The 111,381-nt window shown below is 58.4% G+C and carries 94 protein-coding genes, 2 tRNA genes and 2 pseudogenes (1 of these 98 running past the window's edge); 38 read left to right on the forward strand and 60 right to left on the reverse strand.

Annotated features, from left to right (window positions below; translation table 11 throughout):
* Both tcyJ and AC3ZU9_RS06665 read right to left on the reverse strand, forming a co-directional pair.
* Nucleotides 1–288, reverse strand: partial view of a cystine ABC transporter substrate-binding protein gene (gene tcyJ, locus AC3ZU9_RS06660; protein ID WP_012721671.1) — the start only. The gene continues 507 nt to the left of window position 1, outside the view; 288 of the gene's 795 nt are visible here — the first part of the coding sequence; its start codon is at nucleotides 286–288; its stop codon lies beyond the left edge, outside the window.
* A gap of 279 nt (nucleotides 289–567) precedes the next feature.
* Nucleotides 568–1,563: a D-cysteine desulfhydrase gene (locus AC3ZU9_RS06665; RefSeq protein ID WP_490090457.1), complete on the reverse strand. Its 996-nt coding sequence runs from the start codon at nucleotides 1,561–1,563 to the stop codon at nucleotides 568–570.
* A 166-nt stretch (nucleotides 1,564–1,729) separates the two neighbouring features.
* On the opposite strand from AC3ZU9_RS06665, the gene epsC reads away from it, so the two are divergent.
* The 4 genes from epsC (at nucleotide 1,730) to mgrA (ending at nucleotide 7,692) form a co-directional block, all read left to right on the forward strand.
* Nucleotides 1,730–2,656, forward strand: coding sequence for a serine O-acetyltransferase EpsC (gene epsC, locus AC3ZU9_RS06670; RefSeq protein WP_043204635.1), 927 nt, complete (start codon nucleotides 1,730–1,732; stop codon nucleotides 2,654–2,656).
* 395 nt (nucleotides 2,657–3,051) lie between these two features.
* Nucleotides 3,052–5,013 (forward strand): choline transporter BetT, encoded by a 1,962-nt coding sequence (gene betT, locus AC3ZU9_RS06675; RefSeq protein ID WP_490090485.1) that lies wholly within the window; start codon nucleotides 3,052–3,054, stop codon nucleotides 5,011–5,013.
* 183 nt (nucleotides 5,014–5,196) lie between these two features.
* Entirely contained in the window at nucleotides 5,197–6,546 is a 1,350-nt protein-coding gene (locus tag AC3ZU9_RS06680; protein ID WP_122810929.1) for an OprD family outer membrane porin, read from the forward strand.
* A gap of 108 nt (nucleotides 6,547–6,654) precedes the next feature.
* Nucleotides 6,655–7,692: an L-glyceraldehyde 3-phosphate reductase gene (mgrA, locus tag AC3ZU9_RS06685; protein WP_012721676.1), complete on the forward strand. Its 1,038-nt coding sequence runs from the start codon at nucleotides 6,655–6,657 to the stop codon at nucleotides 7,690–7,692.
* A 115-nt stretch (nucleotides 7,693–7,807) separates the two neighbouring features.
* Here mgrA and tauD read toward each other — a convergent pair whose 3' ends face one another.
* The 7 genes from tauD to AC3ZU9_RS06720 form a co-directional block, all read right to left on the reverse strand.
* A complete protein-coding gene (tauD, locus tag AC3ZU9_RS06690; protein ID WP_490090458.1) occupies nucleotides 7,808–8,644 on the reverse strand; it encodes a taurine dioxygenase in 837 nt (278 codons plus the stop codon).
* A gap of 11 nt (nucleotides 8,645–8,655) precedes the next feature.
* A complete protein-coding gene (tauC, locus tag AC3ZU9_RS06695; RefSeq protein ID WP_490090459.1) occupies nucleotides 8,656–9,492 on the reverse strand; it encodes a taurine ABC transporter permease TauC in 837 nt (278 codons plus the stop codon).
* Nucleotides 9,489–10,268, reverse strand: coding sequence for a taurine ABC transporter ATP-binding subunit (tauB, locus tag AC3ZU9_RS06700; RefSeq protein ID WP_320400065.1), 780 nt, complete (start codon nucleotides 10,266–10,268; stop codon nucleotides 9,489–9,491). Before tauB ends, tauC begins: the two co-directional genes overlap by 4 nt.
* Nucleotides 10,269–10,285: 17 nt before the next feature.
* On the reverse strand, nucleotides 10,286–11,263 hold the full coding sequence (tauA, locus tag AC3ZU9_RS06705; protein ID WP_046034591.1) for a taurine ABC transporter substrate-binding protein: 978 nt from the start codon (nucleotides 11,261–11,263) through the stop codon (nucleotides 10,286–10,288).
* 269 nt (nucleotides 11,264–11,532) lie between these two features.
* Nucleotides 11,533–13,116, reverse strand: coding sequence for a glutamate--cysteine ligase (gene gshA, locus AC3ZU9_RS06710; RefSeq protein ID WP_012721681.1), 1,584 nt, complete (start codon nucleotides 13,114–13,116; stop codon nucleotides 11,533–11,535).
* Between the two features lie 214 nt (nucleotides 13,117–13,330).
* Nucleotides 13,331–13,714, reverse strand: a complete 384-nt coding sequence (locus tag AC3ZU9_RS06715) for a PaaI family thioesterase (RefSeq protein WP_012721682.1) — start codon at nucleotides 13,712–13,714, stop codon at nucleotides 13,331–13,333.
* Nucleotides 13,714–16,038 carry a Tex family protein gene (locus AC3ZU9_RS06720; RefSeq protein WP_012721683.1) on the reverse strand — a complete coding sequence of 775 codons (2,325 nt, stop codon included), beginning with the start codon at nucleotides 16,036–16,038 and terminating at the stop codon, nucleotides 13,714–13,716. Before AC3ZU9_RS06720 ends, AC3ZU9_RS06715 begins: the two co-directional genes overlap by 1 nt.
* Nucleotides 16,039–16,395: 357 nt before the next feature.
* Between AC3ZU9_RS06720 and ompR the strand changes: the two genes are divergently transcribed.
* Both ompR and AC3ZU9_RS06730 read left to right on the forward strand, forming a co-directional pair.
* Nucleotides 16,396–17,136 (forward strand): osmolarity response regulator transcription factor OmpR, encoded by a 741-nt coding sequence (gene ompR / locus AC3ZU9_RS06725; protein ID WP_012721684.1) that lies wholly within the window; start codon nucleotides 16,396–16,398, stop codon nucleotides 17,134–17,136.
* 116 nt (nucleotides 17,137–17,252) lie between these two features.
* The gene (locus tag AC3ZU9_RS06730) at nucleotides 17,253–18,566 is read left to right on the forward strand and encodes an ATP-binding protein (RefSeq protein ID WP_012721685.1); all 1,314 of its coding nucleotides are present in this window, start codon (nucleotides 17,253–17,255) and stop codon (nucleotides 18,564–18,566) included.
* Between the two features lie 70 nt (nucleotides 18,567–18,636).
* On the opposite strand, the gene rimK is transcribed toward AC3ZU9_RS06730, so the two are convergent.
* The 3 genes from rimK to rimA are packed head-to-tail and all read right to left on the reverse strand — an operon-like array spanning nucleotide 18,637 to nucleotide 20,814.
* Entirely contained in the window at nucleotides 18,637–19,542 is a 906-nt protein-coding gene (gene rimK, locus AC3ZU9_RS06735; RefSeq protein ID WP_046034594.1) for a 30S ribosomal protein S6--L-glutamate ligase, read from the reverse strand.
* Nucleotides 19,539–20,021, reverse strand: a complete 483-nt coding sequence (rimB, locus tag AC3ZU9_RS06740) for a retropepsin-like aspartic endopeptidase RimB (protein WP_012721687.1) — start codon at nucleotides 20,019–20,021, stop codon at nucleotides 19,539–19,541. Before rimB ends, rimK begins: the two co-directional genes overlap by 4 nt.
* Nucleotides 20,022–20,034: 13 nt before the next feature.
* A complete protein-coding gene (gene rimA / locus AC3ZU9_RS06745; protein WP_012721688.1) occupies nucleotides 20,035–20,814 on the reverse strand; it encodes a S6 modification regulatory phosphodiesterase RimA in 780 nt (259 codons plus the stop codon).
* 116 nt (nucleotides 20,815–20,930) lie between these two features.
* Between rimA and AC3ZU9_RS06750 the strand changes: the two genes are divergently transcribed.
* Nucleotides 20,931–21,338 (forward strand): RNA-binding S4 domain-containing protein, encoded by a 408-nt coding sequence (locus tag AC3ZU9_RS06750; RefSeq protein ID WP_012721689.1) that lies wholly within the window; start codon nucleotides 20,931–20,933, stop codon nucleotides 21,336–21,338.
* Between the two features lie 115 nt (nucleotides 21,339–21,453).
* Here AC3ZU9_RS06750 and AC3ZU9_RS06755 read toward each other — a convergent pair whose 3' ends face one another.
* On the reverse strand, nucleotides 21,454–22,257 hold the full coding sequence (locus AC3ZU9_RS06755; RefSeq protein ID WP_012721690.1) for a phosphatase PAP2 family protein: 804 nt from the start codon (nucleotides 22,255–22,257) through the stop codon (nucleotides 21,454–21,456).
* A 125-nt stretch (nucleotides 22,258–22,382) separates the two neighbouring features.
* On the opposite strand from AC3ZU9_RS06755, the gene hslO reads away from it, so the two are divergent.
* On the forward strand, nucleotides 22,383–23,285 hold the full coding sequence (gene hslO / locus AC3ZU9_RS06760) for an Hsp33 family molecular chaperone HslO (protein ID WP_012721691.1): 903 nt from the start codon (nucleotides 22,383–22,385) through the stop codon (nucleotides 23,283–23,285).
* A 179-nt stretch (nucleotides 23,286–23,464) separates the two neighbouring features.
* Nucleotides 23,465–25,006 carry a phosphoenolpyruvate carboxykinase gene (locus AC3ZU9_RS06765; protein WP_012721692.1) on the forward strand — a complete coding sequence of 514 codons (1,542 nt, stop codon included), beginning with the start codon at nucleotides 23,465–23,467 and terminating at the stop codon, nucleotides 25,004–25,006.
* 287 nt (nucleotides 25,007–25,293) lie between these two features.
* Here the strand turns inward: AC3ZU9_RS06765 and AC3ZU9_RS06770 are convergent, their stop codons facing one another.
* The 3 genes from AC3ZU9_RS06770 to AC3ZU9_RS06780 form a co-directional block, all read right to left on the reverse strand.
* Complete coding sequence (locus tag AC3ZU9_RS06770) at nucleotides 25,294–25,650, reverse strand: DUF1493 family protein (RefSeq protein WP_043206099.1); 357 nt, start codon at nucleotides 25,648–25,650, stop codon at nucleotides 25,294–25,296.
* A gap of 647 nt (nucleotides 25,651–26,297) precedes the next feature.
* Nucleotides 26,298–26,897: a putative adenosine monophosphate-protein transferase Fic gene (locus AC3ZU9_RS06775; RefSeq protein WP_490090460.1), complete on the reverse strand. Its 600-nt coding sequence runs from the start codon at nucleotides 26,895–26,897 to the stop codon at nucleotides 26,298–26,300.
* Nucleotides 26,897–27,067, reverse strand: a complete 171-nt coding sequence (locus AC3ZU9_RS06780) for a YhfG family protein (RefSeq protein WP_003236014.1) — start codon at nucleotides 27,065–27,067, stop codon at nucleotides 26,897–26,899. Before AC3ZU9_RS06780 ends, AC3ZU9_RS06775 begins: the two co-directional genes overlap by 1 nt.
* 176 nt (nucleotides 27,068–27,243) lie before the next feature.
* Between AC3ZU9_RS06780 and AC3ZU9_RS06785 the strand changes: the two genes are divergently transcribed.
* The 3 genes from AC3ZU9_RS06785 (at nucleotide 27,244) to AC3ZU9_RS06795 (ending at nucleotide 31,088) form a co-directional block, all read left to right on the forward strand.
* A complete protein-coding gene (locus tag AC3ZU9_RS06785; RefSeq protein WP_046034597.1) occupies nucleotides 27,244–28,419 on the forward strand; it encodes a tetratricopeptide repeat protein in 1,176 nt (391 codons plus the stop codon).
* Nucleotides 28,420–28,696: 277 nt separating this feature from the next.
* Nucleotides 28,697–30,634, forward strand: a complete 1,938-nt coding sequence (locus tag AC3ZU9_RS06790; protein ID WP_122810922.1) for a RecQ family ATP-dependent DNA helicase — start codon at nucleotides 28,697–28,699, stop codon at nucleotides 30,632–30,634.
* Between the two features lie 22 nt (nucleotides 30,635–30,656).
* Nucleotides 30,657–31,088, forward strand: a complete 432-nt coding sequence (locus AC3ZU9_RS06795; protein ID WP_122810921.1) for an acyl-CoA thioesterase — start codon at nucleotides 30,657–30,659, stop codon at nucleotides 31,086–31,088.
* Between the two features lie 224 nt (nucleotides 31,089–31,312).
* Here AC3ZU9_RS06795 and AC3ZU9_RS06800 read toward each other — a convergent pair whose 3' ends face one another.
* The 4 genes from AC3ZU9_RS06800 to AC3ZU9_RS06815 all read right to left on the reverse strand — a co-directional run bounded on the left by AC3ZU9_RS06800 (nucleotide 31,313) and on the right by AC3ZU9_RS06815 (nucleotide 36,329).
* Entirely contained in the window at nucleotides 31,313–31,792 is a 480-nt protein-coding gene (locus AC3ZU9_RS06800; protein WP_012721700.1) for a glycine zipper domain-containing protein, read from the reverse strand.
* Nucleotides 31,793–32,159: 367 nt separating this feature from the next.
* Nucleotides 32,160–34,508, reverse strand: a complete 2,349-nt coding sequence (locus tag AC3ZU9_RS06805) for an FdhF/YdeP family oxidoreductase (protein WP_102059931.1) — start codon at nucleotides 34,506–34,508, stop codon at nucleotides 32,160–32,162.
* The gene (fdhD, locus tag AC3ZU9_RS06810; RefSeq protein WP_490090461.1) at nucleotides 34,505–35,344 is read right to left on the reverse strand and encodes a formate dehydrogenase accessory sulfurtransferase FdhD; all 840 of its coding nucleotides are present in this window, start codon (nucleotides 35,342–35,344) and stop codon (nucleotides 34,505–34,507) included. Before fdhD ends, AC3ZU9_RS06805 begins: the two co-directional genes overlap by 4 nt.
* A gap of 97 nt (nucleotides 35,345–35,441) precedes the next feature.
* A complete protein-coding gene (locus AC3ZU9_RS06815) occupies nucleotides 35,442–36,329 on the reverse strand; it encodes a LysR family transcriptional regulator (RefSeq protein WP_490090462.1) in 888 nt (295 codons plus the stop codon).
* A gap of 132 nt (nucleotides 36,330–36,461) precedes the next feature.
* Between AC3ZU9_RS06815 and lysM the strand changes: the two genes are divergently transcribed.
* Complete coding sequence (gene lysM, locus AC3ZU9_RS06820; RefSeq protein WP_012721704.1) at nucleotides 36,462–36,902, forward strand: peptidoglycan-binding protein LysM; 441 nt, start codon at nucleotides 36,462–36,464, stop codon at nucleotides 36,900–36,902.
* Between the two features lie 45 nt (nucleotides 36,903–36,947).
* Here lysM and yrfG read toward each other — a convergent pair whose 3' ends face one another.
* The gene (gene yrfG, locus AC3ZU9_RS06825) at nucleotides 36,948–37,610 is read right to left on the reverse strand and encodes a GMP/IMP nucleotidase (RefSeq protein ID WP_046034603.1); all 663 of its coding nucleotides are present in this window, start codon (nucleotides 37,608–37,610) and stop codon (nucleotides 36,948–36,950) included.
* 87 nt (nucleotides 37,611–37,697) lie between these two features.
* Here yrfG and nudE point away from each other — a divergent pair, with 87 nt between their 5' ends.
* Together nudE and cysQ are read left to right on the forward strand one after the other, a co-directional pair.
* Entirely contained in the window at nucleotides 37,698–38,264 is a 567-nt protein-coding gene (gene nudE / locus AC3ZU9_RS06830) for an ADP compounds hydrolase NudE (RefSeq protein WP_012721706.1), read from the forward strand.
* The gene (gene cysQ / locus AC3ZU9_RS06835) at nucleotides 38,261–39,097 is read left to right on the forward strand and encodes a 3'(2'),5'-bisphosphate nucleotidase CysQ (RefSeq protein ID WP_012721707.1); all 837 of its coding nucleotides are present in this window, start codon (nucleotides 38,261–38,263) and stop codon (nucleotides 39,095–39,097) included. The genes nudE and cysQ overlap by 4 nt, the downstream gene beginning before the upstream one ends.
* A gap of 66 nt (nucleotides 39,098–39,163) precedes the next feature.
* Here cysQ and AC3ZU9_RS06840 read toward each other — a convergent pair whose 3' ends face one another.
* From AC3ZU9_RS06840 to rfbB, 7 genes are read right to left on the reverse strand one after another with little or no spacing between them, the layout of a single operon-like run.
* A complete protein-coding gene (locus tag AC3ZU9_RS06840) occupies nucleotides 39,164–39,619 on the reverse strand; it encodes a YiiD C-terminal domain-containing protein (protein ID WP_012721708.1) in 456 nt (151 codons plus the stop codon).
* Nucleotides 39,620–39,645: 26 nt separating this feature from the next.
* A complete protein-coding gene (locus AC3ZU9_RS06845; protein ID WP_012721709.1) occupies nucleotides 39,646–41,022 on the reverse strand; it encodes a sigma-54-dependent transcriptional regulator in 1,377 nt (458 codons plus the stop codon).
* Nucleotides 41,019–42,827: a sensor histidine kinase gene (locus AC3ZU9_RS06850; protein WP_012721710.1), complete on the reverse strand. Its 1,809-nt coding sequence runs from the start codon at nucleotides 42,825–42,827 to the stop codon at nucleotides 41,019–41,021. The genes AC3ZU9_RS06845 and AC3ZU9_RS06850 overlap by 4 nt, the downstream gene beginning before the upstream one ends.
* Before the next feature lie 36 nt (nucleotides 42,828–42,863).
* Nucleotides 42,864–43,733, reverse strand: coding sequence for a dTDP-4-dehydrorhamnose reductase (gene rfbD, locus AC3ZU9_RS06855; protein ID WP_122810915.1), 870 nt, complete (start codon nucleotides 43,731–43,733; stop codon nucleotides 42,864–42,866).
* Complete coding sequence (rfbC, locus tag AC3ZU9_RS06860; RefSeq protein ID WP_012721712.1) at nucleotides 43,730–44,275, reverse strand: dTDP-4-dehydrorhamnose 3,5-epimerase; 546 nt, start codon at nucleotides 44,273–44,275, stop codon at nucleotides 43,730–43,732. Before rfbC ends, rfbD begins: the two co-directional genes overlap by 4 nt.
* Complete coding sequence (gene rfbA, locus AC3ZU9_RS06865; protein WP_046034607.1) at nucleotides 44,272–45,147, reverse strand: glucose-1-phosphate thymidylyltransferase RfbA; 876 nt, start codon at nucleotides 45,145–45,147, stop codon at nucleotides 44,272–44,274. Before rfbA ends, rfbC begins: the two co-directional genes overlap by 4 nt.
* Nucleotides 45,144–46,226, reverse strand: coding sequence for a dTDP-glucose 4,6-dehydratase (gene rfbB, locus AC3ZU9_RS06870; RefSeq protein ID WP_102059933.1), 1,083 nt, complete (start codon nucleotides 46,224–46,226; stop codon nucleotides 45,144–45,146). Before rfbB ends, rfbA begins: the two co-directional genes overlap by 4 nt.
* Before the next feature lie 151 nt (nucleotides 46,227–46,377).
* On the opposite strand from rfbB, the gene AC3ZU9_RS06875 reads away from it, so the two are divergent.
* From AC3ZU9_RS06875 to AC3ZU9_RS06885, 3 genes are all read left to right on the forward strand, one after another.
* Complete coding sequence (locus AC3ZU9_RS06875) at nucleotides 46,378–49,287, forward strand: aminotransferase (RefSeq protein WP_490090463.1); 2,910 nt, start codon at nucleotides 46,378–46,380, stop codon at nucleotides 49,285–49,287.
* A gap of 121 nt (nucleotides 49,288–49,408) precedes the next feature.
* Complete coding sequence (gene aguA / locus AC3ZU9_RS06880) at nucleotides 49,409–50,515, forward strand: agmatine deiminase (RefSeq protein WP_102059935.1); 1,107 nt, start codon at nucleotides 49,409–49,411, stop codon at nucleotides 50,513–50,515.
* Between the two features lie 233 nt (nucleotides 50,516–50,748).
* A complete protein-coding gene (locus AC3ZU9_RS06885; RefSeq protein ID WP_043204643.1) occupies nucleotides 50,749–50,964 on the forward strand; it encodes a hypothetical protein in 216 nt (71 codons plus the stop codon).
* Between the two features lie 64 nt (nucleotides 50,965–51,028).
* Here AC3ZU9_RS06885 and AC3ZU9_RS06890 read toward each other — a convergent pair whose 3' ends face one another.
* A complete protein-coding gene (locus AC3ZU9_RS06890; RefSeq protein WP_490090464.1) occupies nucleotides 51,029–53,116 on the reverse strand; it encodes a TonB-dependent receptor in 2,088 nt (695 codons plus the stop codon).
* A 411-nt stretch (nucleotides 53,117–53,527) separates the two neighbouring features.
* Between AC3ZU9_RS06890 and AC3ZU9_RS06895 the strand changes: the two genes are divergently transcribed.
* The 3 genes and pseudogenes from AC3ZU9_RS06895 to AC3ZU9_RS06905 all read left to right on the forward strand — a co-directional run.
* On the forward strand, nucleotides 53,528–54,829 hold the full coding sequence (locus AC3ZU9_RS06895) for an OprD family porin (protein ID WP_093546970.1): 1,302 nt from the start codon (nucleotides 53,528–53,530) through the stop codon (nucleotides 54,827–54,829).
* A gap of 147 nt (nucleotides 54,830–54,976) precedes the next feature.
* Nucleotides 54,977–55,168: pseudogene (locus tag AC3ZU9_RS06900) on the forward strand (SDR family oxidoreductase); the annotation flags it as partial.
* Nucleotides 55,153–55,823: pseudogene (locus AC3ZU9_RS06905) on the forward strand (hypothetical protein); the annotation flags it as partial. The pseudogenes AC3ZU9_RS06900 and AC3ZU9_RS06905, both read left to right, overlap by 16 nt.
* 23 nt (nucleotides 55,824–55,846) lie before the next feature.
* On the opposite strand, the gene AC3ZU9_RS06910 reads toward AC3ZU9_RS06905, so the two are convergent.
* The 4 genes from AC3ZU9_RS06910 to AC3ZU9_RS06925 all read right to left on the reverse strand — a co-directional run bounded on the left by AC3ZU9_RS06910 (nucleotide 55,847) and on the right by AC3ZU9_RS06925 (nucleotide 58,519).
* Nucleotides 55,847–57,049: a hypothetical protein gene (locus AC3ZU9_RS06910; protein WP_122810910.1), complete on the reverse strand. Its 1,203-nt coding sequence runs from the start codon at nucleotides 57,047–57,049 to the stop codon at nucleotides 55,847–55,849.
* Between the two features lie 49 nt (nucleotides 57,050–57,098).
* Entirely contained in the window at nucleotides 57,099–57,395 is a 297-nt protein-coding gene (locus tag AC3ZU9_RS06915; RefSeq protein ID WP_122810909.1) for a hypothetical protein, read from the reverse strand.
* A 12-nt stretch (nucleotides 57,396–57,407) separates the two neighbouring features.
* Nucleotides 57,408–57,650: a hypothetical protein gene (locus AC3ZU9_RS06920; protein ID WP_154845697.1), complete on the reverse strand. Its 243-nt coding sequence runs from the start codon at nucleotides 57,648–57,650 to the stop codon at nucleotides 57,408–57,410.
* Between the two features lie 512 nt (nucleotides 57,651–58,162).
* Complete coding sequence (locus tag AC3ZU9_RS06925; RefSeq protein ID WP_490090465.1) at nucleotides 58,163–58,519, reverse strand: hypothetical protein; 357 nt, start codon at nucleotides 58,517–58,519, stop codon at nucleotides 58,163–58,165.
* Between the two features lie 397 nt (nucleotides 58,520–58,916).
* Here AC3ZU9_RS06925 and AC3ZU9_RS06930 point away from each other — a divergent pair, with 397 nt between their 5' ends.
* Complete coding sequence (locus tag AC3ZU9_RS06930) at nucleotides 58,917–59,180, forward strand: adenylate cyclase (protein WP_490090466.1); 264 nt, start codon at nucleotides 58,917–58,919, stop codon at nucleotides 59,178–59,180.
* On the forward strand, nucleotides 59,167–59,385 hold the full coding sequence (locus tag AC3ZU9_RS06935; protein WP_122757694.1) for a hypothetical protein: 219 nt from the start codon (nucleotides 59,167–59,169) through the stop codon (nucleotides 59,383–59,385). Before AC3ZU9_RS06930 ends, AC3ZU9_RS06935 begins: the two co-directional genes overlap by 14 nt.
* Before the next feature lie 760 nt (nucleotides 59,386–60,145).
* Here the strand turns inward: AC3ZU9_RS06935 and AC3ZU9_RS06940 are convergent.
* The 9 genes from AC3ZU9_RS06940 to AC3ZU9_RS06980 all read right to left on the reverse strand — a co-directional run bounded on the left by AC3ZU9_RS06940 (nucleotide 60,146) and on the right by AC3ZU9_RS06980 (nucleotide 71,810).
* Nucleotides 60,146–61,378, reverse strand: coding sequence for a hypothetical protein (locus AC3ZU9_RS06940; protein WP_490090467.1), 1,233 nt, complete (start codon nucleotides 61,376–61,378; stop codon nucleotides 60,146–60,148).
* Between the two features lie 263 nt (nucleotides 61,379–61,641).
* The gene (locus AC3ZU9_RS06945) at nucleotides 61,642–62,736 is read right to left on the reverse strand and encodes a GTP pyrophosphokinase (RefSeq protein WP_490090468.1); all 1,095 of its coding nucleotides are present in this window, start codon (nucleotides 62,734–62,736) and stop codon (nucleotides 61,642–61,644) included.
* Between the two features lie 701 nt (nucleotides 62,737–63,437).
* Nucleotides 63,438–65,423: an AAA family ATPase gene (locus AC3ZU9_RS06950; RefSeq protein ID WP_490090469.1), complete on the reverse strand. Its 1,986-nt coding sequence runs from the start codon at nucleotides 65,421–65,423 to the stop codon at nucleotides 63,438–63,440.
* Between the two features lie 2 nt (nucleotides 65,424–65,425).
* Nucleotides 65,426–65,998, reverse strand: coding sequence for an ABC-three component system middle component 4 (locus tag AC3ZU9_RS06955; RefSeq protein ID WP_490090470.1), 573 nt, complete (start codon nucleotides 65,996–65,998; stop codon nucleotides 65,426–65,428).
* Nucleotides 65,995–67,206, reverse strand: a complete 1,212-nt coding sequence (locus AC3ZU9_RS06960; protein ID WP_490090471.1) for an ABC-three component system protein — start codon at nucleotides 67,204–67,206, stop codon at nucleotides 65,995–65,997. The genes AC3ZU9_RS06955 and AC3ZU9_RS06960 overlap by 4 nt, the downstream gene beginning before the upstream one ends.
* A gap of 793 nt (nucleotides 67,207–67,999) precedes the next feature.
* On the reverse strand, nucleotides 68,000–68,347 hold the full coding sequence (locus AC3ZU9_RS06965; RefSeq protein ID WP_490090472.1) for a hypothetical protein: 348 nt from the start codon (nucleotides 68,345–68,347) through the stop codon (nucleotides 68,000–68,002).
* On the reverse strand, nucleotides 68,344–69,324 hold the full coding sequence (locus tag AC3ZU9_RS06970) for an integrase domain-containing protein (RefSeq protein WP_490090473.1): 981 nt from the start codon (nucleotides 69,322–69,324) through the stop codon (nucleotides 68,344–68,346). Before AC3ZU9_RS06970 ends, AC3ZU9_RS06965 begins: the two co-directional genes overlap by 4 nt.
* A 917-nt stretch (nucleotides 69,325–70,241) precedes the next feature.
* Entirely contained in the window at nucleotides 70,242–71,570 is a 1,329-nt protein-coding gene (locus AC3ZU9_RS06975; RefSeq protein WP_490090474.1) for a tyrosine-type recombinase/integrase, read from the reverse strand.
* 164 nt (nucleotides 71,571–71,734) lie between these two features.
* Nucleotides 71,735–71,810, reverse strand: a tRNA-Thr gene (locus tag AC3ZU9_RS06980).
* A gap of 181 nt (nucleotides 71,811–71,991) precedes the next feature.
* Here AC3ZU9_RS06980 and AC3ZU9_RS06985 point away from each other — a divergent pair.
* The 11 genes from AC3ZU9_RS06985 (at nucleotide 71,992) to bcsQ (AC3ZU9_RS07035) (ending at nucleotide 88,693) form a co-directional block, all read left to right on the forward strand.
* Nucleotides 71,992–72,399: a hypothetical protein gene (locus AC3ZU9_RS06985; protein WP_012721720.1), complete on the forward strand. Its 408-nt coding sequence runs from the start codon at nucleotides 71,992–71,994 to the stop codon at nucleotides 72,397–72,399.
* A 736-nt stretch (nucleotides 72,400–73,135) separates the two neighbouring features.
* Entirely contained in the window at nucleotides 73,136–74,170 is a 1,035-nt protein-coding gene (gene bcsQ, locus AC3ZU9_RS06990) for a cellulose biosynthesis protein BcsQ (RefSeq protein WP_490090475.1), read from the forward strand.
* On the forward strand, nucleotides 74,167–76,386 hold the full coding sequence (gene bcsA / locus AC3ZU9_RS06995; protein WP_046034618.1) for a UDP-forming cellulose synthase catalytic subunit: 2,220 nt from the start codon (nucleotides 74,167–74,169) through the stop codon (nucleotides 76,384–76,386). The genes bcsQ (AC3ZU9_RS06990) and bcsA overlap by 4 nt, the downstream gene beginning before the upstream one ends.
* On the forward strand, nucleotides 76,383–78,650 hold the full coding sequence (bcsB, locus tag AC3ZU9_RS07000; RefSeq protein WP_490090476.1) for a cellulose biosynthesis cyclic di-GMP-binding regulatory protein BcsB: 2,268 nt from the start codon (nucleotides 76,383–76,385) through the stop codon (nucleotides 78,648–78,650). Before bcsA ends, bcsB begins: the two co-directional genes overlap by 4 nt.
* The gene (bcsZ, locus tag AC3ZU9_RS07005; RefSeq protein ID WP_093542959.1) at nucleotides 78,647–79,843 is read left to right on the forward strand and encodes a cellulose synthase complex periplasmic endoglucanase BcsZ; all 1,197 of its coding nucleotides are present in this window, start codon (nucleotides 78,647–78,649) and stop codon (nucleotides 79,841–79,843) included. The genes bcsB and bcsZ overlap by 4 nt, the downstream gene beginning before the upstream one ends.
* Nucleotides 79,825–83,664: a cellulose biosynthesis protein BcsC gene (locus AC3ZU9_RS07010; protein WP_012721725.1), complete on the forward strand. Its 3,840-nt coding sequence runs from the start codon at nucleotides 79,825–79,827 to the stop codon at nucleotides 83,662–83,664. Before bcsZ ends, AC3ZU9_RS07010 begins: the two co-directional genes overlap by 19 nt.
* 16 nt (nucleotides 83,665–83,680) lie before the next feature.
* Nucleotides 83,681–84,346: an SGNH/GDSL hydrolase family protein gene (locus AC3ZU9_RS07015; RefSeq protein WP_012721726.1), complete on the forward strand. Its 666-nt coding sequence runs from the start codon at nucleotides 83,681–83,683 to the stop codon at nucleotides 84,344–84,346.
* Complete coding sequence (locus AC3ZU9_RS07020; protein WP_490090477.1) at nucleotides 84,346–85,011, forward strand: cell division protein FtsQ; 666 nt, start codon at nucleotides 84,346–84,348, stop codon at nucleotides 85,009–85,011. Before AC3ZU9_RS07015 ends, AC3ZU9_RS07020 begins: the two co-directional genes overlap by 1 nt.
* Nucleotides 85,012–85,028: 17 nt before the next feature.
* The gene (locus tag AC3ZU9_RS07025) at nucleotides 85,029–86,444 is read left to right on the forward strand and encodes an MBOAT family O-acyltransferase (protein WP_093542952.1); all 1,416 of its coding nucleotides are present in this window, start codon (nucleotides 85,029–85,031) and stop codon (nucleotides 86,442–86,444) included.
* 12 nt (nucleotides 86,445–86,456) lie between these two features.
* Nucleotides 86,457–87,581 carry an alginate O-acetyltransferase AlgX-related protein gene (locus tag AC3ZU9_RS07030; protein WP_012721729.1) on the forward strand — a complete coding sequence of 375 codons (1,125 nt, stop codon included), beginning with the start codon at nucleotides 86,457–86,459 and terminating at the stop codon, nucleotides 87,579–87,581.
* A 176-nt stretch (nucleotides 87,582–87,757) separates the two neighbouring features.
* Nucleotides 87,758–88,693: a cellulose biosynthesis protein BcsQ gene (bcsQ, locus tag AC3ZU9_RS07035; protein WP_490090478.1), complete on the forward strand. Its 936-nt coding sequence runs from the start codon at nucleotides 87,758–87,760 to the stop codon at nucleotides 88,691–88,693.
* Nucleotides 88,694–88,934: 241 nt separating this feature from the next.
* On the opposite strand, the gene AC3ZU9_RS07040 is transcribed toward bcsQ (AC3ZU9_RS07035), so the two are convergent.
* The 5 genes from AC3ZU9_RS07040 to AC3ZU9_RS07060 all read right to left on the reverse strand — a co-directional run bounded on the left by AC3ZU9_RS07040 (nucleotide 88,935) and on the right by AC3ZU9_RS07060 (nucleotide 93,098).
* Nucleotides 88,935–90,122: a methyltransferase gene (locus tag AC3ZU9_RS07040; protein WP_490090479.1), complete on the reverse strand. Its 1,188-nt coding sequence runs from the start codon at nucleotides 90,120–90,122 to the stop codon at nucleotides 88,935–88,937.
* Nucleotides 90,103–90,792: an ABC transporter permease gene (locus tag AC3ZU9_RS07045; RefSeq protein WP_490090480.1), complete on the reverse strand. Its 690-nt coding sequence runs from the start codon at nucleotides 90,790–90,792 to the stop codon at nucleotides 90,103–90,105. The genes AC3ZU9_RS07040 and AC3ZU9_RS07045 overlap by 20 nt, the downstream gene beginning before the upstream one ends.
* The gene (locus tag AC3ZU9_RS07050) at nucleotides 90,792–91,484 is read right to left on the reverse strand and encodes an ABC transporter permease (RefSeq protein WP_046034625.1); all 693 of its coding nucleotides are present in this window, start codon (nucleotides 91,482–91,484) and stop codon (nucleotides 90,792–90,794) included. The genes AC3ZU9_RS07045 and AC3ZU9_RS07050 overlap by 1 nt, the downstream gene beginning before the upstream one ends.
* Nucleotides 91,485–91,558: 74 nt before the next feature.
* Complete coding sequence (locus tag AC3ZU9_RS07055; protein ID WP_064054119.1) at nucleotides 91,559–92,311, reverse strand: ABC transporter substrate-binding protein; 753 nt, start codon at nucleotides 92,309–92,311, stop codon at nucleotides 91,559–91,561.
* Nucleotides 92,312–92,324: 13 nt separating this feature from the next.
* The gene (locus AC3ZU9_RS07060; protein WP_012721734.1) at nucleotides 92,325–93,098 is read right to left on the reverse strand and encodes an ABC transporter ATP-binding protein; all 774 of its coding nucleotides are present in this window, start codon (nucleotides 93,096–93,098) and stop codon (nucleotides 92,325–92,327) included.
* A gap of 554 nt (nucleotides 93,099–93,652) precedes the next feature.
* Here AC3ZU9_RS07060 and gabP point away from each other — a divergent pair.
* On the forward strand, nucleotides 93,653–95,044 hold the full coding sequence (gabP, locus tag AC3ZU9_RS07065; RefSeq protein WP_046034626.1) for a GABA permease: 1,392 nt from the start codon (nucleotides 93,653–93,655) through the stop codon (nucleotides 95,042–95,044).
* A 118-nt stretch (nucleotides 95,045–95,162) separates the two neighbouring features.
* On the opposite strand, the gene AC3ZU9_RS07070 is transcribed toward gabP, so the two are convergent.
* Nucleotides 95,163–95,576, reverse strand: a complete 414-nt coding sequence (locus AC3ZU9_RS07070) for a hypothetical protein (protein WP_122810884.1) — start codon at nucleotides 95,574–95,576, stop codon at nucleotides 95,163–95,165.
* A gap of 3 nt (nucleotides 95,577–95,579) precedes the next feature.
* On the reverse strand, nucleotides 95,580–96,533 hold the full coding sequence (locus AC3ZU9_RS07075; RefSeq protein WP_012721737.1) for an alpha/beta hydrolase family protein: 954 nt from the start codon (nucleotides 96,531–96,533) through the stop codon (nucleotides 95,580–95,582).
* A gap of 173 nt (nucleotides 96,534–96,706) precedes the next feature.
* On the opposite strand from AC3ZU9_RS07075, the gene AC3ZU9_RS07080 reads away from it, so the two are divergent.
* The 3 genes from AC3ZU9_RS07080 (at nucleotide 96,707) to AC3ZU9_RS07090 (ending at nucleotide 99,717) form a co-directional block, all read left to right on the forward strand.
* Nucleotides 96,707–97,672: an arsenic resistance protein gene (locus AC3ZU9_RS07080; protein WP_490090481.1), complete on the forward strand. Its 966-nt coding sequence runs from the start codon at nucleotides 96,707–96,709 to the stop codon at nucleotides 97,670–97,672.
* An 87-nt stretch (nucleotides 97,673–97,759) separates the two neighbouring features.
* Nucleotides 97,760–99,352 carry an ArnT family glycosyltransferase gene (locus AC3ZU9_RS07085; RefSeq protein ID WP_490090482.1) on the forward strand — a complete coding sequence of 531 codons (1,593 nt, stop codon included), beginning with the start codon at nucleotides 97,760–97,762 and terminating at the stop codon, nucleotides 99,350–99,352.
* 89 nt (nucleotides 99,353–99,441) lie between these two features.
* Nucleotides 99,442–99,717, forward strand: a complete 276-nt coding sequence (locus tag AC3ZU9_RS07090) for a hypothetical protein (protein ID WP_012721740.1) — start codon at nucleotides 99,442–99,444, stop codon at nucleotides 99,715–99,717.
* A gap of 103 nt (nucleotides 99,718–99,820) precedes the next feature.
* On the opposite strand, the gene AC3ZU9_RS07095 is transcribed toward AC3ZU9_RS07090, so the two are convergent.
* The 11 genes from AC3ZU9_RS07095 to AC3ZU9_RS07145 form a co-directional block, all read right to left on the reverse strand.
* Nucleotides 99,821–100,222: a GtrA family protein gene (locus AC3ZU9_RS07095; RefSeq protein WP_093542935.1), complete on the reverse strand. Its 402-nt coding sequence runs from the start codon at nucleotides 100,220–100,222 to the stop codon at nucleotides 99,821–99,823.
* Complete coding sequence (locus AC3ZU9_RS07100) at nucleotides 100,216–101,505, reverse strand: NAD(P)/FAD-dependent oxidoreductase (RefSeq protein ID WP_490090483.1); 1,290 nt, start codon at nucleotides 101,503–101,505, stop codon at nucleotides 100,216–100,218. Before AC3ZU9_RS07100 ends, AC3ZU9_RS07095 begins: the two co-directional genes overlap by 7 nt.
* Before the next feature lie 2 nt (nucleotides 101,506–101,507).
* Nucleotides 101,508–102,449, reverse strand: a complete 942-nt coding sequence (locus AC3ZU9_RS07105; protein WP_093542931.1) for an NAD-dependent epimerase/dehydratase family protein — start codon at nucleotides 102,447–102,449, stop codon at nucleotides 101,508–101,510.
* The gene (locus AC3ZU9_RS07110; protein WP_490090484.1) at nucleotides 102,446–103,642 is read right to left on the reverse strand and encodes a hypothetical protein; all 1,197 of its coding nucleotides are present in this window, start codon (nucleotides 103,640–103,642) and stop codon (nucleotides 102,446–102,448) included. Before AC3ZU9_RS07110 ends, AC3ZU9_RS07105 begins: the two co-directional genes overlap by 4 nt.
* Before the next feature lie 77 nt (nucleotides 103,643–103,719).
* Nucleotides 103,720–104,460, reverse strand: a complete 741-nt coding sequence (locus AC3ZU9_RS07115) for an SDR family oxidoreductase (protein WP_093542927.1) — start codon at nucleotides 104,458–104,460, stop codon at nucleotides 103,720–103,722.
* Nucleotides 104,457–105,770, reverse strand: a complete 1,314-nt coding sequence (locus AC3ZU9_RS07120; protein WP_093542925.1) for an FAD-binding oxidoreductase — start codon at nucleotides 105,768–105,770, stop codon at nucleotides 104,457–104,459. The genes AC3ZU9_RS07115 and AC3ZU9_RS07120 overlap by 4 nt, the downstream gene beginning before the upstream one ends.
* Nucleotides 105,767–107,200 carry a UbiA family prenyltransferase gene (locus tag AC3ZU9_RS07125; RefSeq protein ID WP_093542923.1) on the reverse strand — a complete coding sequence of 478 codons (1,434 nt, stop codon included), beginning with the start codon at nucleotides 107,198–107,200 and terminating at the stop codon, nucleotides 105,767–105,769. The genes AC3ZU9_RS07120 and AC3ZU9_RS07125 overlap by 4 nt, the downstream gene beginning before the upstream one ends.
* A gap of 442 nt (nucleotides 107,201–107,642) precedes the next feature.
* Nucleotides 107,643–107,718 (reverse strand) — tRNA-Phe (locus AC3ZU9_RS07130).
* 103 nt (nucleotides 107,719–107,821) lie between these two features.
* Nucleotides 107,822–108,094 carry an oxidative damage protection protein gene (locus AC3ZU9_RS07135; protein ID WP_012721742.1) on the reverse strand — a complete coding sequence of 91 codons (273 nt, stop codon included), beginning with the start codon at nucleotides 108,092–108,094 and terminating at the stop codon, nucleotides 107,822–107,824.
* On the reverse strand, nucleotides 108,091–109,158 hold the full coding sequence (gene mutY / locus AC3ZU9_RS07140) for an A/G-specific adenine glycosylase (RefSeq protein ID WP_012721743.1): 1,068 nt from the start codon (nucleotides 109,156–109,158) through the stop codon (nucleotides 108,091–108,093). Before mutY ends, AC3ZU9_RS07135 begins: the two co-directional genes overlap by 4 nt.
* Nucleotides 109,155–111,365 carry an AsmA family protein gene (locus tag AC3ZU9_RS07145; protein ID WP_046034632.1) on the reverse strand — a complete coding sequence of 737 codons (2,211 nt, stop codon included), beginning with the start codon at nucleotides 111,363–111,365 and terminating at the stop codon, nucleotides 109,155–109,157. Before AC3ZU9_RS07145 ends, mutY begins: the two co-directional genes overlap by 4 nt.
* Nucleotides 111,366–111,381: the final 16 nt, after the last annotated feature.

Consider the following 111,381-nt stretch of genomic DNA (forward strand, 5'->3'; position numbering starts at 1 on the left):
CTCAAGGGCTGCGAGGATGCCGTCCCACGGGGTGGCTTGCAGCTTGACCTTGACGCCCAGCTCTTTGGCCAAGGCTTCGGAAAGCTCAACCTCGAACCCGCTGAGCTTGCCGCTTTCATCGACAAAGCTGAACGGTGGATAGGTGCCTTCCAGGCCGATCTTGATCTCGCCGGCTTTCTTGATGTTGCCCAGTTGTTCACCGGCAACCGCCTGCCCCAGCAGGCCCGCCCCGAGAGCCAGGCCCAAAGTGCCAACCAACAACGTGCGACGGAATACAGAAATAGTCATGAAGAGCCCCTGTGTTTTTTATGTTGAGCGAAGCAGGTGACGCAGTAGTCGTATCCTGCCTTAAAGCGCGTAGCGCGTCTTCGCCTACGGCGCGATGATAAAGCCGGTTTTTAAGACTTGAAAATAATATAAATCTAAATTCATATTCTATTTTTGAATATATGTTGAGTCTAATGTGGGAGGGAGCTTGCCCCCGATAGCGGTGGGTCAGTGATACATGCATAAACTGACACTGCCCTATCGGGGGCAAGCCCCCTCCCACATTTAGCCTGCGTTTATTCAGTTGAAAACCGAGTCATAGGCAAACAATGCCGGGGCCCCACCGGTGTGCAGGAAAATAATCGGGCCATCCTCGAACCGCTGACGCCCGATACCGTCCAGCAAGCCGGCCATGGCCTTGCCAGTGTAGACCGGGTCCAGCAGCAGGCCTTCCTGGCTTGCCAATAGCTTGACCGCCGAAAGGGTGCCGGCGTTCGGTTCGCCATAACGCGGGCCGAAATATTCGTCCCACAGGATCACCTTGAAGGCGTCGGGGATCGCCACGCCCAGCAACTCGGCGGTGCGTTCGGCCAGGCCCTGCACTTTCGGGCGCTGGGCTTCGTCGGTACGCGACACGGTGACGCCCATCACCGGCAGGTTCGGCAGCACTTCGCTCAAGGCCAGGGCCAGGCCACTGTGAGTCCCGGCACTGCCGGACGCCAGCACCACGGCGGCAAAGTCGATGCCGCTGTCTTGGATCTGTCCGGCCAGCTCCAGGCCGGCGCGCACATAACCCAGGGCGCCGAGGGCATTGGAGCCGCCGATGGGCACCAGGTACGGCTTCTTGCCGTTGCTGCGCAGACGGTCGGCGAGGGCGTTGAGCTGGTCGTCGACGTTGTCGAGGTTCTCCACCAATTCTACCTTGGCGTCGAACAGGTCCAGCAGCAGGCGGTTGCCGTTGCCCAGGTAGCTAGGGTCTTCGGTGCCGGTGGGGTTTTCCAGCAGGGCGACACAGCCCAGGCCAAGCTTGGCAGCCAGCGCAGCCGTCTGGCGCACATGGTTGGACTGGATGGCGCCGGCGGTCACCAGGGTGTCGGCGCCCTGGGCGATGGCATCGGCGGCGAGGTATTCGAGTTTGCGCAGCTTGTTACCGCCCATGGCCAGCGGCGTGGTGTCGTCGCGTTTGACGTAGATGTCCCGGCCCAGCCAAGTCGACAGCCGCTCGAGTTTTTCCAGGGCAGTGGCGCCGCCCAGCAGGTCCAGGCGATTAAAACGTTCGAGCTGTTGTTTGATCATGGTTACGCACGGTTGCTGAGTGGTGGGGCGACTATAGGCAGGCACTTTTCATCGGGCAACCGACAATCGCTTATGTCGGATGGTTCTTAGCATCGCACCATTGGTTCTTAAGGGCGGCCAGGGTGCATACCGTAAAGTGAGGGCCATTTCGTCAGGAGTGAATACCGTGAGTGAGCGTTCCAGTCATTGGCAATTACAGACCATCGTCAGCCAACTGCGCGGCGCCCGGGACCAGTGGCGAACGCGCAACGGTCGCTTGAGTGGTGAACATGGCGGCCGTGAGCTGCCATCGCGCGAAGCCGTGGCGCAGATCCTTGAAGCCTTGTGCGGTGCGTTGTTCCCGATGCGCCTGGGGCCGGTGGACCTGCGTGAAGAAAGTGAAGACTTTTACGTCGGCCATACCCTCGATGTCGCCCTCAACGCATTGCTGGCCCAGGCGCGCCTGGAACTGCGTTACGCCGCGCGCCAAGGCGGCCAGGATGACAGCGCGGTCGACGCCCTTGCCATCCGCCTGATCCAGGATTTCGCCCTGGCCTTGCCGTCCCTGCGCAGCCTGTTGGACACCGACGTGTTGGCCGCCTATCACGGCGACCCGGCCGCGCGCAGTGTGGATGAAGTGCTGCTGTGCTATCCGGGGATCCTGGCAGTGATTCACCATCGCTTGGCGCACCACCTGTATCGCGCCGGTTTGCCGCTGTTGGCGCGCATCAGTTCAGAGATTGCCCACTCGGCCACCGGTATCGATATCCACCCCGGCGCCCAGATTGGCCCTAGCTTTTTCATCGACCACGGGACGGGCGTGGTGATTGGCGAAACCGCGATCATCGGCGAGCGAGTGCGCATCTACCAAGCGGTGACGCTGGGCGCCAAGCGCTTCCCGGCGGATGAAGATGGGCAGTTGCAGAAAGGGCACCCGCGCCATCCGATCGTTGAGGATGACGTGGTGATCTACGCCGGCGCGACGATCCTGGGGCGCATCACCATCGGCAAGGGCTCGACCATCGGCGGTAATGTGTGGCTGACGCGCAGCGTGCCGGCGGGAGCGAATATTACCCAGGCGAATTTGCAGCATGAGGACGGCGCGCAGAAGTAAAGCACCTGCACAAATACCCTGTGGGAGGGGGCTTGCTCCCGATAGCGGAGTGTCAGTCAATAATGAATTGGCTGAACCACCGCCATCGGGGGCACGCCCCTCCCACATTTTGTGTGCATTTCACCTCCAGACCGCTGAACGATTTCCCCTTCTCGCCCGTCATACCAGTCCTTGAGCTAGTGTAGGAATCACCTACCACTCAGCCTTGCGATTAGTCCCAGACCGCCTATCCATGTTTAACTTGAATGCTCGTTCAAGTTAAACCCGGTGGTTCGCTGCCCGCTCACAACAGGAGGCTTACCTTTGCTGAGTCCGTTATTGACAGCCACATCTCACACACCAGGGGTGCATCGTTCATGAGTGCATCGTCCACCCCAGCCAGCGGCATGGTGCGCATGAATGCGCCCGTCTTCTACTTTGCCGCGACCTTCATCCTGCTGTTCGGCATCACGGTCATCGCTATCCCGCAACAGGCCGGTGCCTGGTTGCTGGCGGCGCAAAACTGGGCGGCCAATACGGTCGGCTGGTACTACATGTTGGCGATGACCCTGTATCTGGTCTTCGTGGTGGTCACCGCGCTATCGGGCTACGGCAAGATAAAACTCGGTGCCGACCACGACGAGCCCGAATTCAGTTACCTGTCCTGGGCCGGCATGCTGTTCGCCGCCGGCATCAGTATCACGCTGTTCTTTTTCTGCGTGTCCGAGCCGCTGACGCACCTGGTGCAACCGCCACAGGGCGCGCCGCTCAACGCCGACGCCGCGCGTCAGGCCATGCAGGTGCTGTTTCTGCATTGGGGCTTGCATGGCTGGGGCGTGTTCGCCTTTGTCGGCATGGCTTTGGCGTACTTCGCTTACCGTCATAACCTGCCGCTGGCATTGCGATCGGCGCTGTACCCACTGATCGGCAAGCGCATCAACGGCCCTATCGGTTATGCGGTGGATGGCTTCGGCATCATCGCCACGGTGTTCGGCCTCGGCGCCGATATGGGCTTTGGTGTGCTGCACCTCAACTCCGGGCTCGATTACCTGTTTGGCATCGCCCACACCCAGTGGATCCAGGTTGGCTTGATCACCCTGATGATGGGCGCCGCGATCCTGGTCGCCGTGGCCGGCGTCGATAAAGGCGTGCGGGTGATGTCCGACATCAACATGCTGCTGGCCTGTGCGCTGCTGCTGTTCGTGTTGTTCGCCGGGCCCACCCAGCACTTGCTCAACACCTTGATACAGAACATCGGTGACTACTTGGGCGCCTTGCCGACCAAGAGCTTCGACGTGTACGCCTACGATAAACCGAGCGACTGGCTGGGCGGTTGGACCGTGTTCTACTGGGCCTGGTGGATCGCATGGTCGCCGTTCGTGGGCCTGTTTATCGCGCGTATTTCCCGTGGTCGTACCATCCGTGAATTCGTCTTCGGCGTACTGCTGATCCCGCTGGGCTTTACCCTGGCGTGGATGTCGATTTTCGGCAACAGCGCCATCGACCAAGTGCTCAACCACGGCATGGTCGCACTCGGCCAGTCGGCCATCGATGACCCGTCGATGAGCCTCTACCTGCTGCTGGAAACCTACCCGTGGAGCAAGACCGTCATCGCGGTCACGGTGTTTATCAGCTTCGTGTTCTTCGTCACCTCGGCAGACTCGGGCACCGTCGTGCTGTCGACGCTGTCGTCCAAGGGCGGCAACGCCGATGAAGACGGGCCGAAGTGGCTGCGGGTGTTCTGGGGGGCGATGACCGCGCTGGTCACCAGTGCCTTGTTGTTCGCCGGCAGTATCGATTCGCTCAAGTCAGCGGTGGTGCTGACCTCGTTGCCGTTCTCGATGATCCTGCTGCTGATGATGTGGGGACTGCACAAAGCCTTCCATCTGGAATCGCAGAAGCAGATCGCCCAGCTGCATTCGCTGGCGCCGATCTCGGCGGCGCGCAAGGGGCGTGGCGGCTGGCGCCAGCGCCTGAGCCAGGCTGTGCACTTCCCGTCGCGTGACGAGGTGTACCGCTTCCTTGAGGCAACGGTGCGTCCGGCCATCGAAGAAGTGACGGCGGTGTTTGTCGAGAAGGGCCTGAATGTGGTGACTCAGCCCGACCCGGCCAACGACAGCGTGAGCCTGGAAATCGGCCATGGCGAGGAGCATCCCTTCGTCTACCAGGTGCAGATGCGCGGTTACTTCACACCGTCCTTCGCCCGTGGTGGTATGGGCTCCAAAGAGCTCAACAACCGTCGCTACTACCGGGCGGAAGTGCACTTGAGTGAGGGCAGCCAGGACTACGACTTGGTGGGCTACACGAAGGAGCAGATCATCAACGACATCCTCGACCAGTACGAACGGCATCTGCAGTTCCTGCACTTGGTACGTTAGTCGCCTGTGGGAGCGGGCTTGCCCGCTCCTTAAACCCCGCAAAGCCCCGTTCTAGAGGGCTTTCTTAAATTTAATTTCATCCGTCAAACCCTCGGTTTGACGCGCAACTGTCATCTGGCCACTGCGTAATTGTGTGAAGCGTTTGACGCTTTCATTTCAAAACAGTGACGGAGACCGGTACCGATGAAGACGTTATTAAGCCCCGTGGTGGGTGCCGCCATGGCGAGCTTTATGCTGTCCGCCCATGCCGATTTTATCGATGACAGCCACGCTGATGTGACCCTGCTCAATCGCTATCTCAACCAGCAGGGGCGTGATGTGGTGAACAGCAACGCCAAGGCCCACAGCATTCGCGATTGGGGCCAGGGCTTCGAGTTCAACTTCAAGTCCGGCTACACCGAGGGGCCGGTGGGGTTTGGCCTGGATCTGCAGGCGTTCTACGGGTTGAAACTGGACTCGGGTGGCGACCTCAACGACAAGGATCACCAGGGCCGTTACCCCGGCAGCATGTTCCCGCTGGACAACGGCAAGTCCGCCGACCAGTTCGGCGTGCTGAGCCCGACGTTCAAGATGCGTTTTGCCAAGGATGAACTGCGCGTCGGTACGCTCTACGGCAACAACCCAGTACTGGCCAACACCGACGGGCGCCTTTACCAGCAGACCAACACGGGTGTGCAGCTGGTGTCCAAAGACCTCAGCGACTTCACCTTCACCGGCGGCGATATCTTCAAGACCAAGATCCGCAACGAAACCGGCGACCAGGGCATGATCACTGCCGGGGGGACCCAAGAGAGTGATCGCTTCCTGTTCGGCGGCGCGGATTACACCGGTATACAGAACACCACGGTCAGCCTGTGGTACTCCAACCTTGAGGATTACTACCAGCAGTTCTTCCTCGGCGCCAAGCGCCATGACGCCTTGTCCGTGGGCGCCATCGACACCGACGTGCGCGTGTTCCGCAGCCTGGGCGTGGGTGGCAACGCCGATGGCGACAAAGACTTTGCGGCGGCCGGCCTCTATGGTGACGGCACCGGCAAAGGCCGCATCAACCAGACCACCGCCAGCTTGCTCGAGAGCTACAGCCTGGACGGTCACACCGTCGGCCTGGGGATCCAGAAGAACAGCGGCGACAGCGACTTCCCGTACTTGGATTCCGGCCTGAACAGCGGCGACAACCGCCAGGGCCCCGGTTCAGGTGCCGACACCCCGGCGCTGACCAACCTGCAGTTGAATAAATTCCAGCATGCCGGTGAGCGCACCTGGCTGGCGCAGTACAAATATGACTTCGGCACACTCGGCCTCACCGGCCTGACGTTCTCCGCCGGCTACGCCCACGGCGATGACATCCGCACGGCGCAGGGCACTACCAGCGAATGGGAGCGTGACGTTGCCGTGGCCTATCAAGTACCCACCGGCACCCTCAAAGGCCTCGGTGTGACCTGGAAAAACGCCCACGCCAGCCCGGATATCACCGGCGCCACCGTGCAGGATGAAAACCGCCTCTATGTCAGCTATGTCGTTCCACTCTGGTAGGAAATTGCTGTAAAACGGACAGGCAGACTTAAGCGATTCAGCTGGTTAAAAGGCCTGGGAATATCGTTATTCCCAGGCCTTATTTGCCTACGTCCAAGAGAGGATTCGATGACTTACATTGCTGCCGAAAACCGCTATGAATCTATCCCGTATCGCCGCGTAGGCCGCAGTGGATTGGTGCTGCCGGCACTGTCCCTGGGCCTGTGGCACAACTTTGGCGACAGCACCCCGATCGACACCCAGCGCGCCCTGCTGCGCACCGCATTCGACCTGGGGATCAACCACTTCGACCTGGCCAACAACTACGGCCCGCCCTATGGCAGCGCCGAGATCAACTTCGGCCGTTTGCTGCGCGAAGACTTCAAGCACTACCGCGATGAACTGATCATCTCCAGCAAGGCCGGTTGGGACATGTGGCCCGGTCCTTATGGCCAGGGCGGCGGTTCGCGCAAATACGTGCTGGCGAGCCTGGACCAGAGCCTGCAGCGCCTGGGCGTTGACTACGTGGATATTTTTTACTCCCACCGTTTTGACGCCGACACCCCGCTGGAAGAAACCGCCAGCGCCCTCGCCACCGCCGTGCAGCAAGGCAAGGCGTTGTACATCGGTATCTCGTCCTATTCGGGGGTAAAAACCCGCGAAATCGCCGCCCTGCTCAATGAGTGGAAAGTGCCGCTGCTGATCCACCAACCGGCTTACAACCTGCTCAACCGCTGGGTGGAAAAAGACCTGCTGGACACCACCGAAGAACTCGGTGCCGGGGTGATTGCCTTCACGCCGCTGGCCCAAGGGCTGCTGACTGACAAATACCTCAACGGCGTGCCGGCCGATGCGCGAGTGAATCGGCCGGGTGGCGGTTCGTTGCAGGCCAAGCACCTGTCCGAAGCCAACATCGCCCACGTGCGGGCGCTGAATGAAATTGCCCAGCGGCGTGGCCAGAGCCTGGCGCAACTGGCATTGGCCTGGACGTTGCGTGATCCACGGGTGACCAGTGCGTTGATTGGTGCGAGCCGGCCGGAGCAGATTATTGAAAACGTCGGGGCGTTGAAGAATTTGAGCTTCAGCGCCGAAGAACTGGCGGAGATTGATCGGTTCGCGCAGGAAGGCGGGATCAACCTGTGGGAAAAACCCTCCACTGCTGAATAACCGGTCAATGTGGGAGGGGGCTTGCTCCCGATAGCGGTAGATCAGTCAGTGATTGGTTGACTGACAAACTGCCATCGGGGGCAAGCCCGCTCCCACATTTGATTTATGCCAGGCTTTAGAAGGGGATGTCCCCCAAAATCGTGGCCCGATGCATCACCCGCCGTTGCGGCCGGTAGTCATCCACCGCGTAATGCTGCGTCACGCGGTTATCCCAGAACGCCACATCGTTTTCCTGCCAACGCCAGCGGATGGTGAACTCCGGGCGTGTCGCGTGGGCGAACAACAGCTTGAGGATCGCCTCGCTTTCCGCCGGCTCAAGCTCATTGATTGTGGTGGTAAACCCCTCACTCACGAACAGCGACTTACGCCCACTCACCGGATGCGTACGCACCACCGGGTGTGACAGCGGTGGGTTCTTCTTGCGGGTTTCTTCCCAGCGCACCAGGTCATCGGCGGTGTTGCCAAAGCGCTCCAGCGGGAAGGATTTGGTGAAGTCATGCGTCGCGGTCAGCCCGTCGAGCAACCGCTTGAACGGTTCGGACAATGCCTCATACGCCGCGATCCCGCTGGCCCACAACGTGTCGCCACCAAACGCCGGCAGCAGCTTGGCGCTGAGCACCGCACCGAGCGCCGGGGTGGGCAGGAAGGTCACGTCGGTGTGCCACACGGCGTTGTCGCGCACGTCGGTGACGGCGGTGTCGAGGATCAGCACTTCGGGCTGTTCCGGTACGTTGGGGTAAATCGGGTGGATATGCAGGTCGCCGAAATTCGCCGCAAACCGCGCTTGCTGCTGCGGGTTGATGGCTTGGCCTCGGAAGAACAGCACCGAGTGCGTGAGCAACGCCTGTTCAATGGCGTGGCGCTGCTCGAGGTCCAGCGGCTGGGTGATGTCGACGCCACTGATCTGGGCGCCCAGTGCGGTACTTAAGGGGGTAACGGTCAGGCTGCTCATGCGGTTCTCACTCAATGTGCCTGGCCATGCCAAGGCACCAGTTTGCGTTGCAGTGCACGCAAGCCCATTTCCATGGCGAAGGCGATCAAGGCGATGACCAGGATCCCCAGCACCACCACGTCGGTGACCAGGAACTGCGCCGCTGACTGCACCATGAAGCCCAGGCCGCTGGTGGCGGCGATCAATTCTGCGGCGACCAATGTCGACCAACCCACACCCAGCCCGATGCGTACGCCGGTGAGGATATCGGGCAGGGCGCTCGGCAGGATCACATGACGAATCAACTGCGCACGGCTGGCGCCCAGCGACTGCGCGGCGCGCAGCTTGGCCGGGTCGACCGTGCGCACGCCGGTTGCCGTGGCGATGGCAATGGGCGCAAAGATCGCCAAGTAAATCAGCAGCACCTTGGACAGCTCGCCGATGCCGCACCAGATCACGATCAACGGCAGATAGGCCAGGGGTGGGATCGGTCGGTAGAACTCGATCAGTGGGTCGAGCACACCCCGGGCGACACGATTGGAACCGATGGCAATGCCCACGGGCACGGCGGTCAGCACGGCAAAACCCAGGCCCAGGCCGATACGGCTGAGGCTCGCGCCCAAGTGCTGCCACAAGGTGGAATCCATGTAGCCGCTGGTCGCCAACAGCCAGCCTTTTTGCAGCACGGCGGACGGCGGTGGCAGGAATAAGGGTTCGATCAAACCGGTGGCGGTCACGGCCCACCAGAGGGCCAACAAGGTGAACAGGGTCAGCAGGCTGATCCAGCGCGTACTCAAGCTGCGACGCACCGGAATAACCGCGTGCGCCACTGGCTGGGTGGTGGTGGCGGGGAGTTCGTAGCTGCTCATGCGGACACCTGCCGTTGGGAGAACACTTTGCTCAGCACGTGTTCGCGGGTTTCGATAAAGCGCGGGTCGGACTTGATCGCCCGCGCCGATTCACCGGCGGCGTAGCGCTGGCCGAAGTCCAGGCTTAGGCGTTCGACGATCTGGCCGGGGTTGGGTGCCAGCAGGATCAGGTCGGTGGCGAGAAATACCGCCTCTTCGATGTCGTGGGTGATCAGGAACACCGGCTTGGCCGTGCGCCGCCAGACTTGCAGCAACAGCTCCTGCATCTGCTCGCGGGTGAAGGCATCGAGGGCGCCGAAGGGTTCGTCCATCAGCAGTACGCGCGGGTCGGCAGCCAACGCGCGGGCCAGGCCGACACGTTGCTTCTGGCCGCCGGAAAGCTGCCAGATACGGCGGCTGTCGAAACCAGCGAGGTCAACCAGCGCAAGCATTTCCCGGGCGCGGACTTCGCGTTGCGCCTTGGGCACACCGGCCAGCTCCAGGCCGAAGCCGACATTGGCCAGTACGTCCTGCCAGGGCAGCAGGGCGTCGTCCTGGAACACCACGCCGCGCTCGGCGCTGGGGCCGTTGACCGGCACACCATCGAGGGTGATGCGCCCGGCAGACGGTTCGACAAAGCCGGCAATCAGGTTCAACAGCGAAGTCTTGCCACTGCCGGACGGGCCGAGGGCCACCAGCAATTGCTGGGGCCCCAGGTCGAGTGAAATGTCTGACAGTACCGGTTCTGTGGCGCCTGGGTACTGTGCGCTGATGCGCTCCAGCTGTAGCAAGGCCATCGCAATGAACTCCTCAATCAGTGAGTGATGAATTTGGCACTGACGTAGGGGGCGTAGTCCGGCAGCACCGCGTCGACCTTGCCTTGCTCCTTCAGGAACGCAGCGGTATCGGTGACGGCTTTGGTGGTCGGTGCGCCCAGCAGGGTCACCTGGTCAGCGGCCAGCGGGTAGACGTTGCCTTGCAGCAGCAAGGGGATGTCACTGGCCTTGGCGCCGGAGAGCTTGACCAGTTTGTCGACGTTGCCTTTGTCGGCGAGCCAGGCTTGTGGGTCTTTGCGGTAAGCGGCGTAGGCGTCCAAGGTAACTTTGGCGAACGCGGTGACGATTTCCGGGTGCTTCTCGGCGAAGTCCTTGCGCACGATCCACGCATCGAAGGTCGGCGCGCCGAACTTGGCCAGTTCGCCGGAGGTGATCAGCACCTTGCCGTTCTCTTTGGCGACGCCCAGGGCGGGGTCCCACACGTAGGTCGCGTCGATATCACCACGCTTCCAGGCCGCGATGATTGCCGGTGGCGCGAGGTTGAGGATGGTCACTTTGGACGGGTCGATGTTCCAGTGCTTCAGCGCGGCGAGCAGGCTGTAGTGCCCGGTGGACACGAAGGGCACGGCGACTTTCTTGCCGATCAGGTCCTGCGGGCTGTTGATCCCTGAGCCGTTGCGCGCCACCAGGGCTTCGGCGCCGCCGATCTGGGTGGCGACGAGGAAGGTTTCCACCGGCACTTTGCGGGTGATCGCAGCCGTCAGCGGGCTGGAACCGAGGTAGCCGATCTGTACGTCGCCGGAAGCGATGGCGGCGATGATGTCGGCGCCATTGTCGAATTTGCGCCAGTCGATCTTGGCGTGGGTGGCTTTTTCATAGGCACCGTCGGCCTGGGCGACTTTGGCCGGGTCCACGGTGGTCTGGTAAGCGATGGTCACATCCGCCGCCTGGGCAAACAGGCTGGCACCGGCCAGGGACAACGCGGCCAAGAGGCGCAGAGGGGTTAGCAGTTTCAAGGGGAAGCTCCTCAATCAGGCGGCCGAGGGTCGGCGTGTGAGGAGACTAAATGATCTAAGAATTCGAAAATAAATAACATTTTCGAATTAGCTTATGAGGAGAAAAATGTTGCCCTGTAGTGAGCGGGCTTGCCCCGCGCTGGGTGGCGAAGCCGCCCTAAAATCTGGCGCCGCGTGTTAACTGAAGCAATGCGGTTGCCTTATTGGGGCGGCTTCGCCACCCAGCGCGGGGCAAGCCCGCTCACTACACTAAATTACCCCAACATTTTTTAGTTGCTGATGGCGAGGATGCTGGCTTGGTAGGAGCCGACAAACACATCGAAATCGCCCACTTCGTTCTGCTCCAGCTCCGCCTGCTGTGCCAGCGACGTGCGTGCCAGCTGTTCAAAGCGCGTCTGCTCTTCGGCCGGCAGCGGCTCCTTGCGGAAGTGCTCGGCGTGCAGCTGGCTCTGGTGCAGGGAAAACTGCGCAAAACTTTCCTTACGCTCGGCCATCGCCGCCAGCACCTGGGCCGATGGCGTCAGGGACGGGTCCTTGACCTTGGCCAACTGAGCGTCCAGCGCCTGGCTGTGCTCGGTAATGCCGTGGCTCTCATCCAGCAAGGCGGCCAGCGGTGCGATCTGTTCCAACAGCTCGGCGGCCCATTCCTTCATGTCCACCGCCTGGCCCTGTCGCTGCAGTTGCAGGCCCGGACGGCGACCTTCCTTGACCACGCTGAGGAAGTTGGAGGTGGCGTTGCCGCACTCGTTGTCGGCGAACAGCGGGCTGTCGTTCAGCGCGCAGTACAGCAGGAAGGCGTCGAGGAAACGCGATTCCGGCAGGTCGATGCCCATTGGCAGGAACGGGTTGATGTCCAGGCAGCGAACTTCGATGTACTGGATGCCACGCGCCACCAGCGCCTGGATCGGCCGCTCGCCGGTGTAGGTCACGCGCTTGGGACGGATGTTGGAGTAGTACTCGTTTTCGATCTGCAGGATGTTGGTGTTGAGCTGCACCCACTCACCATCCTTGTGGGTGCCGACCTCGACGTACGGCGCATAGGGCGTTGCCACCGCTTCGCGCAGGCTGTCGGTATAGCTGGCCAGGTCGTTGTAGCATGGCGTGAGGCCGGCCTGGGCGTTGCTCTGGTAACCCAGGTCGCTCATGCGCAGGCTGGTGGCGTACGGCAGGTACAGGGTGTCGGCGTCCAAGACTTCCAACTGGTGCGAACGACCGCGCAGGAAACCAGCGTCCAGGGCTGGCGAGGCACCGAACAGGTACATCAGCAGCCAGCTGTAGCGACGGAAATTACGGATCAGCGCGATGTAGGCGGTGGACTGGTAGTCGCGGTCGGTGCCGACGAACCCTTCAGTCTCCTTGAGCAACGGCCACAACGCTTCCGGCAGGGAAAAGTTGTAGTGGATGCCGGCGATGCATTGCATGGTCTTGCCGTAACGCAGGGCCAGGCCCTTGCGATACACGTACTTGAGCTGGCCGATATTGGAGGTGCCGTAGTAGGCAATCGGAATATCTTCCTCGGCCGGCAACGGGCACGGCATCGAGGGGCTCCACAGGTATTCGCTGCCGAGCTTGGTGTAGGCAAAGCGGTGGATCTTGTCCAGGCTGCTGAGGGTATCGGCCGGGTTGGGCAGCGCGGGAGTGATGAACTCCAGCAGCGATTCCGAGTAGTCGGTGGTGATCAGTTCGTTGGTCAACGCGGCGCCCAGGGCTTCAGGGTGCGGCGTTTGTGCCAGGCGGCCCTCACCCGTGACGCGCAGGCATTCGCGCTCGATGCCGTGCAAGCACTGCTCTAGCAGGGAGAGGTGTTCGCGCTTGCCGAGCAAAGCCAGGCGGCGGTTGAGAAGTTCGCTCAAGTTGGATTCCTTCACGCGTCAGTCGCCCCAATATGGGGGTGGGCAGGACGGTCTACAAGGGTGAAGTTAAAACTGGCGTTATCGCCTGGTTTAGAGTCGATTTGACCCGCTGTGAAAATGCCTACTTCACTCCATGAATTTGGCTACAGCGCGGCAAGAAAATTCCGACGCTGTTGTCGCAGCGCCGAAATTAACTCAAATCGAGGGTGAGGAGCTATAGGACAGCGAAGGTGCCCTGCGCTTTTGCGACAAGTCTTTCGTCCTGGTACACATCCGCCTCGACCACCAGCGTGCGGCGGCCGGCATGAATCACCCGGCTGGTGCACAGCACGTCGCCGTCTTCCACGGCGCGGATGTAATTGATCTTGCACTCGATGGTCGCGCTCTGCTGGTCGAAACCATGTGAGCTGGAACAGGCCAGCCCCATCGTAATGTCCACCAGGCTGAAAATCGCCCCACCATGGAGCTTGCCCGCGCGGTTGCGCAAGTGCGGCTCCAGGGTCAGGGCCACCTCGGCAACGCCTTCTTCAAGGCGCTGCAGGCGGCAGCCGATCAGCTCGCTGAATGCGCTCTGGGTCAACCCGGCCGGGATCTCCATCAGCGTTTCTTCAACTGTTTGGCGTTGGCGAACAGCGAGGCCATGGCGTTGTTGCTTGGGGCCGCCGTGGCGGCTTCCTTGCGCGGTGCATTGTTTTGCGACTGGCGCGGCGCCGAGCCTGGGCGTGCGCCACGGGCACCGTCAATTTTCTCGCCGGGGGTGTCACTCATGCGCATCGACAGGCCGACGCGTTTGCGTGGGATGTCGACTTCCATGACCTTGACCTTGACCACATCACCGGCTTTTACCGCTTCGCGTGGATCCTTGATGAATTTCTCCGAAAGCGCGGAGATGTGCACCAATCCGTCCTGATGCACGCCGATGTCCACAAAGGCGCCGAAGTTGGTCACGTTGGTGACCACACCTTCCAGGATCATGCCCAGCTGCAGGTCCTTGAGGTCTTCGACGCCGTCCTGGAACTCGGCAGTCTTGAACTCGGGACGTGGGTCGCGGCCAGGTTTTTCCAGCTCTTGCAGGATGTCGGTGATGGTCGGTACGCCGAAGGTTTCGTCGGTGTACTTCTTTGGGTCCAGGCGCTTGAGGAACGCGGCGTCACCGATCAGCGAACGGATGTCACGGTCAGTCTCGGCGGCGATGCGTTGCACCAGCGGGTAGGCTTCCGGGTGAACCGCCGAAGCGTCCAGCGGGTTGTCACCGTTCATTACGCGTAGGAAGCCGGCGGATTGTTCGAAGGTTTTTTCACCCAGACGTGCGACTTTTTTCAGTGCCGCACGGGTTTTGAAGGCGCCGTTTTCGTCACGGTGAGTGACGATGTTCTGCGCCAGCGTGGCGTTAAGGCCGGAAATACGCGCCAGCAGAGCCACGGAGGCCGTGTTCACGTCCACGCCCACGGCGTTTACGCAGTCTTCCACGACCGCATCCAGGCCGCGCGCCAGTTTCAGCTGCGACACGTCGTGCTGGTACTGGCCGACGCCGATGGATTTAGGGTCGATCTTCACCAGTTCGGCCAGGGGATCCTGCAGGCGACGGGCGATGGACACCGCGCCACGGATCGACACGTCGAGGTCCGGGAACTCCTTGGACGCCAGTTCCGACGCCGAGTACACCGAAGCACCGGCTTCGGAGACCATGACCTTGGTCATCTTCATGGCTGGGTATTTTTTGATCAGTTCGGCGGCCAGCTTGTCGGTTTCACGGCTGGCGGTGCCGTTGCCGATGGCGATCAGGTCCACCGCGTGCTTGGCGCACAGGGCGGCAAGTATCGCCAGGGTCTGGTCCCATTTATTGTGCGGCACATGCGGATACACAGTGGCGTGGTCCAGCAGCTTGCCGGTGGCGTCGACCACGGCGACCTTGCAGCCGGTACGCAGGCCTGGGTCGAGGCCCAGGGTGGCGCGCGGGCCGGCTGGGGCCGACAGCAGCAGGTCATGCAGGTTGTGGGCGAAGACGTTGATCGCCTCGGTTTCGGCACCGTCGCGCAGCTCGCCGAGCAGGTCGGTTTCCAGGTGGGTGTAGAGCTTGACCTTCCAGGTCCAGCGCACCACTTCACCGAGCCACTTGTCCGCAGGACGGTTCTGATTTTGGATGCCGAATTGTTGACCGATCATGCCTTCGCACGGGTGCATGGTGCCCGGCAGCTCGTCGCCAACCTTCAGCGCGGAGCTGAGAATGCCTTCGTTGCGGCCACGGAAAATGGCGAGTGCACGGTGGGACGGCATGCTCTTGAGCGGTTCGTCATGCTCGAAGTAATCGCGGAACTTGGCGCCTTCTTCCTCTTTGCCGGCGATGACGCGGGCGCTGAGAATGGCTTCCTGCTTGAGGTAAGTACGCAGTTTCTCCAGCAGGCTGGCGTCTTCGGCGAAGCGCTCCATGAGGATGTACTTGGCGCCTTCCAGGGCGGCCTTGACGTCGGCGACGCCTTTTTCGGCGTCGATGAAACGGGCCGCTTCGGTGTCCGGGGTCAGCGACGGGTCGTTGAACAGGCCGTCAGCCAGCTCGCCCAGGCCGGCTTCCAGGGCGATCTGGCCCTTGGTGCGACGCTTCTGTTTGTACGGCAGGTAGAGGTCTTCGAGACGGGTCTTGGTGTCGGCGAGCTTGATGTCGCGCTCAAGCTGCGGGGTCAACTTGCCCTGTTCCTCGATGCTGGCGAGAATGCTGATACGCCGTTCGTCGAGTTCTCGCAGGTAGCGCAGGCGCTCTTCCAGGTGCCGCAATTGGATGTCGTCGAGGCTGCCGGTCACTTCTTTACGGTAACGGGCGATGAAAGGCACCGTGGAGCCTTCATCCAGTAGAGCGACGGCCGCTTCGACCTGTTGTGGGCGTACACCGAGTTCCTCGGCGATGCGGCTGTTGATGCTGTCCATAAAACCACCTGAAATTCTTAAAAGCAGCTCGCAGGCCCGGAGAACAAGGCCTTGGGAGGCTGGTTGAGCGGCCCGACTGGCGCCGCTGCCTGGGTCAAGAGGCAGCCTATTGACCCTCGAAATCGAAAAAATCACGACAAGCGGGTGAAAAAAGCCTCGGCATTAAACGGTAACGATCTGACGTTGCCCTGCACGACGGCGCCGCATTATAACCAGCGTTCTGCCCTTGGGGGGGATTGCGCCAACGGTTGTAGGGCGCGGGTTCGCTGGCAGTAGAGGAAAAATCTGCTAACAATGCACACGGTGCGTATAACGGCAGCTAGGCCATAATGCGCGCCGAGATAAGAGGAGCATCCAATGAGCAGCACTGCACAAACTGCTGAAGGCGAAAAAATTCTCATCGTTGACGACGATCCAGGGCTGAGCAGCCTGCTGGAGCGTTTCTTCAACTCCAAGGGCTACCGCGCCCGCGCGGTGCCGAACACCGAGCAGATGGACCGTCTGCTGGGGCGTGAGGTATTCAACCTGGTCGTACTCGACCTCATGCTGCCCGGCGAAGACGGCCTGACCGCCTGCAAACGCCTGCGCGGTGCGAACAACCAGATTCCAATCATCATGCTCACCGCCAAGGGTGATGAGCTGAGCCGCATCAAGGGCCTCGAACTGGGCGCCGATGATTACCTGGCCAAGCCGTTCAACCCTGATGAGCTGATGGCCCGGGTCAAAGCCGTACTGCGTCGCCAGGCCCTGCCTGTGCCGGGCGCACCGGGCAGCGAAGACGAAAGCGTGACCTTTGGCGACTACGAACTGTCGCTGGCCACGCGTGAGCTCAAGCGTGGCGATGAAGTGCATATGCTGACCACCGGCGAATTCGCCGTGCTCAAGGCCCTGGTGATGAACGCTCGCCAGCCCCTGACACGCGATAAGCTGATGAACCTGGCCCGTGGCCGGGAATGGGACGCCCTGGAGCGCTCTATCGACGTGCAGATCTCCCGTCTACGCAGGATGATCGAGCCGGACCCGTCCAAGCCACGGTACATCCAGACGGTGTGGGGCGTGGGTTATGTGTTTGTGCCGGATGGCAATAAAACCAGTTGACCGATGATTTGCGGGGCGGGCCTCTCGGTGTTTGACTCCACCAGAGTCGACGGGATGCCCGGCGTCTGTAATTCTGCGAGCGCCGCTCGTTCCTGCAAGGTATCTAGCTGTCTTCTATGAAAACCCCGCTGTGGTTCCCGCAAAGTTTCTTCTCTCGCACCCTTTGGCTGGTGCTGATCGTCGTTCTGTTTTCCAAGGCACTCACGCTGGTTTATCTGTTGATGAACGAAGACGTGCTGGTGGACCGGCAGTACGCCCACGGTGTTGCCTTGACCTTGCGTGCCTACTGGGCCGTAGATCCTGAGAACCGCGAAAAGGTGGCAAAGGCGTCGACGCTGATTCGGGTCGAAGGGGCCGGTGTGCCCGAAGGCGAGCAGCACTGGCCGTACAGCGAGATCTACCAGCGCCAGATGCGCGACGAACTGGGAGAGGACACTGAAGTACGCCTTCGCATGCATGTTTCTCCCGCACTGTGGGTAAGAGCGCCGAGCCTTGGCGATGCCTGGATCAAGGTGCCGCTTTACCCGCACCCGTTGCGCGGACAAAAAATCTGGAATGTATTGGGATGGTTCCTCGCCATCGGATTGCTTTCAACGGCGTCCGCGTGGATTTTCGTCCGCCAGCTCAACCAGCCGCTTAAACGCCTGGTGTTTGCCGCCCGTCAGCTGGGGCAGGGGCGCAGTGTGCGCCTGCCGGTCAGCGATACCCCCAGTGAGATGACCGAGGTGTACGGCGCGTTCAACCAGATGGCGGAGGACGTCGAGCAGGCGGGTCGCGAACGCGAGCTGATGCTGGCGGGGGTTTCCCATGACTTGCGCACACCGTTGACGCGACTGCGCTTGTCGCTGGAGTTGATGGGCAACCATACCGACCTTACCGACGACATGGTCCGCGACATTGAGGACATGGACGCTATTCTCGACCAGTTCCTGGCGTTTATCCGCGATGGCCGTGATGAGGTGGTAGAAGAGGTCGACCTGACGGACTTGGTGCGTGAGGTCGTCGCGCCCTACAACCAGAACGGTGAGCAGGTGCGCATGCGCCTGGAGCCGATCCAACCGTTTGCGTTGCGTCGGGTATCGATGAAGCGCCTGTTGAACAACTTGATTGGCAACGCCTTGCACCACGCAGGCTCCGATGTGGAAGTGGCGGCCTATGTGTCTGGCGACAGTGCCGCGCCCTATGTGGTGTTGAGCGTGATGGACCGGGGGGCAGGTATCGACCCGGACGAATTGGAGGGCATTTTCAACCCGTTCACCCGTGGCGACCGTGCTCGTGGGGGCAAAGGGACTGGCCTGGGGTTGGCGATTGTGCGGCGGATTGCCTCGATGCATGGCGGCAATGTTGAGTTACGCAACCGCGAAGAAGGTGGCCTGGAAGCGCGTGTGCGCTTGCCGCTTGGTTTGATGCTGCCTAGAGACGCAGTCTAAGCAACAACGCACAGCCAATATGGGAGCAGGCTCCCACATTGGTTTGTGGCGTTTCAAAAGCAGGGTTTAATCAGCCCTTGCCCTTGGTCCGAGTCATATTCGGCCCGCCATTCTTCTCCAGATGCTCAATGATGATCCCTGCCACATTTTTCCCAGTGGTGGTCTCGATCCCTTCCAGCCCCGGCGATGAATTCACCTCCATCACCAGGGGGCCGTGGTTGGAGCGCAGGATATCCACACCCGCCACGCTCAACCCCATCACCTTGGCCGCTCGCAGTGCGGTCATGCGCTCTTCAGGGGTTATCTTGATCAGGCTGGCGCTGCCGCCACGGTGCAGGTTGGAGCGGAACTCCCCCGGCTTGGCCTGGCGCTTCATTGCCGCAATCACCTTGTCGCCCACCACGAAGCAGCGGATATCGGCCCCGCCGGCTTCCTTGATGTATTCCTGCACCATGATGTTCTGCTTGAGGCCCATGAATGCCTCGATCACGGACTCCGCCGCTGTCGCGGTTTCACACAGCACCACACCGATGCCCTGGGTGCCTTCCAGCACCTTGATCACCAGTGGCGCGCCATTGACCATGTCGATCAGGTCGGGGATGTCGTCGGGAGAGTGGGCAAAGCCGGTCACCGGCAGGCCGATTCCCCGGCGCGACAGCAACTGCAGCGAACGCAACTTGTCCCGTGATCGGGCAATGGCTACGGATTCATTGAGGGGAAACACCCCCATCATTTCAAACTGGCGCAACACCGCGCAGCCATAAAACGTCACCGATGCACCGATCCGGGGGATGACGGCATCAAACCCTTCCAGCGGCTTGCCCCGGTAGTGGATCTGCGGCTTGTGGCTGGCAATGTTCATGTAGGCACGCAACGTGTCGATCACCACCATTTCGTGGCCACGTTCGATGCCGGCCTCAACCAGGCGGCGGGTGGAATACAGACGCGGGTTTCGCGACAGCACAGCAATCTTCATGCAGCACCTGGGGCAGAAATAGTGGAGACCGGGAACACCGGCTTGTCTTGAACGTACTTGATGCCGGGATTGACCACCAACTGGCCGTCAATCAAGGCCTTGGAGCCCAGCAACAGGCGGTAGCGCATGGCTTTGCGGCAGGCCAGGGTGAACTCCACCCGCCAGACCCGATCACCCAGCGCCAGCGTAGTGCTGATGACATAGCGCACCTGCGCATGACCGTTGGAGCTCTTGATGGTTTTCATCGTCACCAGGGGCGCTTCGCAGCGACGGTGACGCAGTTGCACCACGCTGCCCAGGTGTGCGGTAAAGCGCACCCAGTTTTCACCGTCGCGCTCAAACGGCTCGATATCGGTGGCGTGCAGGCTGGAGGTGCTGGCACCGGTGTCGATCTTCGCACGCAGGCCTGCCACTCCCAGGTCGGGAAGTGCCACCCACTCACGCAGACCCACAACGGTCAAATGGTCAAATGTCTTCAATATGGGTAACCGGTCAATTCGCCCAGGCCTGGGGTGAAACCTCGGCCAGGGCGTTGAATGCAGGCTTGGCGAACCAATAACCCTGCATCAGAAAAATTCCGCAGTCGGACAGGAAGTCGCGCTCGCCGGCACTTTCGATGCCTTCGGCGATGACAGTAACCCCCAACTGCTCACAGATTGTGACAATCCCCTGGACGATGACCTGACGGACACGATCCTGGTCAACATCGCGGATAAGCGCCATGTCGAGTTTGATCAGGTCAGGTTGGAAATCGGCCAGCAGGTTCAGCCCCGAATAGCCCGCGCCGAAATCGTCGATGGCGGTCTTGAAGCCGAATTCGCGGTATTCACGCAGAATATTGGTCAAATGGCGATAGTTATCTACATGCTCGCTTTCCAGTGTCTCGAAAATCAGTTGGTTCAGTGGAAAATTGTGTGCGCGAGCCGCTTCCAGGGTGCTACGGATACACAATTCCGGACGGTACACGGCATTGGGCATGAAGTTGATCGAAAGGTGGGTTTGCATCCCCAGGGCCGCCGCCCCGGCTATCGCCTGGGTTCGGCAACGTTGGTCGAAGCGGTAGCGGTTGCTTTCGTTGACCTGGTCCAGCACCGACAGCGCCCCTTCGCCGTGGGTGCCGCGCACCAAGGCTTCGTGGGCGAAGATCGAATGGTCCCGAAGGTCTACGATAGGCTGGTAGGCGAACGCAAAATCGAAACCCAAGGGCTCGCTTTGCTGGCAACCCACACAGCGCTGGTTGGGCGAGGTGAGTGAAAGGGGGAAGTCGGTCACAGCGTATCCTCGCGAAAACAGGGTGCTACCTGGCGTATCTTAGGTGAGCCTTGGGGTTTATGCGTCGAAGGGTTTCAACGGTAAGGTTGCGACATTTTTCAGAGCGAGGAATTCAAGTGGCTCAAAAGCAGGAAGAGGAAGAAAAGGTCCGTCTGGACAAGTGGCTGTGGGCAGCGCGGTTCTATAAAACCCGTGCCTTGGCGAAGGCCGCTATCGAGAGTGGCAAGGTGCATCATCGGGGTGAGCGCTGCAAGCCGGGCAAGGAGCCGCGCGTCGGAGATGAGTTCCAGATTCGTACTGGATTTGATGAAAAGACGGTCGTCGTCCAGGCGCTTTCCATCGTGCGCCGTGGTGCGCCCGAAGCGCAGGCGCTCTACACCGAGACCGAAGCCAGTATCGCCAAACGCGAAAACGCGGCGGCCATGCGCAAGGCGGGCGCCACAGGCATGACCACCGATGGCAAGCCGAGCAAGAAACAACGTCGCGATCTCTTCAAGTTTCGCGGCAGTGGCAATGATGACTAGCCTCAATCGAACGGGCTTTTGTAGTGAGCGGGCTTGCCCCGCGCTGGAGTGCGCAGCGCTCCCTTTTTTTGGGGCCGCTCCGCAGCCCAGCGCGAGCAAGCTCGCTCACCACAAATTATTGCGCAGTTCTAACGACGCTCATTCGCCTCACTACTGGTAGACGAGCAGCCAGCCCAAACAGCGGCGCCGATACCCGCGACAACCCACTCGATACCTTTGCCGCAAACGGCGTGTAATACCCCCAGCCTAACGCCAACAGCGCCAGCAACACCCCGCCGATGTAATCGTCCTGCCCCCAATGCGCCCCTGCTACCAGCCGAGGCATCATGAATAGCAGTGCCAGCCCCCAGATCACTAGAAGTTGCCCGAAGCGCCTGGCGAATACCGTCATGAACATCGCCCAGATCAACAGCACCGAAGCATGATCTCCCGGGAAGCTCTGGCTCGAACGGTCCTTCAATTCCCAGGTCTTCTCCAGCCCAGGGAAATAGTCACTCATCTGCACCGCTCCGCTGATCACCATCGACGGGCTGCTGTGTTGCCAGCCCATTTGCGCGGCGAGTTTGGAAAACAGCATGCGGATAAACAACAACAGCAGCAGAACACCGACAAAACCTAACACTGCCTGGCGCACCTGCACGGCCTTGAACACCCAGTCACCGCGAATCAGCAGTGCCAGCAGAATCACCCCAACCACCGCATCAAACGGCCGCAAACTGGCCACAGCCCATATGTGCAGCCACGTGGAGTGGGTTGCCAGCGGGTCATTAAGCAGATGAAACAGCCACTCGTCGAAAATCACACACAGCATCTGCCCCGTGGGCCACAGCCAAAAACACAGCAGTCCGATAGCGAGTAGATTGCAAAGAGCCCATCGCCGGAGGTTCCACTTGGCTTGGAACAAACCCGGATTGTTCATAAACTGTCCCTCTTCGCTCTATGAAGCTCTCTGTTTCCAGGAGAAAGCCGCACCAAGATGGTGCTAAAGCGTTTAATTTTATAAACCTTGTAATCATTTTGTCATCAATTCAGATACCCAGACCTATGACTGATCTACCGGATACCGACTTCACCCAACGCTTCATCTTCGACGAGAACGACGCCCGCGGCGAACTGGTCTCGCTGGAGCGCAGCTATGCCGAAGTCCTCGCCAAGCACCCCTATCCGGAGCCGGTCGCGCAACTGCTCGGCGAGCTGATGGCGGCCGCTTCGCTGCTGGTAGGCACCATGAAATTCGACGGTCTGCTGATTCTGCAGGCACGCTCCGAAGGCCCGGTTCCGATGCTGATGATCGAATGTTCCAGCGAGCGGGAGATCCGCGGCCTGGCCCGTTACGAAGCGGACCAGATTGCCCCGGATGCGACCTTGTCCGACTTGATGGCCAACGGCGTGCTGGCGATCACCGTGGACCCGACCGAAGGCCAGCGCTACCAGGGCATTGTCGATCTGGACGGCGAAACCCTGTCGGACTGCTTCACCAACTATTTCGTGATGTCCCAGCAAGTCGGCACCAAGTTCTGGCTCAATGCCGATGGCAAGCGGGCCCGTGGCCTGTTGTTGCAGCAATTGCCGGCTGACCGCATCAAGGACGACGATGAGCGCACCGACAGCTGGCGCAAGCTGACCGCCCTGGCCGGCACCCTGACGGCTGAAGAGCTGTTGGGCCTGGACAACGAAACCATCCTGCACCGCCTGTACCACGAAGAGGCCGTGCGCCTGTTCGAAGAGCAGTCCCTGCGCTTCAACTGCAGTTGCTCGCGCGAGCGTTCGGCCAATGCGTTGGTCAGCCTGGGCCTTGAAGATGCGCAAAATCTGGTGGTTGAGCACGGTGGAAATATCGAGATTGACTGCCAGTTCTGCAACGAGCGTTACCTGTTCGATGCCGCCGATGTTGCCCAATTATTCGCAGGCGCAGGCATCGACAGCCCTTCCGATACCCGCCACTAAAACGTTTAAGCACAGGTAAATCACCTGACAAATGCCGGATTAGCGCTGTTCTGACGGGAGGGCCCTACTCTTTTTGGGCTTTTCTGGCATAATCCGGCCCACTTTTTTCGCGGTAGTAGTGCGCAACTTTCTACTACAAAACGTTTGGAGCACTCGGCCATAGGCCGACGGGGAACCTCATGACGCAAGCCAATAACGCCGTATACACCGATCTGAGTGTTGACGATCTGGTCAAAGAAGCCCTGCAGCGCGGTGAAGGCGTGCTTGCCGATACTGGCGCGCTGGTTGTCGAAACCGGTCACCGTACCGGCCGTTCGCCAGTCGATCGTTTCATCGTTGAAGAGCCTTCCACCCAGGACGCTATCGCCTGGGGCCCGATCAACCGCAAGTTCCCGGCCGACAAGTTCGATGCCCTGTGGGCTCGTGTCGAAGCGTTCAACAACGCGCAAGAGCACTTCGTTTCCCACGTGCATGTAGGGTCCGCCGAAGACCACTACCTGGCTGTGAAGATGACCACCCAGACTGCCTGGCAGAACCTGTTCGGTCGTTGCCTGTTCATCAACCCGGCGAAATACAACCCGGCCGGTCGTGATGAGTGGCAAGTGCTCAACGTCGCCAACTTCGAATGCGTGCCAGAGCGTGACGGCACCAACTCCGATGGTTGCGTGATCCTCAACTTCGCGCAGAAAAAAGTCCTGATCGCCGGCATGCGTTACGCCGGTGAAATGAAAAAAGCCATGTTCTCGGTGCAGAACTTCCTGCTGCCGGCTTCCGACGTACTGCCGATGCACTGCGCCGCCAACATCGGCGAAGCAGGCGACGTGACCCTGTTCTTCGGTCTGTCCGGCACCGGCAAAACCACCCTGTCCGCCGACGAAAGCCGTTACCTGATCGGTGACGACGAACACGGCTGGGGCGAGGGCGTAGTGTTCAACATCGAAGGCGGTTGCTATGCCAAGTGCATCGACTTGTCCGAGAAGAACGAGCCGGTCATCTGGAAAGCCATCAAGCACGGCGCTGTGTTGGAAAACGTTGTCATCGACGACGCCAAGCACGCCGACTACACCAACGTCAGCCTCACTCAGAACAGCCGCGCGGCGTACCCGCTGGAGCACGTCGCCAAGCGTTCCGAGAAGAACCTGGGCGGCGAGCCAAACGCGGTGATCTTCCTGACCTGCGACCTGACCGGCGTACTGCCGCCCGTGTCGATCCTCAGCGAAGAACAAGCGGCCTACCACTTCTTGTCCGGCTACACCGCACTGGTGGGTTCGACCGAAATGGGGTCCGGCGGCGGCATCAAGTCGACCTTCTCCACCTGCTTCGGCGCACCGTTCTTCCCGCGTCCGGCTGGCGAATATGCTGAGTTGCTGATCAAGCGCATCCGCGGTTTCGGCTCCAAGGTCTACCTGGTCAACACCGGCTGGACCGGCGGCGGCTACGGCGTCGGCAAACGCTTCAACATTCCGACCACTCGCGGCGTGATCGCAGCGATCCAGAGCGGCGCGTTGATCGGTGCTGAAACCGAGCACCTCGACACCATCAACCTCGACGTGCCACTGGCGGTGCCGGGCGTTGAGACTGGCCTGTTGAACCCACGTAACACCTGGGCTGACAAGGCTGCTTACGACGAAGCGGCGAAGGCGCTGGCCGGTCTGTTCATCGAGAACTTCAAGAAGTTTGAAGTGAGCGATGCGATCAAGGCTGCGGGTCCTAAGTTGTAAGAGTCGATCGTTGTGAAAAAGCCGCCTCTTGTGGGCGGCTTTTTTGTGGGTGCGATGTTAGCCGGCGATGTGCAAAACCACAGCGCCGACCAGCAGGCCCCCAGCAGGCCCATTGTTACGTCCATATGTTTGCAACACAGCTCGCCAACTTAGCGTAGATCCAATGTGGGAGGGGGCTTGCTCCCGATGGCGGTGTATCAGCCGCACATCTGCTGACTGACACTCTGCTATCGGGGGCAAGCCCCCTCCCACATTTGAGTTCCGGTGTGCCTGGAATTCGTGTTTCCTCAGCTCAGGTTCTCCAGCGTCTGCGTATCCCAGCTATGGGTCTTGATGGCCAGGTAGAGCATGCCGATGGTCAGCGGCACTTTTTCGCCGCGCCCCTTGGCCCTGCGTTTGAGGAACACATCAAACACCGGCGGGTTGAAGTAACGATAAGTGTCGTAGTCACCCAGGTCGAGGGCAAATTCCTGCTCCAGCGCTTCCATCAGTTGCTTGGCCTCGCCGCCATCGCAACCGAGGTCGAAATTGAGTGAGGTTTGCAGGCGGATCGTCTTGTGTTTCGGCAGGCCGATTTCCTCGTGCAGCAGTTGCAGGAGTTGCTGCATGACGGGGTCTTCGGGGAAGTTGGGGGCGAGGTTCATGGTGGGGGCACGCAGGAGTGGGTGAGGGGGATGGTTGCGTTGGGGGCGATATTTGTTTCGGGTAATCAGCAAGCGAATGCCGTAGCTAAAAGCAAGCACCGGAATGCTGTCGAATTGTAGCTCGGTTATCCAGCGTGTGGCGCCAAACAGAAGTAGTGGACCTGCAACTATCAGGGTGAACCCAACCCATGTTCTGAGGGCAGGACGCTTGATCTTTCTGTCGAGCGATACGGCGAGTGTGACGAGGGTGATGAGAATGATCCAAGAAGCATATTCGGTCATCGTTTCATCCACCTTGGTAAGGTCGGACGAAGGATGGGGGTGATTGCTGAGGGCTGACCCCAATAGGGTGCTTACCGGGTAACCCTGTGAAGCGCATCACTGTGAAGGTGGCGCCATAGTGGCCGATGTGTTGAGTCCTTTCGATGTTCACGGGTTTCTGCCGAGAAAGTGGAGACCGCGCTATTTTCATTCAGCAGCGGGTAATTTCTGTAGAGGGGAGAGTGGGTGTTTGAAGCAGTTTGGGAAGAGGATGTCGCAGCGTTTGGAGATTTCTTACAGCGGTTTCCGGCATTTATGACTTGGCAGCGAGGCAACAGGTAAAAACGGCCAAATGTGGGCGCCGAGCTTGCCCGTGATGACAATGATCAGGCGCTGGCAGGTCGACTCACACACCGCTCAAAAATCGCCTCCAACCCCCGGTAATCACACGCCACCGCATCAATATTCGCCGGTAACCACGCCGCGTGTTTGACCAGCCACCAGTTCACCGAAAAACCCGCGTTCACGATGATCTGTTCGAATAGGATCCGCTGCGCCCGACCGTTGCCTTCTCGGAAGGGGTGGATGACGTTGAGGTCGCCGTAGGCTTCAGCAATCTGTGTGATCAACTCGGCCTGACTCGCGCCGACATACCAGTTCGCCTCTGCCATGCGCCGGATGATTTTCGCCGCTTCCGGCGGGATGCGTTCCGGGGTGCAGAACAGGGTGTCGCCTTTCTGGATGTTGACGCTGCGCAGTTCTCCGGCCCAGTCGTAGATATCGCCGAACAGGGTGCGGTGGATATGTTGCAGGCGCTCAAGATCGTAGGGCGGTGCGAAGAGGGGAAGGCTGCCTACGGCGATTTCGGAAAGCTCCCGCTCGGCCTGGTGCAGGCGCGTTTCGTCGAGCAAATCGAGGCGGTTGCGCAGGACGCTGCTACCGGGATAGCAGTACGGATCCTGGCCCACCCCGTATTTGTCGAGCATCAGCGTGGGGTGTTGCGGTACTTGGCGAGGACGGCTTCGCGGGTCGGCAAGGGTTTGTCGACGTCCGCCGGTTGGGTGTCGAACCCTTCCAGGCGCAGGCTGGCCAGGTAATTGGAACGGCGGATCTTGTGGTAGTGATCCTGTTTTTGCTCAAACGTCAGTTCGCTCATCGCAGCGTACTCCTGGGTGGCAAGGCTTGATTGTAGCGCAATGCTTCAATGGGCAGGCGGGATAAAAACCACGTCACATTTTGTGCAAAAAATCCGCCAGTAGCCTGATTTCAGGGTATGTTTCACCGCAAAATCTTGTAGGGCGATTCCGCCCACTACTTAAAGGGAAGTTAAGCATGGGTTTGCTGCGTATCGCCTCGGCGGTGTCTTTGTGTGCGGTGGCTTTTTCGGTTCAGGCCGAGCAATTGCCGATTGAAGTGCTCAGTGCAGTGGTCAAGGATCAGAAGATCGCTGACGCCGAAGTGTTGCTGCAACGCAATGGCGCGCAGAACATAGTGGGCCGCACCAACGCCCAGGGTCAGGTGACGCTCACCAGCGAAGGTGCAGACGATGGCACCAACCTGCTGATCATCAAGAAGCCCGGTTACTCCAATCTGGTGGTGAAGTGCCCGTGCGCAGGCATGACGTATGCCATCAGCCCAGTAATGGAAAACCTCGACGGCCTGCGCGTGGTGCTGACGTGGGGCAAGACCCCGCGTGACCTCGACTCCCACATGATTTTCCCCGGCAATAACATCTATTTCGAGAACAAGAACGGCACCGATGCCGAGCTGGATGTGGATGACACCGACAGCTACGGCCCGGAAACCATCACCTTGCAGAAGAAGCACTACGGCGAAAGCTACGTGTACGCCGTGCACGACTTCAGCAATGGCGGCAATCCGGGCTCGCGTCAGCTGTCCAACAGCGAAGCCAAGGTGTTCGTGTACATGGGGCAATCGCTGGTGCGCACCTATTACGTGCCGAAAAACCGCAGCGGTAACCTGTGGACGGTGTTCCGCATGACCGGCAGCGGTGACTTCCAGGACATCAACACCTTCAGCGGCGTGACCGTGAATGCCGCGAGTGTACTGAACGAAGTCAAACCGTTGCTGGACGACAGCGTGGCGATTACCGCTGTCGCGGTCAGTTCTTCCGCACAAACCGATGCGAAACGTCTGAACCTCCAAGGTGAGGCGGCCTACCAGGCGGGTAACCTGGACCAGGCCATCGACCTGTTCCGTCAGGCGATCGAACTGGACAATGGTTTCGGCAAGGCCTACGGCAACCTGGGCCTGGCGTATCAGAAAGCCGGCAATACTGCCGAGTCTATCTGGGCCAACCGCAAGGCCATCGCCCTGGCGAACGGCGCGAACGCTGCGACGGTGCGGGCTGGCGCTTATTACAACATTGCGCGGATCTACGAAGCGGCAGGGCAGTTTGCCGATGCGTTGCGTCACTACCAGTTGGCCAAGGAACAGAAGGCCAATCCGGTGTATGACACGGCGATTGAGCGGGTGCAAAATCGCTGATTCAGCTGCCGTGCAGAGTTAAGGTGCAGGAGGGGGCTTGCTCCCGATGGTGGTGTGTCAGTACAGAGGTACTGCTGACACTCTGCTATCGGGAGCAAGCCCACATTTGGTTGGTGTTATTCCTACAACTGCATTCGACCTTGTCGCATTTGGCCCAAGGCCACCGCAGTACCCTGTGTATCATCCTGTCTCTTTTTTCCTCGCGACCTTTCTCGATTCGCTGAGATTCCCAGGCTATGTTTTGGAGCCAACTCAGCGGTCAATGGAGTGACAGCCTATGCACGACACCCTCCAGCAGGTCTTCGGTTATCCACAGTTTCGTTTGGGCCAGGAGCAAACGATCAGCGCTGTACTGGCCGGCCGTTCGGCGGCGGCAATTTTCCCCACCGGGTCGGGCAAGTCCCTGTGTTACCAGCTGTCGGCGGTGTTGCTGCCGCACCTGACAGTGGTGGTGTCGCCGTTGTTGGCGTTGATGCAGGACCAGTTGGGTTTCCTGCAGCGGCATGGCATTTCGGCAGGCAGTATCGATTCGGCCCAGAGCCGTGACGAGGCCAATGAGGTGATGGCCCGTGCGCGCTCCGGTGAGCTGAAAATCTTGATGATTTCGGTGGAACGCTTGAAGAACGAGCGATTTCGCAACTTCCTGCAAAGTGTGCAGATTTCGCTGCTGGTCGTGGACGAGGCGCACTGTATTTCCGAATGGGGCCACAACTTCCGCCCGGACTATCTGAAGCTGCCGGACTACCAGCGTCAGTTCAACATCCCACAAGCGCTGCTGCTGACGGCTACAGCGACGCCTAAGGTGATTGCCGACATGCAGGCGAAGTTCGCCATTGCGCCGGACGATGTGGTGACTACGGGCTTCTACCGGCCCAATCTCAACCTGTTGGTGGAGCCGGTCAGCGGCTCTGACAAGCGCCGACGCTTGGTGGAGTGGATGAACGAGCGCGCCAATCAACCCAGCATCGTCTACGTCACCTTGCAGAAAACCGCCGAGCAGATTGCCGAGCACCTGAACCGTAATGGCATCCAGGCCGAGGCTTATCACGCGGGTTTACCTCACGATAAGCGCGAGGGCATCCAGCAGCGTTTTATGGGCGGGCGCTCCCATTGCATTGTCGCTACCATCGCGTTTGGCATGGGCATCGACAAGAGTGATATCCGCAACGTGGTGCACTTCGACCTGCCCAAATCCATCGAGAACTACAGCCAGGAAATCGGCCGTGCGGGGCGTGATGGGCAGCCGTCCGACTGCCTGGTGTTGGCCAACCGCGACAGCCTTAATGTGCTGGAAAACTTTGTGTACGGCGATACGCCCGAGCAGGATGGTATTCGCCGGGTACTCGATGAGTTGCAGGCAGCACGCAGTGAGGGGCAGTGGGAGTTCCTGCTGAGGTCGCTGTCGGACCACAGTAATATCCGCGAGCTGCCGCTCAAGACGTTGCTGGTGCAGCTGGAGCTCAAGGGCGTGATAGCGCCGCGCTACGCGTTCTACGCCGAATACCGTTTCAAATACCTGATCGAACCTGAGGCTTTGCTGGCGCGTTTCTCCGGCGAGCGACAACAGTTTGTCGCGGCGATCATCCAGGTCTGCAAACGGGCAAAGACCTGGGCGACGGTGGATTTTGACGCGCTTTATCAACAGCACAATGCCGAACGTGGGCGGGTGGTGAAGGCGCTGGACTATTTCCAGGAGCAGGGCTTGATCGAGCTGGAAAGCAAGCAGATGACCGAGGTCTACAGTTTGCTGAATACAGATTTTGACCCACAGGCACTGAGCGAAGCGTTATACACAGGCTTCAAGCAGCACGAGGTGGGCGAAGTGGCGCGGATTCACGCCATGCTCGATCTGTTCGCCACCGAGCACTGCCTGGGGCAGCGCCTAGCGAAGTATTTTGGTGATGAAAACGCACCGCAACGTTGCGGTCATTGCTCGGTGTGTCACGGGTACGTTGCGCATCTGCCGCCACCGCCAAGCTTGCCGCCGCTTGTGGATAAAAACTTCATGGGACTGTGCGGTGATTTTATCCACAGGCATCATGAACACACCGGCCAACTGCCAGGTGCGGAACGCCTGACGCGTTTCCTTGGGGGCATCAGTGTGCCGTTGTTTACCAAATTGAAGGCGCGGGGCATTCCGGGGTTTGCTGCGCTGGAGGATTACCCGTACGCCGAGGTGCGCGAATGGGCCCAGACCCATTTGGATGATCTGTAACTCACTTTCACGAGATGACCCGATGCCTGATTCAGTACCGCAACGTGCCGATTACCCTCACTTCCAGCCGATCATCACGCGCTGGCACGACAACGATGTGTATGGCCATGTGAACAACGTGACCTACTACAGCTTTTTCGACACGGCGGTGAATACCTACCTGATCGAACACGGTGGGTTGGATATTCATGACGGCGAAGTGGTGGGGTTTGTGGTGAGCTCAGCGTGCGATTACTTTGCGTCGATTGCCTTTCCCGAGCGCATTGAAATCGGCCTGCGGGTGGGCAAGTTGGGCAATAGCTCAGTGCAGTACGAGTTGGCGGTATTCAAGGCAGGCGAGGAAGAGGCCTGTGCGGCAGGGCGCTTTGTGCATGTGTTTGTGGATCGGGGGTCGAACCTGCCGGTGAGTATTCCGGGGTCGTTGCGTGAGGCGTTGCAGCGGTTGGTGACCTGACCTAATACCCCGAACACCGTGGCGCTAAGTGTCGGAGGTGGGATGTTGTGGTGAGCAGGCTTGCCCTGCGCCGGGCCGCGAAGCGGCCCCAAAACCTGACAATCAGTTCTGCCTGAAAGAACGCGGCGCCTGAGTCAGGGGCGCTTCGCGCCCCAGCGCGGGGCAAGCCCGCTCACTACGACAAACCCACACAAACACCTTGGATGTGGGGTGTATTTCAGGTGTTACCGGTGACGGTAGTGATGCTTGTTTTTGCGATGCCCATAGGCATGCCCGCGTCCACGATGATCATCCCGGTCATAACGACGGTTATCACGCCCACGATAACGACGATCATCGTCATCGCTCTTGTTGCCCATGTAGTTACCCAGCGCGCCACCTGCACCACCACCCGCGGCTGCGCCGATCAGGCTGCCGGTGTTGCCGCCCATGCTACGGCCTACCACGTTGCCGCCGGCTGCGCCGAGGGCACCGCCAATGGCTGCTTCGCCGCGGCTGCGCTTGTCTGCACCGACCGCACTGCCGCCTGCGCCGCCGAGAGCTGCGCCGATGGCCGAGCCGGTGTTACCGCCGATCTGCTGGCCGACAACCGAACCGAGTACCCCGCCCAATGCGCCGCCCACACCGGCTTCGGTGGTGCCACCGGCCATGGCTGCGCCACTGACCAGGCCAAGGGACAACAAGAGAATCGAGGAGAACTTCATAGAGAGACCTCAAGAGGATGACGGCGCGATCCTGAGGCTGTGTCGAGATTGTGACAATAGAAATCCGACCAGTAACACGAGTTGTACACAATTCTATAAGTTACTGTTTTAACACGGGAACTTAAGTTGAATTCGTCAGTCTTTAGCTACTTGGGAACGGCCGCTTTTATGCAAAAGCGGCCTTTTTTGTGCCCGCAATTCAGGATGATCAACACGCCATCGTTGTAGTGAGCGGGCTTGCCCCGCGCTGGGCTGCGCAGCAGCCCCAATAAGAACGCCGCGTTGTCTCAGACACTCTGCGGCGCCTGGTTTTAGGGCCGCTTCGCAGCCCCGCGCGGGGCAAGCCCGCTCACTACAGGTCCGGTGGTCAGGCCGAGCGTGCCATGATCAAGCCATTGTTACTCGCCGCTTCCAAACGGATCGCCACGAACTTCGACGTCGGCGTATGGCTGCCATCCCCGGTGCTTTCCAGCGGCACCAGCGGGTTAACCTCCGGATAGTAAGCCGCTGCCTGTCCTGCCGGGATATCAAACGCCAGCAAGGTAAAGCCCTTCACGCGGCGTTCACGGCCGTCTTCCCACAATGACACGATGTCGGCCTTCTGCCCCGGCTTGAAGCCCAGGCGAATAATGTCGGCTTCGTTGACGAACAACACATCACGCTGGCCCTTGACCCCACGGTAGCGGTCGTCCAGGCCATAGATCGTGGTGTTGTACTGATCGTGCGAGCGCATCGACTGCATGATCAGGTCCGGCACGCGGCCGGTGGCGTGGGTGCGTTCGTGGATCAAGTCCTTGGGCAGGATGTTGGGGCGGAAGTTGGCACGGCCCGATGGCGTGTTCCAGCGGCGCGCACCGGCGGAGTTGCCCAAGTAGAAGCCGCCTGGGTTTTTGATCTTCTCGTTGAAGTCCTTGAAGCCTGGGATGGTGTCGGCGATCAGGTCGCGGATGCGGCTGTAGTCGGCCACCAGCCAGTTCCAATCCACCGGTTTGCTGCCCAGGGTCGCGGCGGCGATACCGGCCAGGATCGCCGGCTCCGATTTCATCAATTTCGACAGCGGCTGCAATTGGCCGTTGGAGCCGTGGACCATGCTGAACGAGTCTTCCACCGTCACCGCTTGCGGGCCTTCGGCCTGGATGTCGATGTCGGTACGGCCCAGGCACGGCAGGATCAGCGCGTCTTTGCCGTGCATCAAGTGGCTGCGGTTGAGCTTGGTGCTGATCTGCACGGTCAGGTCGCAATTGCGCAGCGCTTCGAAGGTGCGCGGGCTGTCCGGCGTGGCTTGGGCGAAGTTGCCGCCCAGGCCGATAAATACCTTGGAGCGGCCTTCAAGCATCGCGTGAATCGCTTCCACCACATTGTGGCCGTTGTCGCGCGGCACCTTGAATTGGAAGCGACGTTCCAGTGAGTCGAGGAACGCCACCGGTGGGCGTTCGTTGATACCCATGGTGCGGTCGCCCTGCACGTTGCTGTGGCCACGCACCGGGCACAGGCCGGCGCCCGGGCGCCCGATATTGCCGCGCAGCAGCATCAGGTTGGCGATTTCCTGGATGGTCGGCACCGAATGGCGGTGCTGGGTGATGCCCATCGCCCAGCACATGATCACGTTCTTGCCTTTGGCGTACATGCGCGCGGCTTGTTCGATCTCGACCAAGGGCAGGCCGGACTGCGCGACGATTTCATCCCACGAGGTGTCGTCGATCTTGCCCAGGTAATCCAGCACGTTGGTGGTGTGTTCGTTGAGGAAGTCGTGGTCGAACACGGCCTCTTTGCCTTCGGCCTGGGCCTCGCGTTCCCACAACAACAGGAACTTGGCCATGCCGCGCAGGATGGCCATGTCGCCACCCAGCGCCGGGCGGAAGTACGCGGTGTTGGTCGGTTTGTCGCCGTTGGTGAGCATTTCCAGCGGGTGTTGCGGATGCTGGAAGCGTTCCAGGCCGCGCTCTTTCAATGGGTTGATACACACCACCTGAGCACCGCGCTTAACCGCTTCACGCAGCGGTTCGAGCATGCGTGGGTGGTTGGTGCCGGGGTTCTGGCCCCAGACGAAAATCGCGTCGGCATGTTCGAAGTCATCAAAGGTCACGGTGCCTTTGCCCACGCCCACGCTTTGTGCCAGGGCAACGCCGCTGGCTTCGTGGCACATGTTCGAACAGTCCGGAAAGTTGTTGGTGCCGTAGGCGCGCACGAACAGCTGATACAGGTACGCCGCCTCATTGCTGGCGCGGCCCGAGGTGTAGAACTCGGCCATGTCCGGGCTGGGCAGGGCGTTGAGATGCTTGCCGACCAGGTCGAACGCCGCCTCCCAACTGATGGGCGTGTAGCGGTCGGTTTCGGCGTCGTAGCGCATCGGCTCGGTCAGGCGGCCTTGGTATTCCAGCCAATAGTCACTCTGCTCCAGCAAGGCATTGACGCTGTGTTTGGCAAAGAACGCAGCATCCACACGGCGCTTGGTGGCTTCCCAGTTCACCGCCTTGGCGCCGTTTTCGCAGAACTTGACCATGCCGCTTTCGGGCGAGTCGCCCCAGGCACAGCCGGGGCAGTCGAAGCCGCCGTTCTGGTTGGTCTTGAGCATCATGCGCAGGTTTTTCAGCGCGTTGTCGCTGGTCAACCAGGCTTGCGCCACGCTGATCAGTGCCCCCCAGCCGCCCGCCGGGCCTTTATAAGGCTTGTAGCGCGGGGTTGGGGTTTGGTCGGCTTGATGATGATTGCTCACGGCTGGTTCTCCATCGCAGGGCTGTAGACCCGCGGCGCACTTTTCTGCGGCAGGTGGATGAGATTGAGGTTATGCCGGCGTGCCCATTGAAGGGCCAGGCCGGTGGGCGACGACAGGCTGACCAGGGTCTGGATGCCCGCGCGCAGGACTTTCTGGATCAATTCAAGGCTGCAACGGCTGGTGACAATCGCCAGGCCGCCTTCGGTCGGAATCTTTTGGCGGATCAGCGCGCCGATCAGCTTATCGAGGGCGTTATGCCGGCCGATGTCTTCGCGACCCAGGAGCAATTCGCCTTGGCTGTTCATAAATACCGCGGCGTGCACGGCGCCGCTGTACTGGCCCAGGGGCTGGAACGCACTGATGCGCTGACGCAGGCCATCGAGCCATTCGGCGGGCGGCAGCGGCGCACCGGGCAGTACCTGAAGGTTTGGCAGCGCTTGTTCCACGGCTTCCACACCGCACAGGCCACAGCCGCTGGTACCGGCCAATTGGCGGCGTTGCTGCTTGAGGTTCCAGAAGGCGCGGCTGGAAATCTGCACCTGTGCATACTGGGTAGAGCCGGTTCCGCTGAGTTTCAGGTCATAAATATCGCTAACGTCGGCAATAATGCCGCTGCCGATGCTGAAGCCGACGATAAAGTCTTCCAGGTCCGTCGGCGTCACCAGCATCACCGCCTGGCTGATATCGTTGAAAGCAATCGCCAACGCCACTTCTTCCGCCAAGGCTGTGCTGGCGGATTCGGTGTGTTCGAGGTTGCAATACTGATAGCTCTGGCTGGCGGCGGGCGCGGGCGTTTCAAGAGCGGGCGCCGCGCAGACTGGGCGCTTGGCGTTCATGGGGCAGTACCACCGGCGGATTGGTCAGTGTTTAGACTAGGCGCGACAAAGCGTCGCGTCTAATTGCCAGTACTGATCTACCGATAGATGACGTCGATCAAGACTCTTTTTGCGATTTCTGAAACAGCGCGAAACACGCTTCCGCCAAGGCAGAGCGGGGTGCGCTGCGGCGCATGATCAGCCCCAGGCGTGCCAGGGTGTGGGCGTCGTCGATGGGTTGCAGGCGCAAATGCTCGGTGAGCGCGTCCAGGCCCCCGTCCAGTGGCATCACCGCGCAACAGAGTCCGCCGTGCACGGCTTGTAACAACTGATGGACGGCATCGGTTTGTAACAGCGGCTGCGGCTGCAAGCCTCGGCTGTGGAAGTTGTGGTCGATGGACTGGCGAAAGTGCATGCCGCTGGTGAGCATGCCCAAGGGCAGTTCGATCAGCGCTTCCCAGCTCAGCGGCGTGTCGCCGAAGCTGAAAAAGCGCTGGTCGTAAAGCAGGCCCATGCGCGTTTCGCCCAAGGCCAGCGAGTCGAAGCGTTCATTGTCCAGCCGCTCCAGGTAGGACACGCCTAAATCCAGGCGATTGCTCGCCAGTTGTTCAAGGATTTGTTCGGAGCTGAGTGCCGACAGCTCGAAACGCAGGCTTGGGTGCTCTTTGTGCAGTTGCTGCATTAGTGCCAGTGGATCAAAGCTCGACAGTGGCACCACGCCCAGGCGCAACGTACCCACCAGGTTGCCGCGACAGGCGGCCGCTTCAGCCTGCAAGCCGTCATACGCCGCCAGCACGGTGCGTGCCCAGGCCAGTACCCGTTCGCCAGGCGCGGTGAACCCCTCAAAGCGCTGGCCGCGATTGACCAGGGGAAGATCAAGTTCTTCCTCAAGGCTGCGCAGGCGCATCGACAGGGTCGGTTGGGTGATATGGCATCGTGCCGCCGCCTGGCCGAAGTGACGCGTCTCGTCGAGGGCGATGAGGAATTTCAGCTGTTTGATGTCCATCTTCGCTCCAGGGCTTATTCCAATGGCGGGGGGATTCTAGCGCGTTTGGGTCTTTGGTCGGGCTGGAACCCAAGTCTGTGGGACTGGTCTAGTCTTTGGCATCTGGAAACCAAACATCAAGGAGAGCGCACCATGAGTCTTATTAGCTTTATTAAGGAAGCGGGCGAGAAGTTGATCGACCTGTTGACGCCGGGTAATGCGAACGCGAGTGAGCAGTTGAAGGAGCACGTGGCGAAAGTGGGTCTGGGTAATCCGAATGTGCAGACCACGGTGGATGGCGACAAGGTAACCGTCACCGGTGAAGTCGCCACCCAGGAAGAGAAAGAGAAGATTTTGCTGGCGCTGGGCAATATTGCCGGTGTTGCCAGTGTGGATGACCAGATCACCGTATCGGGCCCGGCCGTAGCTGCCGCCCGTTTCGTCGTGGTGAAAAAGGGTGACACCCTGAGCGCGATTTCCCTGGCGGTGTATGGCAACGCCAACCAGTACAACAAGATCTTTGAGGCCAACAAGCCGCTGTTGTCTCATCCAGACAAGATTTATCCAGGGCAGACGCTGCGTATTCCTGAGTAAGCCCAATACGAAAGGTGGGAGGGGGCTTGCCCCTCCCACATTGGTTCAAAGTCCGACAATGAGATCACGGTAGTCGCCGACGGCGGCAAATTCTGCCGTGTCCTTGGGCCCTTTTTTGCTGTCCGGCTCCTTCACCGCGAGCAAATGCTCCACACCAAACGCCTGGGCACTGCGCAGGATCGGCAGGGTATCGTCGATAAACAAGCTGCGGGCCGGGTCGAAGTTAATGTCGGCTTGCAGGGCATCCCAGAACTGCGGGTTTTCCTTGGCGAAACCGTAGTCGTGGGAACTGATCAATCGCTCGAAATACGGCGCCAGTTCAATGCGTTCCAACTTCAATGACAGCGAATCACGATGAGCGTTGGTGATCAGGATCACACGCTTGCCGGCCTGTTTGATCGCCGCCAGAAAGGTATCGGCGTCTGGGCGCAGCGCGATCAGGTGGGCGGTTTCCAGCTTGAGTTCACGTACCGGGATATTCAGCTCGGCACTCCAGAAATCCAGGCAATACCATTGCAACTGTCCCGCGTTACGCTCGAACAGTGGCTGCAACTCCATCTCGGCCATGGCGCGGCTCACCCCATGCAACTCGGCGTAACGCTGCGGCAGGTGCTCCATCCAGAAGTGGTTGTCGAAATGCAGGTCGAGCAGCGTGCCGTCCATGTCCAGCAGGACAGTGTCGATGGCGTGCCAAGGCAAAGAGGGCATGGGACGTTCTCATGTAAGTAAAGATATCCGACACAGACAATCGGAAAAGCCACGGTATAGTAACCCGATCACGCCAAGGAGCCGCTTATGCGCCAGAAACCCACCGTCCTCGCCCGCGAAATAGTCGCCAGTAGTCGTTTGTTCCGCGTGGAGGAAGTGCAATTGCGCTTTTCCAATGGCGTTGAACGGACCTACGAGCGCCTGGTGGGCCGCGGTGCCGGCTACGGGGCGGTGATGATTGTGGCGATGATCGACGAAGATCATGCGTTGCTGGTGGAAGAGTATTGCGGCGGCACGGATGAATATGAATTGTCCCTGCCAAAGGGCTTGATCGAGCCCGGCGAGGATGTGCTGGCGGCGGCGGACCGCGAGTTGAAAGAAGAAGCGGGCTACGGCGCGCGACAGTTGGAGCACATCACCGAGCTGTCGTTGTCGCCTGGTTATATGAGCCAGAAAATCCAAGTCGTGCTGGCCACCGATCTGTATGAAGAGCGCCTGGAAGGCGATGAGCCTGAGCCCATGCGTGTGGAGCGGGTCAACCTGCGTGAGCTGTCGCAGCTTGCGCAAAACGAGCAATTCAGTGAGGGCCGCGCCCTGGCCGCGCTGTACCTGGTACGAGACCTGCTGACCCAGCGAGGAGCGTTTAGCGCATGAGCGAACTGTTTTTAGGTCACCCGTTTATTGCCCCTGTGATCGAACTGGCCCGCCAGGCCGGTGAAGTGATATTGCCGTACTGGCGCGCCGACGTGGCCGTCACCTCCAAGGCTGACGATTCGCCCGTGACGGCAGCGGACTTGGCCGCTCACCATCTGATTCTCGCCGGCCTCACCGCGTTGGACCCCAGCATCCCCGTGCTGTCTGAAGAGGATGCCGATATCGACCAAAGCGTGCGTGCCGGCTGGCAGCGCTGGTGGTTGGTAGACCCGTTGGATGGCACCAAGGAGTTCATCGCCGGCAGTGAAGAGTTCACCGTCAACATCGCCTTGATCGAACAAGGCCGGGTGATATTTGGCGTGGTGTCGATGCCCACCAGTGGCCGTTGCTACTTCGGTGGCGCGGGCCTGGGCGCCTGGCGCTCGGATGTGAATGAAGCGCCCAAGCAGATTCAAGTTCGCGAAGCACCGGCGGCGGGCGAGTCGTTTACGGTGGTGGCCAGTCGTCGGCACACCAGCCCCGAGCAGGAACGCTTGTTGGACGGTTTGAGCGAAGGCCTGGGCGCACTGAAGCTGGCGAATATCGGCAGTTCGTTGAAGTTTTGCTTGTTGGCCGAGGGCAGCGCGGATTGCTACCCGCGCCTGGCGCCGACGTCGCAGTGGGACACCGCAGCCGCCCAAGGCGTGCTGGAAGGCGCGGGCGGTGAGGTGTTGGAGTTGAGCGGTGAACCGTTCAGTTATCCGGCGCGGGCATCGTTGTTGAACCCGTTCTTCCTGGCGTTGCCGGCGAAGGCAGCATGGCGTGAGCGGTTGCTCACCCTGGCCAGGTCTTAAGGCCACAGCTGATCAAAATGTGGGAGGGAGCAGGCCCCCTCCCACAGGTGTTTTGTGTCGTGGCGGTTAGCGGTGCAGGACGTACTGGCCAGTAAACGTCACCGCTCGTTCCTCACTGCCCTCATTCACAATCCACGTCTCCAACGTCAATCGCGCGCGGCCATAGCGCTTGTACGTCGCCACGAAACGTTTCCACACCTTCTCCTCCGGCGCCTGACACACCACCGTCGCATCCCGCGTAACCGGCAGCGGATAACTGATCTGCCCCTCCTGAATCACGATATGCCCGTCTTCAATGCCTTCTTCGCGCAACTGCAAGTGCAGCCAGCCCCAGCCCGCCAGCACCGCGCCGCAATACAGGCTGCCGCCGAACATGGTGCTCTTGTGGTTGATGTTGGCGTGCAAGGGCAGATGCAGTTCCAACCGTTGGTCGTGCCAGTCGAGCACCTTGAGGCCCATTTCCCGGGTAAGGGGGATGTCATGGTGAAGGATGGATTCCAGGTAACGGCTGTCGCGGCTCATGGCGGCCTCTTGGCGGGTAGGAGTGGTCATTCGTCGTCGCCACTTTGGTTGGCGAAGTTCAGGCCGTGCTTGCGCAGTTTGTCGTGCAGTGTCTTGCGCGGTACGCCCAGGGCTTCGGCGAGGCTGCGCATGGAACCGTGGGGGCGAGTCAGTTCGGCAGCGATCAGGCTCTTTTCGAACTGCTCGACTTGCTCGCTCAGGCCGCCGGGTGTGGAGGTCAGGACGCCAGCCGCTGGGTTATCCGGCGAGCTGTCCAGCGCCAGTTCCAGGCCCAGGGCGAAGCGTTCGGCGGCGTTCTGCAATTCACGTACGTTGCCCGGCCAGCTATGGCGCAACAGCAGCGCGCGCTGCCCCGGTTGCAGCTCATGCAGTGGCAGGCCGTGGCGGCTGCTGGCTTCGTCGGCGAAGTGCTGGAACAACATCAGTGCATCTTCACCGCGCTCACGCAGTGGCGGAATGCGCAGCGGCGCGACGTTGAGGCGGTAATACAAGTCGGCACGGAAGCGGCCCTGGTCGGCGGACTGGCGCAGGTCTTCCTTGGTCGCGGCGATGATGCGGATATCCAGCGGGATCAACTGATTGCCGCCCAGGCGCTCCACCACGCGCTCCTGCAACAGGCGCAAGAGTTTGACCTGTACATCCAGGCTCATGCTTTCAATTTCATCGAGGAACAAGGTGCCGCCGTTGGCGAATTCGAACTTGCCGATACGGCGCTTCTGCGCGCCGGTAAAGGCGCCGGGCTCATGGCCGAACAGCTCGCTTTCGACGACCGATTCGGCCAACGCCCCGGCGTTGATCGCCACAAAGGGGCCGCTACGACGACTGGACAGGTCGTGCAGTGCGCGGGCGACCACCTCTTTGCCGGCGCCGGTTTCGCCGAGAATCAGCACATCGGCCTTGGTCGCGGCCAACGCGCCGATCTGTTCGCGCAGGCGCAGCATTTGCGGGGAGTGCCCCACCAGGCGCGTGCTCAGTTGCTGGCGGTCGCTGAGGGCCAGGCGCAGGCTGCGGTTGTCCAGCACCAGGCGGCGCAGGGCCAGGGCGCGACGCACGCTGTCGAGCAAGGCGTCGCTGGCGAACGGTTTTTCCAGGAAATCATAGGCGCCGGCGCGCATGGCCTGCACCGCCAGTGGCACGTCGCCGTGGCCGGTGATCAGCAGCACCGGCAGGTCCGGGTCCTGGCCGTGCAGTTCTGCCAGCAACTCCAGACCGTCCATGCCGGGCATGCGGATGTCGCTGACCACTACGCCTGGCCAGTCCCGCGACAAGCGCGCGGTGAGGCCGGTGGCTTCGCCCAGGGTCAGGACTTTCAGCCCGGCCAGGTCCAGGGTCTGGCACAAGGCCTGACGCAGGTGTGGATCGTCGTCGATCAACACCACCTGAATCTGGTTATCGATACTCATACACTGCGGTCCTCGGACGGTTGCAGACTGACGCCCGGCGAGCCGGCACGCAATTTCAAGGTTAACAGCGCGCCGCCTTCCTTGTGGTTGGCGAACAGCAGTTCGCCGCCAAAGGCACGCATCAGGGTGTCACAGATCGCCAGGCCCAAGCCCAGGCCCTGGGTGCGTGTCTTGGTGGTATAGAACGGCTCGCTGGCGCGGCCCAGGGCCTCCATGCAAAAGCCCGGGCCGTTGTCGCGAATGTACAGGTTGACGCCCTGTTCGGTGGTTTCGGCACTCAGCCACAGTTTGCGCGGCGGGCCCTTTTCGGTGAGGGCGTCGAGGGCATTGGCCAGCAGGTTGCCCAGCACCTGGCGCAGGCGAGTTTCGCCGGCTTGCACCCACAGGGTCGCTTCCGGCAAGTCACGGATCAGCTCCACCTCCATCGACCGCCGCCGCTTGGCCAGCAACGCCAGCGCATCGTCCAGCGCCGGTTGCAGGGCCACGCTCTCTGGCGCATGGCGGTCGCGGCGGGCAAAGGCGCGCAGGTGGGCGATGATCGAGGCCATGCGCCCGGTCAGTTCGCTGATCAGCTTGAGATTGCCGCGCGCATCAGTGGTGCGCTCATGGTCGAGCAGGATCTCGGCGTTTTCCGCGTAGCTGCGAATCGCCGCCAGGGGTTGGTTGAGTTCATGGCTGATGCTCGCCGACATGGTGCCCAATGCCGACAGTTTGCCCGCCTGCACCAGGTCATCCTGGGCGCGCACCAACTCCTGCTGGGCGTGTTCGCGTTCCAGCACTTCCTGTTTCAGGCGACGGTTGAGGCCTTCCAGGTCGCTGGTCCGCTCGACCACGCGCGCTTCCAGCTCGCGACGGGCCTTGGCTTCAAAGGCAATGCGTTCCAGGTAATGGCGGCGGCGTTGCATCATCAACCCCAGCAGCAACATCAAGACCAAGAGCGTGGCGCCGCCCACCGCAACGACTGTACGCACCGGCCGGTTGATCAGCGAGCGCGGCGCGAGGATCTCCACGTTCCAGCCCGTCTCGGCGATGGCCGTGGATTGACGCAGCCACGCGGTGCTGCTCAGGCTCAGCGGCTGCGGATCGCGGGTCGGGTAGGGCTGGATGGCGATGATTGCTTGGCGCTCTGCGGCGGTCAGCGGCCGGGTGGCGCGGAATCGCCATTGCGGGCGCGACGTCAGGATGACCACGCCGTTATGGTCGGTCACCAACAGCTGTTCCGGGGTGTTGCCCCACAGGCTTTCGGTGTGGTCCAGGTCCACCTTGACCACCAGCACACCGATGATTTTCTCGCCATCACGCACGGCGGCGGCAAAGAAGTAACCGCGTTTGGCCGAGGTGGTGCCCAGGCCGAAAAAGCGCCCCAAGCGTCCGTCCATGGCTTCGCTGAAGTAGGGGCGGAACGAGAAGTTGCGCCCGACAAAGCTGTCCTGTTTATCCCAATTGGACGCGGCGAGGGTCTTGCCGCGGGTGTCCATCAGGTACATCACTTCCACCCCGGCCTGGGCGGCGACATCCTTGAGCAGCAGGTTGGCGTTGACCAGGTTGGTGCTGACTTGGGGCGCATCCAGCGCTGTGCGCAGGGCCGGCAGGTCGCCGAGGATCTGCGGCAACACTTCATAGCGGTGCAGGGTGCCGAGCAGGTTGGCCACGTACAGGTCGAGGGTCTGACGGTTCTGCCCCGCCAGTTCGCTGCGGTAATAACGCTCAGCCAGGTGCTCCAGCGGCCACAGCAGCGGTGCCAAGCACAACGCCAGCAGGGCGAGGCTGCGCCAGCGGGGTCTACGCGGGAGGGATGGGGTCATGGGAGTCATGCGCCTGTGGGGACAGGCGCATTATGCCTAGTGCGGCTGTGCAAGACACTCGCGCAATGCGTCTTGCCAGCTCGGCTGGCTGACGTGCCATTGCTGCTGCAGGCGGCTGCAGTCAAGGCGCGAGTTCAAGGGGCGCTTGGCTGGCGTCGGGTAGGCACTGGAAGGGATCGCTTCCAGTTCGGCGCACGCTTTGCCCTGCGTGCGCAGATGCTCGCCGATGGCCTCGGCAAAACCGAACCACGAGGTCTCACCTTGGTTGGTCAGGTGGTAGACACCCCATTCTCCCGGTTCGCCCGCTTGCCAGCGCTCGATCAGCGCACGCGTGCTGCGCGCGATGCTGCCGGCCCACGTCGGCGCGCCGATCTGGTCGGCGACGATGCGCATCTGCGGTTTCTCCTGCAGCAGGCGCTGCATGGTCAGCAGGAAATTCTTGCCATGGCCGGAATAGACCCAGCTGGTGCGCAGGACCAGGTATTCGCCGCCCACCGCCGCAATCGCCTCCTCGCCCGCCAGTTTGCTCTGGCCGTAGACACCCAGCGGGTTCGGCGTGTCGGCTTCGGTATAGGGGGCCGGCTTGCTGCCGTCGAACACGTAGTCGGTGGAGTAGTGGATCAACGGGATGCCCAGTGCCTTGGCTTCTTCTGCGAGAACACCAGGAGCAATGGCGTTGATCGCGAAGGCCGCGTCCGGCTCGCTTTCGGCTTGATCGACGGCAGTGTGGGCTGCGGCGTTGATGATCAGATCGGGGCGATGGACCCGGATTTGCTGGCGGATCTGGTCGGCGTTGGCCAGGTCAAGCTGGTCGCGGCCCAGGACGATGAGCTCGCCCAGGCCTTGGAGCTGCAGTTGCAGTTCTCGGGAGACTTGGCCGTGTTGGCCGGTGATCAAGACCTTCATGGGAAAAGGTCTGCCTCTTTCAGGCTTTTGCCGTTTTGATCCTTGCCGGACAGCGTCGGGGTACCGGCAAACTGCCAATCGATATCCAGATCAGCATCGTCCCAGCGAATGCAGCGTTCCGCAGAGGGCGTGTAGTAATCGGTGGTTTTGTAGAGGAATTCAGCAGAGTCACTGAGCACGACAAAACCATGGGCAAACCCCGGCGGAATCCACAGTTGACGGCTGTTTTCGGCAGACAAGCGCACGCTGGCCCATTTGCCAAAATGCGGTGAGCTGCGGCGGATGTCCACCGCTACGTCCAGGACTTCACCCGCTGTGACACGCACCAGTTTTCCCTGAGCGTGTTCGATCTGGTAGTGCAAACCGCGCAAGACGCCTTTTTGCGAACGCGAGTGGTTGTCCTGGACAAAATCCACGTGCTGACCAGTGGCTTGTGCGAAATTCCGGGCGTTGTAGCTCTCATAGAAAAAACCGCGTTCATCGCCAAAAACCTTCGGCTCGATGATCAGTACACCGGGCAACTCAGTGGCGGTCACATTCATGCAGTTTCCCCTGCGAGCGTGAAAAGATATTGACCATAGCCGGTCTTGCCAAAGTACTTGGCACGCTCCAGCAGATAGTCACGGTCGATCCAGCCATTTTCGTAGGCGATTTCTTCCAGGCAGGCGACTTTCAAGCCCTGGCGATGCTCGATGGTCTGCACATAGGTGGAGGCTTCGAGCAGGCTGTCATGGGTACCGGTGTCCAGCCAGGCAAAGCCGCGGCCGAAGCGCTCTACGTGCAGGTCGCCACGCTTGAGGTAGGCGTTGTTGACGTCGGTGATCTCAAGCTCCCCACGGGGCGAAGGCTTAACGTCCTTGGCGATCTTGATCACGTCGTTGTCGTAGAAATACAGGCCGGTGACCGCATAGGGCGACTTGGGCTTGGCGGGTTTTTCTTCGATGGACAGGGCACGGCCTTCCTTGTCGAAGTCGATCACGCCAAAACGCTCCGGGTCCTTGACCCAGTAGCCGAATACCGTGGCCCCGCTAGCGCGTTCGGCCGCGGTGCGCAATTGATCGCCGAAGTGCTGGCCGTGGAAGATGTTGTCGCCCAGGATCAGGCACACCGGGTCTTCGCCGATAAACGCCTCGCCAATCAGGAACGCCTGGGCCAAGCCATCGGGCGACGGCTGTTCGGCATAACTGAAACGCACGCCAAACTGGCTGCCATCACCCAGCAGGTTGCGGTATTGCGGCAGGTCCACCGGTGTGGAAATCACCAGGATGTCTTTGATCCCCGCCAGCATCAGCACCGAGATCGGGTAGTAGATCATCGGCTTGTCGTACACCGGCAGCAATTGCTTGGAGACGCCCAGGGTAATGGGGTGCAAACGCGTGCCGGAACCGCCGGCCAATACGATTCCCTTCATCATGCAATCAGATCCTTAAAGTCGGTGTTGCCCAAACGTTCGCCCTGATAACTGCCGTCCTGGACCCTGCGGCACCATTCCAGGTTATCGAGGTACCACTGCACGGTCTTGCGCAAACCGGATTCGAAGGTTTCTTCAGGAGCCCAGCCCAGCTCGCGTTCAATCTTGCTGGCATCGATCGCATAGCGCTGATCGTGGCCTGGGCGGTCCTTGACGAAGGTGATCAGGTCGGCAAATTGCGCGACCCCGGCCGGGCGCTGTGGCGCGAGTTCTTCGAGCAGGGCGCAGATGCCGCGCACTACGTCGATATTCTTCTGCTCGTTGTGCCCGCCAATGTTGTAGGTCTCGCCGACCACACCTTCGGTGACTACTGTGAGCAGTGCGCGGGCGTGGTCTTCGACGAACAGCCAGTCACGCACCTGCAAGCCATCACCGTAGACCGGCAGTGGCTTGCCCGCGAGGGCGTTGAGGATCACCAGCGGGATCAGCTTCTCGGGGAAGTGGAACGGCCCGTAGTTGTTCGAGCAGTTGGTCAGCAAAACCGGAAGGCCGTAGGTGCGCTGCCAGGCGCGGACCAGGTGGTCGGACGCTGCCTTGCTGGCCGAGTACGGTGAGCTGGGCGCATAGGGTGTTGTTTCAGTGAACAGATCGTCCACACCATGCAAGTCGCCGTACACCTCGTCGGTGGAAATGTGATGGAAGCGGAACGCACGCTTGGCCGGCTCATCGAGCTTCTGCCAATAGGCGCGGGTGGCTTCGAGCAAGCTGTAGGTGCCGACGATGTTGGTCTGGATAAAATCCGACGGGCCGTCGATGGAGCGGTCGACATGGGACTCGGCTGCCAGGTGCATGATCGCCTGCGGCTCGAAGCGCGTCAGTACGGCGCTGACGGTGGCCTGGTCGACGATATCGGCCTGGACGAACTCATAGCGGCTGTCGGACGCGATGCTGGTCAGCGACTCCAAGTTGCCAGCGTAGGTGAGTTTGTCCAGGTTGAGCACTTGGTGCTCGGTGTTTTCAATCAAATGGCGGATCAGGGCAGAGCCGATAAAACCAGCGCCGCCGGTGATGAGAATGCGCATGTCGGGGGCCTTTTCCTTAGACGGACATTAAGCGAATGAAGCATAGCTTGAGTTGTGACGCAGGGCTGCGCAAGCGCGGTGTGCATTGGGGGTTGCCTTAACCCCCTTTAAGGTGGCGATATAGACGCCTGAAAAAACAGAGGTCGTCACAATGTTGCTCGCCACGTTGATTCATCGCGCCAGCCTGCCTTGCCCACACGTCAGCTCCGACCGGGCCGCACAGTTGCTCGAGCAGCATTACGGCCTCACCGGCACCTTGCAGTCACTGGGTAGCCAGCAAGACCTCAATTATAGAGTCGACAGCGACCGTGGCCGCTTTGTTCTGAAGATCTGCCGGGGTGACTACGCGGCCGTTGAGCTGCAGGCGCAGCACGCGGCGCTGAACAGTCTGAAGGCCGATGCACACGTGCAGGTGCCCGAGGTCATCCAGGCGCTCACCGGTGAAGAGTTGCTCTCGGTCGTGGTGGACGGCCAGACCCTGCATCTGCGGCTGTTGGGGTACATCGACGGCCAGCCGTTGACCCATCAGCCCCACCTGGGCCGTGACGTGATCGCAGGCTTTGGTGAGCTGTGCGGACGCATGAACCTGGCGCTGGCCGATTTCAAGCACCCTGGTCTGGATCGCACCTTGCAGTGGGACCCGCGTCACGCCCAGGCATTGATTGCCCACCTGCTGGCAACGCTTGAAAACCTGCCCCAGCGCGCCGCACTGGAGCAAGCGGCCGAGCAGGTAGCGACGCGCCTGCACGCCGTGGCCGGCCGCCTGCCGTGGCAAGCGGTGCACATGGACATCACCGACGACAACGTCGTGTGGCAGCGTGATGCGCAGCGGCATTGGCAGGTCCGGGGCGTGATCGATTTCGGCGACCTGGTGCACACCTGGCGTATTGCCGACCTGTCGGTCACCTGCGCCGCCCTGTTGCATCACGCTGAGGGCGATCCCTTTGCGATCTTGCCGGCGATCCAGGCCTGTCACGCGGTGACACCGTTAGAGCCGGCAGAATTGCAGGCGCTGTGGGCGCTGATCGTCGCCCGTGCGGCGGTGCTGGTCTTGAGCAGCGAGCAACAGCAGCGCCTGGACCCGGATAACACTTACCTGTTGAAAAACGCCGAGCATGAGTGGGAAATTTTCCATGTGGCGACGTCAGTGCCGTTTGAGCTGATGGAGGCGGCGATTCTAAGCAGCGTCGGGCAGGCACCGGCACCGATCGACGGGCAAGGCTTCGCGCCTTTGCTGCCGGGGCTGGTCGGGCGCGAGTTCGCGCTGATCGACCTGGGTGTACTCAGCCCGCATTTCGACGCCGGGAATTGGGAGCAACCCGGTATCGATCAGCGTTTGTTGCAGGATGCGGCGGTGGTGCACGGCCTGGCCGCGAGTCGCTATGGGCAATACCGTTTGTCGCGTACCCAGCCGGACAGCGCCCACGAGCCCGAGACCTTCCCGTTGCACGTCGAATTACAGGTGCCTCAGGGGACTGCCGTTGAAGCGCCGTTCGCCGGCATTGTGCGATCGGGTGTCAATGGCGAACTCCAGGTTCACAGCAACGCGGTAAACGTACGACTGTGGGGCGTAAAAGCGCTGGTTCAGCCGGGTGGGGCGGTGCTCAAGGGCCAGGTGATCGGTGCGGTTGAAGGCCCGCTGACCGTGCAACTCTGTCGCACTGACGGGCCCGCACCGCTGTTTTGCACGCCTTCCCGCGCGCAGGCCTGGCAAACGCTGTGCCCTTCACCCGCAGCGGTGCGGGGATTGGCCTGCGACGCCGAACCCGAGTTGGACCCCGAGGCCCTGCTGGCCCGCCGCGACGCCAGTTTCGCCCGTTCGCAAAAGCACTATTACGTCGACCCGCCGCGCATCGAGCGCGGCTGGCGCAATCACTTGATCGATATGCAGGGCCGTTCCTACCTGGACATGCTCAACAACGTGGCCGTGCTGGGCCACGGTCACCCGCGCATGGCGGCGGTGGCGGCGCGGCAATGGTCATTGCTCAACACCAACTCGCGCTTTCACTACGCGGCGATTGCCGAGTTTTCCGAACGTTTGCTGGCGCTGGCACCGGAAGGCATGGACCGGGTGTTCCTGGTCAACAGTGGTACCGAAGCCAATGACCTGGCGATCCGCCTGGCCTGGGCCTACAGCGGCGGGCGCGACATGCTCAGCGTGCTGGAGGCTTACCACGGTTGGTCGGTGGCGGCGGATGCAGTGTCCACGTCGATTGCCGACAACCCCAAGGCCTTGAGCAGCCGCCCGGATTGGGTGCACCCGGTGACGGCGCCCAACACCTATCGCGGTGAGTTCCGTGGGCAGGACAGCGCGCCCGATTACGTCAGAAGCGTGGAGCACAACCTGGCGAAAATCGCCGCGAGCAAGCGCCCATTGGCGGGCTTTATCTGTGAGCCGGTGTACGGCAATGCCGGTGGTATTTCGTTGCCACCGGGCTATCTGCAGCAGGTGTATGCGCGGGTACGCGCCCAGGGTGGCGTGTGCATCGCCGATGAGGTGCAGGTGGGTTACGGCCGCATGGGGCATTTTTTCTGGGGCTTTGAAGAGCAGGGTGTGGTGCCCGATATCATCACCATGGCCAAGGGCATGGGCAACGGCCAGCCCCTCGGCGCGGTGATTACCCGGCGTGAAATTGCTGAGGCGCTCGAGGCCGAGGGGTATTTCTTCTCGTCGTCGGGAGGTAGCCCGGTGAGTTGCCGGATCGGCATGGCCGTGTTGGATGTGATGCAAGAAGAAAAGCTGTGGGAAAACGCCCAGGTGGTCGGTGGGCATTTCAAGGCGCGACTGGAAGAACTGATCGATCGCCATCCTCTGGTGGGCGCCGTCCACGGCTCCGGCTTTTATCTGGGCCTCGAGTTGGTGCGCGACCGGCAAACGCTGGAGCCCGCCACCGAAGAAACCACGTTGTTGTGTGACCGCCTGCGGGAGTTGGGGATTTTCATGCAGCCCACCGGTGATTATTTAAACATCCTCAAGATCAAGCCGCCGATGGTCACGTCTCGACGCAGTGTGGACTTCTTCGTCGACATGCTGTCGAAGGTGCTGGATGAGCAGCTGTAAATAATCGATTGTTATCGGTTAATTACTGTCATATTCATCGCCTATCATCTTTTTTAGCTTCTAAAGCCGATTTTTATCCGCTATAAAGTCGACCTTCACCCCATTCGGAGTCCTGAACGCCATGACCACCCTGCACAGCACCCCTCGCGCCGATGGCTTCCACATGCCTGCCGAGTGGGCGCCACAGACCCAGACCTGGATGATCTGGCCTGAGCGCCCGGACAACTGGCGCCTGGGCGGCAAGCCGGCGCAGGCCGCTCACGTGGCGGTGGCCAAGGCCATTGCGCGTTTTGAGCCGGTCACCGTGGCGGTTTCCGCCGGCCAGTACGAAAATGCCCGTGCGCGCCTGGATGTGCCAAATATCCGTGTGGTGGAAATGTCCAGTGACGACGCCTGGGTGCGCGACACCGGCCCTACCTTTGTGATCAATAACAGTGGCGAAGTGCGCGGCGTGAACTGGGACTTCAACGCCTGGGGCGGTTTTGACGGCGGCCTGTATTCGCCGTGGAACCGCGACTCGCAGGTCGGCGGCAAGATCCTCGAGATCGAACGCGCCCCGCGCTATCGCACCGAAGGCTTTGTGCTGGAGGGCGGTTCGATCCATGTCGACGGCGAAGGCACCCTGATCACCACCGAAGAATGCCTGCTCAACCCCAATCGCAACCCGCACCTCGACCGTGCCCAGATCGAAGCGGTGCTGAGCGCCAATCTGGCGGTGGATAAAATCATCTGGCTGCCGGACGGTCTGTTCAATGACGAAACCGACGGCCACGTGGATAACTTCTGCTGCTACGTGCGTCCAGGTGAAGTGCTGCTGGCCTGGACCGATGACCCGCAAGACCCGAACTACGCACGCTGCCACGCCGCGATGAACGTGCTGCAAAGCAGCACTGACGCCCAGGGTCGCTCGTTCACAGTGCATAAAATGCCGATCCCCGGGCCGCTGTATGCCACCGAGGCAGAGTGCGCCGGTGTAGACCCGGTTGACGGCACCCAGGAGCGTAATCCGACCGTGCGGTTGGCCGGTTCCTACGTCAACTTCCTGATCGTCAACGGTGGCATCATCGCGCCGAGCTTCGATGACCCGCTGGACAGCCAGGCCAAGGCGATCCTGCAGGACCTGTTCCCGCAGCACGAAGTGGTGATGGTGCCCGGCCGCGAACTGTTACTGGGTGGCGGCAATATCCACTGTCTGACCCAACAGCAGCCCGCGCCGCACAAAAATTGAGTGCAGTTGTAACAGCATCCTGGCGATAGCCGGGGCCACCCGGTTTCAACGCCCCCAGCAAGCCCGCGCCCCAGCAAGGTCGCGGGCTTTTTTGTGTCCACCTGCCTATGAACACGAGACATTGGCATAGCTCTTGTATCGCTGTTGTCACAGTGGCCCAGGGTGATGACTGCGCAGTTCTGTCATAAACCTTGAGTAAGTTAGCCGCTCACGCAGTAGGAGAGAGCGCTGAAATGAATGCCGATATCAACCTGATGTACACGCGTACGTTCCACCCTTTGCGGGTCGACGGCGACGCGATTCATGCGCTGGCGCTCTGGTTGAAGGAAAACGGCTCGCGGCAGATCCGGCAGCAGCCTGATTGGCGCAGCGTGATGAGTGAACGGTACCCGGTGGGCTTGTTCAGTGAGGACGAAGTGCACGCGTTGTGCGAGTTGATAAACAACTAGAGAACACTGAGATCAAAATGTGGGAGCGAGCACGCCCGCTCTCACATTTGAAGGGTGTGTGGCTTTAGAAACTGTACGTGCCTGTCACCACCAGACTGCGCGGATCCCCTGGCTGAATCTGCGCCACACTGGTCGCAGACGCGTAGTAGGTTTTATCCGCGATATTGTTCAGCGCCGCCCGCACATCCCACTCCTTCTGGCGGAAGCCGGCCAATGCGTCCCAACGGCCATAGCCCGGCAGCACCACGGTGTTGAGGCTGTCGGCATAGCGATCGCCCACCAACGTCAAACCGGTTTCCGCATACCAGCCCATCTCCGGTTTCCAGGTGATGAACAGGCTGGCATTGCGCTTGGCCACATCGCTGACGCGCTTGCCTTCGAAGCCGTTGTTGTCCTTCTCGACCTTGGCATCTTGCAGGCCGACACCACCGCGCACGTACCAGTTGCCGACGAGCTTGCCGGTGGCGGTCAGCTCAACGCCGCGTGAGCGCTGCAAACCGCTGAGCAGGGTGATGGTGCGGTCCAGTGGGTCGCTGGTGCGGCGGTTGTAGAGTTCCAGTTCGTACACCGCCAGGGTGGTGCTCAGGCGGTCGTCGAGCCAGTCGCTCTTGACCCCGATTTCCTTCTGTTTGGTCAGCTCGGGACTCAGGTCGTTGACGCTGCCGGCGGCGTTTGGCGTGATGCCGATCAGGCCGCCACCCGCAGGCGAGAAGGTCTTGCTCCATGAGGCGTAGAACGAATGATGCTCCAGCGGCGTCCAGACCAGGCCGAAGCGCGGGCTGGTGCTGTGGCTTTTGACGTCCTGCTGGGTGTTGAGCAGCTTGTTCTTGGTGTCGACCTCGAAGCGGTCGTAGCGCAGGCCTGCGAGTATCTGCCACTGGTCATTCAGGCGCAGTTGGTCCTGTACATAAAGGGCGCGGCTTTCGACTTCGGTGTGGTTGTCACTCGACACACTCATCCGCCCGGTATGGCTGAGGTTACGATTGGGCTGGTTGAGGTCCAGGGGCGGTACGGCGCGGCCGACTTGTGCGACGGTAGTGGCGGTGTACAGCTTCGGATCACGGCGCTGGCTGCCCAGTTCAAGGCCGGTGAGCAGGCGGTGTTCAAGGCCGAAGGTGCTGAAGCCACCTTCGAGCTCGACGTTATTGAAGATGTTGAGGGTGGTCAGGTCCTGCTGCCAGCGCTGGCGCGTGACGCTGTTGGTCGCCGGGGTGTAGCCGGTGAGGTAGGTGTTGTCGAAATCACTGTCGAGCTTGAACACGCCTAAGGTCTGGCGCAGTTGCCAGTTGTCGTTGAGCTCATAGGCCAACTTGGAGCGCAGCGACTGGGTCTTGTCGTCGATGTAATCGCGGCTGTCGCCGTAGGTCGTGCTGCGGCTCACATCTGCCGGCCGGCCGTTGACCCCGGGAATGCCACGGTCCGGCGTGCGGTTGTAGCGGCTGTATTCGTACTGCACCAGCCAGTTCAGGTCCGGCGTGAGCTGCCAGCTCATGGACGGCGCAAACAGTTGGCGATTGCCGCTGACGCCATCACGAAAGCTGTTGTTGTCCTGGTTGCCCATGTTCAGGCGCAGGCTGATGTTGTCGGTGGGGTCGGTGCTGAGGTCGGCATACACACTGCGCAGATCGTTGCTGCCGCCTTGGGCCTCGATGCTCGACGTGTGCCCGGCGGTGGGCAGTTTGCTCACGCGGTTGACGATCCCTCCCTGACCGCCTCGCCCGTAGAGTACCGCGGCTGGGCCTTTGAGCACTTCGATGCGCTCGATGTTATGCAGGTCGCGAACGTACTGGCTGTCGTCGCGGATGCCATCCAGATAGAAGTCATTGCTCGCGTCGAAACCGCGGATGCGCAAACTGTCAAAACGCGTGTCGGCGCCGCTGCTCACGTTGGGAATCCCGCTCAACGCCTGGCCCAGGTCATTGGTGCCGTAGGAACGCAGGCTTTCGGTCTTCACTGAATCGATAGCCTGGGGCACATAACGCACCGGTGTGGCGGTGCGGGTGGCGGTGCTGGTTTCCTTGACGCGCGGGTCGTCTTCGTCAGCTTCGGCGCTGATCGAGGTTTCGGGCAAGGTGGTGGCCGCACAGGCAAAACCGGCAGACAGCAGAACAGAAAGCCCAAGGGTAAGGGGCGTCAGGCGAGGGGCTGGCATGAAGGAATGTATCCGAATTGTTAGGGAGGAAAACTGCGCGCTAATGGTAATGCTTTGCATTTGCGCAAGTTATGCATTCCCAAACGTACCGGCTTAGAAATGTATTACTAAATGTGTTTTTTGACGTTTCAGGTGCGGTTTTTTGTCGCTTTCAGAACTGCTAAAGCGCATCGCTTAGAATTATTTCGCCTAAATACAGACGATTCGCGAAATTGACACATAGTTCCGGGCGCGACTAGGATTGCGCCCAACGCCTGTGGCTAACCGCCATGACTCATCCAATAAAAAAGGCCCGCGGCATGTTCAGTCGTCCGCGGGCCTTCTTTTTTCCGGAATCAGTCGACACCAGAAAAGCGACACGGAGCCTGGTGTCACAGCGCGTACTCAACCAGGAATAAGGAATACAAGAAAATGTTGAAGCAACGGATGAGTCTGATCGCTCTGGGGATTTTGAGCGCATCGACAGCAATGGCAAACGACCAGGACCAGTCCAAGGGTTTTATCGAAGACAGCCACCTGAACATCGCCGCACGTAACGCCTACATCAGCCGTGACTACAAAAACGGCAAGCAAGACAAAGCCGAATGGGGCCAAGGCTTCATCGGCAAGCTCGAGTCTGGTTTCACCCAAGGCACCGTCGGTGTGGGTGTGGACGTGATTGGCCAATACGCTATCCGTCTGGACGGTGGTAAAGGTCGCGCCGGCGCGGGCGGTATCGACTTCTTCAAACCGGGCAATGGCACCACCGACAACCCTGGCTCGGCACCACACGACCTGGCCAAGGGCGGCGCTGCCGTGAAGTTCCGCGTTTCCAACACCGTGCTCAAGTACGGTGACCAGTTCCCGGCCGTACCTGTGCTGCAGTACGACAACTCCCGTCTGTTGTCGGAAACCTACACCGGTACGTCGATCGTTTCCAAAGAGATCGCCGGTCTGCAACTGGACGCGGGTCACTTCACCAAAGAAGCGCGCAAGAGCGCGGAAGGCACCGACAGCGGCCGCCTGAAAAGCATCGACTACATCGGTGGTAGCTACAAATTCACCGAGAGCCTGTCGGCTGCGCTGTATGCCTCTGACATGCAGGACGTGCTGAAGAAGCAATACGTCAACGTCAACTACGTCCTGGCCCTGCCAGAGAAGCAGTCGCTGACGTTTGACTTCAACGGCTACAAAACCAAGCTGGACCGCAGCTTCGCCCTGGAAAACCAGAAAGATGCTGACGCCCGCGACAACAAAATCTGGAGCCTGGGTGCCACGTGGGCCGTTGGTCCGCACAGCTTCACCGTCGCTCACCAGCGCAGCACCGGCGACACCGGCTACCTGTATGGCGGCTACCGCAACGCTGGCGGCATCGGCGACGGTGGTAACACCATCCTGCTGGCCAACTCCTACTGGTCTGACTTCAACGGTAAGGACGAGCGTTCGTGGCAACTCGGCTACGGCATCGATTTCGCCACCTTCGGCGTACCGGGCCTGACCTACAACGTCGCCTACGTGCGCGGTACCAACATCGACGACGGCACCAACCGCGGCGATGGCTCCGAGCGTGAAATCTGGAACCAGTTCAAGTACGTGGTCCAGAGTGGTCCGGCCAAAGACCTGAGCCTGCGTGCTCGTGCCTCGTGGCTGCGGGTCTCCAATAACGCTGACCAGTACAACGTAGGCGGTAACGAAATCCGTCTGTTCGCCGACTACCCGATCAACGTTTTCTAATTGATCTGGCGTCGCGCCTGATGCCAGGCGCTAAAAAACCCCGACTGGTTCGGGGTTTTTTTATGCCCGCCAGTGCGAGACATGTTTGTTACACCGCGGCACTGATGATGTATCCGGCCCCATCTTTATCCCCTCCCGACGCACGCCTACGGCTTCTTCTATATCACTCAACTTGCCATTGCCGAGATGGAAAAGAACAAGGCCGGCCACATCGTCAACATCACCACCAGCCTGACTGACCATGCAATCGATGGCGCACCGTCGGTACTTGCCAACCTCACCAAAGGCGGCCTGAACTCAGCGACCAAATCATTGGCGATCGAATATGCCAAGCGGGGTACGGCCTACCGCACAAGCCCTTTATCACGCAGATCCTGCCGCACGGCCTGAGCCTGCCCCGGGTGCCGAAGGGAGAGCAGGTGTGGCAGCACAGCGAGGCCTGCCAGCAGCGCGTCGACGCTGACGGTAACTGGCTGCGCCAAACGGACGGCAAGATCCAGGACAAAGCGATCGAGCGGGAAGTGGAGGCGATGCAGAACACCGAGAGCTTCCAGAGCCACACCAGGACAGTGGACGATCATTCAACCGAGTCAGCGGGTGGGATCAAGAAGATCGAGGCGCTGGGCGCGCTCAAGCTTTTGTCGGGCGGATCCGCGAGTTTGGCGGCGGTGGATGATCTGCATCAGGCGACTGGACGGGACTTGAACCTGGTGGTGGGGCAGAAGCATAACGCCACGGTGGGTGGCGATATGGAGGAAAGGATTCAAGGGGTGCGTAAAAGTGTCGCGGCGGTCAGTCAGCGCCTGCACTCTCCGAAAACTTGGATAGGATCCGATAGCGTCAACGTTCTGCAGCTGACCTTATTGAGTTGGTGAGCCAAATGAATAGTCAGTTAGTCAGCCATGTACACAATCCCGGTGCAGCACCAGTAGCCAGCGATGCTGCTATGTTTAACGAGAAAATAGCAGTGGCCAATAAGCTAATCAGAAACTAGTTCCCCTGGTCCAAGCTTGAAAGTTATATTTTTTTGAGCCTTGTTAGTCGTTGATATTCTCTTGTTTGTTTGTGCATGTAGAGCTGAAACTTTTTTTCGTTTTTCATGTTCGGCGCCGCCACATGCTCAAAAAATGACTTTTTGATAATTTCAACTTGTGGTGCTAAATGCAACACGAAAGACGGGAGGGTGGTAATGAAAGGGTCCACTATGGTGAGCTTATGATCTGCTGATGAGCACAGCCACTTAACGAGAATTTCATTGATGTGCAAGTCGCCAAAGCCGTATCCAATACAAGTTAGATTTGTTACGTGATAGATGTCTGATTTGAATTTGTCAAACATAACTGTCAGTCCGCGTCTGCGATCGTTATTGTTTCGTGTGAATTTAAATGCTCCTGTAATTAAGCTGCGATCAAAGAATTGAACTTCTTGTGCTGAGTCCCTAAGAGTCATTATTTGTAGCGTTCTTATGCCATCTTCGATTTCCACTTTATGGTTCGCATTTTGCAGATCAACAACTAGTTGGATATGATCGCCAGGCAGACGTCCAGGTGAGCGAAATCTGACGTAGTCCTCACATGAGTTGAATAGGAAGGTGTCTAACCCGCCATGTAGCTTATACAGGTTTACTCCTCGTTCACCTGCAGTGAAGAAGTCTAGGTCCCCATTCTTCATTTGTTCGCTCGTAAGAGTTTCAAACTCGAATTCAATTGATGCGCCATTAAAAGCAGATTTGCAATATTCAGGATTTCGGTAAAATCCTGCTTTTAAAGGCTCAGCCATAAAAGAGCAAATTTCTTCTATCATTACGTCGTGATTTAGGCTGAATACTCTTAGTGGTTCATCTTCCTGGAAGTATTTTCTAAGGCCTTCTAAATATCTAAGTCCTAAAATGGATAGAGGTTTCCTCACTGAGTGTTCCTCTGTTAAGTAACGAGAAACCATGTCTACCAAGTGGGTCCGAATGCTCTCGTAGTCTTTTGCATGTGGTCCTTGTCGCTGAGCCATAACTTCGATGGCACCAATGACGGCCTCGTAATGCATATTTGTATTGGCTAGAATATTCAGAAAAAAATCAGTTGGTTCTTTATGCCATTGTGAATTTTTAGCAAATTTTCTCACTAGATCAGGAGTGTGATCTGCCCTCACTGTCTCTGTCAGTTCCACTACAAGAGGCATTCCAAGTTCATAAGAAGCACCAGCACCTAAAAAGAGTCCCTGCATAATCTGATCCTTCTGATAACTGAACAGCCCTGATCGTAGCACCACTCACCTATTCAAGTCGGCACCACCAAGATTGTGCATACGCGCATCCTTCCAGGTACTCAATGCCGCTAAGCACAAAACCGTTTGGGGCCATTCCGGACAGGTTAGCATCGAGCAGCTGAGGCAATGGATCAGGCTCCAACGGCATCCCCTTCGATACCCGCGCTACATTTGAGCACCGGCCAAGTTCGTTGCTCGTCGCAGAGGCTACAAGTACGTCACCCCTAATTGCCGGATAACGCCTCCTTTCTTGTGGGTCCAAGGCCACGCCCTTGCAGCGCATCGGGGTCACCAGCATGTGCATATAAATCGTCCCCTAATGGTCGGTTGGTTCATCCAGGAGCGCCTCAACGGCGTACGCCAGTGCCCCATCCGCTTGCTCAAGTAGATCAGCTAGATCTGCATGGCCAATCAGCTGTGCTCTATGCAGCGCGCACGCCCCGTCAATCAGCTTTTTATGGTGTGCCCCTGGGTGACGCAGCAACGCCTCCTCATCTCGCAGTAGTTCTAACCAGGCAGAGGTCACGGTGCTATGGGTGAGGTCACTTTCATTCGTCATTTCGTTGGCTCTGCTCGCTTGTTACTAATGCTGTATATATAAACAGTATATTGCAGCACGTAACTGGCTGAGCGGTGATCCGACGAAGCGCGTACCTGGGCGCAACTTCAAATTTGCTTGGGCAAGAAAAACTGGACAAAAAAGCACTTATCCCCCTCCCGCCGACGGGGTTTGCGTCCTTTTTTTGTGCAAACCCGGATGTGGTGCAAACGAACCGGCAGCCCAGGCGGGCCGGGGCGCACTGCGGGCGATCGGCAGTTTCACAGATTGCAAAGTTTTGAAGAGAAGTGCAGTGCGGTTGCACAACGGTGCAGCAGACGACCACGAACGGGACAGGGCTGGAGCCCCAGTTTCATTCGGTCGAAAATTTTAAAACATTCGAACCAGGCGGTTTTCAGAATCGCAACCTGTCGAAAGTGCACGTCATTGCAGGTACAGGGCGTGTCTCAGGATATGCCGGGAGTTGCCCGCCAGTTGGGCCTGGCAGGCTGATTACATGGGGGAGATGGGTTTCAAACTTTTGCAGCGGAGCCGCGTACATGAGGAAGGGCCCCGAGGCGTTCCAGGCGGGCGAATTCCGCTTCTACCAACGGGGCCAGCAACTGGTTCAATGCGCCATAAAGTGTGTCGGCCTGATGTTGAGTCAGTCGTTTTACCGTGCCGGTCACGCCGCTGGCGCGGCACACGCAATCGGGATCAATCCCAAGGATGTCCAACGCACCATCTATATAGCCCCGCAGGTAGTCAGCGCGGTTGAACAGAATCAGGCTGGCCGGTCCTTCCTGGTGGTCCCAATGGACCTCCCACAGGGCGCCTTTCTTGATGACTTCAATTTTTGGAATGGGAGCGACGGAGCTGGGCTTTGTCATGGTGTTCTCCGGATTAAAGTCACGAGGCGAGAGCAGTCTGGTGTGGCGTGCCTGAACGGCTGCTGAAAACTTTTTCCAGGTACACCCCCTCCTGACACGTAAGTGGCCTCAGCGGGTCGAGAAACGCCTGAAAAGCCCCGGATTCATTGGGGGGGCGTCACTTACAGTCACGAACTGTTCGGCGCCGACGCTGATCTGACAGTCTACTTACGGTTTAGAAATTATTCTAAGCTATTGAAATGTAAGGGATAGAGATAGATAAAAAATCTCACTTACACTTCTTACGCACTTTTGATGGGTGCACCGGAAAAAAATATTCCCGTGTATAGGATACGTGACACCCATGCGTTGCTTATCCCCGTGACGCCCAGAATTAGAGGGTGGCGATGATCCGTTTATGGGCGCTTTGTTAAGTAAAGCGGGCGCGTCCGTGGGGTTCGCCTTTGGTAACGCGGTCAAGGGCCCCTTGGATAAACTGCTTAACCCGGTGTCGAAGCAGTATGAGTGGGTACCGACGGGGATGTGGACGATAACCAAGCCCGCCCCGCAAAGTCCCGTTCCCTCCATATTCGGTAATTTGGGCGATTCTGCATCGTCAGGGGCGTTCAACGGTGGCGCTGATTTCTACTTGAAGAAAAGAGACGGCAATGAGAAAAAATGAACCCTGGTGGGTCGCTGTTTATCTTCCTTGTGCCTGTGCGTTGGCCCTTGTGCTTATGTGTGCGTTCTTTCACATTGCCGGGTATTGGTTAAGTGGTGGTGATGACATTGTCGCGCTGTTAAAAGCATTTCTGCCGTTCTATCTGCAAATGGCAGGGGCAGGCTTTGTCATGGGTCTTGTTCTGTGGTTTTTTAATGTTCGTTGATTCCTTGATCCAGGGGGCTGAGGGTGCCCCGGCCCCCTGAACCGGCCTTATTGAGCTGGTCTGTCATGTCCCAGAGACTGTTGCTCCCTGACCCTTTAATAACCATGAGCGATCGAGCTATGCCGACTACTTGCTGAAAGGTGAGCCGTATTCCCCGCAGATGCTCTGGGTTCTGAACTGAGCGGTAGTTGAAGTCACGGATGACGCCCTCTATCAGGAGGTGAGCTTTCAGTACGGCGGACTGTTCATCCAGCTTATGCGAGAAATGCTTATCGAAAAGGTCCCCATGCGTTTGCATCAGGCGAGCTATTTCAGGGGGGGGCGGTGGGAGTCGTTGACATAGAAGCAGCCCTCAAATTGGAGCTAAGTGCCCACGGAGGTCGCCTAGATAAGCGGCTTGTTACGTGTCTTGTTACGTTTCGCACAAAAAACAAAGGCCTGCATCGCTGCAAGCCTTTGATTTTAAATGGTGCGGCACCAGACGAACGGTAATGGCCGGCGGGGCTAGGTTTTCTGCGGGTCTGGAGTTCGGTGGAAAATTTTACGTACCCCAACCGGTAACTATAAATAAATCAGCTAGTTATGGAGTTCAGTGGAATCGAACTCGGGATGTATGGTGAGTCTGGGTACCATCGATCTGGGGTAATAATCCATAGCAGAATATGCCCGAGTAAACCTCCAGAGCTGGAGCGTAGCCGAGTATTTCAGCTATGGGTCACACGCAGGGGGCGGCCCAAAGCAGCCACCATACGTTCACCCATTACCGACTTTCAAAAAGGCGGTTTAGGCCTAGGAGCGGGTAATTCCCTTGCTGATTCTCGAAGATGTAGGTTTTGCTCTGCTCGGTTTCGGAAGACTCGGTTACGGTTGTCACCGCTGGCGCACTGACAAACACAACGGCCGCAAGGTGGGAATGCGCGGGATTCAGCAACAGCTTTGTCGCGCTTGTCGCCAGCCAGTTGCCCTCATCTTCGGCGAGTACCTCAAGACTATCGCCCGAATGGCGCTCAATCCTCATTACCAGACAGCCAGGGCGCTTTCCGGTCAACTGATTACGGATAGACCTTTTCGCCAAATCGTTCATCGCTGACTCGAGCTTACTGGGCACCACGCTTTGAACACGAATAGCAAGGTATCCGGCCTTGGCCAAGTCCTTGATAACTTGGTGTGCAGGTTCATACCCGAGCATTCTGTTTGAATAATCAAGCAGAAGATCTGGCTCAAGCCCAATCCCTAGGGATTGTAGATCCAACGCCTGCAGGTGGATCGAGCAAATTCCGTCAAGAGATTGATCCCCACGCTTTATAGCTTCGGCAACTCCCGCCGCGATGACCCCTTGCGCAGCCGTCTCTTTTGGGATGTTGTTTTGAAAAACCAAAGAGATGGCATAGAGAAAACGCCCTTGAAAAGGCAACGCCGGATCTATTTTTGGCAGCAGGCGATTGATAAAGGCGTAAGCGGTATCCCGAGGTATAGGTTCTCCCTTGTCAGCAGAAAGAGTCTTGCACTCAACTTCAACTAACCCAACGCCCGGCACGCCTGCAAGTAAGTCGAAGGTCTCATCGCCTCGATGCTCATCAGTCCAAGTGATCGAACATCCCTGCCTGAAGAGATGTGTTGCCATCCCCAGCTCGAAACGAATGCCTCGCATGTCGTTTGGATTACTCAGAGCACCTTTGATACGCCCACGTAACATCCGCGCATTATCGGGTTGGGCGGTATCGTGGATGTCCAAGACCTGGCATACGAAGATCATTGCCTGCTTGACGGCATTCCAGCATTCAATATTGACCTGCTCCAAGCCATGAGCGTCGAAAGCAGCAAGGCCATATGCTACGACGTTGACCTGCCAGAGCCAGAACTTGGAAATAGGATTTTCGTTCACTTGGTGTTGCAGGCTTGCTACCCTTTTCAGCCACGGCTTATCTGGAAATAGAGTTAGAAGCTTTCGGTACAGCTCAGGAAATTCGTGATCTCGTAGATCTGTTCTCATCACTACTTGACTCGGCTAAGGCACAACCTTGAGTTTGCCACACATTGAATCGCCCCAGAATTTGTAAACGCCCTCACCGGTTGCTTTCGGTTAATTTCTTTCACCACTTCCGATCCAAAACGACGCTGAGTAGAGCGTTTTTTTTAGTTGTTTTCGAACCTCAATAGATAGCCTGTTCTACAGTCTCTGGTGCCTCGTCGAAAGGTAATGAATTTATTTTTGAACACCTTTGACTTTCGATGGTGACGTAAGATTAAAGCCATTCAAGCACCAGTTTCAGCTAATGCTAGCCATTGTTCGAAAGCCTCTTTTGATACATTCGTTAAAATCGAAGAAAATTTCTCTTTGTTTCCGAGATACAAGCAGTGTCTGATTATGGTGTAAGGGTTCAGAGCTTCAGCAGTACTTGATGCGGCCTCAAAAGAGGCTTTGTATTGCTTAACCCTAGAGATATTATTTTTCATGTAGGAGTTAAACTCACTCCGAGTGATACCTTGCTCGATAGAAACTATCTCTTGAGTAAAGCCATCTACCTTATGAGCTTCGAAATCAAAATCTCTAAAAAAATGCTTCGCGATTTTTAAGAATCCAAAAGCAGTTAACAAGCTCCCACCATTTACTGCAGATTCGGATAAAGGCTGTTTTTGATCAAGACCTGTTGGGGTATCTTCTAGATCCTCAACCTCTACCGCCTCTGCCCTTCTTATTTCCTCATCCGTTGCAGTTCGTATTTCTCTAAACTCTCGGTCTGCCAATTCAAAAAGAGCGGCAAGAGTATTTATCCTTCGTTTCAGTCGATTGGGAATGGATTTTTTGTATTTTATTTTATGGTCCAATACGCTCCATGAGTCTTGAATTATAGTTCTTATCTGAACTTCAAAATTAAAATTAGAATATGCCTGGTATTCAGACATTTTTCTGCGATCTTCACCCAGTTTCAGATCTAAGTGAAGCCCTTTATAACCAAAGGAATCTTCGGTTTTTTCAATTAAAGAAATTTTATCAGTGACATCAATTAAATCAAAATGCTCGCATAAAATGTTTTTGATGTTTTCTATGTCGTCCTCGTACAAGCAGACAACTCTAAGACCTATAAGATCTGTAATATGTTCTTGAATAGAGTAAATTTTTTGCTCTGCCTCAAGGTTCTTTCTATATTTAATGTTGAATTTTCTAATGCACTCTTCTTTATCTTTTACTCGCCCTTCAATTTTAGATAGGGCAACATTTCCAGAGTGAGTAACTAGTGCATTAATCAATGCGCAAAATGAAAGCTTTGCATCCCCAAGCAAGTTCAAATTGTCGGAGTAAAACTCTCGGAACAACACTTTTTCTTGATCGAAATCCAACGAGGGCATAACGTACTCCTTCACAATGCTCTTACAATTCACTGAACCATTCATCGACAGAAAATCACAAATCTGAATATAAATCGCAGAAATGGCCATCTACTGGCCACTATAGCGATCCATAACAATATTTGCCTACTTTTTCTCTACCCAAATGACCAAAATTGAAAAAGAGAGCCGCAGATTTATTTCCGGAAATGGAGGCAAAGCGGTCTGCTCAAGGAATACAGAAAGGTGCGTAATGATGGCTAGGCAGTCGCCACAGGAAGGCGAAGCAAATCCCCAGAAATAACAAAACGAAAAAGGGGACAAACGAAAAAGGGGACGGATTTATTTTCTTGCAACTGCCGATATTCATCCAAGCGCCAGATACCACAAAGCCCAGAGTTAAGGGGCTTTGTACTGTGGTGACGAGTCGGACCTACTGACCTGTAATCAGTGGGTCAAATACCTGGACGCTTCTGCATATTAACGATCACCAATCCTCCCGACGCTCCGAATGCTGGTGAAGAATCCGGAAGACCATCACGCGGTCACCCTGCAAGCTGTAGGTCGCTCTGTACGGATACGTGGTGATAATCCGGAAAAGGCACGGAAAAGGGGACAGATTTATCTGTTTTCGATTAGCACATGCCGAGAAAATAAATCCTGATAAAGGGGACGGATCTATTTTTAATCAAATAAATCCGTCCCTGATTCCTATTTTTTCCTTAATTATTTACTTGTTGTTCAATATCGTCGATCAGCCCCACGGCTAGCCCGTTTTCTCCAGTAGAACTGTAGTGAGCAACGATGTAAGCCTTGTACCGATTAACAAATGTATCAGGCACGTCGTTGTCTACCAAAATTATCTGGCATGGAACTTCTTTCTCTTCGGCTTTATTAGCTACGCTAAGCAGATATTCATAAACATTTTGGTATTTCAGTGGGTCAGAAATACCTTCGCGAGTATCTTCCTGTACGTTAGTCTGATCTTGATACTTCTCTTTCGTGGTTTTGCCCAGATATTTACCTACTGTGTCAATCATTAGTAGCCTGGGGTGGTTTATTTCAGAGTCAATCGCATACTCTAGAAGGGAAATCATAAAACCGACGGAGGATATCGTTCTAAGTCCACCCGACGTTATGTTAAGATAATCACGATTTCGGATAACAGGCGCAAAGCTTTTAGGGCTGATGCTAATCCCTTCCTGCCTCTTAATATTTACTTTCTTGAGATATTTGCTGAGGTAATCTCCAAGCGCCTCCAAAACTTCGGCAATACTTGGAGCCGTCTCTCTGAGCTCAGCAAGTCGCTCGTTTAATTGCTTTATTGCCAAATTCAAATTTTCATACGTGTCATGGATTTTTTGCTGCTGATTTCTAACGCGTATATTGTTAACTAGGTAGTCGCGAGCTTTTTTGTTGGATGCGATTTCCTTAACCAGGGTATCGCGCTGCGTAAGATACGGCGTGATCATTGCTTGGCTTTCGGTGTCCAACATTTCTCTCGCGCGAGACAGGTCCGAATTGTATGCTGCTTGGTCTTTAGCTAATTCACGCGATTTGGTCGATAGCTCATCAATTAGCGATTGTATGCTTTTCTTTTTTTTCTGAATGGAATTCAGTTCATCCGACAGGGTGTCTCTGTTGACTGCTGGGAAACTATCAGTCGCTTGCGTTGGCTCGATAGGAGTGTCGCAAACAGGGCAGGGGTTAGCATGCTCAGTAGTTTGACCAATCCTAGTTTGTGCATGAATGATGCTATTTATTTTTGCAATGTCATTTTCATAATCATTTTTCAAACGTGAGTACTTTTCTATTTGCGCTCTCGTCTTAATGATTTCCTGTGTTGCGTGTTTTTCGTTTAATGATAGCTCGTTGAAAATCGCTTTAAGTTCTGTGTGGTTTTGAGAGCTGGCGACCATAGAGTCGTTGATTTTTGTAAATTCGATTTCAAGTGCATCTATGGTTTTATCTATTTTTGTTATCGATTCATCTATGGAGGTCTGGCTGTCGTAGCCCGTCTCTCTTAAGAATTCAGAAACGGATGTGTATTTGTTAAGAAGTTTCTTACTTTCGCGAGTGCGCTCAGCAACTTGAACTTCTAGTTCTGCTATGCTTGAGTCCAAAACATTGAAAATGTATTTAATGACTTCACGGTTGCTAGTGGATTTTATCCAGTTGTTTAAATCTAAGAAGCTTTTGCTTCCGACATCGTCTTGGTTGACATATACATATTTGAATAGATTTCGAAAGCTGAGCCGTTTTACTTCAGAATCTGCTTTGGAAGGTGAAACCTTAATTTTTACTTTCGGGAAGCCTAAGCTATCCAATAAGAAGTCGGAAAAAAAACCATCTGGAGCATGTGTGTCAGTAAAGTTGGGCGAATATTTTTTTGGAAAGAAATCAGCGCATTTTTCAAATACGCACGGATAAACTTCTATGTGTGCTTTTGGATCGTAGATATTGCGCTTTATGGTGAGAGAGACACCATTTATTTCTAGCTCCAGAGCTGCGTACTCGATGGTTGCGTTAACTTCGTCTGAAAGTTCAATGCTGCTGGCACCGAGTAGATAATTTATAAACTCTAGAATACTCGACTTACCAGTATCTGAATCTCCGTAAATAATGTTCACACCTGGGAAAAAAGGTATTGAGTAAATCTTTCGATAGCCAACGAGATTGAGACCGCTAATACTGATGTGTGATTTCAATTTCAATTCCTTTTGAAAACTTCATTGAGATATGAATAAAGTTTGGTAGTTGTTTGCGCTTGTAAAGTCAATAGACTATCTATTACCTCTAAAGCTGCGGAGAAGTAGTTTTGGCTATCTGGACTGATAGAGTGCTGTTGCGAAGGAGACACTGCTTCGTCGGAGGTCGAGTCAATCAGGCTTTCTACAAAAAAACTTCCTGCCGGGCTCAATAGGTACTTAATTGAACTCGGATCAGTTTGATTGTCACATGCCAACATTCCACGTGCTGCTAATTCTCTGATTAGAATTTTAAGCTTTGATCGATTGAAGAGTATATCAACATTTGTTGACAGGCTCTCAATAGTGTAGGTGTACTGAGAGTTGAGTGGTACGAATTTTTTTCCTGCTAATCTCAGCACCTCGTTTATCTTTGAAGGGTTTTTTGTAAGGTATATAAATACTTGGATTTTTTCAAAGTCCAATATTGCATTTTTCTTAGAGGATACGCCTAACTTATAAATTATGAGTGCTAGCAACGAATAGTTTAATGAAAAATCATCGTCTATCAATAAATAAGGCAGCGTTTGGTTCATTGTGATGATCCTTTTTTAGCTAGTACATCCTCAATGGAAGTATTGGCGGACCACACAACGTCAATATCCTCCTTGTTGGCAAGCTGATGAATCATTCCTTTTTTGTGAACACCATCCAATTCAGCTAACAAAGTTTTGAGGTATGAACCGTCTTCGCTCATTATTTTAGCATGCACTCGTTGTACGAACTGATCTGGCGTAGTTTTGTTCGCTATATGGTGTTCGTGTTCTTGGCGGTAAATCTCTCGTACTTTACCGTACAGGACACTGAGAAGCTTTTTGTCATGGTCACTAGTAAACAGTTTCCTAGCTTCTTCGGCATTAAAGAAGTATCCTTTTGCGTTGCCTGTAATGCCTTCATGAACATCGGCTATGACCATCTTGAGTACAAAAAAATGATCGTCGTATTGGTTGTTATCTTTGAAGTCCTGTACTGCAAGAGGGGCTTTGTATGCCGCTTCAAACTCTAAAACATACTTAACTACCGCTTTGTAGACTGTTTCGTCTTTGCTTTTGGGCTTGCAGATACTGGTATGGTCTTCATCTACCGCTCTTGAGTCTTTTTTCAGGCTTTCAATTGCAAGTGCGCTTTTTTTGTCGACAAATTTATCATGTGCGCCATAGATGTATTTTGTAGGTGGTGGGGTTGACGTGTTTATCCAGTCTCGGCTGAATTGGTAGACCGCATCACTCAAGACACTCAGATCATTAAGTTGAACGTTAGAGGACAGGAAAGACCCCATGTTCGCAATTTTTGCCCCGGTGTGTGGGACTGCAAGGGAAATAAATCCCTTAACTGCTGTTGACTGGGTTTCCTCTAACTGGCCAAGAATGCATGCCTTTGATATCAGGCCACCCATGCTGTGTGCGATGACCATGACTTTCTCGTAATCACTTAGATTAACTTCAAATTCTGTGCGTAACAATTGAGCGATTTCAGTGATTGGAAGATTTGTTCTGATACTCTTCCTTGAGCTAAATAGGCGTGCAAATAAGCCTTTGGTAACACCATACGTGGTGGTGAATGTGGTGAAATAATTGAAACATCCAATATCGTAACGGTCACTCAGCTGCGGGTCGGTCGCTAAAAGACTCGGGAATGAGATGTTATCGTCAAAAGACCAGGTCTCTTGGCCCCCTTTTAAACCGTGTACGAAAATCACCGCGTTGGGTTTGTTCTCTTTTTTTACCCATGTGATCATGCTCATCTGGATGTCCTTTTCCTGAGTGGACGACTGTCGTAGTCGCAATAGCGATGCAAGTCGACAGATCAATTGTGTTCTGGAGGCAGTGTTGGCATGTCTGCGCTAACACTTTACTGGCCTAGCGAAGTTGCGAGCATAGTGCTTTTTAGGGGCGAATTGCCATCAGAGCGTTGAGTCAACGTCTAGATTTCTTCGCTGTGACCACTCTGGCCGGTTACGAGTCTCGCGATTTGCTGCGCATCCTATCTCTCAATGCGAGTACTCATCACGCTGACGCCAGTCGAGCAGCTGTTAGAGCTAGTATTTATATTGCGCTTTGCTCGTAAGCGTCGAGGCATCTCATCTTGCGTAACTGAGTCGGTTGCCAACGATTCGGTAACAACTCCCCGATATCTGTCATTCGCTCGCTGCCTCAACAGGCGAGTGAAACGTCCTTCAAATAAGAGGAGTTCGGGTCAGACCACGGTTTCAATTGTTCGTAATCGTGGTCTGACCATGACTATCCCCGTCGCTATTCGACCCTTAGGGCCCCCTCCGATCAAATCATTTCAGGCAAGTCAGTTCCTAGCAAATACGAGCTCCAACAGGCTTTCCAAGCAAAAAATCAAACGTGATCGGAGGATCCTTGGCGGGCGTCATTGGGCGACTTCCTGCGAAAAGAGATATGGACGGAGCGTCCGCTTCTGGCCCAGAGTGTGTAAAAACGCTTCGCCAAAATTGAAGTGGGCGTATCTACGTTAAATCTGAAATTTATCGGCAAGTGAGCAGACACAGATTTTGCGTAGAAACGCGAATTTCAGTCTGGTTTCGGAAGCGTGCTGTGCTGGAAAACGTTTTTACACACTCTGGGCCGTTTTCTGACCTTCGTCTGGCGGTTGATCTGCCAGGGTTTTCCTAAGCGATGAGTGAGTAATTGCATGGTCAGCAAATAGTAATAGCGCGTCGATTCAGTGTGCTGGTTTAGGTGGTGATTCAAAAACCACGAAAGGTGTTTTCTCTGCCAAGTCCATGGATTGTCCCGTTGCCAGCGCTCAGCGATTGCTGTTTGGATAGCCTTCGCCTGACGCAGGTGGCGTTGGCGTGTGGTATGCGACCCGGTCAGGACGCCTGACAGGAACAGCTCCATATCGAATGCCATGCTCATGCTCGACCCCCAATGTAAGCCGACACCACGTCGATACGACTGTGCCCCAGCTCATAGCTGACTTGCACTCGGGCCTCCTGATCAAGGAGTCGGTCGAGCTGGTAGCAGTTGCCACCGTAGATGGGTGCGAGATGTCGAGTGATTTGCTCATAGCGTTCGCACGCATAGGCCGCGCGCAACTCGTGGAAGCCTTCGAGGTCGTGCGTATGGAGGATGTCCCGTGCAGGGCGGACGATCTGCCGTTGAAAACCGAGGTAGTTTTCGTCCGGTGCAAGCAAGTTGCGGCTACCGTCTGGCGAGACCTGTTCGGCAAACCTCAGCGCGTCACGAATATGGTCATCTACTGTAATCCAGCGGGGTGCCGACGCACCTGAGCGGCCACCTTTGGTGCCGTCCTGGATGTTGATCTTCCCGTATTGTTCGGACTCCCGCTTCAGGCGCGGAAGGTCGGCCAAAATGGCCTCGCGTAAGCGCATGCCGGTGGCTCGCGCCAACTGAGTGATGGCCGCCGCGCGCGGCATTTGATGTTCGCAGAGCACGTCGACGATCCGCTTCACCTGTTCGCGGTCTTGGCCTTGCGGAACCGAGCAACGAACGCTGTTGCGCTGCATTCCCAACGCCTTGCTCGGACTCGGCACTTTCACATACGGGTCACCGCGAAGCGCGGCCATTGTTCGGTTCACACTGGACAACCGGTTTTGCGCGGTGGCAATGGTGAACTCACCTTGTTCAACTTGCTGGCGTAGATGTCCGGCGTAATCCAGCAAAGTCTGCCGATCAATCTGCCGCGCATCGTTAAACCCCGGCCCATCTTCCGAGTGACACCAGCGTACAAATGCCTGCCAGCGATCACTGTGCGCTTTGACTGTGCCGTAATGCCCTCCGCCAAATAGATCTCGCAATGCCTGTGGCCCGGCATAACTCAACTGCCGGCCATAGCCAAAATTTCGCCCGTCTCGTCTACCGACGAATGCCATGATCGAACTCCTCTCGAAGCAAACTCTTAAAACCTTCCCCACGTCATCCCGCCAAGGATGTTGAGTGTTATCAGGGATCAAGGCCCCTGCGACCTGTGAGGGTTGTCCACTAACGCGGGACTGGCGGCTCTTTCCGACCGGGGAGCGCATCCCGGGAGCTTGGGCATCTCATGATCTGGCCTCCTGAGCACTTCCGAAGAAGTGGGCGGGTGGAGGCTGCGCTAGCTGACGAGACCAGCGCCGCGAGATCCTGAGTCGGGTGAAGGCAGTGAAGCGATGACCGGGGCATGCCTGACTGTCAGTCAGGTGCCGTCCATTCCGTGGGCTGCGGCACCATCATCTGCATCGCTGTTGTGGGTGACTTCGGTGTTTGTCACGCCGATTGTCACGAGGGGGAATGCCGCAAAGCCTTGTACGAGCTGGGCTGCAGCAGCGGTAGGAGCGCCCGTCTCTTTCCGGGAGAAAGAGACGGGCGCAAGTTGGCGCAGTGAAATGGCCAAGCGGATAGGTTGCTGCAGGGCAGCTGGGTAGGGGGATGTATTTGCCGCAATGGCAATGATCTGAAGTAGGCATCCATCACTCGGTGAGTGACCGTGCGAGCCGCCGGACGCTAATCGCACTTTGGGAGAACCACCACGGTGTGGCGTAGCCTCAAAGGTTCTGGCTACCTGGGTTGCTGTCGACGACAGCGCTTTGCCCGATCTTTTCTACGCCTGTGGATAATTCGGGTCAAGGCTCGAATTTTCGGGAGTTCTGCGGCTGTAGATAAAATTATCCACCGGTGGAAATCAGTGGTTTTCCACAGACAGTTGCGTGGGCTTTAGATTTTTTAAATGAGGTCCATCCAAGCAGGGCGGCTTTGCAGCCCCGCTTGGATGGACCCGCATGGAAGGGCGGACTGCGGTGATTTCACACGTTTACCCGCGTTTGAATGCGCCACGGCTTTTTTGCAGGGCGGTGATGTTGTCACCGACTGGGTGAGCGAATTCGTGAGGCGTCACATGCCCATGGCGGTTGGCGTCGATGTAGTTGCTCCACCACGCCATGATCAGCCGGCGCTGCTCCAGAAATTCAGCTTTGTGGATATACGCGGCGCGCACGCGGTTGCGTTCCTTATGGCTCATTTGTCTTTCGATGGCTGCGTCGGTCCATAACCCGGACTCCAGCAGGGCGCTACAGGCCATGGTCCTGAAGCCGTGGCCGCACACGTCCTTGCTGGTGTCATAGCCGACGTTGCGGAGCATGGTGTTCACCGTGTTCTCGGACATGGGCTTCCAGTACTTGTGGTCGCCCGGTAGCACTAACTCTGAAAAACGACTGAGGCTTCGCAGGCGCTCCAGTATTTCGATGACCTGCGGCGACAGCGGAACCATTTGAATGTCGCCGTTCATCTTGGTCCCGCGAGTGGAGTTGCGTACCCCTTCAATCGGTGCACGTGTATCGGGGATTTCCCACATGGCGCGTTGGAGGTCGAACTCACTCCATCGCGCGAAGCGCAGTTCGCTGGAGCGGACGAATACATGCAGCGTGAGTAGGACGGCAAGGCGTGTCAGCTCGCGGCCGTTGTAGTTGTCGATATGGTGTAGCAGTTCGGGTAGGCGGTTGAGGGATAGGGCCGGGCGATGGACTGTGCGCGGCGCGTGAATCGAGCCTGCCAGATCCAATGCAGGATTCATGGTGATCTGCCGAGCCCTTTTGGCCCCGCGCATGATGGTGGATAAGTAGTTCTGTACCCGTAACGCCACATCCATGGTGCCGCGTTCCTTGATGCGCTGGGTGATCTCTAACAGGTCATGGGTATCGAGTTCAGCGATGGGTCGTTGGCCGATCAGCGGGAAGACGTGGGTACGCAGTCGGCTCATCACGGTTTTTGCGTGTCCTTCGGTCCAGCGACGGGACATGTCGGCGTGCCACTCCAGAGCAACGGTTTCGAAAAGCAGTGCCGCCCGCTGGGCTACGATCTTGGCCTTCTTCTTTTCTTCCATTGGGTCGAGGTTGTCGAGCAGCAACGCTTTGGCCTCGTCTCGCTTACGTCGTGCGATGGAAAGGGTAACGATGGGGTAATTGCCGATGATGAGCGTGCCTTCCTTACCGCTGGGCTTGGTGTACTTCAAGCGCCAGGTCTTCACGCCATTGGGTTTGACGAAAAGGTACATGCCGCCACCGTCGAACAGTTTGTAGGCGCGCTCGCGGGTTTTGGCCGTGCGGCATTGCAGGTCGCTGAGAGGGATCGCTAGACGTGGCATAGGGGTACGCGCTCCTGACCGGAAAATCGCAGTACCCCTAACATACCCTCGGGGAAGGGGGATTTTGTTGGATCCCGACAGAGGGTCCTGGAACGAAAAAACCCGCCAAAGGGCGGGTTTTCGGGGCTTCCAGAGCATTCGGTGGAATGCAATGGAGCCTAATGTGGTGCCGGCACCAGGAGTCGAACCCGGGACCTACTGATTACAAGTCAGTTGCTCTACCAACTGAGCTATACCGGCGTGTTAGGGCGACGATTATAGCGATTGGAAAGGTTCTGTAAACCCCTGAATTCTGACTATTTTTGCAAAACCCAAGCTTTTCTCACACTCGCCCCTTTTTTCGACCAGCAAGGGTAGGATTCTTCTCTTAATGCCGAAGGGTCTATCTCGGCAATCTTGTCCAAACCAAAGGAAGCCCCATATGAAACGGACTCTCTCCCTGTCCCTCGTCCTCCTCACCGCCGCTCTCGGTGCGTGCTCCACCCATCAGTCGGCCAACGACCCCGCGCTGGTTGGCACTTGGAAAGGCTTGCGCACCGAGACCGGTAAATGCCAGTTCCTGTCGTGGACCAATACCCTCAAGCCTGACGGTCGTTTCGTTATTACCTTCTACCGCGATGCGCAGCAGACGCAGGTGATCCAGACCGAGCAAGGTTCGTGGGCGGCGGCCAATGGTAAGAATGAGCTGCGCACAGATGGCGTGCGTTCGCCGGATGTGTACACCTATAAGCTGCTGGACGCAGACACCGTTCATTATGTGAGTGTGGCATCGGACCCCACCAGCGATTGCCAGGACGACTACCAGTTCACCGAGCGCCGTGTCCGCTGACAAGGCAGGTTTGCTTCAAAACCGGGCACTCGGGTGCCCGGCCGTCACAAGTTTCAACTCCCTTGCGCGCACGTGTCCGCACCTTTCTCGTAGTCCAATACCTTTTTTTGCCGGGCGTGAGCATCAGCAGCAAAAGCCTACAGCCTGACTGCGATCAATTTGGTCTAGTTAATGGGGCGTATCTTCCAGGCTCAGCAGGTTTAGCGCTCTGGAGGTGTCGGCCCTGTGTCATTCGGCGTGGGTTTTGCTTTGTCGTCTTGGCTGCCTGCACAGCGATATACGGGCCGTGGCTTTGCGGGCGGTTGCGGATCGACCGCTCGGCAGTTTCGCCCTTGAATACAGGCGAGGTTTCCGTATTCTGTCGCGCGATATAAACCGTCCGTTTAATCGCGGTTGTGTGTAGGCAAATTTTTGAGACAGTGTAGGGCAATCGAATATTTGTTTATGGGTATGTCAGATTAGTGCCGTTTCTGACCACTCAGCCAACAAATAATACGATAAATCAGTGCAAGTTCATGTTCTTACAGCGAATGCATTCTCTCTAAATAATCTGTCATAAAAATGGCGCCACGCCGTTCGTCGGATAAGATTGAGCGAAAAGCATCAAAATACTGACACCATCATTGTGATATCACAGAATGAGCCCGACACCACATAACTAAAAAAATACAAGGTCAGCCTATTGCTGACCTTTTTATCGCCTTTAAAGCGCAAACCAGGTGGGGAGGGGCAGTGAGTGAGTCGAGCAGATGACATTTCAAAACTATTCAACAAGCTGGGTGCCAACCCGAGTGGCTACCGCGAGATCGACTTCGTCCACGAGTTCATCGAGGACGATGTAGAGGTCCTGGAAACCCCGGCGGTCGTTCGAGCCCTGCCTGTGATTGAAGCGCCGTCAGCGCCTTTGCTGCGTCTGTTGGAAGAGCTGAGCCAAGGCGAAGCCGACCACCTGCAGCCGCCCGAAGTGGTGGAAGGGCGGGACGGTGAGGTGTACTCGGAGCATTCCAGCCCCAACGTCGTGGTGGTTGTCTCGGTAAAAGGCGGCGTTGGCCGCAGCACCCTGACTGCCGCGATTGCCAGTGGTTTGCAGCGTCAGGGGCGCCCGGCACTGGCCCTGGACCTGGACCCGCAAAACGCCCTGCGCCACCACTTGTGCCTCGGTCTCGACATGCCCGGCGTAGGCGCGACCAGCTTGCTCAATGAAAGCTGGGAAGCGCTGCCCGAGCGCGGTTTTGCCGGGTGCCGCCTGGTGGCATTCGGTGCTACCGACCACGAGCAGCAACAGAGCCTGAATCGCTGGCTGGGCCAGGATGACGAGTGGCTGAGTAAACGCTTGGCCGGCCTCAAATTGAACGGCCAGGACACCGTGATCATCGACGTCCCGGCCGGCAATACCGTGTACTTCAGCCAAGCCATGTCGGTCGCCGACGCAGTGCTGGTAGTGGTGCAGCCGGACGTGGCGTCGTTCAGCACGCTCGATCAGATGGACAGCGTGCTCAAGCCCTCTCTCAATCGCAAAAAACCGCCACGACGCTTCTATGTGATCAACCAACTGGACGGTGCCCACCGCTTCAGCCTGGACATGGCCGAGGTGTTCAAGGCCCGCCTGGGTGCTGCCCTGTTGGGGACGGTCCACCGCGACCCCGCGTTCAGCGAAGCCCAGGCCTACGGGCGTGATCCCCTTGACCCCACCGTCAACAGTATCGGCAGCCAGGACATCCATGCCCTGTGCCGCGCATTGCTCGAACGAATCGACTCGGACCTCCCATGACCGACACTACGTCCTCCACGCCCTTCGTCGAAGGGCGCGCTGAACAGCGCCTAAATGGCGCCATCGCGCGCTTCAATCGGTGGCCTTCGGCGCTGCGTACGGTACTGGTTGTTGCCAGTTGCGTGCTCGGCGCCATGCTGCTGCTGGGCATTATCAGCGCGCCGCTCGACCTCTACAGCCAATGCCTGTTTGCCGCCGTGTGCTTCCTGGCGGTGCTGGTACTGCGCAAGATCCCGGGGCGCCTGGCGATCCTCGCCTTGGTGGTGTTGTCGCTGGTGGCGTCGTTGCGCTACATGTTCTGGCGCCTCACCTCCACCCTCGGCTTTGAAACCTGGGTCGACATGTTCTTCGGCTACGGCCTGGTCGCGGCCGAGTTCTACGCCCTGATCGTGCTGATCTTCGGCTACGTGCAAACCGCCTGGCCGCTGCGCCGCACGCCGGTGTGGCTCAAGACTGAGCCGGAAGAGTGGCCGACGGTCGACGTGTTCATCCCGACGTATAACGAAGCGCTGAGCATCGTAAAGCTGACCATTTTCGCCGCCCAGGCGATGGACTGGCCCAAGGACAAGCTGCGCGTCCACGTGCTCGACGACGGTCGCCGCGACGACTTCCGCGAATTCTGCCGCAAGGTCGGCGTGAACTACATCCGACGCGACAATAACTTCCACGCCAAGGCCGGTAACCTCAACGAAGCGTTGAAGGTCACCGACGGCGAATACATCGCCCTGTTCGACGCCGACCATGTGCCGACGCGTTCCTTCCTGCAAGTGAGCCTGGGCTGGTTCCTGAAAGATCCGAAGCTGGCGATGCTGCAAACGCCGCACTTCTTCTTCTCGCCGGACCCGTTTGAAAAGAACCTCGACACGTTCCGCGCCGTGCCCAACGAAGGTGAGCTGTTCTACGGCCTGGTGCAGGACGGCAACGACCTGTGGAACGCCACCTTCTTCTGTGGCTCCTGTGCCGTGATCCGCCGTGAGCCGCTGCTGGAAATCGGCGGCGTAGCCGTTGAGACCGTGACCGAAGACGCCCACACCGCGCTCAAGCTCAACCGCCTGGGCTACAACACCGCTTACCTGGCCATCCCACAAGCCGCGGGCCTGGCCACTGAAAGCCTGTCGCGCCACATCAACCAGCGTATTCGCTGGGCACGGGGCATGGCGCAGATTTTCCGCACCGACAACCCGCTGCTGGGCAAAGGCCTGAAGTGGGGCCAGCGCATCTGTTATGCCAACGCCATGCTGCACTTTTTCTATGGTTTGCCGCGCCTGGTGTTTTTGACCGCGCCGCTGGCCTACCTGATTTTCGGCGCAGAAATCTTCCACGCATCGGCGCTGATGATCGTCGCCTATGTGTTGCCGCACTTGGTGCACTCCAGCCTGACCAACTCGCGGATCCAGGGGCGCTTCCGTCACTCGTTCTGGAACGAGGTGTACGAGACCGTACTGGCCTGGTACATCCTGCCGCCGGTGCTGGTCGCGCTGGTCAATCCCAAGGCGGGTGGCTTCAACGTCACCGACAAGGGCGGCATCATCGACAAGCAGTTCTTCGACTGGAAACTCGCCCGGCCCTACCTGGTGTTGTTGGCGGTCAACCTGATCGGCCTCGGCTTCGGTATCCACCAGTTGATCTGGGGCGATGCGTCCACTGCCGTGACGGTGGCGATCAACCTGACCTGGACCCTCTATAACCTGATCATCACCAGTGCCGCCGTGGCCGTGGCCTCGGAAGCACGCCAAGTGCGTTCCGAGCCGCGTGTCAGCGCCAAGCTGCCAGTGAGCATCATTTGCGCCGACGGCCGCGTGCTTGATGGCACCACCCAGGACTTCTCGCAAAACGGCTTCGGTTTGATGCTTTCCGATGGTCACTCGATCACCCAGGGTGAACGCGTGCAATTGGTACTGTCGCGCAACGGCCAGGACAGCCTGTTTGACGCCCGCGTGGTGTTCAGCAAGGGCGCGCAGATCGGCGCCCAATTCGAAGCCCTCAGCCTGCGCCAGCAAAGCGAACTGGTTCGCCTGACTTTCTCCCGCGCCGATACCTGGGCCGCGAGTTGGGGCGCCGGTCAGCCGGATACGCCGCTGGCGGCCCTGCGCGAAGTCGGCTCCATCGGCATCGGCGGCTTGTTCACCCTCGGCCGCGCCACCCTACACGAACTGCGTCTGGCCTTGAGCCGCACCCCCACAAAACCGCTAGATACGCTGATGGACAAGCCATGACCTCGAACATATTCGCTCGCCCTCATCCGCGCCGTGCACTGGCGCTGATGATCGCCTCGCTGATGGGCTTCAACACCCTCGCGCAAGCTGCCGAGCAAGCGGTTGCCACCGTGCCGGTACAAAGTACCGACACCGGCTACAGCCTGACCCTCAAGCAATTGGGGCGTCGCGACACCATGAACCTGCAAGGTGTGGAGTCGTCCGACAGCGTCAACTTTGATATCCGTGCCGATGAAGTGGTGAAGGGCGCGCAACTGTTGCTCAAGTACAGCTACTCGCCGGCGCTGCTGGCCGATCTGTCGCAGATCAACGTGCTGGTCAACGGCGAAGTCGCCGCCAGCCTGCCGCTGCCTAAAGAAGGCGCGGGCACGCCGCAAGAGCAGTTGGTGCAGATCCCAGCGCACTTGATCACCGAGTTCAACCGCCTGAGCCTGCAGTTCATCGGCCACTACACCATGTCTTGCGAAGACCCACTGCACAGCAGCCTGTGGGCCAAGATCAGCAACAGCAGTGAGCTGAAAGTGCAGGTCGAGCCGATCGTGCTCAAAGACGACTTGGCCGTGCTGCCGCTGCCGTTCTTCGACAAGCGTGACGCACGCCAGGTGAGCCTGCCGTTCGTGTTCGCCACCGCTCCCGACAGCGCCGCGCTGGAAGCCGCCGGCGCTCTGTCGTCGTGGATCGGCGGCCTCGCCAGCTACCGCGGCGCAACGTTCCCAACCACCCTCGGTGAGCTGCCGGCCAAAGGCAACGCCATCGTGCTGGTGCAAACTGCCGATGCGATGGACATACACGGTGTTGCCGTCGCCAAGCCGGCCGGCCCGACCCTCACCCTCATCGCCAACCCGAACGACGCCAACGGCAAGCTGCTGATCGTCACCGGCCGTGACGGTGCAGAGCTCAAGCGCGCCGCCAACGCGGTGGTGCTGGGCAACCCGGTATTGGCCGGTAACAGCGTGGTGATCACCAAGCTGGATACCCTCGCACCGCGTCGTCCATACGATGCCCCGAACTGGCTGCCAAGCAACCGCCCGGTCCGCCTGGGCGAGTTGATCGAACAGCAAAAACTCAGCGTGTCGGGCTACAACCCAGGCGCGATCAGCGTCGATATGCGCCTGCCGCCAGACCTGTTCAACTGGCGTGAAGAGGGTGTGCCGCTCAAGCTCAAATACCGCTACACGCCGCAGCAGGTGTCGACCAACTCGTCGCTGCTGATCGGTCTGAATGATCAGTTCATGAAGTCCGTGGCATTGCCGTCGGTGAGCAACCTGGGCGGTGGCCAAACCCTGCTCGACCAGTTGAAGAAAGACGAAAGCCTGCCGCGTGAAGTGACGACCCTGTTGCCGATCAGCTCGGCATCGCCCAAGTCCAAGCTGCAAGTGCGCTTCATGTACGACTACATCAAAGAAGGCGAATGCCGCGACATCATCGTCGACAACATGCGCGGTTCGGTCGACCCGGACTCGACCCTCGACGTCACGGGCTACCAGCACTACATCGCCATGCCGAACCTGGGCGTGTTCAACGACTCGGGTTTCCCGTTCACCCGTTTGGCTGACCTGTCGGAGTCGGCCGTGGTCATGCCCGACAATTACGGTACCGACGAGCTGACCGCCTACCTGACGGTGCTTGGCCGTTTTGGCGAAGCCACCGGCTACCCGGCCACTGCGGTAAAAGTAGTGCAGGCCAAAGACGTGCAAAGCGTTGCCGACAAAGACCTGTTGGTGCTCGCTACCGCTGCCAACCAACCGCTGCTCAAGCAGTGGCAGCAATACCTGCCGGCGACCAGCGATGGCGAGCAACACCAGTTCCTGCTGTCTGACCTGCCACGTTATGTGCGCAGCTGGATCAGCCCGGACCCGGCGGCCAACCAACACCCGGCCAACACCGGCATTACCTTCAAGGGCCTGAGCAACAGCACGTGGCTGGCGGGTTTCCAATCGCCGCTCAAGAGCGGTCGCAGCGTGGTGCTGATCGCCAGCAACCAGCCTCAGGGCCTGCTGGAAGCGACCAACGCGCTGATCGGCGGTGACGACTATAAAGACTCGATCCAAGGCAGCCTGGCGGTGGTGCAAGGCACGCAAATCAGCTCGCTGGTAGGCGATGAGCAGTACTACGTCGGCAAGCTCAACTACTTCAAATTCATGCAGTGGCAACTGTCGCAGAACCTGGGTTGGATGCTGTTGATCACCTTCCTCGGCCTGGCCGTGGTCACCAGCCTGGTCTACTTGTCGCTGCGTGCCCGTGCAAAACGGCGGTTGGCATGAGCCCGCTTAAGAGCATGGCCCTGGCGGCGCTGGGCGCGGTGATGTTCGTCGGTAGCGCGCAAGCGCAAACCTGCGACTGGCCGTTGTGGCAGAACTACGCCAAGCGCTTCGTGCAGGATGATGGGCGCGTGCTGAACTCGTCCATGAAACCCACCGAGAGCAGCTCGGAAGGCCAATCCTATGCGATGTTCTTTGCCCTGGTCGGCAACGACCGTGCGAGCTTCGACAAGCTGTGGACCTGGACCAAGGCCAACATGTCGGGCGCCGACATCGGCCAGAACCTGCCCGGCTGGTTGTGGGGCAAAAAAGCCGATAACACGTGGGGTGTGATCGACCCGAACTCCGCCAGCGACGCCGACTTGTGGATGGCCTACGCCTTGCTCGAAGCGGCACGCGTGTGGAATGCACCGCAGTACCGTGCCGACGCGCAATTGTTGTTGGCCAACGTTGAACGCAACCTGATCGTGCGTGTGCCTGGCCTCGGCAAGATGCTGTTGCCAGGCCCGGTGGGCTACGTGCACGCCGGTGGCCTGTGGCGCTTCAACCCGAGCTATCAGGTGCTGGCGCAACTGCGTCGCTTCCACAAAGAACGCCCGAATGCCGGCTGGAATGAGGTGGCCGACAGCAACGCCAAGATGCTTGCCGATACGGCCAGCAACCCTCACGGCCTCGCGGCCAACTGGGTCGGTTACCGCGCCACCAGCGCCAACACCGGGCTGTTCGTGGTCGACCCGTTTTCCGATGACCTGGGCAGCTATGACGCGATCCGCACTTACATGTGGGCCGGCATGACCGCCAAGGGCGATCCGCTGGCGGCGCCCATGTTGAAATCCCTGGGCGGCATGACGCGGGCCACCGCAGCATCGGCCACCGGCTACCCACCGGAAAAAATCCATGTACTGACCGGCGAAGTCGAGAAAAACAACGGCTATACGCCGATGGGCTTCTCGGCCTCCACCGTTGCCTTCTTCCAGGCTCGCGGCGAAACCGCACTGGCGCAGTTGCAGAAGGCCAAGGTCGACGACGCGCTCGCCAAAGCCCTGGCCCCTTCGGCGCCGGACACCGCGCAGCCGATCTACTACGACTACATGCTCAGCCTGTTCAGCCAGGGCTTTGCCGATCAGAAGTACCGTTTTGAACAAGACGGTACGGTCAAACTTTCCTGGGAGGCCGCATGCGCCGTCACACGCTAGCCATTGCGATTCTCGCCGCCCTGGCCTCCACCGCCAGCGTCGCTGAAACCAGCGACCCGCAGTCCCTGCTGATTGAGCAGGGCTACTACTGGCAGTCGAAAAAGAACCCCGAACGCGCTCTGGAAACCTGGCAGAAATTGCTGCGCCTGAGCCCGGATCAACCGGATGCGCTGTACGGGATCGGCCTGATCCAGGTGCAACAGAACCACCCGGCCGAAGCGCAAAAGTACCTGGCCCGTTTGCAAGCGTTGAGCCCGGTGCCGCGCCAGGCCTTGCAACTGGAACAGGACATCACCGTTGCGGTTCCGGACAACGCCAAGTTGCTGGAACAGGCGCGTGAACTGGGCGAGCCGGAGGCCGAGCGTGAACAGGCTGTGGCGTTGTATCGCCAGATTTTCCAGGGCCGTCAGCCTCAAGGCCTGATCGCCCGCGAGTACTACAACACCCTGGGCTTTACCGCCAAAGGCAGCAGCGAGGCCATCGCCGGCCTGCAGCGCCTGACCCGTGAACGCCCGAACGACCCGATCGTTGCGCTGTTCCTGGCCAAGCACCTGGCGCGTAACCCGGCCACCCGGCCTGACGGTATACGGGCCCTGGCTAAACTGGCATCGAACAACGACGTGGGCGGCAACGCCGACGAAACCTGGCGCTTCGCGCTGGTCTGGCTCGGCCCGCCGAAGCCGGACCAGGTTTCGCTGTTCCAGCAGTTCCTCACCGTGCACCCGGATGACAGCGAGATCCGCGCGCTGATGAACAAAGGCATCGCCCAAGGTAAAGGCGGTGGCACCTGGCAGCGTGATCCGCAGATGACCAAGGCTTTCAAGGCGTTGGATGACGGCGACCTGAAAACCGCCGAGCCTCTGCTGGCGGCGCGCCTTGCGCAAAAGTCCAATGACGTTGATGCCCTCGGCGGCATGGGCGTGTTGCGTCAACAGCAAGAGCGCTACAGCGAGGCGGAAAACTACCTGGTCCAAGCCACGCGCTTGCCGGGTGGCGCTGCTTGGCAGTCGGCCTTGAATGATGTGCGCTACTGGAACCTGATCAGCCAAAGCCGTGACGCCCAGCGTGCCGGTCGTAGCGCCCAGGCCCGCGACCTGGTGGCCCAGGCCGAACGCCTGAACCCTGGCCAGCCTGGCGCGGCTATTGCGCTGGCGGGCTTCCAGGCCCAGGACAACCAGTTCGACGACGCCGAAGCGGGCTACCGCAAAGTGCTGGCTCGCCACCCTGGCGACCCGGATGCCTTGAGCGGCTTGATCAACGTGCTGTCCCAGTCGGGCCAGCCGGATGAAGCCTTGAAGCTGATCGACTCGGTATCGCCGGCCCAGCGCGCCAAGTTCGCACCGAGTGTGAAAATCAACGCGTTGCGCGCGACCCAGGTGGGCAAGCTGGCCGAGCAGCGGGGGGATCTGAAGGCCGCGCAAGCCGCCTATCGCCAGGCCCTCGATGCCGACCCGGAAAACCCCTGGACCCGCTTCGCCTTGGCGCGCATGTACCTGCGCGACGGGCAGATCCGCAACGCGCGAGCCTTGATCGACGGCTTGCTCAAGTCCCAGCCCAACCAACCCGATGCGCTGTACACCAGCACCTTGTTGTCGGCGCAATTGAGCGAGTGGAAGCAAGCCGAGGCCACCTTGGGGCGTATCCCCACGGCACAGCGCACGGCGGATATGAACGAACTGGCAACTGACATCGCGCTGCACCAACAGACCGACATCGCTATCGAAACCGCTCGCCGTGGCCAGCGCCCGGAAGCCTTGGCGTTGCTCGGGCGTTCCGAACCGCTGACCCGCAATAAACCTGAGCGTGTGGCCGTGTTGGCCGCCGCCTATGTGGAAGTGGGGGCTGCGCAGTACGGTCTGGACATGATGCAGAAGGTGGTGGAGAACAACCCCAACCCGACGGTCGACCAGAAGCTGCTGTACGCCAACGTGCTGCTCAAGGCCAACAAATACAGTGAGGCGGGCGAGATCCTGCGCGAAGTGCAAGGCCAGCCTTTGACCGAGACCGGCCGCCAGCGCTACGACGATTTGATCTACCTGTACCGGGTCAAGCAGGCCGACGCCCTGCGTGAGAAGAACGACCTGGTGGCGGCTTACGACATGCTGTCCCCGGCCCTGGCCCAGCGCCCGAACGACGCGTTGGGCGTCGGCGCCCTGGCGCGGATGTATGCCGCCAGCGGCAATGGCAAGAAGGCGATGGAGCTGTACGCGCCGTTGATCCAGCAGAACCCCAATAATGCGCGCCTGCAACTGGGTCTGGCGGACATCGCCCTGAAAGGTAATGACCGTGGCTTGGCGCAAAGCGCCAGTGACAAGGCGTTGGCCCTGGAGCCAGGTAACCCGGAGATCCTCACCTCGGCCGCGCGCATCTATCAGGGCTTGGGCAAGAACAGCGAAGCCGCGGAACTGCTGCGCAAGGCCCTGGCGATTGAAAACGCCATGAAGGCCAAGACCCAGGTAGCCCAGGCCAGCGCTCCAGGTACGTCGTATAACCCGTTTGTGGGCTTGCCGGGCCAGCGTCGCCAGGTCACCGACCTGACCGTTGCCGGCGCGGTACCGCCACCGATTGATGCACCGACCAAGTCCGTGACGTCCAACGCGTTTGCGAGTGCCACGTCCAACGACTTGAGCGACCCGTTTGTGCCGCCATCGAGCATTGCGTCGATCGACAGCCCCGAGCTGAGCCCGGCGCGTCGTGCGCTGGACACTATCCTGCGTGACCGTACCGGTTATGTGGTGCAGGGCTTGAGCGTACGCAGCAACAACGGTGAGAAAGGCTTGAGCAAAATCACCGATGTGGAAGCGCCGTTTGAAGCGCGGATGCCGGTGGGGGATAACACTGTGGCGCTGCGGGTGACGCCGGTGCATTTGAGTGCTGGTAGCGTCAAGGCTGAGTCGTTGTCGCGCTTTGGTAAAGGCGGCACAGAGCCGGCGGGCTCTCAGAGCGATAGCGGTGTCGGTTTGGCCGTGGCGTTTGAAAACCCGGATCAAGGCCTCAAGGCTGACGTCGGCGTGAGCCCTCTGGGCTTCCTCTACAACACCCTCGTGGGCGGCGTGAGCGTGTCGCGTCCGTTCGAGGCCAATTCGAACTTCCGCTACGGCGCCAACATCTCGCGGCGCCCGGTCACCGACAGTGTCACCTCCTTTGCCGGCTCCGAAGACGGCGCGGGCAACAAGTGGGGGGGCGTCACCGCCAACGGCGGCCGTGGCGAGCTGAGCTATGACAACCAGAAACTGGGCGTCTACGGCTACGCGTCGTTGCATGAGTTGCTGGGCAACAATGTTGAAGACAACACCCGCCTGGAGTTGGGCAGCGGTATCTACTGGTACCTGCGTAACAACCCGCGCGACACGTTGACCCTGGGTATCAGCGGTTCGGCGATGACCTTCAAGGAAAACCAGGACTTCTACACCTACGGCAACGGCGGTTACTTCAGCCCGCAGCGCTTTTTCTCCCTCGGCGTACCGATTCGTTGGGCGCAAAGCTTTGACCGCTTCAGTTATCAGGTAAAAAGTTCGGTGGGCTTGCAGCATATCGCGCAAGATGGCGCGGATTATTTCCCTGGCGACAGCACGCTTCAAGCCACCAAAAATAATCCAAAGTACGACAGCACCAGTAAGACTGGCGTCGGCTACAGCTTCAACGCCGCCGCCGAATACCGCTTGAGCTCGCGCTTCTACCTGGGCGGCGAAATCGGTCTCGACAACGCCCAGGACTACCGCCAGTACGCCGGTAATGCTTATCTGCGCTACTTGTTCGAAGACCTGAGCGGGCCTATGCCCTTGCCGGTCAGTCCGTACCGTTCCCCTTATTCCAACTGATTAATCGGAGTCATTCATGCCTGTTTCTGCGATTGCCGGCCTAACCATGCTGGTATTGGGCGAAAGTCATATGAGCTTTCCCGATTCGTTGCTCAACCCGCTGCAAGACAACCTCACCAAGCAAGGCGCGGTGGTTCACTCCATCGGTGCGTGCGGTGCCGGTGCGGCGGATTGGGTTGTGCCGAAAAAAGTCGAATGCGGCGGCGAACGCACGCCCACCGGCAAGGCCGTGATCTATGGCAAAAACGCCATGAGCACCACGCCGATCCAGGAGCTGATCGCCAAAGACAAACCCGACGTGGTCGTGTTGATCATCGGCGACACCATGGGCTCCTACACCAACCCGGTGTTCCCTAAAGCCTGGGCCTGGAAAAGCGTGACCTCGCTGACCAAAGCCATCACCGACACCGGCACTAAGTGCGTGTGGGTCGGCCCGCCATGGGGCAAGGTCGGTTCGCAGTACAAGAAAGACGACACCCGCACCAAGCTGATGTCGTCGTTCCTCGCCAGTAACGTGGCGCCGTGCACCTACATCGACTCGCTGACGTTCTCGAAGCCAGGCGAGTGGATCACCACCGACGGCCAGCACTTCACCATCGACGGCTACCAGAAGTGGGCGAAGGCCATCGGTACAGCCTTGGGTGACCTGCCGCCATCGGCCTACGGTAAAGGAAACAAATAATGAAACGGATGACCCTGGGCCTGGCGACCTTGCTCGCCAGTGTCAGCGCCTACAGTGCCGACATCCCGCTGTACCCGACCGGCCCGGAGCAAGACGCAGCATTCCTGCGTTTTGCCAACGGCACCCCTGGCGAATTGAAGCTGGTGGCGGACGGTTCCAAGGCCAGCCTGGTGTTGAGCGGCGACAAAGCCGTGTCGGCGTTCCTGCCGGTTGTCGGCGGCGACAAACCGATCAAAGGCCTATTGAGCAGCGGCGGCAAAAACGCTGATTTCTCGGTGAAAGTGGCGCCGGGCGAATTCGCCACGGTGGTTGCACTGGTCGATGCCAAGGGCGCCACGCGCCAATTGGTGGTGCGTGAAGTGCCGGACGACTTCAATGCGCTCAAAGCCTCACTGGCCTTCATCAACGCCGATGCCACCTGCGCCGACGCCAGCCTGGAAGCCGTGGCGCAAAAGGCCGAACTGTTCAAGAAGGTCGCTGAAGGTGCCGTGCAGCGGCGCATGATCAACCCGGTGGAATTGTCGGTGCAGCTCAAATGCGCCGGCTCGCCGGTGGGCCAGCCGTTGACGTTCACTCTCAAGGCGGGCGAGCGCTACAGCGTATTGGCCGTTCCTTCAGACACAGGCTCGAAGTTGCTGTTCGCCTCTGACGCACTCGCTAACTGATCGGGCCCGACACCACCATGGTCTTTGCCTCACTCGAATTCCTCACGCTGTTCCTCCCGGCCTTCCTGTTGATCTATGCCCTGGCTCGTCCGAGCTGGCGCAACGTGATCCTGTTGATCGGCAGCTGGTTGTTCTACGGCTGGTTGAGCCCGTTGTTCCTGTTCCTGCACATGGTGTTGACCGTGGTGGCATGGGTCGGCGGCTTGCTGGTGGACCGCTCCCGTGAGGACGGCAAAGGCCGGGTGCGCCTGTTGATCGCGTTGATCGTGTTCAACACGGCCGTGCTGTGTTGGTACAAGTACGCCAACATCGTCGCTGGCACGGTGAGCGAGGTGATCACCTGGTACGGTGCGATGCCGCTGGACTGGCAGCGCGTGGCCTTGCCGGCGGGCTTGTCGTTCATCGTGTTGCAGGCGATTTCCTACTTGGTGGATGTGCACCGTCATACGGTGCCGGTGGAGCGCAGCTTCATCAACTACGCCACCTATATTTCGATGTTCGGGCACTCGATTGCGGGCCCGATCATCCGTTACGACTGGGTCCGCCGTGAGCTGAACCAGCGGTATTTCAACTGGGCGAATTTCTCCCTGGGCGCACGGCGCTTCATGATCGGCATGGGCATGAAAGTGCTGGTGGCCGACACCTTGTCGCCGCTGGTGGACATTGCCTTCCACCTGGAAAACCCCAGCCTGGTGGACGCCTGGATCGGTTGCTTGGCGTATTCGCTGCAACTGTTTTTCGACTTCGCCGGCTACAGCGCCATGGCCATCGGCCTGGGCTTGATGCTGGGCTTCCACTTCCCGGAAAACTTCAACCGGCCGTACCTGGCCAGCAGCATCCAGGACTTCTGGCGGCGTTGGCACTTGTCATTGTCCAGCTGGCTGCGCGACTACCTGTACATCGCGCTGGGCGGTAACCGTGACGGCGTCTGGCGCACCTACCGCAACCTGTTCCTGACCATGGCGATTGCCGGGTTGTGGCACGGCGGCGACAGCTGGAACTACCTGCTGTGGGGTTCGGCCCACGGCGTGGCGCTGTGTGTTGACCGCGCATGGTCGCGGTCGAGCTTGCCGAGCATTCCGCCGGTGCTGTCGCACGTTCTCACGCTGCTGTTTGTGTGCCTGGCCTGGACGTTGTTCCGCGCGCCGGACTTCCATTCGGCACTGACCATGTACGCCGGCCAGTTCGGTCTGCACGGCATGGCCTTGGGTGACGCGATGGCCGTGGCCATGCGCCCGGCCCATGGCATGGCGGCGTTGCTGGGGTTGGTGTGCATCATCGCGCCGATCTGGCAGGTGCGTTGCGAACAGCGCTTCGGCACCCAGCCGTGGTTTGTGGTGGCGGCCTCGCTGTGGCCGGTGGCCGGGTTTGTGTTGTCGTTCGCGCTGATTGCCAGCCGCGACGCCGTACCGTTTCTGTACTTTCAGTTCTAAGGACGCCCGACCATGCCTGCTCCTACCGCGCCGACTCCACCGAGCGACTTGGCCGTTCGCACCAGCCCCTTGGCGGCCTGGGTGCTGGTGCCCTTTTTGGCGGCGGGGCTGCTGTCCTGCGTTTGGCTGATGGTGAAGGGGCCGATCAGTTATGTGCCGGCCAAGGTCGACAGCGACATGTTGCTGCACGGTGACCTGACCCACCGGTTTGCCAAGGAACTGGCCAAGGCGCCGATGGCGATCCAGGCCGCCAACCTGGAGCGCGGCGGCAGCTGGCTGGCGTTTGGCGACACCGGGCCGCGCGTACGTCCGGGTTGCCCCGGCTGGCTGTTTATCAGCGATGAGCTGCGCATCAACCGGCATGCCGAGGCCAATGCCCAGACCAAGGCCCAGGCGGTGATCGACCTGCAAAAACAACTGGGTCAAAAAGGTATCGACCTGCAAGTGGTGGTGGTGCCGGACAAGAGCCGCATCGCCGCCGCCCAACGCTGTGGCCTGTACCGCCCGGCGGTGCTCGATAACCGGGTGCGGGATTGGACCGCCATGTTGCAGGCCGCCGGCGTTTCCGCGTTGGACCTGACCGAAACATTGAAACCGCTGGGCGCCGAAGCCTACCTGCGCACCGACACCCACTGGAGCGAAATCGGCTCCAACGCGGGGGCCAAGGCCGTGGCGCAGCGTACCCAGCAGCGCGGCATCAAGGCCACGCCGGAGCAAACCTTCGACATCACCCAGGCGCCGCTCGCCGTGCGTCCGGGCGACTTGGTGCGCCTGGCCGGTCTCGACTGGTTGCCGCCCACGTTGCAGCCGCCAGGGGAATCGGTCGCGGCCAGCACGACCCATGAAACCGGTGGTGCGACCAGTAATGCCGACGATCTGTTTGGCGATGCCGGCCTGCCCAATGTGGCGCTGATCGGCACGTCGTTCTCGCGTAACTCCAACTTTGTCGGCTTCCTGCAAAAGGCCCTGAATGCGCCTGTGGGCAATTTCAGCAAGGACGGCGGCGAATTCTCCGGTGCGGCCAAGGCGTACTTCGACAGCCCGGCGTTCAAGCAAACCCCGCCTAAGTTGTTGATTTGGGAGATTCCAGAGCGCGATTTGCAAACGCCATACGATGTCATCACGATTGGCCAGTAATTTGACGATTGTCCGTTTGTCTAAAAAATAAACAGCACAAGCATCAAAATAATGACACTTTTGTGAGCTTGAAGCAGACTGCTTGCACAAGGGCGACGACAAAAAGACCTGCGGTAAGCAGCCGGATGAGCTGGCCTTTTCACGTCGTTAAGCTTCGCCGTGATGAGGAATCCGCTATGAGCTTTACAGATGGTCTTCTCGTTCTGCTGGGCAAAGACGTCAGCCGTGATGCCCAAGGGCTGGATGCGCGGCTGCATTTTTTTGGCAGCATTCCCGTGGATGACGGCACCCCGTTTCCCCCTCAAACCCCCAGTGCGCAGGCGCAGTCCCAGTCCGTGGATAAGGGGGTACGACGTCCGTGTGTGGTGGCGTTGGTGTCGGTCAATGGCGGCGTGGGGCGCAGTACCTTGGCGACGGCCTTGAGCAGCGGTTTGCAGCGCCTGGGTGAGTCGGTGGTCGCCGTGGACCTGGACCCACAGAACGCCCTGCGGATGCACTTCGGTGTCAGCCCCGCCTCGCCGGGTATCGGCCCGACAAGCCTGCGCAATGCGCAGTGGGACAATATCCAGCAGCCAGGCTTTGTCGGCAGTCGGGTGATCACCTTTGGCGACACCGATATGCGCCAGCAGGACGACCTGCAACGTTGGCTCAAACATGAACCGGACTGGTTGGCGCAGCGTCTGTCTGCATTGGGCCTGAGCGCCCGTCATACCGTGGTCATCGACACCCCCGCCGGCAATAACGTCTACTTCCATCAAGCCTTGAGCGTGGCCGACGTGGTGCTGGTGATTGCCCAAGCCGACGCCGCCTCCCTGGGCACACTGGACCAACTCGACGGGCTGTTGGCACCGCACCTTCAGCGTGAACGCCCACCGCACGTGCACTTTGTGATCAACCAACTGGATGAGGACAATGCCTTCAGCCTGGATATGGTGGAGGCGTTCAAGCAGCGCCTGGGCACCAGAGAGCCTCTGGAGGTGCACCGCGATATGGCGATCAGCGAGGCCCTGGCGTTTGGTATCGACCCATTGGATAGCCAGGCATTGAGCTTGGCGGGGGACGATATCACCGAGCTTTGCCGGCTGCTGATTGCACGTAAAAAACGGCTTTAAATTGCGCTTTATTCGCTTAACGCCAGATGCTTATGCACAATCGGTTGGAGGGCAATGTCCCGAAACAGCCGTTGTGTGGAGGCGTTCTCATCACGCCGCAACTGCCTGTTTTGAGTGCGTTTTATTTTGTGAACAAAAAATGACCAGCCTGGCTTTTGGCCTGTAACGTAGATGGCTACGGGCTCTGTAAAGAATTCATCAACAGAGTTATCCACAGGCTGTGCCGCGACAATTTCGCCCTTTAATCGCGCTCGGCAAGCACCATCAAGTTGCGCGGCGTCAAGGCCGGTTCGCAGAAGGTGCCGACTTCCACCCTGTAGCCGTTTTCGCCGAGAAACAGTGCCCGATCCAGCACCAGCCATAACTCCAGCGGGCGCCGAAACAGACCACGCACCAATTCCAGGTTTCTGACCTCTGCCAGGCGTCGCCAGCCATACGCCTCTAAACCCGCCCAATCCTGTTCGTCTGTGGATAACCCTTTGAGTTTTGCCAGCGCGTGGCAGTAGTCCGCGAAGGGCCTGTCCAGCCAGCTCGCGGGCAGCGACGGCGTGGGCAGGTACTCGTCACAGCCACGCAACTGGCGTTGCAGTTGATCGAAACCCAGGCGTCGCGCCATGGACGTGTCCCGCTGCAAACGCACCCGTTTGCCCGCGGTGACGGTTTCGCTCAGCGGCAGGCCGAGGTCATCGATCGACAGTTGCAGGGGTGAAGCACGACCGGCGCTGGACAGTGGCTGGTAGGTCTGGGCGTTGATGCGGTTGTAGCAGCAGGGCGCCAGCGCCAACTGTTTGCAGCCGGCGGCGCTGGCCAGGTGCAGCAGGCGTACATGCAGGTCGCCACAGGCATGCAGGGCGACGGGCGTGTGTTCGGGGCCGATAGCCACAGTGGCCATCACGTCTTGCAGGCAATGCGTGACGGGCAGGCCGTGATGCTCGCTCAAGGCCTGGCCTGCGGCGATCAGCGCCGGGTCGTATTCCAGGCAGGTCAATGCTTGATCTGCCTGCAACAGGCGACGACCCAGATGGCCTTTTCCCGCACACCAGTCCAGCCAGTGCCTGGGCTTTTGCGCAAACTGCAGCGCGGCGCCGAACGCTTCGATTTGTGCCCATTTACGGCCAGGTACATCGACGCTAAGGCGATGGCGAGCGGGCGCCAAGCGCTGCATCGGTAACTTATCCACAGCACTGAGCTGCCGGGCTTGCGCGGCAAGCTGCGGAAACGGCGCGGGTGCCGCCAGGTCGTGGGGCTGATTGTGACTGGCTTCGGCAGCGGCTAACGAGCGTCGGCGTAGCCACTGGGCGAGTTCGGGGTGCTGGGTTTCCCAAGGTAAATACAGGTGCGTAAAGGGCCGTGGTTTCCACAGCCCTTGGTGTTCGGTCAGGAATGCATCCAGCGCCTGGAAGCGTGCCTCAACGTCCTTGACAGGCATCAACGCGCAGCCAGCGTTCCAGCAGTTTGAAGCCGCGTACCAGCAGGTACGACATCAGCAGGTAGAACACACCGGCGGTGAAGAACATATCCACTGTCAGGTAGTTGCGCGCAATGATCGTCCTGGCCATGCCGGTCAGCTCAAGCAGCGTTACCGTACTCGCCAGCGAGCTGGCCTTGAGCATCAGGATCACTTCGTTGCTGTAGGCAGGCAAGCCGATACGCGCGGCGCGCGGCAGGATGATGTAGAACAACGTCTTCGGCTTGGATATGCCCAGGGCGCGAGCGGCTTCGATTTCGCCCGGGGGAATAGCCTGGATCGCACCGCGCAGGATCTCAGCGATGTACGCGGCGGTGTGGAGGGTCATGGTGGCCGTGGCACACCAGAACGGATCACGCAGGTACGGCCACATGGCGCTGGTGCGCACGGCATCGAACTGGGCCAGGCCGTAGTAGACCAGGAACAGTTGCACCAGCAGCGGTGTGCCACGGAAGAAAAAGATGTAGGCGTAGGGCAGCGAACGCACATACCAACGCTTGGACGCACGAGCGACGCCCAGCGGAATCGCGAGTATCAGGCCAAGAATGACAGCGATGCCCACCAGTTCCAGGGTCAGGATGGCGCCTTGGATAAACTTTGGCAGCCACTTGATGATGACTTCCCATTCCATTACGTCGTCCTCACGAAGCCGCGGGCGGCGCGTTGTTCCAAGAAGTGCATGCCGACCATCGACAGCGAGGTCAGGCCCAGGTAGATGAAGGCCGCGACCAGATAGAAGGTGAAGGGTTGCCGGGTAACGGTGACCGCGATCTGCGCGTGACGCATGATTTCTTCGAGGCCGATGACCGTGACCAGCGCAGTGTCCTTCATCAGGATCATGAACAGGTTACCCAGGCCTGGCAGCGCGATGCGCCACATCTGAGGCATGATCAGGCGGGTGAAAATCCGGGTTTTCGACAGCCCCAGCGCCAAACCGGCTTCCCGATGGCCCTTGGGGATGGCGATGATCGCGCCACGCAGAACCTCGGTGGCATAGGCGCCGTAGCACAACCCCAAGGCGATGACCCCGGCGGCGAAGGCACTGAGCGAAAGGTCGGGGATGCCGAAAACTTCACCCAGTTCGCGCACTACATTGATCGTGCCGAAATAAATGAGCAGCACCCACAACAGTTCCGGCACGCCACGCACGATGGTCGAATAGGCTCCGCCCACCCATTGCAGCGGTTTGTGCGCAGAAGTCTTGGCCAAGGCGCCGGCCAGGCCGAGCATCAGCCCCAGGCACAGGGCCGTGAGCGCAAGTTTGACGGTCATCAGCGCGCCAGCGGCAAGCGCCGGGCCGAATCCGTAGAGATCGAAATTCATGGTGTTTTCATATCGCGGCAGGCAGTGCAAAAAGCCGACGCGCTCAACTGAGCGCGTCGGGCATACCGTTCAGATCATTCGATGCTGAAAGGGAAGTACTTGTCGTTGATCTTCTTGTAGGTGCCGTCCGCCTTGATCTCTGCCAGGGCTTTGTTCAGGCGCTCGCGCAGTGGGTCGCCCTTGCGTACAGCGATGCCGATCTTGTCGCTTTCGACCACCGGGTCGCCTTTGAACTCGTAGGCGGAACCGTCTTTGCTCTTGAGCCATTCGTACTGCACGTACTTGTCGGCGAGGATGCCGTCGAGACGACCGGAGGTCAGGTCGAGGTAGGCGTTTTCCTGGGTGTCATAAAGCTTGGCTTCGGTGTCAGGCAGCTTGTCTTCCAGATAGGTGCCGGCCAAGGTCGCACGCTGTGCACCGATGACCTTGCCTTTCAAGTAAGCCGCGTCAGTCTTGAAATCGGCGGTGGCTTTCGGCGCGATGAACTGCAGCTTGTTGGAGTAGTACGGGTCGGTGAAGTCGACGGCTTGCTTGCGCTCATCGGTGATCGACAGCGAGGACACCAGGAAGTCGAATTTCTTGGCGTTCAGGGCCGGGATGATGCCGTCCCAGTCGGACACATACACTTCGCACTTTTCGATTTTCATCTTGGCGCACAGGGCGTCGCCGATGTCTTTGTCGAAGCCCACGACGTTGCCGCTGGCGTCTTTGTTGTTGAACGGCGGGTAGGCCGCTTCAATCCCCATTTTCAAGGTTTCTGCCATGGCCGTGGCGCTGAACGCCATCGAGACGGCCGCGGCCAGAAGGAATTTTTTATAGTTCTGCATGCATGTTGCTCCGTTAGCGGTTGCTGGACATGAATTGTTTGCAGCGCGCCGAAAGCGGGTTTTCAAACACCTGCTGTGGCGATCCTTGCTCTTCGACCAGGCCTTGGTGCAGGAACACCACTTCACTGGACACCTGGCGGGCGAAGCCCATTTCATGGGTGACCAGCAGCATGGTGCGGCCTTCTTCGGCCAGCGCGCGGATCACATTAAGTACTTCCTGAACCATTTCCGGGTCAAGGGCCGAAGTGGGCTCGTCAAACAGGATGACTTTAGGCTGCATCGCCAGGGTGCGCGCGATGGCCGCCCGTTGTTGCTGGCCGCCGGACAATTGCGCCGGGTAAGCATGGCGCTTGTCGGCGATGCCGACCTTGTCCAGCAGGGCTTCGGCCACTTCGATGGCCTCGGCCTTGCTTTGGCCGAGCACGCGGCGAGGGGCCTCGATGATGTTGTCGAGGATGCTCATGTGCGGCCACAGGTTAAAGTTTTGAAACACAAAACCGATTTCGCTGCGCAGGCGGTTGATCTGCTTGCCGTCGGCGGCCATCAGCTCGCCGTTTTTCGCGGCCTTGAGCTTGAGTTCTTCGCCGGCCACCAGGATCTGGCCCTGGTGCGGGTTTTCCAGCAGGTTGATGCAGCGCAGGAAGGTGGACTTGCCGGAACCGGAGGAACCCAGGATCGAGATCACATCGCCGTCGCGAGCGGTGAGCGAGATACCTTTGAGTACCTCCAGCTCACCATAGCGTTTATGCAAGTTGCGGATTTCAAGCGCGGGCGTGGCCTCGGCCATGTGGGGTCCTCATTGTGTTCATTGCGATCTTCGCTGTTGGGCCGCCTTCCTGGCGAGGCGCCAAGCTAGCATAGCGTCTTGATAGCAGCCAACAGCGTGGCTTGGGGTAAACAGGTGGTGTGCGGCAGGGTGTCGCATCGGCACAGCAGCGTGTCGCGCCATCAACAACCGAACAACCGTTTGAACCCGAAAAATCGCGGGCTTCGCGTAAAAAGGGCGCGATGGTGCCAGCTTTGGCCGGGTGTTGGAAGGGTTAACCGGGCAAACGGTGCGTATCAGCCCTTTTGTGGGGCGTCACGTACTTTTTGTGTGTGTTTATGGTGCGTTTATTCGTCTTGAATGTGAGTCGCACGGTAACGCTATAGCGGAATGCCATTGTTCTCAATGACTTGCGATGGTTGTTGAATCGTCCTGCAGCCCGCGTCAATCGTGGCCCTGTAACATTTTGGCGCAAATATTGCGTAAAAAATAAAGAACGCCCCGTTGGTTTCTTTTCACGAGAAAGATCCCGGGCCGGGCCGACCGTTTTCGCAATTCCTCGTAAAGGTGTGTCAATGAGTAGTACGCAAAGCTCCAATGACCTCGAACAGGGGCTCAAACCGCGTCACGTCACCATGCTCTCGATTGCCGGCGTCATCGGTGCCGGTCTGTTTGTCGGCTCCGGCCACGCGATTGCCGCCGCCGGCCCGGCGGTACTGCTGGCGTATGCCGCTGCGGGCACACTGGTGGTATTGGTGATGCGCATGCTGGCAGAAATGGCCGTCGCGTCGCCTGACACCGGTTCGTTCTCCACTTACGCCGACCGCGCAATCGGTCATTGGGCCGGGTTTACGATCGGTTGGTTGTACTGGTGGTTCTGGGTGCTGGTGATTCCGTTGGAAGCCAACGCTGCCGCGACCATCCTGCACGCCTGGTTCCCGGATGTGGCCATTTGGGCCTTTACCCTGATCATCACCTTGCTGCTGACGGCCACCAATCTATTCAGCGTGAAGAACTACGGCGAGTTCGAGTTCTGGTTTGCGTTGATCAAGGTCGTGGCGATCGTGGGCTTTGTGATCCTTGGCCTGGCCGCGATTTTCGGCTTCCTGCCGACCAGCCAGGTCAGTGGTGTTTCGCACCTGTTCGACACCCAGGGCTTTATGCCAAATGGCATGGGCGCCGTTCTGGCTGCGATCCTCACCACCATGTTCTCGTTCATGGGCACCGAGATCGTCACCATCGCCGCCGCTGAATCGAAGAACCCAGGCCAGCAGATCACCAAGGCCACCAACTCGGTGATCTGGCGGATTGGTTTGTTCTACCTGCTGTCGATCTTCATCGTGGTGTCCCTGGTCCCTTGGAACGATCCGACCTTGGCGGCCGTAGGTTCCTACCAGACCGTGCTGGAGCGCATGGGTATTCCGAACGCCAAGCTGATCGTCGACCTGGTGGTGCTGGTTGCCGTAACCAGCTGCTTGAACTCGGCGCTGTACACCGCTTCGCGCATGCTGTTCTCCCTGGGCCGTCGCGGTGATGCACCGGCCGTGGCCAAGCGCACCAACAAGAGCGGCACGCCTTATTGGGCAGTGTTGTTGTCCACCGGCGCCGCGTTCCTGGCGGTATTCGCCAACTACGTGGCTCCGGCGGCCGTGTTCGAGTTCCTGCTGGCCAGTTCCGGCGCCATCGCGTTGCTGGTGTACTTGGTGATTGCGGTGTCGCAACTGCGCATGCGCCAGAAGCGCACGGCGGCGGGCGAGAAGATCGTCTTCAAGATGTGGCTGTTCCCAGGCCTGACTTACGCGGTGATGGTGTTCATCGTGGGTACGCTGACCATCATGCTGTTCCAGGAAGCGCACCGGGTCGAGATCATCGCGACCGGCGTGCTGAGTTTGCTGGTGGTGGCGGCGGGACTGTTTGTATCAAGCCGTCGCAAGGCGCAGAGGGTTGGCGCTGCGGTGTTGAACTGACGAAATGCTGTAAAAAATGTGGGAGGGGGCTTGCCCCCGATTGCGGTGTGTCAGCGTCAGATGTGCTGGCTGATCTACCCCAATCGGGGGCAAGCCCCCTCCCACATTTGGTTTTGTATCAGGCTTGGGCGTTGGTGAGTGCTTGGGACGCGGCAACATAATCCGCTTGGAACTCTGGCGACTCGATCCACGCCAGCGCGGCGGCTTCATCGTCGGTGTCCGTGGCCCACTGCCGATACTCGATCAGTGCCGCAAGAATGAAGTCGGTGGCTTCCTCCTCGCCTTCCTGTTCCAGCACCAGCGCCAGCAACGGATGAGCCAGGAACACGGCACACAATGCCTGCTGGCTGATCTCGCCTGCGGTGCGCATCTCCACGAACAGCTCGGTCAAATCCACTGACTCAAGGTCGATGCGGCTGTCATCGCCGGCAAACGCGTCCGGCTTGGTCGCGACAGCGCGTTGGGTACGGTTTTGCTTGGCCTTGGCCTTTGCCCGGTGGGCGCGTTTTTGCTGCTTGTTCGGCGAGGCCATGGCTCAACGTCCTGGAATGCTGGATCTGGGTGGGGTATTGAAGCGCAGGTTGGCAGAAATCCCAAGGGTATCCGCCGTTAATTGCCCGTTTTGAAGCCATTCCAGTGCAATCGGCCACAACCGATCCTGATACTCGCTGCGAAAAAAGGCGAAATGTCCGACTTCCTTTTCGCCGATGTCTTCAGGGGCGATGCGCAGATGTGTGCGCTCACTGCTGTCGAAGTAACCCAGTAGCCGCTCGATGGCCGCGACTGTCCCGAACGGATCATCGGTCATGCTGATGGCCAGTATCTGCGCGTTTACACGACTGAAAGGCAGCTCACCCAACGCTCGTCCACTGGGGCGCGTTTCATACCTGGGCGTCAGCGTGCTCCAGTCCCGCACCACGCCCGCCGGCGTGTCTTCCAGCCAGCCCAGGCGCTTGCCGGGGAAGTGCCCGCACAGCGCCGTCACCAGCGGCATCACCACATGCCACTTGGCAAACATCCGCCAACGCACGCTCGCCGCATAGTCGCGCCAGTACGCAAACTGCGCACCGACTGTCACCATCCGCCGAATGACCGCGCCCGACGCGCCGAGCCCTGCCGCGCAGCCGCCAAAACTGTGGCCGACGACGTCAATCGGCTGCCCTGGAAACTCCCGCTGCGCTCGCTGCAGCATCGCCTCGAAATCCAGCACGCCCCAATCCGACCACGAGGCGTTGAACCCCCGCAACGACCCGCTGCGAGATTCGCCGATGCCACGGTAGTCGTAGGTGATGACGTCGAAGCCGTTGGCGAACAGGTAGTCGGCGAAGCGGGCGTAGTGGCGGCAGCGCACGGAGGTGGCGGCGTTGATGATGACGACCGGGCGTTCGACGTCGGTGCGCAGGTGGCGCCAGGTGAAGCCGCCCAGGGAGTAGCCGTCGGTGGCGGGTTCGTGGAACGCTAGCGGGGTGGGGCGGGTTGGAAGGTTCATGGCGCCACTGGGTCCTTACGCCTTGGGTGAGGGCATGCAGGCTCACGCGTTTTTATAAGATGTCGAACTTAACAAATTCCGTGCACCGTTATCGCGGAGATTGTCAGGGTGCTCGACCTTGCCACCTCGTATGCTTAGGCTGACCACCTTTCGATCCATCTGAGCCAGCCTTCATGTCCCGCGACAGCCTCGAACACAACCAGATCCCGGTCTACTTCGCAGCCGTGCTGCTGGCCGCCGTTCTCGGCCTGCTCGCCCCCTCATTTGCCCACAGCCTCAGCGCACTGGTCACGCCCACGATCGCGGTGCTGATGTATGCGATGTTCCTGCAAATCCCGTTTCTGGACCTGCGTCAAAGCTGGGGCAACAAGCGCTTCCTGTCGGCATTGCTGCTGGCCAACTTTATTCTCGTTCCGTTACTGGTGTGGGCATTGACCCAAAGCCTCGTGGGCCGTCCGGCGTTGCTCGTGGGCGCTTTGCTGGTGTTGCTGACGCCCTGCGTCGACTACGTGGTGGTGTTTACCCACATCGGTAAGGGGGATTCGCGGTTGATGCTGGCGGCTACGCCGGTGCTGTTGCTGCTGCAGTTGGCGCTGTTGCCGATCTATCTGGGCCTGATGCTCGGCGCGCAATCCGAGGGTGTGGTCGAGGCGCGGCCGTTTATCGAGGCGTTCCTCTTGTTGATCGTGGTGCCGATGCTGCTGGCAGTGGTCACGACTGCGCTGGCGCGGCGATCACCGATTGCCAGTGTCTGGAACAGCGCCTGGGCGTGGCTGCCGGTGCCGGCGATGGCGCTGGTGTTGTTTGTGGTGGTCGGCTCGCAAATCACCTCTGTGGTGCGGGATATCAACCTGTTGCTGCCGGTGATTCCGGTGTACATCGGCTTCGTGTTGCTGGCGCCGCTGATGGGGGCACTGGCGTCGCGGCTGTTTGCGCTTCCTGCGGTAACGGCGCGGGCGGTGACGTTCAGCGCGTCGACACGTAACTCGCTGGTGGTACTGCCCTTGGCATTGGCTTTGCCCGAGGATGTGCGCGGGTTGGCGGCGACGGCGGTGGTCCTGCAAACCCTGGTCGAGCTCATTGGGGAGTTGATTTACGTTCGGTTGATCCCGCAGTGGATATGGCCCGCAGGTCGGTAAACGCGGGAATGTTCAGGTCTGTTCAGGCGCTATTCAGCAGGGCGGTCTGCACCATAAGTCGGCGTCCCTTACCTGACAGGTCAACCGATGGATCACCGCAGCCGTTTTCGCCTGGAATCACTGGGCATTTTTGTGTTCGCCCTATTGCTGTTCACCTTGGGAATCTGGGATCAGCAGCCCCAAGGATTTGACGGCCGCTGGGCGCTGTTCCTGCAAGAAATGTTTCGCCATGGTGCGAGTCTTTTCCCGACCACCTACGGGCAGCCTTACGCGGATTACCCCGGCACCGCGACCTTCTTCAGCTGGGTGTTTGCCCGACTGTTGGGGGCGCCCAACCATTTGGCGAATGTGCTGCCCACCGCCCTGGCGTCCGCTGGGGTGGTGGCCGTGATCTATCGCTTGCTGGTTCCGGCGAATCGCCAGTGGGCGCTGCTCACGGTGTTGTTGACCTTGCTCACCACCCAACTGCTCGAAAAATCCCGCTCGGTGTGCCTGGACCAGATGGTGGCGTTGCTCTGTGTCGGCAGTTTCTACCTGCTGCACAGCGGTGGTCGCTGGAGGCGGCTTGCGGTATTCCCTCTGTTCATTCTGGGCTTCGCGATACGTGGGCCGTTGGGCTTGATCGAGGTCTGCGGTGTGGTGTGCGTGTATTGGGCGCTGGGCAAGCCTGGAGAGCGTGTGAAGCAGGTGCTGATCCACGGCAGCGTCGGCCTGGTGCTGTTGGCAGCCTGTTGGTGGTTGTTGATGAAGTTGGCGCGCATCAGCGGGGGTGACGCATTTGCCGATGAGGTGTTCAAGATGCAGGTGGGCGGGCGTCTCGATGAAATCGGCGAGCCGTTCTATTTCTATTTCCAGCTGAGCTTGTACCGCTACTTCCCGGTGGTGCCGTTGGCGCTGGCCACAATGATTGCCCTGCGTCACCGCTGGCCCGAGCGGTTCGAGGGCACTCTGCACTTGGTGGCGCGGCTCGGCGCCTGCGGCTTGATGATCCTGCTCGGGCTGTCGGTGCCGCACTTCAAGCGCGCCTATTACATCCTGCCCATGGTGCCGATGTTTGCGGCTGTCGCAGCCTATGGGCTGCTGCAGGCGCAAGGGTGGCTCGCGGGCGTGCGCCGATGCTACGAAGGGCTTGTCGCGGCGCTGCCGGCGTTGTGCGTGGTGGTGGTCTTTGTCTGTCGGCATGCCTGGCAGAAGCATGGCTATTGGCCAAACGTTTCGTTGCCGTTGCTGATCGGCGTGCTGGTGGTGCTGCAAGTGGCGGCGCTGGTCGCCTGGCGTCGGATTGGCCGTTTGGTTTGGCTCAGCCTGATTGCATTGGCGGCGCAATGGCTGCTGTTGGTGGCGGTGGTGGAGCCGGCCAAGGATCTGCAATTCGATACCCGGCAGTTTGTTGGCCAGGTAGAGGCGCTGCGTGCCGAGCAGCCGGGTCCGCTGGTGTTTATCAACCTGGGTCGGGACACTTGGGCGGTGCGCTACATGATGAACCTGGATCACGACGAGCAACCGGTATTTATCGGCAGTAAAGCGCTTGAGCAACTGGGGGACTTGCCCCGACCGGCCTGGGTGATAGTGGCGCGTAAGGAAACTGAGCTGCTGTACGGAACGCCTCTGGAGCATCTGGCTCCAAGCTTTGAAGGGCGGTTGAACGACAACCCGCTGATGGTGTTTTTGCTGAAATGAATCAGCCACTTGCTGTATGTTCGGCCAGCTGAGTGACCGACTGGTCATTCAGTTGTGCTGTTTTTTCGCGTTGTCGTACTGGAAGCATCATGGATATGACGAAAAAGGACGTTAAGCGGCCTGACGGTGGCCACGTGATCGGCCGCTCCCGATTTGGCCGGTTGAGCATTTGCTTCGACGGTGGCTGCAGCTACCCGGCGATGATCAACGTGTTGAGGGCTGTCTTCAAGCGCTACGGGCGATTGGTGCGCTTTGGGGAGAGGCTGTCGGCGCAGGGTTGGATTGATCGGGTCGAGGCGCGGGGGTTTCAGATTTCCGATCAGGAGCGGGTGGCGGTGTTTACGTTGATGTGGGATCGGGGGTGATTGGCGATCCACGGTTATCTTTGATCGATTCTATAAAACACGGGTATCAAAAAACCCGCATCAAGCGGGTTTTATGTGTTTCATTGGCAGGCTATGTCAGTCATTACTTGAATGACCAGTGCTTATGGCCAAGATAACTGGTGAACACGGGGACGATGACACCCACGGCGTGAGATATCTCTTTGACGAAGTGTGTGACGCCTAATGCAGGTAATACGGAATAGGCAAGGAAAAGGCTAATAGCTAAAGTCTGTATAATCGCAACCACGTTGACCAGTATGAAATACATAATGGAGTGTCGAACTGCCTGGGTGCTTTGCGTGAAGACAAATAGCCGGGACAGCAGGAAGGCCGTTATCATCCCTGTTATGTAGGCCGCTACGACGGATGCTGAAAAGCTTATCCAATAGCTATAAAGGATTCGCGAGCCAAAGTTTACGCCTGCGGCAAAGCCGCCAACCAATAAAAACATCAAGAATTGCTTTGATCTAAATTCGCTTAGCACGCGCTAGCATCCTTGGCCAATTGTCTACCGAAACCAATACTTTCGGAGATTCCCCGGTCTTCAGGATAGTAGTAGGAGGTGTCTGCAACCCATAGCCCTCGAACCGGCAATGCTGCCGGGGGTAGATGTTCCAAGTAACCCGGATCGCATATGGGTTGTGCATGACGATAACGGCTCGCACGAATGTCAATAAAATCGTCAGCCGTGAGTGTTGGGTTGATTTTTCGTAGGTATTGACGAACCTTTGCAATAAAAACTTCGTCTGGATCAGAAAACTTTTGGTGTTCGCCAGGCATGTAGAACGGAACATAGATTATAGGTTGATCCAGTGGGCGGAGGTTTGAGTACTCGACCAGCCCTGGAATATCCATTTCTGGATCATTTGTGTTCAGCCAGAAGTTTTCGGTGAGTGCCTTGCGCAACTTTACAATTACACAAACGACGGCGATATTTTTGAGTGCGCGGAATTTTTCGTGTATCTCGATGGGTAGACCGGGCATGATCTGCGGCACATAGGGTAGCGGAATGGTGCTTATCACCTTATCGAAGGCGTGCTGTACTCCAGCGATTTCAACGCTATTAACCTGGCCATCGCTAATGTGTACGCAATCGACCTTTGCACCCAGGCGGACCTCGCCGCCAAGCGACTCGATTTCCGCTTTCATGGCTTGTAACAGCGTAGTTGAGCCGCCCTCGAGGTAGCCCAGCTTTTCTCGGAACAGACTGTATCGAGAGCGGCCAATCCGACGAATTCGACTCCATATCCATGCGGCCGACAGTCCGCTTGCATAGTTGTAGAATTTGTAGTCAAACAGGCGACGCCACAAGACTTCCCAAGCTTCCTCGCCGACCCAGCGACGAATCCATCCTGATGCTTCAACGTTATCCAATGGAGTCCAGTCGCTTCGTTTCGTACACAGGAACGCGTGTAGACCATAACGAATCTTGGCGATCAATCCGAGGCCGCGAAACTTCAGTAAGGCAACGGGGTTGCCCCAAGGCTGTAGACGATTTTGGTACCAATAACCCATTTTGGTTTCGACCCAGCGCATTTTTCCGGCAATACCCAGCTCATCCAACATTGCCAGAAACGCGTGGTCTGAAGTGCAATGAAAGTGGTAGTAACGTTCGATTTCCAAGCCGCCGAAGTCAAAACATGCCGTCATCCCGCCGACACGATCGTCCGCCTCAAACAAAATTGGCGTATGCCCATCCTTTGCCAGTTGGTAGGCCACAGCAAGGCCCATGGGGCCTGCGCCTAGTACGGCAATGCGTTGTCCCATGCTCAAAACTCCAGTTCTACCTTGCTATAAATCGGATGATTGAATGTTTCGTCCACAGCTTGAGAGAATGGAGTATAAGAAACATTGAATAGTGTCGGCCAATCGATAATTTCAAATTCGTCTTTTGCACTTAATGCCGCGAGCTGCTGCGTGGTAAAGGGAGGGTTTTTATCAAAGAGCCCCCAGACCCAAAGCAACCCATAAAAAAGTGTATAGGGAATGCGCGCGATGATTGTATTGACTTTTGTAGCTCGCTTGATTTCGCGAATGATATCAATATAGTCAACTTTTTCGTGCCCCGAGATATTAAATATTCCGGTGGCTGAAGGCGACTCCAGGCAGCTGATTATAATAGTGCAGAAATCCCCGACATATAAAGGTTGTCTCATATAACGCCCGTGGCCGGGTATGGGGAATACGGGGACCTTTTTCATGAAACGAGACAGCCAGCCAAGATGCTTTCGGTCAAACCACCCAAACATCAACGTAGGGCGCAGTATCGGGCAGGGGATACCGCTCTCTAGTACCATCTCCTCCTGCGTTTTCTTGGTTTGTGTGTAAAAGTCATCGGCCACCGACACGACGACTGAAGAGCTGATGTGTACGAGATGTGGGATGTTATTGATTTTTATCTGCTCAAGAATGAGCCGCGTGGAATCTATGTTGTTACGCACAAATTCCTGAAAATCGTTTCCGCCAATCTGGGCTTGAAGCATGACAACCGCGTCGGCGCCGGAGAAGTGCTGTTGCCAGTCGCCCGCCACCGCCAAGTCGGCGTAGATAGCGTTGATCGTTGGCTGGATTTTTTTAAGCGTAGCAAGATTTGCCCGATGTTTATCAAGCACTACTATATGAGTGTAGCCCTTCGCTATCAGCCTGGCTATTAGATTCTGGCCCACTAAACCTGCCCCGCCTGGCAGTACGATTTTACTGTTCAAGTTCATTTTTTAAAACCAAGGCTCAGGAATTTAAAGACGAAAGAAAGGCACAAAATATAAATGATCCAATCTACGGACTCGTCAAAGCAATAAAGGGCGATCCGCGCCTGTGTATAGTCATTCAGGTATCTCGCAAAAAAGAGATACCAGAATGATAGTAGTAGCGCCGTAATAAAGATCTTTGTGCAGAGGCGAGCGGTGCTGCTTGAGAATAATTTTAATGAGGAGACGAGTGTCGGAACCGTCAGCATCAGGAAGATTAACCGGTAGTCCCAGTTGTTCCCGATAAAAAAGGTTCCGATATAAATGAGTGCGCCAGCAAGAAAAAAACCTTTGCCTTCCAAGGCGTTGAGTTCTTCTGAGTTGCTCAGCAGCAGTTTTTTACTGATGAAATATGCGCACGCTGTTGCGACCAGGAATAACGTGTTGATGACGATATCAACATAGATTGAGAACTCTGCCGGAATATTACCCTTCATGCGGTTTGCGAAAACGCTTCTACCGTAGGAGATGTCCCCGGCTCGGGGTGTGGAGTTGCTTATCAGGATCAAGTCCTGATAAGTGAAAGCAAAGTACGCCAGGCAGGCAAGTGTCGAGATGACAAAAATTCTGATCAGGTTCTTTTTTGTTGATGCCATGACAATGATAGGCAGGCAGAAAAGAGGAAATATCTTCAAGACAGTTGAAGCAATCAGAATTATTGCGGTGAGCAGTGGTCGTTTATTTACATAAACAGCAGCGACCGTGACCATCAGGAAAATTAATAAGTCAATATTTCCTCTTTCGACACCCAGCATAGCTGCAGGTGAGAGCGCACAGCAGGTAATCAGGAAATGGGTAAGAGTATTTCGACTCACCTTTAGTAGAAGGAAAACGGCCACCAAATAACAGGCCAGCATTAAATAGCCGATCAATATTGTATGGCTTTGGTTGAGGCCAAAGTAAAAAAGAGTGTGCCAGATCCTTGGATAGTTCATCGGATTTTTCGACCACATCATCGGATTACTGACCAAGGGATCGAACCCTTGGTAGTAAGACTCTGCGCCAGCAGTGATGACTCGGGAGTCATTAAAGATAGGTTTGACTATTTGGACCCCTAACGCAGACCAGAGATCGTCATAATAAAAAAAGCAAAGGAAAGTGAACGCTAATATGAATATAAAAAACAAGGTTGAGTTGATTTTTTTTGGATGATTCATGTTTAAAATGCTGCCCTGTCGAAAGCCCGCCTGAAGAGGAAAAGACTGGTTGTTAAGGTGGCTGTTGAATCAGTAAATTACAGATTGGTTTTTTTGAATACGAACTGTGGAACCAGCTTTATTATCAGCATGATTGCTTTCCAGAAGCCTGGGGTATACAGGACGTTCGTTTTGTTTTCGATGCCCTTGACGATGCGCTTTGCTATCTGCTCGGGCTTGACGACCAGTTGGGCGGGCAGTGGCAGGCCTTGGGTCATGGGAGTATCTACAAAGCCTGGTTTGATATCGATCACGTGTACACCAACCTTATACAGGCGAGCACGCAGGCCCTCACAGAAAGTCGATACCGCCGCCTTGGCTGTGCCATACAGATAATTGGAAGGGCGCCCACGGTCGCCGGCAACCGAGGAGATCACTGCAAGTGTCCCGCAATGCTGGGTCTCGAATTGTTTCGCCAGCAGCGTGAGGAGGCTGATGACCGAAGTGCCGTTGATTGCGAACTCGCTGAGGGCTGTTTCGACGTCTTGTTCGCAGGCCCGCTGATTCGGCAGTGTCCCATGGGCGATCAGAGCAATGTCGATCTGCTGCAAGGCCGCACGACACTGCTCCACCATCTCAGCATGGCCAGAGAAATCAGTGACATCCATGGTGTAGGAAGTAACCACTTTGGCTCCGCGCGCCAGTAGATCGCTGCGTGTCTGTTCAAGCTTTTCGCTATTGCGGGCTACCAGGAAAAACTCGGCGCCTTGCTCCGCCCAGAGGCGTGCACAGGCTGTGGCAATAGCGGAGGTTGCACCAACGATCAAAACTCGTTTCATGTGATAACTCGTTTCCAAAAGCAGGACATCAAAGTGGGATCGCGCAGGGCTTCAAGCTTTTCCCACGCTGGGTAGGCCTGGCGGAAATCGACGCCACTCATGTGGGCATCCTTGGCGGGGTAGAGCCGGCCACCAGCCTTGCGGACTATGTCGTCCAGGCGAACGAACAGTGCTGCAAGGCTGGCCTTCTGTGGGAAGTCTAAAGCCAGTGAGGTGCCAGGCAGCGGGAACGACATTAGGCCGGGTGAGGCAATGTTCCCGCAACGTTTAAGCACGGCGAGAAACGAACCCTGGCCTGACTCGGCGATGACCCTCAGAAGCTCCTTGGTTGCCGCTTCGGCGGCGGCATCAGGAATCACGCATTGGTATTGTTGAAATCCTTTGCGGCCGTAGATTCGATTCCAGTGCAGAAGGCCATCCAATGGATAAAAAAAGGTGTCGTAACTGCTGCGCTTGAACGTGTGCTGGAGGGGATGGCTGCGCCAATAGGCCTCATTGAAAGCACGTAGGGACAGGTTGTTGATCAGGGAGATCGGGGGCGTCAGCGGGACTTCGCGCTTGGCGCGGGCATCCACCTCCAGTGAACCGTACGGCGCGTGATCACCGACGATGAACACGCCGCGTCCGGCATTCACACCTTTGGCCAGGCAGTCTATCCAGGCGACACTGTACTCATGTTGATGGTCCAGTTCAGCGGATAGGGTGAAGAACTCCGCCAGGTTGCTAAAGCGCACCACGCTGCTATCGATCTGGCTGCTACGGATGGGCATCAGCTGGATTTCTGACCACGCGATTATTCCGGTCAGGCCCAGGCCGCCGATGGTTGCGGCGTATAGATCGGGATTTTCATCAGGAGAGCAGTTCAGCATGCCTTGACCCTGACGTATCAAGCCAAAGCACCGAACATGATTGCCGAAGGTTCCGCGCACATGGTGATTTTTGCCGTGTACATCGTTGGCAATAGCTCCGCCCAGGGTGACGAACTGAGTGCCGGGCGTGACAGAGAGGAACCAACCATGGGGAATCGCAAGGGTGAGAATTTCCGCCAGTGTTACCCCGGCTTCAGCTTGTACGATCCCCCGCTGCCAATCGACATGAATAAAGCGGTCCAGGCTACGCATATGCAGTGCTTGGCTGCTCGCGGCAAGGCAGCTATCGCCATAGCTGCGCCCGTTGCCGTAAGGCAGGGTGCTGCCATGAGTGTTGGCCAGCTCTGTGAGCAGGCTCGGGAGTTCGCTTTGCCAGTGGCAGGAGTGCGCGGTTTGTGGTGCGTCGGGGTACCGTCCCCAGGAGTACAGGGGGGCGCTCATGCTGCAATCCAGAATACGAGACCGAAAAGCGTACCGACGATCAGACTGACACGATCCCTAATTGCAAAAACAACCGGATCATCATGCATTTGTCCGCGGTGAGTGAGCATCCACACTCGTGTTATCCAGAACAACAGCAAGGGGCAGGATATCCAGATCAGTTGTGGGTGAGCATATAGCCCGCTGTCTGACTGGTCATGGATATACAGTGCCAGCACCATCACTGCGAGGTATCCGGAGGCGGCGCCCAGCGATGAAATCATTTCAAGATCCGAAGGGTAATAACCGCGTCCTCGCGTTTTTCCGGTGCGCCCCTTGTGTCGCGCTTCATGCAGCTCTGCATAGCGCTTGACCAGTGCCAGGCTAAGGAACATGAACATGGAGAACGCCAGCATCCAGAAGGTCAGGGCGAGGCTGAATGCTGCCGCGCCAGCTATCAGGCGAATGGTGTACAGGTTAGCCAAGGCTATAACGTCAATTGCCATGTGCCGTTTCAGCGACAACGAATAGGCAAGAGTTAAGACGTAGTAGGCCAAGAGTGTTGCAGCGAACTGCCAGGGCAGCAACAGTGCGGCGCCGGAAAATGCACCAATCAGTAACAGCGGGAAGGTCACCAGCCCCGATTTTATCGATAAGCGTCCGGATGCAAATGGGCGCTTGCGCTTGGTTGCGTGGTGGCGATCGTCGGCTAGATCCAGTAGATCGTTAAGCAGATAGACGCTGGAGGCGCATAACCCAAACAGCATAAACGCAAGTACACCCTGCCAGAGCAGCATGAAATTGGTGAGCTGGTGGGCTGCCAGCAGCGGAACAAAGATCAATAGATTTTTCATCCATTGGTGCAGGCGTAAAGCTTTCAGCCAGTCTTTAACTCCCCCGGGATTTGAGTGAATGACTTGTTCGACATTACCCTGGGCTTTTGCGCGACGCTCTACGCCGCTTTCTGGATTGATAACGTAGGCCTTGCGAGCTTTGGACCAAACCGAAAGGTCGTCATTGGAGTTGCCTACGTAGTCGAAACCCTGCTCGCCGTAATGTTCGACCAATAAGTCGCGCTTGCGATGGGAGGACAGGTTTCGTTCACCGTCAGAGGCCAACACTTGGTCAAACAGTTGCAAGTGCTCGGCAATGCGTTCGGCCAGGGTGTAATGACTGGCAGTGGCCAACACGATTCGTCGCCCACTGCTACGTTCACGCTTGATCAGCGCAATGACCTCGGGGTCATAGGGCAATACGCTGATATCCATATTTGTTGCGCAGGCCAGCCCTTCCTTCAGGGTTGCTTTGCCCTTGACCAGCCACCCGAAGGGTTTGAACAGTTTTAATGGCTGAAGTCGTACGTAGGCCATGCCAGTTTCCAGAAGCAAATCGGAACGTAGCAGCGTGCCATCGAGATCGACCACTAAGGGGAGGGGCGAAAAGGCGGTCAAAAGAGCTCTTCCCTAATGGCTGGCCAAATAGAGCTGTGCCAGCGAAATGAATCCAAGGTAACAATGGTGGGTGTTATCACGAGGTATGCAGGTGTCCAGTGGGGGGAGTTGCATGCCCGACATAGCATTTGTGGCGCTATGCTTGCTTTCCTTGCCTGCATTTCGTGTTTGTATCGCCGAGCTCTGATCGTGGTGATGCCAATCAGTCGCCGAGGTAGGAGGCGAGCGTAGGAAATTTCCTAGCGGCGGAATCATATCACTCCATAAGGGTCACCTGAACCCAGACGTGATATGCAGAGCGTTCTTAGGAGTGGCTTGGGTCTTAATTACGAATAGGTTCGTAACGCGTGGGCTCGACTTTTCTGCAGACAACAAAAAGCCCGCACTGGGCGGGCTTCTTGAATGCTTTCACGTGATGTTCACACCACCTGAAAGCTGAAGGTGGTGCCCAGAGACGGAATCGAACCGCCGACACGGGGATTTTCAATCCCCTGCTCTACCGACTGAGCTATCTGGGCAACGGGGCGCATTAAACGGGTTTTTCAGGGGGTCGTCAAGCAAGTTTTCAAAAAATATTTAATTATTACCGTCGCTTACGTGCCGACCCTGGTTTTTGATCAATTATTGAGCAGGCGGCACGTAGCCGTCGGCCTTGGCGTATTCCTCGCCGGAAAAGAACTTGTCCATCTCGCCCGCCAGGTATTTACGATCTTCGGCGTTCATCATGTTCAGGCGTTTTTCGTTGATGAGCAGGGTCTGGTGTTTCAGCCAGTCGCCCCAGGCTTTAGCGGAGACGTGATCGAAAATGTCCTGGCCCTTGGCGCCCGGATACGGAGGGCGTTCCAGGCCTGGCAATTCTTCTTTGTACTTGCGGCAGATAATGGTGCGGGTCATGACGAAACTCCTGCGTTCAATACGTCGGCCGCGCGCTTCAGCAGTTTTTTCACCGGGGCGGCAAGGCCCAGGCGCGGCGGGGTGGCGAGGTTATACCAGAGCCAGTCGGCCTCGGCCACGTGATGGGCGGATTCCTCGACCTGGACCAGCCAGGGTTCGATGGCGAGCTGGAAGTGGCTGAAGGTGTGGATCAGCCCCGGCAGTTCCTGTGGCTTGCCCAGTTCCAGCGCGTGCTGGTTGGCCAGGTGTTCGAGGTCTTGCAGGTCGTCCAGCTCGGGCAAACTCCACAGGCCGCCCCACAGGCCCGTGGAAGGGCGACGGTAAAGCAGGATCGCGCCCTCGGCATTGGCCAGCAGCGGCATCAGCGTGCGCTTCTGCGGGATGGTCTTGCGCGGCTTGGGGATCGGGTAGCGTGTCTCCAGGCCGAGCATGTGGGCTTCGCAGCCTTTTTCCAGCGGGCACAGTAGGCAGCTGGGTTTGCTGCGGGTGCAGAGGGTGGCGCCCATGTCCATCATTGCTTGGGTGTAGGCATTGACGCGATCATGCGGCGTGAAGCGTTCTGCGGTGGCCCACAGCTGCTTGGCCACCTTGGGTTCGCCGGGGTAGCCCTCTTGTGCGGTAAAACGTGCCAGTACGCGTTTGACGTTGCCGTCGAGGATCGGCGCACGCAGTCCCATGCTCAGGCTGGCGATCGCGCCGGCGGTGGACAGGCCGATGCCCGGCAGTTCGGTCAGCTTTTCGACGTCCCTGGGAAACTCACCACCGTACTCGGCCACGACAATCTTCGCGGTCTTTTGCAGGTTGCGCGCCCGGGTGTAGTAACCCAGGCCGGTCCACAGGTGCAGCACTTCGTCTTCCGGCGCGGCGGCCAGGGCTTCGACCGTCGGCAGCGAGGCCATGAATCGGTCGAAGTAATTGAGCACGGTGCTCACCTGGGTCTGCTGCAGCATGATCTCCGAGACCCACACCCGATAAGGCGTGATGCCCTGTTGCCAGGGCAGGTCATGGCGGCCGTGGCGGTCGTACCAATCGAGTACGGCCTCTGAAAACTGCTCGTTTCTCATCGCTTGAACAGGCCCTTCAAAGCGTCTTTAAGTTGCGGGTTCACCTTGTCGAGCTTCTCTTCCAGCTTGTCGCTGAGCTTGTTGCCGGCCGCCTTGATGGCGACCTGGGTCAAGCCGTCCTTGTCCAGGCGGCACGCCTTGGCGCCCAGTTCCAGCGGGCCACGGCAGCGCAGCGGCACTTCGATGCCCTGGAAGTTGGCGCCGACCTGGCAGGCGGGGTCCGGCGTTTCACGCTGGTCGCCTTCGACGATGATGCCGACGCGGTAATCCATGCCCAAAACACGCAGGTCGACGTCGCCATTACCGTTGACGGTCAGGCCTGGGATGCGCACTTTCAGGTCGGGGTTGCTGGCGACCCCGTTGCGGAAGGTCAGGTTGCCCTTCAGCTCCTGGAACGGCGTGTCCTTGCCTTGCGGCGTGCTGCTCAAGGTCTTGCGGTTGAGCAAGGCGATGCCGGTGCACAGTTGCTGCTCAAGGTTGGCATTGAGCAGCACACCGTTGTTGATCACAAAACTGGCGGTGCCGTTGAGGCTGTCGATCAAGGCTTTCTGGCTGTTGCCACGGCCCGTGAGGTTGCTGTCGAGGGTGATCTGGCCCTTTACCGGCGGGGTTTGCCCCTGGGCTTGCAGGATGCGTTCGACCGGTACTTGCTTGATCCGGCTCTGCAGCGCCAGCACGGGAATGTCCTGGCGCACATCAAGGTTGCCGTTGGCCTGGAAGCTACCGTTGTAGAGACCGCCACTCAAGGTGTCGAGCTTGAGCTGGCCATCAAGGCCGGAGGCTTTGAGCACCGCATTCTGGATCGGCAACTTGCTCAGGGTCAGTTGGCCGAACGCAAGGTCGGCGTCCACGTCCAGCGTGCGCAGGCGGGTCAATGGCAATAGTTTGTCGGTGCTCCAGGCGCCTTTGGTCGGAGCGTCGGGCAGCGGCGTGGTGCCGCCGGCGGCCATGGCCCCGGCTTCGCTGTTCTGTACTTCGGCCTGGCGTGCGGCCGCCGCACCCTTGGCCGATTCAGACTTGGCCGGCAGGTAGTTGTCGGCGTTGAAGGTGTCGCCCTTGAGCTGAACGCGCAGGGATTGCTTGGCGAAATCCTCCACGGCGACGCGACCGGTGAAGGTGCTGCCGTCGAGTTTCAGGTTCAGGTCTTCCAGGGCCACGCTGGTCGGCGTGCCCTTGAGGCGGCTGACCAGCTCGACCTTGCTCAGGCTGCCGTCGGCCATCGGCGGCAATGGGTGGCCGACGCTGTCGAGGAACTTGGCCAGGTCAAACTGGGCGATCGACAGGGCGCCGCTGAGCTGCGGAGTCTTGTCCAGGTCGTTGACCTTCAGTTCGCCCAACGCGCGCAGTTGGTTGGCCGACAGCTTCATGTTGGTCCATTCGGCGATATTGGCCGCCTGGTCCACCAGCAGCTGGCCCTGGGTGGAGAACGTCACGGTCTTGCCCTGCAGCGGCTCGCCCGTGGCTTCGCCGGTGATCTTCATGTCTTCGAGCTGATAGCGCTTGAGTGCCCGCTGGATCCGCAGGTTGCCGTTGAGCTCGGTCTTGACGCGCATCACCGGCTGGTTGCTGCCGAAGAAGGCGGTGAGTTTCACCGGGATGCTGGCGCCTTCGTGCACCGCACCGGCGCTCAGTTGAATGCTTTCGGCGCTGAACTGTTTGCCGGTCTGCTCATCGTTGTATTCAACGCGGGCGTTGTTGATGGTCAGGCTGTCGATGTCCAGGCGGATGGGTTTTGCCGGCTTTTCCGGTTCGGATTCGACAGGCTGCTCAACCGAGCCAGGGCTGCCGACGCTCGCCTCAGTCACGTTCTTGCCGATGTCTTCCCAGTTGCCATGACCTTGCTTGTCACGGTTGAGGCGCAGGTTCAGGCCTTCGACACGCACGTCGCTCATCTGCACTTCGCGGCGCAGCAACGGCAGTACGCGCACCGAGAGGCCGAGCATTTGCAGGTCGGCGAACGGTTGGGTCGGCGCGGTCAGGGTTGCCACGCTGGCTTCGTGCAGTTCAAGGCCGAGCCACGGGAACAGGCTCCAGCCGATATCGCCATTGAGCGTCAGCTCGATGTGGGCCTTGTCGCGGGCAATCTGGCGAATCTCGTCTTTATAGTCGTTGGGATCGAAGAGATGGGTCAGGGCAAAACCCAGAGCCACAATGATCAGCAACAGCCCGAGAAGTACCAGACCCAGGATTTTGCCGAACGCTTTCATGGGCGAGTCCTTGTAT

It is taken from the genome of Pseudomonas sp. A39 (assembly GCF_058145955.1).

Bases quoted from the DNA above. Each gene is read 5' to 3' on its own strand.
- AC3ZU9_RS06785 (WP_046034597.1), top strand. From the start codon at position 27,244: ATGGGTTTGCTGCGTATCGCCTCGGCGGTGTCTTTGTGTGCGGTGGCT.
- AC3ZU9_RS07030 (WP_012721729.1), top strand. From the start codon at position 86,457: ATGCCTGCTCCTACCGCGCCGACTCCACCGAGCGACTTGGCCGTTCGC.
- ompR (WP_012721684.1), top strand. From the start codon at position 16,396: ATGAGCAGCACTGCACAAACTGCTGAAGGCGAAAAAATTCTCATCGTT.
- AC3ZU9_RS07080 (WP_490090481.1), top strand. From the start codon at position 96,707: ATGTCCCGCGACAGCCTCGAACACAACCAGATCCCGGTCTACTTCGCA.
- AC3ZU9_RS06780 (WP_003236014.1), bottom strand. From the start codon at position 27,067: ATGAGCGAACTGACGTTTGAGCAAAAACAGGATCACTACCACAAGATC.
- AC3ZU9_RS06795 (WP_122810921.1), top strand. From the start codon at position 30,657: ATGCCTGATTCAGTACCGCAACGTGCCGATTACCCTCACTTCCAGCCG.
- AC3ZU9_RS07090 (WP_012721740.1), top strand. From the start codon at position 99,442: ATGGATATGACGAAAAAGGACGTTAAGCGGCCTGACGGTGGCCACGTG.
- rimK (WP_046034594.1), bottom strand. From the start codon at position 19,542: ATGAAGATTGCTGTGCTGTCGCGAAACCCGCGTCTGTATTCCACCCGC.
- AC3ZU9_RS06910 (WP_122810910.1), bottom strand. From the start codon at position 57,049: ATGCAGGGACTCTTTTTAGGTGCTGGTGCTTCTTATGAACTTGGAATG.
- AC3ZU9_RS07015 (WP_012721726.1), top strand. From the start codon at position 83,681: ATGCCTGTTTCTGCGATTGCCGGCCTAACCATGCTGGTATTGGGCGAA.
- AC3ZU9_RS07070 (WP_122810884.1), bottom strand. From the start codon at position 95,576: ATGGCCTCGCCGAACAAGCAGCAAAAACGCGCCCACCGGGCAAAGGCC.
- AC3ZU9_RS06965 (WP_490090472.1), bottom strand. From the start codon at position 68,347: ATGAGCATGGCATTCGATATGGAGCTGTTCCTGTCAGGCGTCCTGACC.
- tauB (WP_320400065.1), bottom strand. From the start codon at position 10,268: ATGGCCTTGCTACAGCTGGAGCGCATCAGCGCACAGTACCCAGGCGCC.
- rfbD (WP_122810915.1), bottom strand. From the start codon at position 43,733: ATGAAGGTCTTGATCACCGGCCAACACGGCCAAGTCTCCCGAGAACTG.
- AC3ZU9_RS06815 (WP_490090462.1), bottom strand. From the start codon at position 36,329: ATGGACATCAAACAGCTGAAATTCCTCATCGCCCTCGACGAGACGCGT.
- AC3ZU9_RS07120 (WP_093542925.1), bottom strand. From the start codon at position 105,770: ATGAGCGCCCCCCTGTACTCCTGGGGACGGTACCCCGACGCACCACAA.
- AC3ZU9_RS07020 (WP_490090477.1), top strand. From the start codon at position 84,346: ATGAAACGGATGACCCTGGGCCTGGCGACCTTGCTCGCCAGTGTCAGC.
- AC3ZU9_RS06755 (WP_012721690.1), bottom strand. From the start codon at position 22,257: ATGAACAATCCGGGTTTGTTCCAAGCCAAGTGGAACCTCCGGCGATGG.
- AC3ZU9_RS07040 (WP_490090479.1), bottom strand. From the start codon at position 90,122: ATGCCTGTCAAGGACGTTGAGGCACGCTTCCAGGCGCTGGATGCATTC.
- fdhD (WP_490090461.1), bottom strand. From the start codon at position 35,344: ATGAACGCCAAGCGCCCAGTCTGCGCGGCGCCCGCTCTTGAAACGCCC.
- AC3ZU9_RS06885 (WP_043204643.1), top strand. From the start codon at position 50,749: ATGAATGCCGATATCAACCTGATGTACACGCGTACGTTCCACCCTTTG.
- AC3ZU9_RS06730 (WP_012721685.1), top strand. From the start codon at position 17,253: ATGAAAACCCCGCTGTGGTTCCCGCAAAGTTTCTTCTCTCGCACCCTT.
- AC3ZU9_RS06945 (WP_490090468.1), bottom strand. From the start codon at position 62,736: ATGCCCTCGTTGGATTTCGATCAAGAAAAAGTGTTGTTCCGAGAGTTT.
- tauD (WP_490090458.1), bottom strand. From the start codon at position 8,644: ATGAGCAGCCTGACCGTTACCCCCTTAAGTACCGCACTGGGCGCCCAG.
- AC3ZU9_RS07135 (WP_012721742.1), bottom strand. From the start codon at position 108,094: ATGACCCGCACCATTATCTGCCGCAAGTACAAAGAAGAATTGCCAGGC.
- bcsQ (WP_490090478.1), top strand. From the start codon at position 87,758: ATGAGCTTTACAGATGGTCTTCTCGTTCTGCTGGGCAAAGACGTCAGC.
- mgrA (WP_012721676.1), top strand. From the start codon at position 6,655: ATGACTTACATTGCTGCCGAAAACCGCTATGAATCTATCCCGTATCGC.
- AC3ZU9_RS06800 (WP_012721700.1), bottom strand. From the start codon at position 31,792: ATGAAGTTCTCCTCGATTCTCTTGTTGTCCCTTGGCCTGGTCAGTGGC.
- AC3ZU9_RS06840 (WP_012721708.1), bottom strand. From the start codon at position 39,619: ATGAGCCGCGACAGCCGTTACCTGGAATCCATCCTTCACCATGACATC.
- rfbB (WP_102059933.1), bottom strand. From the start codon at position 46,226: ATGCGCATTCTCATCACCGGCGGCGCTGGTTTTATCGGCTCTGCCCTG.
- AC3ZU9_RS06915 (WP_122810909.1), bottom strand. From the start codon at position 57,395: ATGCACATGCTGGTGACCCCGATGCGCTGCAAGGGCGTGGCCTTGGAC.
- cysQ (WP_012721707.1), top strand. From the start codon at position 38,261: ATGAGCGAACTGTTTTTAGGTCACCCGTTTATTGCCCCTGTGATCGAA.
- AC3ZU9_RS07075 (WP_012721737.1), bottom strand. From the start codon at position 96,533: ATGAACCTTCCAACCCGCCCCACCCCGCTAGCGTTCCACGAACCCGCC.
- mutY (WP_012721743.1), bottom strand. From the start codon at position 109,158: ATGAGAAACGAGCAGTTTTCAGAGGCCGTACTCGATTGGTACGACCGC.
- AC3ZU9_RS06970 (WP_490090473.1), bottom strand. From the start codon at position 69,324: ATGGCATTCGTCGGTAGACGAGACGGGCGAAATTTTGGCTATGGCCGG.
- rfbA (WP_046034607.1), bottom strand. From the start codon at position 45,147: ATGATGAAGGGAATCGTATTGGCCGGCGGTTCCGGCACGCGTTTGCAC.
- AC3ZU9_RS06765 (WP_012721692.1), top strand. From the start codon at position 23,465: ATGACGCAAGCCAATAACGCCGTATACACCGATCTGAGTGTTGACGAT.
- AC3ZU9_RS07010 (WP_012721725.1), top strand. From the start codon at position 79,825: ATGCGCCGTCACACGCTAGCCATTGCGATTCTCGCCGCCCTGGCCTCC.
- AC3ZU9_RS06875 (WP_490090463.1), top strand. From the start codon at position 46,378: ATGTTGCTCGCCACGTTGATTCATCGCGCCAGCCTGCCTTGCCCACAC.
- AC3ZU9_RS06770 (WP_043206099.1), bottom strand. From the start codon at position 25,650: ATGAACCTCGCCCCCAACTTCCCCGAAGACCCCGTCATGCAGCAACTC.
- AC3ZU9_RS06925 (WP_490090465.1), bottom strand. From the start codon at position 58,519: ATGACAAAGCCCAGCTCCGTCGCTCCCATTCCAAAAATTGAAGTCATC.
- hslO (WP_012721691.1), top strand. From the start codon at position 22,383: ATGACTGATCTACCGGATACCGACTTCACCCAACGCTTCATCTTCGAC.
- AC3ZU9_RS06890 (WP_490090464.1), bottom strand. From the start codon at position 53,116: ATGCCAGCCCCTCGCCTGACGCCCCTTACCCTTGGGCTTTCTGTTCTG.
- AC3ZU9_RS06680 (WP_122810929.1), top strand. From the start codon at position 5,197: ATGAAGACGTTATTAAGCCCCGTGGTGGGTGCCGCCATGGCGAGCTTT.
- AC3ZU9_RS06935 (WP_122757694.1), top strand. From the start codon at position 59,167: ATGAGAAAAAATGAACCCTGGTGGGTCGCTGTTTATCTTCCTTGTGCC.
- rfbC (WP_012721712.1), bottom strand. From the start codon at position 44,275: ATGAATGTGACCGCCACTGAGTTGCCCGGTGTACTGATCATCGAGCCG.
- AC3ZU9_RS06775 (WP_490090460.1), bottom strand. From the start codon at position 26,897: ATGCTCGACAAATACGGGGTGGGCCAGGATCCGTACTGCTATCCCGGT.
- AC3ZU9_RS06985 (WP_012721720.1), top strand. From the start codon at position 71,992: ATGAAACGGACTCTCTCCCTGTCCCTCGTCCTCCTCACCGCCGCTCTC.
- tauC (WP_490090459.1), bottom strand. From the start codon at position 9,492: ATGAGCAGCTACGAACTCCCCGCCACCACCACCCAGCCAGTGGCGCAC.
- AC3ZU9_RS07055 (WP_064054119.1), bottom strand. From the start codon at position 92,311: ATGCAGAACTATAAAAAATTCCTTCTGGCCGCGGCCGTCTCGATGGCG.
- yrfG (WP_046034603.1), bottom strand. From the start codon at position 37,610: ATGCCCTCTTTGCCTTGGCACGCCATCGACACTGTCCTGCTGGACATG.
- betT (WP_490090485.1), top strand. From the start codon at position 3,052: ATGAATGCGCCCGTCTTCTACTTTGCCGCGACCTTCATCCTGCTGTTC.
- AC3ZU9_RS07115 (WP_093542927.1), bottom strand. From the start codon at position 104,460: ATGAAACGAGTTTTGATCGTTGGTGCAACCTCCGCTATTGCCACAGCC.
- AC3ZU9_RS07085 (WP_490090482.1), top strand. From the start codon at position 97,760: ATGGATCACCGCAGCCGTTTTCGCCTGGAATCACTGGGCATTTTTGTG.
- gabP (WP_046034626.1), top strand. From the start codon at position 93,653: ATGAGTAGTACGCAAAGCTCCAATGACCTCGAACAGGGGCTCAAACCG.
- AC3ZU9_RS07105 (WP_093542931.1), bottom strand. From the start codon at position 102,449: ATGAACTTGAACAGTAAAATCGTACTGCCAGGCGGGGCAGGTTTAGTG.
- AC3ZU9_RS07045 (WP_490090480.1), bottom strand. From the start codon at position 90,792: ATGGAATGGGAAGTCATCATCAAGTGGCTGCCAAAGTTTATCCAAGGC.
- AC3ZU9_RS07100 (WP_490090483.1), bottom strand. From the start codon at position 101,505: ATGGGACAACGCATTGCCGTACTAGGCGCAGGCCCCATGGGCCTTGCT.
- bcsA (WP_046034618.1), top strand. From the start codon at position 74,167: ATGACCGACACTACGTCCTCCACGCCCTTCGTCGAAGGGCGCGCTGAA.
- AC3ZU9_RS06955 (WP_490090470.1), bottom strand. From the start codon at position 65,998: ATGAACCAAACGCTGCCTTATTTATTGATAGACGATGATTTTTCATTA.
- AC3ZU9_RS07050 (WP_046034625.1), bottom strand. From the start codon at position 91,484: ATGAATTTCGATCTCTACGGATTCGGCCCGGCGCTTGCCGCTGGCGCG.
- AC3ZU9_RS06715 (WP_012721682.1), bottom strand. From the start codon at position 13,714: ATGGAGATCCCGGCCGGGTTGACCCAGAGCGCATTCAGCGAGCTGATC.
- AC3ZU9_RS07025 (WP_093542952.1), top strand. From the start codon at position 85,029: ATGGTCTTTGCCTCACTCGAATTCCTCACGCTGTTCCTCCCGGCCTTC.
- nudE (WP_012721706.1), top strand. From the start codon at position 37,698: ATGCGCCAGAAACCCACCGTCCTCGCCCGCGAAATAGTCGCCAGTAGT.
- AC3ZU9_RS07145 (WP_046034632.1), bottom strand. From the start codon at position 111,365: ATGAAAGCGTTCGGCAAAATCCTGGGTCTGGTACTTCTCGGGCTGTTG.
- AC3ZU9_RS06975 (WP_490090474.1), bottom strand. From the start codon at position 71,570: ATGCCACGTCTAGCGATCCCTCTCAGCGACCTGCAATGCCGCACGGCC.
- AC3ZU9_RS06845 (WP_012721709.1), bottom strand. From the start codon at position 41,022: ATGAGTATCGATAACCAGATTCAGGTGGTGTTGATCGACGACGATCCA.
- AC3ZU9_RS06895 (WP_093546970.1), top strand. From the start codon at position 53,528: ATGTTGAAGCAACGGATGAGTCTGATCGCTCTGGGGATTTTGAGCGCA.
- aguA (WP_102059935.1), top strand. From the start codon at position 49,409: ATGACCACCCTGCACAGCACCCCTCGCGCCGATGGCTTCCACATGCCT.
- bcsZ (WP_093542959.1), top strand. From the start codon at position 78,647: ATGAGCCCGCTTAAGAGCATGGCCCTGGCGGCGCTGGGCGCGGTGATG.
- AC3ZU9_RS06930 (WP_490090466.1), top strand. From the start codon at position 58,917: ATGGGCGCTTTGTTAAGTAAAGCGGGCGCGTCCGTGGGGTTCGCCTTT.
- AC3ZU9_RS06665 (WP_490090457.1), bottom strand. From the start codon at position 1,563: ATGATCAAACAACAGCTCGAACGTTTTAATCGCCTGGACCTGCTGGGC.
- AC3ZU9_RS06850 (WP_012721710.1), bottom strand. From the start codon at position 42,827: ATGACCCCATCCCTCCCGCGTAGACCCCGCTGGCGCAGCCTCGCCCTG.
- AC3ZU9_RS06720 (WP_012721683.1), bottom strand. From the start codon at position 16,038: ATGGACAGCATCAACAGCCGCATCGCCGAGGAACTCGGTGTACGCCCA.
- AC3ZU9_RS06790 (WP_122810922.1), top strand. From the start codon at position 28,697: ATGCACGACACCCTCCAGCAGGTCTTCGGTTATCCACAGTTTCGTTTG.
- AC3ZU9_RS07060 (WP_012721734.1), bottom strand. From the start codon at position 93,098: ATGGCCGAGGCCACGCCCGCGCTTGAAATCCGCAACTTGCATAAACGC.
- AC3ZU9_RS06960 (WP_490090471.1), bottom strand. From the start codon at position 67,206: ATGAGCATGATCACATGGGTAAAAAAAGAGAACAAACCCAACGCGGTG.
- AC3ZU9_RS06920 (WP_154845697.1), bottom strand. From the start codon at position 57,650: ATGACGAATGAAAGTGACCTCACCCATAGCACCGTGACCTCTGCCTGG.
- lysM (WP_012721704.1), top strand. From the start codon at position 36,462: ATGAGTCTTATTAGCTTTATTAAGGAAGCGGGCGAGAAGTTGATCGAC.
- bcsB (WP_490090476.1), top strand. From the start codon at position 76,383: ATGACCTCGAACATATTCGCTCGCCCTCATCCGCGCCGTGCACTGGCG.
- AC3ZU9_RS07110 (WP_490090484.1), bottom strand. From the start codon at position 103,642: ATGAATCATCCAAAAAAAATCAACTCAACCTTGTTTTTTATATTCATA.
- AC3ZU9_RS06940 (WP_490090467.1), bottom strand. From the start codon at position 61,378: ATGAGAACAGATCTACGAGATCACGAATTTCCTGAGCTGTACCGAAAG.